Here is a 113,149-nt window from a genome sequence, read left to right on the forward strand (position 1 = left end):
GGATGATCAGGGCGGGGCCCACCATCCACACCGGTCGCCAGTCGAACTTCTTCGCCACCAGCGGAGCCGGGGACTTCTCGCTCGTCGTCATCTCGCCGCTTCCTCGCCGGGTGCGCCACACCCTGTCAGGGAGACCGCTGGGCCCCGGGATCACTCCCGGGGCCCACCGGCGTCGTTCAGAAGAGGGCTCGTCACTGAGCCTGTTCGATCGCCGCGCTCATGTCGGTGAGCGCCTGCTCGACGGTCTTCTCGTCCTTCAGGGCCGCGAAGGTGTTGTCCTGGATGGCCTTGGACAGGGCGGGGTAGAACGGCGAGACCGGACGCGGCTGGGCGTTGTCCAGCGCCGCCTTCAGCGCCTCCATGTAGGGGAACTGCTCCTGCAGTGCGGCGTCGTCGTAGATCGAGGACAGCACCGGCGGGAAGGACTCCTGGGCGAAGCCCATCTGGACGTCCTCGGAGACGAGGAACTCGAGGAACGCCTTGGCCGTGGCCTTGTTCTCGGAGTAGACGTTGATGCCGTTGTTGTAGCCGCCGAGGACCGACTTGCCCGGGCCGTCCGGCCCGAGGATCGGCGCCACGTCGAACTTGTCCACGACCTCGGAGGTCGGGTCGGTCTGGCCCGAGTCGTACATGTACGGCCAGTTGTAGGCGTACATGGTGCGGCCGCCCAGGAACGCCTGCGCGGTCTGCTCCTCCGTGAAGCTGTCGGACTTCATCGCCACGACGTCGTTCTTGTAGGCGTCGACGAGCGCGGTGAGGCCGGCGCGGGTCTCCTCGCTGTCCAGCTCGGGAGTCTGGCCGTCGTCGCCGACGATGTTGCCGCCCCAGCTGTGGATGAACTGCGTGGCCGCGACGGTCAAGCCCTCGTACTGCTTGAGCTGCAGGTTGACGCAGTCGATCGCGGCCTCGACGGCCGCGCTGCAGGACTCGACGAGCTCGCCCCAGTTGGCGGGGGCCTCCGGCTGGAGGTCCGTGCGGTAGTAGAGCAGCTGGGCGTTGGTGTTCTGCGGCACGGCGTACAGGGTGCCGTTGTAGGTCGCCGAGTCGACGGCGGCCTCGATCAGCCCGCTCGTGTCGACCTCGGTCTCACCCTCGATCGGCTGGAGCCAGCCGTTGGCCGCGAAGTACGCGGTGTCGGTGACGTCGAGCGCGAACACGTCGTACTCGCCGCTCTCCGTCTGCAGCGACTGCACGAGGGTGTCGCGCTGGCCGTCCTGCTCGGCGGGCAGCTCGTGGAGGGTGACCTCCTGGTCCGGGTTCTCCGCGTTCCACTGCTCGATGACGGGGCGCAGCTTGTCCGTGTCATTGCTGCCCATCGCGAACGTGATGGGCCCGACGCCCGAGGTACCGGCACTCGCCTGCTCGCTGTCCTCCCCGCCCCCGGAGGAACAACCCGCGGCGACCACCGCGACGATGGAGGCGGCCGCCGCCGCCTTGAGGAACCTGCCGTGAACGGCCATGCGCTCTCTCCTACTGTCGTGTCTCGACTCCCGTCGGCGCGCGCCGGCGGGCAGCTGATCGACGTCGGCTGTGACGCGGATCTCACTGAGGACCTGCTGAGCGTAACCCACGACGCGGTGGTGGCGCGGGACCACGGGCGGGATCGGCCGGGTCGTCACCACCGCCACGCGTGGTTCACGCAGGCGAGGTCACAGCGTTAACTGTAACAACAACAGATGTTGCGCGGCGTGACGGTTCAGCGCAGCCGGGCACCGCTCTCCACGTCGAAGAAGCGCACCTCGCCGTCGAGCGCCTCGAGGTACAACGTGTCCCCCTTGCCCGGGTGGTCACCCGACTCCGCGCGGTACACGACCGGGTGGCCGTCGGCCGTCGAACAGTGCAGGTAACTGTCCGCGCCGAGCTCCTCCACCAGGTCCACCGTCACCGCCAGACCGTGACCTTCCGCCGCGAGACGCAGGTGCTCGGGCCGCACCCCGACCGTCACGCGGGACCCCGACCCGGCGGGTACCGGCTCGCGGAAACCCTCCAGGTCCACCCGGCCGTCGGCGACGGGGGCCTCGAAGAGGTTCATCGACGGGGAGCCGATGAACCCGGCGACGAACGCGTTGATCGGGTTGTTGTACAGCTCGCGGGGCGTGTCGACCTGCTGCAGCACCCCGTCCTTGAGCACCGCCACGCGGTCGCCCATGGTCATGGCCTCGACCTGGTCGTGGGTCACGTAGATCATCGTGGTGTGCAGGTCGCGCTGCAGCTTGGCGATCTGCGCACGCGTGGCCACGCGCAGCTTCGCGTCGAGGTTCGACAGCGGCTCGTCCATGAGGAAGACCTGCGGGTTGCGCACGATCGCTCGTCCCATCGCCACGCGCTGCCGCTGCCCGCCCGAGAGCTCCTTGGGCTTGCGGTCCAGGTACGGCACCAGGTCGAGCATCTCCGCCGCGGTCTGCACCCGCTCGGCGATCTCCTGCTTGCTCGCCTTGGCCAGCTTGAGGGCGAAGCCCATGTTCTCCCGGACCGTGTAGTGCGGGTACAGCGCGTAGTTCTGGAACACCATCGCGATGTCCCGGTCCTTGGGCTCCGTCCCGGTGACGTCCTTGTCGCCGATGAGGATCCGGCCGGCCGCCACGTCCTCGAGACCGGCGAGCGCGCGCAGGGTGGTCGACTTGCCGCAGCCGGAGGGGCCGACCAGGACGAGGAACTCGCCGTCGGCGATCTCCAGGTCGAGGCGGTCCACGCTGCGTCGCGAGGCCCCCGGATAGATAATGGACACGTTCTCGAAGGTCACGGAGGCCATGAGCGGGTCTTTCCCTTCACCGGCAGGAACGTGCCGGACGATCCGAGATAGAGGGTGGACACGACGACTGTAGCGGCCCGCGCCGGAGTTCACCGGCGCTGTGCCCACAGTTCATCCGCGCGTTCACCGGGCGCGGCCGTCCGGTGGTTCCGCCCACCTACCGTCGCAGCGTCCGATGAGCCGTATGTCTTCAGGGAGACCCGAATGTCCGTCCGCCGTCTGCTTCCGATCGCCACCCCGGGGATCTCCAACCGCCAGCACGTGACCTGTGTGTACAAGTGTGGAGACCAGTGCGCCGCCCCGGTGCCCAACACCACCGACAACCCGTACTTCGGTGACGTCGCCACGGAGATCAGCAGACGGGGGGCGCTCAAGGCCGCGGGCGTCGTGGCGCTGGCCGTGGGCGCCACCCAGGTCCTGCCCGCGACCGCGGCCGCGCAGGGTTCCTCCGCCGCCGGTTCGCTTCCGGCCACGGGCTCGACGGGCGGCGCCACCCTCGACACCGGCTTCACCCCGGTCGCCCCCAACAGGGCCGACGCGGTCACCGTGCCCGAGGGGTACTCGAGCGACGTCGTGATCCGCTGGGGCGACCCCGTCATCCCCGGCGCGCCGGAGTTCGACTTCGAGAACCAGACCGCGCCGGCGCAGGCCATGCAGTACGGCTACAACTGCGACCTCGCCGTGATGTTCCCGATGGACGACCGCGACGGCCGCTACCTGCTCACCGTCAACCACGAGTACACGACGGAACCCACCATGTTCCGCGGCTACGACTCCGCGAACCCCACGCGCGAGCAGGTCGAGATCGCGTGGGCCGCCCACGGCCTCACCGTCGTGGAGCTGGCCAGCCGCCCGGGCGACGGCGGTCTCGACCCCGTCATGGGCTCGTACAACCGGCGCATCACCGCCACCACCCCGTTCGAGCTGCGCGGCCCGGCCGTCGGCCCCCTCACCCGGACCACCGCCGACCCCACCGGCACGCGGGTGCTGGGGACGCTGAACAACTGCGCGGGCGGGCACACCCCGTGGGGCACCGTGCTGTCCGGCGAGGAGAACTTCAACCAGTACTTCGGCACCTCCGGGACGATCACCGACGTCGACCGCCTCGAGCAGCTGCGCCGCTACGGCATCAGCGCCTCGCCGTCGGGACGCAAGTGGGAGCGGTTCGACGAGCGCTTCGACCTGGCCGCCGAGCCCAACGAGGTCAACCGCTTCGGGTACGTCGTCGAGGTCGACCCGTGGGATCCCCACTCGACCCCGGTCAAGCACTCGGCGATGGGCCGGTTCAAGCACGAGGGCGCCAGCATCCACGTCACCCCCGGCGGGACCGTGGTGGCCTACTCCGGCGACGACGAGCGCTTCGACTACCTCTACAAGTTCGTCTCCAGCCGCCGCATCGTCCCCGGCAACACGCGGTCCGCGCGGGCCCAGAACATGCGGATCCTCGACGAGGGCACCCTCTACGTCGCCACGTTCTCCGGCAACTCGCCCGCCTCGGAGATCGACGGCTCGGGCGCCCTGCCGTCCGACGGCGCGTTCGACGGCACCGGCACCTGGATCCCCCTCATGACCGTGAACGCCGACGGCAGGGCCGTCTCCCACGTCGACGGGATGACCCCCGAGCAGGTCGCCGTGCACACCCGGATGGCCGGGGACGCGGTCGGCGCCACCAAGATGGACCGGCCCGAGGACGTCGAGCCCAGCCCGACCACCGGGAAGGTCTACATGGCGCTGACCAACAACTCGCGCCGCGGCACCGCGGGCCAGCCCACCGCCGACGAGGCCAACCCGCGGCACAACAACAAGCACGGCCAGGTCGTGGAGATCACCGACGACCACGCCGGCACCACCTTCGGCTGGAACCTGCTGCTCGTCTGCGGTGATCCCGCCGAAGCCGACTCGTACTTCGGCGGCTTCGACAAGTCCAAGGTCAGCCCCATCTCCTGCCCGGACAATGTCGCGTTCGACCCGGCCGGCGGGCTGTGGGTGTCCACCGACGGCAACGCGCTCGGCTTCAACGACGGCCTGTACTCGGTGGCCACCGAGGGCCCGAACCGCGGCGAGACCAAGCTGTTCCTCACCGTGCCGATCGGGGCCGAGACCTGCGGCCCGCTGGTCTTCGCGGACCGCGCGATCGTCAACGTCCAGCACCCGGGCGAGACGGACGACGCGACGATCGAGAACCCGGCCTCCCACTGGCCCGACGGCGGCGACTCGCAGCCGCGGCCGTCGACGGTGGTGGCCTGGCGCGACGGCTTCACGGGCGGCTCCGGCTCGCTCGGCGCCGGGCCCCTCGGCTCGGGCTCGCTGCAGGCGGGCTCGCTCGGCCGCTGACCCGCGCGGCGGGTGCGGCCACCTACCGCGCGGCGGGCGCGGCCCCGGCGGCCGGGACCGCGCCCGCATACGCCAGGCCACGCTCGGCGCAGGCCGCGATCGAGGCGGCCACGCCCTCCGGGTCATCGGACATCGGCACGTGCCCGTCGGCGGTGATCTCGACCCGCGCCTGCGGGAACAGCCGGGTGGCGAGCGCGACCTGCCCGACGGGCAGGACCATGTCGAACCGGCCCCACCGGATGGTGATGGGCAGGTCCTCGTCGACGGGGGCGGAGAACAGGAAGGTGCGCCGGTCGGCCCGGTCGAGGACGGTGTTGGACACGATCGCCTCGCTGTCGATCGCGGCGGCCTCGGCGGGGTAGCGCCACGGGCGGGCGCAGAACACCGCCATCAACGCGGCGCGCGTGGCGGCCCGTTCGGTGAGCGCGGGGATGTGCCGCCCGAGCCTGCCGGCCGCCCGCCGCAGGCTGCGGAAGACCGTGATCGTGTAGCGCCACTCGGCCTGGGAGCGGAAGAACCCGGCGGGGGAGAGCGCGGTGACGCTGCTGGCCAGGCCGCGCGCCCCCAGTTCGAGGGCCAGGAAGCCGCCGAGGGAGTTGCCGGCGATGTGCGGGCGCTCGCCGGCCGGGACGACCTGCTCGATCAGGTCGACGAGTTCGCCGACGAAGTGGTCGAGGACGTCCCCGACGTCGGGTAGGTCGGCGGAGCGCCCGTGTCCGGGCAGGTCCACGACGACCAGACGGAACCGGTCGGCGAGCAGCGGGACGACGGGGTCCCAGGCGTGCGCGCGGTGACAGACGCCGTGGATGAGGATGATCGTCGGTCCGCTCCCGGTGATCTGGTGATACAAACCCATGGCGTCAGTGTCCATCACCGCGCCGCGCCCCACCAGTGCCTCCACGTGACTCCCCACGGCGGGAGAAATCGGGCTTACATTCGGGGCCGCGAGGCTCCCGGGGGGGAGCCGGTGTCGAGGGGGCTGGTGTGATGGCGACGACGACGACGAGGGAACCGGACACCGGAGCCGGGGGGCCCGCTCTGGGTCTGGCCGAACAGTTCCGGCCGATCCTCCTGCGGTTGGACCTGCTGGTCCGTCGGCAGGCCACCCAGTACGCGCTGAGCAGGGCACAGACGTCGATCCTGCACACCCTGGCCTGTCACGGGCGGTTGCGGATGACGGACCTGGCCCGCCTGGAGAACGTCCGGGTGCCCACCACCAGCAACTCGGTGAGCGTGATCGAGGCGATGGGGTACGTCGAGCGGGAGCCCGACGAGTCCGACCGGCGGGGTGTCTGTGTGCGCCTGACCGACCTGGGCCGGGCGCGCATCGAGCAGGTGCTGGCCGACCGCGACCGGGACTTCGCCCGGCACCTGGACCGGTTGAGCAGCGAGCAGCGCCACCTGCTCACGGCGGCGGTCCCCGCGTTCACCGCGCTGCTGGACTCCTTCGACACCGACCCCGAGTGACCCGCCCGCCAGGACGCCCGGGCGCGCGCGGCTAGCCTCGGCGGGCATGAGCACTGTCGTCATCACCGGCGCCTCCCGCGGGATCGGGGCGGCCACCGCCCTGACCCTCGCCCCCCGGCACGAGCTGGTCCTCGTCGGCCGCGACCCCGACGCGCTGCGGGCGGTGGCCGCCGAATGCCGTGCCGCCCGGATCGTCGAGGCCGACCTCACCACCGCCGACGGCGTCGCCCGTGTCGCCGAGGCCTCCGCTGCTGCCCACGACACCAGCCCGCTCGCGGGCCTGGTCCACTGCGCCGGGGTCGCCGATCTCGGCCGGATCGAGCACACCGACGCCGGGCAGTGGCGCCGCGCGTTCGAGGTCAACGTGCTGGCCGTGGTCGAGCTGACCCGGGCACTGCTCCCGGCGCTGCGCGCGGCCCGGGGCCACGTCGTCGTCGTCAACTCCGGCGCGGGGACCACCGCCAAACCCGGCTGGGGCTCCTACAGCGCCTCCAAGTTCGCGCTCCGCGCCGTCACCGACACGCTCCGCGGCGAGGAACCCGACCTGCGCGTCACCTCGATCCACCCCGGCCGCGTCGACACGGACATGCAGCGCGCGATCGTCGCCCACGAGGGCCACGCCTACGACCCGGACGCCTACCTCAGCCCCCACTCGGTGGCCACGGCGGTCCGTCACGCCCTCGAGTCCACCCCGGACGCCCACCCCACGGAGGTCGTCCTGCGACCCCGGCCGCGCTGACGACCGCGTCCGGCGAACCCCCTCCGACCCGGGCACGCGTGTCGTAACGTCTCCACCACCATGACCAGCCCCGATTCCCCTCTGCGGATCACCGTGATCGGCGCGGGCGTGGTCGGCTGCTATCTCGGCGGCCGGCTCGCCCGCCACGCCGACGTGACCCTCGTCGGCCGACCCCGCGTGCTCGACCCGATCCGTGACCTCGGCCTCACGGTCGAGGCGGGCGGCGACGAGGGCGGCCGGCTCCACGTGCCCGCCGACGCGCTCACGCTGGCCACCACCCCGGAGTCGGTGCGTCGCGCCGACGTCGTCCTGGTGTGCACCAAGGCCGGGCAGACCGCCGCCGCCACCGCCGAGTTCGCGCCGCTCCTGCGCCCCACGACGCTCGTGGTGGGACTGCAGAACGGGCTGCACTCCGCGGACCTCATCCGGGAGGGCGTGGACTCGGCGCCGGTGATCGCCGGCGTCGTGCCGTTCAACGTCGCCCGCACCGGGCCCGCCACCTACCGCCGCACGTCCACCGGTGAGATCCGGATCGCCGAGCACCCGATGATCGCCCCGCTGCTGCGTACCGCCGCCGAGGCCGGGCTGCCGCTGCGGCCCACGGACGACATCCAGGCCGTGCTGCACGGCAAGATCCTCATGAACCTCAACAACGCCGTCCAGGCTCTGTCCGGACTGCCGCTGCGCACCGAGCTTCTCGACCGTGACCTGCGACGGTGCCTCGCCCTGTGCCAGGCGGAGGCGAACCGGGTGTTCACCGCCGCGGGCGTGGTGCCGCGGGTGCCGCTCGCCGTCCCGGCCGGGGCCCTGCCCGTGGTCATGCGCCTGCCGACCCCGCTGTTCCGCCGGCTCGGCCGGGCCGTGATGCGGGTCGACGCCGACGGCACCTCGTCGATGAACGACGACCTGCTGCGAGGCCGGCCCACCGAGATCGACGTCCTGCAGGGCAAGGTCGTGAGGCTGGCCCGGCAACTGGGACTGAGCGCGCCGGCCTGCGAGCGGATCGTCGAGCTGGTGCGGGAGGCCGAGGCCGACGGCGAGAACCGGCGCCGCTGGACCGGGCCGGACCTGCTGGCCGAACTACAGCGCGCGCGACGCCGGGCGCGGCGGCTCGCCCGCACCGAACAGGTGAGCCGTCAGTCGTCGTGAGGCCCGCCGGCCGACCGGTCAGTCCTCGTAGCCGATGGAGAACGCGGCCTCGAGGTCGTGCTTGGACTGGGTGCGGAACGCGATGTGCGTCTCGGTGTCCAACACGCCGGGCACCTTGTTGAGCCGGTCGGAGACGATGTCGGCGATCTCCTCGTTGCGCCGCGCGCGGACCAGCACGATGAGATCGATGGTGCCCGTGACGGAGTACACCTCGGACACGCCGTCGATCTCGGCGATGGCCCCGGCGACCTCGGGGATCCGCGCCGTCTCGGCGTGGACGAAGACGATTGCGGTGATCATGCGATCCACGCTAGCGCAGGCGCGGGTAGCGTCGACGCCATGATCCACGGCGACCTCTTCCAGAACGCCCGGGAGGCGGAGACCAGCCGCCCGTTCGCGCTCCAGAACTCCAAACTGCTCAAGGTCACCCTCGCGGACCAGCCGATTCTGGCGCGGACCGGGTCGATGGTCGCCTACCAGGGGCAGATCGGGTTCGAGAACGTCGGCAGCGGCGGGCTCGGCAAGATGTTCAAGGCCGCCGCGACGGGCGAGGGCGTGCCGCTCATGCGCTGCGCCGGTCGCGGGGAGCTGTTCCTGGCCGATCAGGCGTCCGAGGTGCAGGTCCTGTACCTGGAGGACGACATGATCTCGGTGAACGGCGCGAGTGTCCTGGCGTTCTCCGAGGGCATCGCGTGGGACATCCACCGCATCGCCGCGAAGGGTGCGGTCATGACCGGTGGCCTGTTCAACGTCTCCCTGCGCGGGACGGGCTTCGTCGCGGTGACGACCAAGGGGCAGCCGGTGGCGCTCGACGTGGCGCAGGCCCCGACCTTCGCGGATCCGCAGGCCGTGGTGCTGTGGACGGCCGGCGTGTCGATGGACGTCCGCGTGGACACCGGCGGCCTTCGGTCGCTGATCCGCGGAGGGTCCGGCGAGACGTTCCAGTTGGCGTTCGGCGGGCAGGGCCTGGTGGTGGTCCAGCCGTCGGAGAACGTGCCGCAGGGCGCGGGGGGCCAGGGCGGGTCGTAGGCCCACCCCGGCCGGGCGCGGCGGCGACGCCCCGGCCGGGCGCGGCTCAGCTCATGTTCTCCGGGGTCCAGTAGGCGCGCATCGAGGCCACCTTGCCGTCGGCGTCGTGGCTCATGAGGTCCCACACGTTGATGGTGGCCTTGGTACCGCCGTCGAAGTGGGTGGTGATCTCGAAGTTGAACAGCAGGTCGTTGCCGCACACGCGCGTCTCGAGGACCTTCGCGTCGATCTCCAGCGCGGTGACGGTGGAGTAGAAGGCGCGGATGGCCTCGGCGCCCTCGTGGACGGTGCCGCCGCCGACGGGGTCCTCGACGGTGGCGTTCTCGGCGTAGAGGGCCATGACGGCCTCGAGGTCGCCGGCGACGAGGGCGTCGACGTAGGACTGCGCGGTGGCGCGGATCTGCTCGGGTGCGGTGGGTGCGGCGCTCACGGTGTGGTGGCCCTTTCGGTGACGACGACGAGGTGACCCCGAGCCTAGAACGTGTTCTCGCGCCGTGGGTGCGCACCGGGTCATTTCCGCTGGAACCGCGCGCCGGTTGCGCCCCTCCGGACTCGGCCCTACCCTCCTGTCACCACTGTCACAGGGCCGGCGGGCCCGGGAGCGGGGTCGGCGATGTCCACACAGCAGACGCCTCGGCAACCGTCCGAGGAGGAGTCCTTCCACACCGGCCGGGTGGTGATCATCTCCCTGGTCGCCGCGTTGGGCGGCTTCCTGTTCGGCTTCGACACCGCCGTCATCAACGGCGCGGTGGACGCGGTGCAGGAGACCTTCGGCATCGGCGCCGGCCTCATCGGGTTCACGGTGTCCTCGGCACTGCTCGGGTGCATCCTCGGGGCCTACCTGGCGGGGCGGCTGGCCGACCGCTGGGGCCGCACACGCGTCATGGTGCTGGCGGCGGTGTTGTTCCTCGCGAGCGCACTGGGATCGGGGCTCGCGTTCGGCCCGTGGGACCTCATCGCCTGGCGCGTCCTCGGCGGACTCGGGGTGGGCGCCGCGTCGGTCATCGCCCCGGCGTACATCGCGGAGGTGGCGCCGCCGGCCGTCCGCGGCCGCCTCGGGTCGCTGCAGCAACTGGCGATCGTGTCGGGCATCTTCGTGGCACTGCTCTCGGACGCGTGGCTGGCGGGAGTGGCCGGGGGCGCGATCGAGGAGTTGTGGTTCGGGGCGGCGGCCTGGCGGTGGATGTTCTGGGCGGAGGTCATCCCCGCGGTGGCCTACGGCGTGCTCGCGCTGATGATCCCGGAGTCGCCGCGCTACCTGGTGGGCCGGGGGATGGTCGACGAGGCCAAGCGGGTGCTGCGCTCCATCCAGGAGGGCGGCATCGATTCCCGCATCCGCGAGATCCGGGCGACGGTGCGCGAGGACCGCCGGCAGTCGTGGCGGGATCTGGTCCGGCCGGGCGGGTGGAACCTGCTGCCCATCGTGTGGATCGGCATCATCCTGTCGGTGTTCCAGCAGGCCGTGGGCATCAACGTGATCTTCTACTACTCCACCACGCTGTGGCAGTCGGTGGGTTTCGCCGAGGAGGACGCGTTCACGCAGTCGGTCATCACGTCGGTGACGAACATCGTGGTGACGATCGTGGCGATCGCGCTCATCGACAAGATCGGTCGTCGCAGGTTGCTCATGATCGGGTCCGTCGGCATGACGGTCTGCCTGGCGGTGATGGCGGCGATGTTCAGTCAGGCGACGATGGTGGCCGGCCCCGACGGCGAACTCGCCCCGCAGCTCGGCGACACCTCCGGGCTCGTCGCGCTGATCGCGGCCAACGGATTCGTGGTGTTCTTCGGCATGTCGTGGGGCCCGGCGGTGTGGGTGCTGCTGGGCGAGATGTTCAACAACCGGATCCGCTCCACCGCGCTGGGGCTGGCGGCGGCCGCGCAGTGGCTGGCGAACTTCGCCGTGTCGACCGCGTTCCCGCCGATGGCCGAGTTCAGCCTGCCGTTCACGTACGGCTTCTACGCGGTCGCGGCGCTGCTCTCCCTGCTCTTCGTGGCGCGGTTCATCCCCGAGACCACCGGCCGTTCGCTGGAGGACATGGAGTAGCCGGCGCTCCCCCGCCGCCGGCCGGCCCGGCCCGGGCGCCCTCGCCGTGGCCCGCCTCCGCCAGCCGTCGCTTCGGCCCGGCCCGGGCACCCTCACCGCGGCTCGTCTGCGCCAGCCGTCGCTTCGGCCCGCGTTCGCCCAGGACGCCTCCCGGCGGAACGTACACAAGCGACGGCTGACGCGGGAAACCCTCTCGGGAGGCGGCGGGCCCGGGTCAGGCCGCGTCGTCAGGCGTGCGCACCGCGCAGAACAGGTCGGTGCGCAGCGTGGCGGGGTCCGTGTCGGGCGAGGGTTCGGTGACGTACGCCTCCCAGAACGGCACCCCGGGGGCGCGGCCCGTCCCCGCGATGCGGCCCATGAACTCGCCCCAGGCGTGGCCGAGGTCGTCGTACGAGCCCACGTGGCTGATCACGGCGATCTCGCCGGCGGGCAGCTCGGACGCGACGATCCGCCGACCGTCGACCTCGATCGGCTCCGCCCCCACCTGCTCAACCAGCGGCGCCCGGAGCGGGAAGCCGATCTCCAGGTCCACCACGGAGTCGGGACCCTCGATCGCGGCGGTGTACAGCGCGATGGGCGGTCCCGCTGGGGCGAGGCCGGCCTCGAACCCGCGGGGCAGGACGGTCCCGAAGGCGGAGTCGAACACCTCGGCCAACTCGGACATCGGCACGCCCGTCACGCGCACCACGGCGGTGGGCACGGCCGGCACGCGCAGCAGCCGGATCCCGTCGACAGGATCCGGGCCCAGGTCGGGGTACCCGGGGGGCGGGTCGGCGGGCGCGTCGGGCGCGTCGGGCGACCGATCGGGGGACGGGGAGGATGACGACGACATGGTGTGCCCCTTCCGGCGCTGGTCCTGGTCCCAGTGTGCGCTGCGGACGGACGGAGTGGAAGACCCGCCGAGCAGCGGCGCGGCCCCCCGTGCGCGTCGGGGATGCGGGCCCCGTCCGCGTAGGCGGTTGCGGCCCCCGCTCATCTGGGATGCGGCCCGCGCCGGGCGGGGGGACACTGGGGGCATGCCCCACTACCGCCTCCACTCCCCCGACCAGACCATCGATCTCGGCGAGCACGAGACCGCCCAGCAGGCCCTCGAGGCCGCCGTGGGCGGTCAGCAGGAGACCCGGCCCACCGACGGGTCCCTCGAGGTGCAGGTGGGCGAGTCGTGGCACCCCGTCGACATCGAGGGGGACATGCCGTGAGCGCGGCGCGCGGCGCCGGGGCGGGGTCCGACCTCGGATCGAACGGGGCGGGCCCGGGTTCGGTGATCCAGTGCGCGACCTGCGGCGTCGAGCGGGCGGAGCCCCTGCCCGAGGTGTGCCCGATCTGCGCGGACGAACGCCAGTACGTGCCCGCCGGCGGCCAGCGGTGGACGAGCCCCGAGCAGTCGCGCGACTCCGGTGCGTTCCTCGAGTTCGCCGAGCGCGAGACGGACGTCATCGGCATCGATCAACGCGGCTGCCCCGGCATCGGGCAGCGGCCCTCGCTCATCCGCACCGACCACGGGAACGTGCTGGTCGAGGTCCCGAACTACATCAGTGACGAGGCGGTCGCCGCCATCCGCGGATGGGGTGGGCTCTCGGCGATCATCGCCTCGCACCCGCACATGTATGGAGTCCAGTCCCTGTGGTCGGCCGCGTTCGACGACTGCCCCGTGTACGTCTCCGCGCCCGACGAGCAGTGGCTCGGACTGCGGCCGGCCAACACCGTGGTGTGGGGCGGCGGCCACGCCGCCGACCCCGACGCGGGCGGCGATATCGAGATCCTGCCCGGCGTGCGGGCGTCCCAGCCCGGAGGGCACTTCCCGGGCAGTGTCGTGGTGCACTGGACGGCCCCCGACGGCGCGGGCGTCCTGTTCAGCGGCGACACCATCGGCACGGTCGCCGACCGGGAGTGGGTGACCTTCATGCGCTCGTTCCCCAACTGGATGCCGCTGTCCGGGGCCGTGGTGCGCCGGATCGCCGACCACGTCTCGCGGTACGAGTTCGACAGGCTCTACAGCAACTTCGGGGGGTGCGTCCCGCGCGACGCCCGGGGCGCCGTCCGGCGGTCGGCCGAACGCTACGCGGCGTGGGTCGCCGGCGAGTACGACCACCTCACCTAGGCCCCGCCCGGCTCCGCGCGCCCGCCGGGCTCGGCGCCCCCGCCGCGGTCGGCCGGCTCAGTGCGGTCGGCCGGCTCCGTGCGTTCGGCCGATTCCGCGCGGTCGGCCGCCTCGGCGCGCTCCTTGACCTGCGCGAGGCGACGGTCCCACCCCCGCGACACCGCGCCCAGCAGATCGGAGATCTCCCGGATCCGGTCCGGGCGCACGGCGTGCACCTGGCGACGCCGGTCAGCCCGGGCGGACACCAGGCCCGACTCCGTGAGCACGCGCAGGTGCTTGGCCACCGCCTGGCGGCTCACGCCGAGATCGCGGGCCACGGCGCCGGCGTCGTCGGGCCGATCGGCGAGCCGGACGAGGACCCGCCGGCGGGTCCGGTCCGCCAGGGCGGAGAACACGTCGTCGGCCTCCTCGCTGAGCAGGCCGGCCGCGGGATCGGTCGGCCTCCTCATCCGCCGCCCTCGGCGCGCACCCGTGCCAGCTCCAGCTCCGTCACCCAGCCCTCGGCGTTCTCCTCGAACCGCTGACGCCGCACGACCGCGTCCTCGTCCAGCCCCGCGAACCCGGTCTCCCGGACGGTCAGGACGACGCCGGATCCGTGGTCCTCGATCGTGAACTCCACCAGGTTGGACGGGGCCTCGTCGACCTCGCCCGCCATGCCACCGAGCCAGCGGAACACCGCGCGTCGCGGCGGGGCCAGTTCGACGGTCGCGATCGTGAACTCGCCGTGCACCGGGTCGGTCACGCGCGAGACGTCCCCGTCGGTGATGATCTCGTGCTCGGTCCACGTGCCGTCGTTGATGAACCACCCCGGCTCCGACACGATGTCCCATACCGCCTGCGGAGAGGCGTCGATGTGGATGCTGTGGACGATCTCGTCGGGCACGTCGCCGGTGGTCGCCCCCGGTCCGGGCGCGGCGGCGCCACTGACGGGCATCGGGTTCTCGCTCATGGGGTTCCCCTTCCCTCGAGGTGCGTCCCGCTCGGTGAGCTCGTGTCGCGACTGCACCTGACGCCCACGATGCCACGCCCACCACCCATGTGCAACCCCCGGGTTGCAGTCGGCGCACCAGGATCCCCGACGCCGCCGGCGGGCGCGGCAACGCCGGCGGGCGTGACCCCGTCGGCGAGGCGGGTCGGCGCCAACCGACACGCCGAGGCCCGGGGCGCGGACTACTCTCCGTGTATGAACCCCCTCACCGTTCCGCGGATGCCGCGTCTGCTCACGGCGGCAGCGGCCGCCCTCGTCGTCGTCGCCCCTCTCACCACCCCCGCCGCCGGCGCGGCGCCGGCACCCGACCCGGCCGCGGTGGCCACCCCCTACGCCGACGTCGCCGGCCCCGCTACGAACCCCGCACCCACCTGGTCCGGGCTCGACACCCGCGTCTGGGACCGGCCGATCCCCGCGCCCGGCGTCGCGGCGGCGACCGTCCCGCTCGACCCGTCGCTCACGCTCCCCCGGGCCGGACAGGCGGTACGGCAGGCCTACGGGACCATCGACCAGCACGGACGCCCCGCCATCGCGACCTCCGCCGTCTTCCTGCCGCACGGCGCGCCCCCGCCGGGCGGGTGGCCTGTGATCGCGTGGGCGCACGGCACCACCGGCCTCGGCGACGACTGCGCACCGTCCACCCACCCGCGCTCCCCGCGCGACGCCGACTACCTCGACCACTGGCTGGACCGCGGATACGCCGTCGTCTCCGCCGACTACGCGGGCCTCGGCACCCCCGGCCTGCTCAGCTACCTCAACGGGCAGGCCGCCGCGCGCGGGATCGTCGACTCGGTGACCGCCGCCCGGGGCGCAGGGCTGCCGCTCGCGGCGCGGTGGGGCATCGTCGGACAGTCCCAGGGCGCCGACGCCGCCCTCGTCGCCGCCACCCGCGCCACCGAACTCGGCGCCCCCGCGGGCCTGGACTACCGCGGCGTGGTCGCGACCGGCGCCCCCGCCAACATCGAGCACCTCTTCCAGTGGGGCGGACCCGGGTTCCCGCCCGTACAGCTGCCGACCGGGCTCAACACCTACGCGATGTACATCCTCGCCGGATTCCGGGATCAGCACCCCGAGCTCGACATCAACGGGTACCTCACGCCCGCCGGCCGCGAGATGGTCGACGCCGCCGAGACCCTCTGCTACGCCGCGATGCGGGAGAAGGTCGGCGGGTTCCAGATCTCACAGGCGCTGTCCCGCCCACTGCAGGAGATCCCCGACGTGTTCGGCCACCTGCGGCGCTACATGGGCACGCCGGCCGTCGGCTACGACCGGCCCGTCTTCCTCGGCCAGGGCCTGCTGGACGTGGACGTCCCCGCCCCCTCGGCACTGTCGCTGGCGGCCGAGATGACGCTCAACCGGCAGCCCCTCGAGCTGCGCGTCTACCCCGACCGGGACCACAGCGGCACCGTCTACGCCGCGACCCCGGACACCACCGCCTTCCTCGCCCGGGTCATGGGGTGAACCGCAACCGGACGGGCCACCGCGGGCGGCGCCGGCGCACAGTGGGGGGTGACCCCCGTCACGTCGGGTACCCCCGATCGATGCGGGCGTCCACTTGGGCGACGGCGTTTTCCCACGATAAGAGCACCGCGGCCCGGGCGGAAAGTGTGACCTGCGCAATAATCGTTACAGACTTGTCACATCGCACGCACACGGGTTAGAGTCTCGTCATCGCCGCGCGGGGATGTTTCAGGGACTCCCCGCGCGGCTGACTTAATTTCGGATGACGGCGGGATTCCTAGAACCTGTTCTAGTATCCTCAGCGGCATGAGCGCCCTCGACTTCGAGTCCACCAGCAAGACCATCACCGCCGGCCGCTTCGAGCTGCACTACCACGAGGCGGGCGAGCAGAGCGTCGCCGAGCCCGAGAGCGCGGTCCCCGTCCTGTTCCTCCACGGCTCCGGCCCGGGCGTCACCGCGTGGTCCAACTTCTCCGGCAACTTCCCCGTCTTCGCCGAGCGGTTCCACACCATCCTGCTCGACATGCCGGGCTTCGGGAAGAGCTCGGACCTGGAGTGGGAGAAGGCCTACCCCAAGATCGCCGCCGAGGCGATCGACGCGTTCTGCGAGGCCAAGGGCATCGAGAAGGTCGACATCGTCGGCAACTCCATGGGCGGCAACGTGGCCTGCGAGACCGCGCTGGCGTACCCGGACCGGGTCCGCAAGATGGCCCTCATGGGCCCCGGCGGCCTCGCGGCGCCGCTCTTCACCCCGGAGCCCAGCGAGGGCTCGCGCCGCCTGTTCGAGTTCCTCGCCGACCCGACCGACGAGAAGATGAGCGCCTGGGTCGACACGATGGTCGGCAACAAGAAGATCGTCTCCCCCGAGCTCATCCGCGCCCGCACCGAGGCCGCCACCGCGCCCGGTGCCGTGGAGCGCATGTACGCGATCTTCGGCTCCATCCTCAAGCCCGAGAACGCCTACACCCCGCTGTACGCCCGCGCGTCCCAGATCAAGCAGGAGACACTGCTCATCTGGGGCCGCGACGACCGCATGCTGCCGTACGAGCAGGCGCACTTCGCGTTCCGACAGCTGCCCCGCGCCGAGCTGCACTCGTTCTCCCGCTGCGGCCACTGGGCGATGATCGAGCAGAAGGACAAGTTCGAGCGCCTGGTGATCGACTTCTTCCTGAACTGAGGACCGTCGGGCCGGGCGGGCGTGGCGGCGACGGCGGCTCCGCGGGTTAGCCTCGGAGCATGACCGACACGCCGCAGCCCGGCCAGCCCGAGCAGCCGCAGGACCAGCCGCCCGCCGTCGACCCGCGGACCGGCGAGGACCTGTCCTGGAAGCAGACGCCGGTGGCGATCGTGCTGCTCGACCGGCCCGCCCCCGGCCACGAGGAGATCGGCGAGCTGCTCGCGGAGATCTTCGAGGGCTCCTACGAGGTCGAACGCGGCACCGAGGACGACCCCGCCTCCGCCGTGCACGTCGAGGACGCGACCGTCATCGTCTCCTCGATCGACGCCCCCGTGCCGGAGGCCGCGCAGTACACGCGCGACCTGGCCGCGTGGAACGGTGGCGAGGCCGTCGTGGAGAGCCATCTGTCCCAGGTCGTGGTGGCCGCGTTCCGGTGGGGGCCGATCGGGGACGACGGCGAGCCCACCGATCCCGAGTACATGGACCCGCGGCTCGAGACGCTGCGGTGCGAGCTGGCGGTCGCGAACGTGACGGCAGCACTGACAGCGCTACCCGGCTCGGTGGCGGTCACCGTGGGCGGCGCCGCGATGACCCTGCCGGCCGTCCCGTACCGCGATCTCGTGACGGCCAACCCGGTGCCGGCCCCCGCGCTCGTCGGGGTGCGGGCGGGGATGCAGTCGCAGACCACGTCCTGCGTGTACACCACGGGGATGGGCCGGTTCGGGCGGATGGACCTCGAGCGGCTGGACGTCGACGCCCCGCCGGCCGCCGTGTACTCCGAGATGTGCAACCTCGTGGCCTACTCGCTGGCGACCGGCACCGTCCTCCAGCCCGGTCAGACGATCGAGGTCGGCGGGCCGCAGCCCCTGCTCGCGAGCCCCGAGGTCTCCCCGTTCACCGGCCAGGAGATCCTCCGGCTGGCACCCGGCCCGCGGGCCTGACCGGCGCGCGGCCCGGCACCCGCGGGGCTGACCGGCGCGGGCCCGGCACCCGCAGGCCTGACCGGCGTGGGCCCGGCCCCCGCGGCGGCGCCCCGGGATCACGGTCGGTGGTGGTTCATCCGCTCCACCACCAGGCGCGTGGTGGCCGCCAGCTGGAACGGCCGGATGACCGGCTCGATCCGACTGGTGAGCCGCTCCTTCTTGAGTCGCGCGATGACGCTGCGCACCAGCTCCGGCAGCGGGTTGCCCAGGTGGTCGACGAGCGGATAGATCCGCACCTCCGGGGCGATGCGGGCCATCTCGACGATCGCGTCGACGTGATCGGCGAGATCCATGCGGTCGGCATAGGTGAACAGCAGGTGGGAGCACAGCACCAGGTCGGCCGAGTCGCTGGCCAGCGGCAGGGAGGGCAGCGCCCCGGCGATGTACCGCTCGGGCGAGGCCGCCAGATCGACGAGCATGCGGTCCGCGGCGGTACGGCGGATGGTCTCGTGGCCGATCACTCCCCCGCGCACGTCCCAGTCGAAGTCCACCTCGCGCGCCTTCTTCTGCTCGACCGACCTCTCGACATCGGCGAGGATGCGCGCGCGGAGGTCGTCCGCCCCGCGGGCGTACTGCGGGTCCACGGCCACCGCGTCTCCCCCGGCCGCGCAGATCTCCGCGACCGCGCTGGCGGCCCCGCCCGGGCAGTCGACGATCCGCCGCAGCAGGTCGTCCGAGTCCAGCCCGAACATGTCCGTGTACTCGCCCAGGGAGCGCGCGCTCACCAGGACATCAGTGTCCTCGAGCGCATGGAAGACGGTCTGGGGACTTGCGGTCACCTGGAACTCTCCTGAGGTCTGCCGGTCGGATCGGGTATCCGGACCGTGGGGTCACGAGGGTGGACCCGGGCTCCGTGGCGGACCGCCGCCGATGTCGACGCGACCCACCCGTCCCGGTGGGTCCGCGCATCGTCCGTACTACGCCGTGCGGGCGTGGACGACGCGGGACCACTCCGGTCCGCGTCGCCAGCACATCAGTACGTCTTTAGGCACGGCATCACCGTAACAGCGGTCTACGACAGGGGCCACCGTGAAGTTCACGGTGATCCGAATGTGTCCTGATCGTCACCCACCGACGCCGCCGGGCAGGCGCGAGACCCTCCGCGCGCCAGCGGTGGTGAGGCACGTCACCGCCTGTGAATGACAGAAGCTAGGGTTTTGTCCAGCCAAGGTCTTCTGGACGGACCACCATGACACCGGGGAGCACTCGTGAGAACACCGAACAACCGCCGCCACCGCACGCCCGGACTCACCAGGGTCGCGGGCGCCCTGGCTCTCGGGCTCGCGGCGGCGCTGGTTCCCGCCGCGTCCCCCGGCGCCCCGGTCGCCGCCGCACAGGGCTCGTCGACCATGCCGGACCGCACCGCGTTCTACACCCCGCCGGCCGAGCTCCCCGCCGAACCGGGCACCGTCATCCGCACCGAGCCGATGACCATCACCCCGAGTGTCCCCGACCTCGCCGGCGGCGGCGCCCTGCCGGCCGACGCGCAGCGCATCATGTACCGCTCCACCGGCGCGGCGGGCGGGCCGATCGCCGTGACGGGGACATACCTGCAGCCCAAGACACCGTGGGCCGGGCCCGGGCCACGCCCGCTCGCGGTGGTCACTCCGGGCACGCAGGGTCAGGGCGACCAGTGCGCGCCGTCGAAGTCCATGGAGGTCGGGCTCGGCGTCCAGACCGCACCGCCGTCGGCGGCCGCGGGGTACGCGGTGCTCGACGCCCTGACGATGGTCGGGGAGGGCTTCGCCGTGGTGGTGACCGACTACGAGGGCCTCGGCACTCCCGGCCACCACCCGTACGTCAACCGCGACTCCCAGGGCCGCGCGGCGCTGGACGCCGCCCGCGCCGCGCTGCGCCTGCCCGGCACCGACCTGGCCCCCGACTCCAAGACCGTCGTCAGCGGCTACTCCCAGGGCGGAGGCGCCGCGGCGGCCGCCGGCGAGATGCACCCGACCTACGCCCCGGACGTCAACCTCGTGGGCATCGCGGCGGGCGCGCCGCCGTCGGACATGATCGGCACGCTCGAGCGCATCGACGGCGGCCTGCTCACCGGCGCGGCCGGCTACGCGATCAACGGCATCCTGCAGGTCCACCCGGAACTGCGCGCGGCGTTCGACCGGCAGCTCAACGACGAGGGGCGCCGGATGCTCGAGGTGACCGCCGGCCAGTGCGTCGCCGAGACCGGCGTCGCCTACGGCCTGCGCCGCACCACCGAGTTCACCCGCGACGGCCGGTCCCTCGCCGACGCGGCCCGGTCCGAGCCCGAGATCATGCGCGTCATCGAGGGCTACAACCTGGGCGACGAGGCGCCGACCGTCCCGGCCCTGGTGCTGATCGGGAGGAACGACGACGTGGTGCCGCACGAGACCGCCGTGGACCTCGTCCGCAGGTGGTGCGCGCAGGGCACGACCGTCGAGCTGCGCACGGCCGAGGTCCCGGCACTGGCCCCGGGCCTGGTGATCGACCACGCGATCCCGATGCTGTCGGAGCGGCCGACCAACGCGCGCTACCTCATGGAGCGCGTCCGCGGCGTGCCGGCGCCGAACTCGTGCGGGAGCGTGTGAGCGAACCCCCCGGCGGGCGTCGGGTGAGCCGGCGCCCACCGGGAGACCCCCACCCGGAATGAGACCTGCGTTACAGTCCTCCCACCCACCGGGCCGGCGGGCGCCACCGCTCGAGCGGGCCACGGACACCACCCTGGAGGACACGTGCGCACCAGCCCCACCGGCCGCCTCGGGCGGGCCCGCCTCGTCGTCGTCGGACTCATCGCCGGCCTGGGCACCGCACTGGTCCCCGCCCTCGCACCCACCGCGCCCACCGCCGGCGCCCAGGTCGGGGGCTCGTCCAACGCCGCGGTCGGGACCGCGTTCTACACCCCGCCCGCCGAACTGCCCGCCGAGCCGGGCGCCGTGATCCGCACCGAACCCATGCCGTTCTTCCCCAGCGTCCCCGACCTGGCAGGCGGCGCGCTACCCGCCGAGGCGCAGCGCATCATGTACCGCTCCACCGGCGCCGCCGGCGGGCCGATCGCCGTGACCGGAACCTACCTGCAGCCCAAGACACCGTGGGCCGGGCCCGGCCCCCGGCCGCTGGCCGTGGTCACGCCCGGCACCCAGGGGCAGGGCGACCAGTGCGCGCCCTCCCGCTCCATGACCGTGGGCCTGGCCGCCCAGACCGACCCGCCCTCGCTGGCCGCCGGGTACTCGGTGATCGACGCCCTGCCGCTGATCAACGAGGGGTTCGCCGTGGTGGTGACCGACTACGCGGGCCTCGGCACTCCCGGCCACCACCCGTACATCAACCGCGACTCCCAGGGCCGGGCCGCCCTCGACGCGGCCCGCGCCGCCCTCCGCCTGCCCGGCACCGACCTCGCACCCGACTCCAAGACCGTCGTCACCGGCTACTCGCAGGGCGGCGGCGCCGCGGCCGCGATGGGCGAGCTCCAGCCCACCTACGCCCCCGAGATCGACCTCGTGGGCATCGCCGCGGGCGCTCCCCCCTCCGCCATGATCGACACCCTCGCCCGGGTCGACGGCGGCCTGCTCACCGGCGCCGTCGGCTACGCAATCAACGGCATCGAAGAGATCCACCCGCACACCCGGCCGGCCTTCGACCGCCTCCTCAACGACGAGGGCCGCCGCATGGTCCAGGTGACCGCGGGCCAGTGCGTCGCCGAGACCGCGCTGACCTACGGGCTGTGGCGCACCAGCGCCTTCACCCGCGACGGGCGGCCCCTGTCCGAGGCCGTCCAGTCCGAACCGGAGATCATGCGGATCCTCGACGGCTACGACCTCGGCACCGTCGCCCCGCAGGCACCCGCCATGGTGATCATCGGGCGCAACGACGACGTGGTGCCGCACCACACCGCCGTCGACCTCGCCCGGCAGTGGTGCACCCAGGGCACCCCGGTCGAGCTGCGCACCACCGAGGTCCCCGCCGTGGCGCCCGGCCTGGTGGTGGACCACGCGATCCCCATGATCACCGAGGCCCTGACCGGGGCCCGCTACCTGAAGGACCGGGTGCTCGGGCTGCCGGCGCCCAGCTCGTGCGGGACGCTCTGACCGCGGTCCCGGCCGCGCGGCTGGGTCAGGGCAGGTTGTGGTGGTACGCCTGCTCCTGCGTGAGCGACGCGATCCGCCAGCCCTCGCCGGTACGGACGAACTCCAGCACGTACCACAGTCCGTAGAAGAACACCTTCTGGTCCTTCGCCTCCACCGGCTTGAGCGCCATCGGGTTGAAGCACATGCACCGGCCCCTGGCGGTGTCCCCCGCCAGCTCCACCGCCAGGTTGCCCATGAGGTGCTGGGTCGCCGCGAAGATCGGCAGCGTCTCGGCCAGCCACGCCCGGATCGCCGGGTAGGCGTCCTCCGGCCCACCCGACGCGACGAAGCTCACCCGGGCGTCGGGCGTGAAGACCCCGTCCAGACCGTCGAAATCGCGCGCATCGATGCAGGTCGCGTACCTGGTCATGAGGTCCTGCAGATCCCAGCGGTCGGATAACTCGACCAGTGTTCGGCTCATGCTCCCTACGCTAACGTGGCCAGCATGGACCACGAGGCAGAAGTTCGCGCCCGCGAGGCGATCGAGCAGCTGAAGTACCGGTACTGGCGGGCGTGCGACGCCAAGGATCCCGAGGGCTTCCGCTCCTGCTTCGTGGCGAGCGGCGGCGTCCTGGACTTCGGCCCCCTCGGGCGGACCGACCCGGACACCATGGTCGGCATCTTCCGGCAGATCGCCCTGGCCACCGCGGCCGACGGCGGCCCCCGCATCCTCGACATGCACCACGGGTTCATGCCCTCCATCACCGTCGAACCCCCCGCCGACGGCGGCGCCCCGCGACGCGCCACCGGCACCTGGACCCTGCAGTTCCGGCAGATCGACCGCGACAAGGGCACGGAGACCGTCTCCACCGGCGAGTACTCGGACGTCTACGTACTGGAGGGCGACGGCGCGGACGAGCGCTGGGTCATGGCCGAATGCCTGTTCACGCCCGGCTGGTCCCTCACCCGCACCCTCGACGACGCCACCGTGACCTACCCCGAGGTCAGCGTCGTCCCGGGTGCCGCCACCGCGGGGGCCGACTCGTGACCGCCCGGGTCGCCCTGGTCACCGGCGGCAGCCGCGGAGTGGGCCGCGGAGTGGCCACGGCGCTCGCCGACGCCGGCTGGACCGTCTACGTCACCGGACGGTCCGCCGAGCGACTGCAGGGCACCGTCGACGCGGCCGCAGCCGCAGGCGCCCCGGGACCGATCCGCCCACTCGAGTGCGACCACTCCCGGGACGAGGAGATCGTCGCCGTCGTCGCCCGGATCGTCGCCGACACCGGGCGGCTGGACCTGCTGGTCAACAACGTGTGGACCAACCCCAAGGGCTTCATGGGGTTCAACGGCAGGTTCTGGGAGCGGCCCGCCGGCGACTGGGACGCGCTCATGGGCGTCGGCCTGCGCGCCCACTACGTCGCCTCCTGCGAGGCCGCCAAGGTGATGGTGCCGCAGGGCTCCGGGCTGATGGTCAACATCTCGTCATTCGGGTCGCGCGCGCCGTTCCACACGGTCCTCTACGGGATGAGCAAGACCGCCCTGGACAAGATGGCCTCCGACATGGCGCACGAACTCACCGGGACCGGCGTGTCGACGCTCTCACTGTGGCTCGGCCTCATCCGCACCGAGCTGCTGCTGTCGACGGGCATGGAGGACTTCAACGGCTTCCCCCTGGCCCGCGCGGAGGACCCCGCGTTCGTCGGCCGCGTCATCGCCGCGCTCGCCGACGACCCCGACCTCGCCCGCCTGAGCGGCTCGACCGTCATCACCGCCGAGTACGGTCGCGAGAAGGGGATAAGGAACGACGACGGCGAGGTGCCGCTGTCGCACCGGGGTGCCTTCGGCGGGGGTCCGCTCTTCCCGCCGGTGACGGACGAGCAGTTGGGGATCGAGACAGTGGACGAGGTGGCCGCGGCGGGCGGTCACAACGGGTTCACCGGGAGGGATGGATGACGTCCGCCGAGTTCGGGGAGATCGACGACCCGCTCGAACGCCTCGAGCGCAACGAGCGCCAGGGCAACCAGGCGTTCAGGTTCGTGCTGCTGTCGGTGCTGGCGATCGTGGCGCTGGCCGTGGCGATCGTGGTGATCCGCGGCGGCGTCGGCGACGAGTGCGCCGACGGGGTCCCACTGTGCCTGACCTCGGACCGCGTCGAGGTGGTGATCCTGCCGCTGCTGCTGTCGATCGGGTTGGCGGTGACGGCCGGCGTGAAGACGTACCGCCGGTGGCAGAACCGCATCCGGTGGCGGCCGTGGCTGTACGCCACCTACGCGATGTGGATGGTGACGACCGCGTACCTGCTGATCTCATCGTCGGCGGTGTTCGTCCAGCAGGGCTGACGCCGGCGCCCGGGGCCCCGCCGCGCGGCACGCGCCGAGCATCCCGCCCGACACCCGGCCGCCCGAGCACCCGGCCGCCCGAGCATCCCGAAATCCGCTACCCTCCGCCCGGATCCGCTACTCCCGTGGGGGTAGCGGATCCCGAGTCCGGGTAGCGGATTCCGTCCGGGTAGCGGATTCGGGCCCGGCGGGTGCGGAGGGCCCGGCGGGGGCGGAGGGCCCGGCGCGTAGCGGATTCGAGCTCCGCGGGCGTCAGGGCACGATGTTGACCATCTTGCCCGGCACCACGATCACCTTCTTGGGCGCGGCGCCGCTCAGGTTCTCCTGCACCTTGGCATCCGCCAGCGCGGCCGCCTCGACGTCGGCCGGCGAGGCGTCGGCGGGGACGGTGATGCGGGAGCGGACCTTGCCCTTGATCTGGACCGGGTACTCGACGGAGTCCTCGACCAGGTACGACTCGTCGTACTGCGGGAACGGGCCGTGGGCCAGCGACCCGGTGTGCCCGAGCCGGGCCCACAGCTCCTCGGCGAGGTGCGGTGCGACGGGCGCCGCCATGAGCACGAGCGGTTCCACGACCGAGCGGGGCGCGCCCGGCCCCTCGGTGGGATAGGCCTTGGTCAGCGTGTTGACGTACTCGATGAGCTTGGCGATCGCGGTGTTGTCGCGCAGGCCGGCGTAGTCGTCGCGGACCCCGGCGATGGTGCGGTGCAGGGCCTTGAGCACGTCCTCACCGGCCTCGGCGTCGGTGACCCGGACCTGCCCGGTGGTCTCGTCGATCACCACACGCCACAGTCGCTGCAGGAAGCGGTGCGCGCCCACCACGTCTTTGGTGGCCCACGGCCGGGAGGTGTCGAGGGGGCCCATGGACATCTCGTAGACGCGCAGGGTGTCGGCGCCGTAGGAGTCGCAGATCTCGTCCGGGGAGACGGAGTTCTTGAGCGACTTGCCCATCTTCCCGTACTCCTGGAACACCTCGATCTCGGCGGCGTCGGCGCCGGCGGAGGTGTCGGTCCAGAAGTACCTGCCCTCGCGCTCGACGACCTCCTCGGCCGGCACGTAGACGCCGCGGGAGTCGGTGTAGGCGAAGGCCTGGATGTAGCCCTGGTTGTAGAGGCGCCGGTAGGGCTCCTCGCTGGTGACGTGCCCCAGGTCGAACAGCACCTTGTGCCAGAAGCGGGAGTACAGCAGGTGCAGCACCGCGTGTTCGACGCCGCCCACGTAGAGGTCGACGCCGCCCGGGTCGTCGGGGCCGTGGATCTCGGGGCGGGGCCCGGTCCAGTAGCGCTCGTTCTCGAGCGCACACAGCTGCTCGGAGTTGGTGGGGTCGATGTAGCGCAGCTGGTACCAGCTGGACCCGGCCCAGTTGGGCATGACGTTGGCGTCGCGGGTGTAGGTCTTGAGCCCGTCGCCCAGGTCGAGCTCGACGGTCATCCAGTCGGTGGCCTTGGCCAGCGGCGGGGACGGCACGGAGTCGGCGTCGTCGGGGTCGAACGAGACGGGCTTGTAGTCCTCGACCTCGGGCAGTTCGACCGGCAGCAGCTCCTCGGGCAGCGCGTGGGGCACCCCGTCGGCGTCGTAGACGACGGGGAACGGCTCGCCCCAGTACCGCTGGCGGGCGAACAGCCAGTCGCGGAGCTTGTACTGGATGGTGCCCTCGCCGGTGCCCTCGCCCTCGAGCCAGGCGATGGTGGCGGCCTTGGCCTCGTCCACGCCGAGGCCGTCGAGCGAGAGTCCCTCGGTGTTGGTCGAGTTCACGGCGACGCCGTCGCCGGCGTAGGCCTCGGCCTGCACGTCGATCTCGCGGCCGTCGGCGGGGGCGACGACCTGCGTGATGGGCAGGCCGAACGCGGTGGCGAACTCGTGGTCGCGGGTGTCGTGGGCGGGCACGGCCATGATGGCGCCCGTGCCGTAGCCCATGAGGACGTAGTCGGCCACGAACACCGGGACCTGCTCGCCGTTGACGGGGTTGACGGCGTAGGCGCCGGTGAAGACGCCGGTCTTGTCCTTGTTCTCCTGGCGTTCGAGCTCCGACTTCATGGACGCGGCGTGCCGGTAGGCCCGGACGGCCTCGGCGGGCGAGGAGTGTCCGCCGGTCCAGCGCGGGTCGAGGCCACCGGGGGTCGCCTCGCCGGGCGCGGAGCCGGGGGCGCCGGCGGGCAGCTCGGGCCAGAACGGCCCGGCCAGCTCGTCGACCAGCGGGTGCTCGGGCGACAGGACCATGTAGGTGGCGCCGAAGAGGGTGTCGGGTCGGGTGGTGAACACCTCGATGGACTGGTCGGCCACGGCGAACCGGACGCGGGCGCCCTGCGAGCGGCCGATCCAGTTGCGCTGCATGGACTTGACCTTGTCGGTCCAGTCGAGCCGATCGAGGTCGTCGACCAGGCGGTCGGCGTAGGCGGTGATCCGCATCATCCACTGGCTGAGGTTCTTGCGGAAGACAGGGAAGTTGCCGCGCTCGGAGCGGCCCTCGGCGGTGACCTCCTCGTTGGCCAGCACGGTGCCCAGACCGGGGCACCAGTTGACGGTGGAGTCGGAGAGGTACACGAGCCGGTGCGCGTCGAGGACCTTCTCCTGCTCCGCGCGGGACAGCGCGTCCCAGGTGCGGCCGGCGTACTCGGCGGGCAGGGCGCGGGTGCCGTCGGCGAACTGGGCGCGCAGGTCGGCGATGGGCCGGGCACGTCCGGTGCGGGTGGGGTGATCGCCGCCGTCGACCGCGCGGGCGGGGGCGTCGGGGTCGTACCAGGAGCCGTGGATCTGGAGGAAGATCCACTGGGTCCAGCGGTAGAACTCGGTGTCGGTGGTGGCGAACACGCGGCGACGGTCGTGGCCCAGGCCGAGGCGGCCCAGCTGCCGCTCCATGTTGGCGATGTTGGCCTCGGTGGTCACGCGCGGGTGCTGGCCGGTCTGGACGGCGTACTGCTCGGCGGGCAGGCCGAACGCGTCGTAGCCGAGGGTGTGCAGGACGTTGGTGCCGAGCATGCGGTGGTAGCGGGCGAACACGTCGGTGGCGATGTAGCCCAGCGGGTGGCCGACGTGCAGGCCTGCGCCGGAGGGGTACGGGAACATGTCCTGGACGAAGAGCTTGTCCGCGGGCAGGTCGCCGTCGGCCGCGGCGAGGGGCCCGACGGGGTTGGGGGCCTCGAACGTTCCGCGCTCGGACCATTCACGCTGCCAGCGGGACTCGATCTCCCCGGCCAGCGCGGCTCCGTAGCGGTGGGCGGGGCCGGTCCCGGTCTGCGCGCCGGCGTCGGACTGCGCGTCCGCGTCGGTCCGTCCGCTGGTGACGGTCTGGTCGCTGCTGCTCACGTCGTCTGTTCTCCCCTGGTCTCGCCGGTGCCCACACGCAGGCCGTGTCCAGCCTAAACCCTGGGCGGGTCGGCCCCGTGACAGCGGGCGGGCGCCGGGAACGCGGAAGGGGGACGGACCCGGTCGGGTCCGTCCCCCTCGGGTGCCGCGGGGCGCGCGGGGCGGGGTCCACCGCCCGGCGCGACGGCCGCGCGGCGCGGTGCGGTCAGGCCGTGGTGGCGCGGCGCCCGGCGATCAGGGCGTCGACGCTGTAGCGGCCGGGGCCGACGAGGCCGAAGACCGCCGTGGCGAGGCCGATCACGGCGACGAGCTCCCAGCCGCCCTCGGCGGCGTAGATGCCGGCGGCCTTGTGCACGTAGAAGTAGGCACCGGCCATGACGACGACGACGAGGACCGCCACGACCTGCGTGAGCAGACCCAGGACGAGCAGGATTCCGCCGATGAGCTCGACGGCTCCGGCGAACGCGGCGGCGGCCTGCGCGGCGGGGACGCCGACCGAGTCGAAGAAGGCGCCGGTGCCGTCCACGCCGTTGACGAAGAGCTTCTGGCCGCCGTGGACGATCAGCACCGCACCCAGCAGGACGCGGGCGATGAGCAGGCCCGCGTCGCGGACGACGGCGGGGACGGGCAGGAGGGTGCTCGCGTCGGCCGCGCGGCGGATGTCGGCGGCGCGGGTGGGCTCGGTGGTGGCGGTCATGGGAACTCCTTCAGTGGATGATGTGACACATACTTCTACCGCCGCCGTCCGTGTCGTGTCAACTATCGCGCTATTATGTGGGTATGGCTGATCAGGTGAAGTGGTTGAACGACGAGGAGAGGGCCCTGTGGCGGGATTACATCGCCGTCCAGGGGCGGCTGCACCTGGAGATCCAACGTGACCTCAAGAGGTCGTCGAGCCTGACCGAGCCCGAGTTCGAGGTACTCGTCCACCTCAGCGAGGCCGACGGCCCCCTGAGGATGACCGCGCTCGCGGACGCCCTGCAGTGGGAGCGCAGCCGGCTGTCGCACCAGGTCACCCGCATGGTCAAGCGCGGCCTCGTGGAACGCACGAGCTGCCCCGACGACGGCCGCGGCGCCTTCGTCTCGCCGTCCGCCGAGGGCATGCGGGAGATCGAGAAGGCCGCCCCCCATCACGTCGCGACCGTGCGCCGCGAGTTCCTCGACCGCCTCAGCGAGGCCGACAAGCGGGACCTCGCCCGGCTCCTCGCCCAGGTCCGTGGCACGTGCGAGCGCGACGCCGCGCAGGGCGCCGATCACGTCCCCGACCAGCCCCCCGGGGGCGCTGACGACACCGGGGCGACTCGGAGATCCGTGCCCGCGGGCGTACCCTCGGGGGCGTGAACGCAGTGCTCGTGGTGGTCGTGGTGCTCCTCGTGGGGCTCGCCCTCATCATCGGCGGAACCGGGGCCGCGGCCCTGGCCGGGAAGCTCCCCGGCAACGGCGTCCTGGGGGTCCGCACCCCGGAGACCCGCCGCTCCCCCGACGCGTGGGCCCTGGCCAACCGCGCCGCCGGCCCCGCCTTCCTCGGCTCCGGCCTCGTCCTGCTGCTCGGTGCGATCGCTCTGGGACTGATCGGCGGCTGGGTCGGCGGTCTCGTCGTCGTCGTCGCCCTCCTCGCCTCCCTCGCACTGCTCAGCATGGCCGGCCTCGCCGGGGCACGCGCGGCGGCGATCTGGGCCGCCACCCAGGACGATGACCAGGGCGGATGCGGCTGCGGCCCCGACGGGTGCGGCGGCCACTCCGGCACGGCGGGCGCCACCACCGACGCCTCCACCTGCGCGCCCACCGGCGACGCGTCCTGCTCCCCCGCCGACGCGGCCGGCGCCGACGACCCCGCCGCCGACTGCGGCGTCACCGGCGGCTGCGGCTCCTGCGCGCTGCAGGGCATGTGCGAATCGGAGACCGCCACCCGCTGACGCGGACCGGTGGCCCGGCGCGGCGGCCGCCCCTACGGTGTGGGACACCCCAGTCACCACCGTGGAAGGAGACCGACATGGCCGCCACAGACACGACCCGGGACGTCACCGAGATCCTCACCGCCGATCACCGCGAGATGATCGAACTCCTCGACCAGATCGAGACCTCCACCGACCCCTCCGACCGCCGCGCCCTCGCCGACGCCGTCACCGCCGAGGTGATGCGTCACTCCGTGGCCGAGGAGATGTTCGTCTACCCCGTCATGGAGCGCGACATCCCCGGCGGCAAGGACGAGGTCGAGCACGACAAGGAGGAGCACGACGAGATCGTCGTGGTGATGAAGAAGCTCGAGAACGTCGACGCCGCGGACGCCGAGTTCATGGGCCTCGTGCGCGAGCTCAAGGAGCTGCTCGACCACCACGCCGACGACGAGGAGTCCGACCAGTTCCCCAAGCTGCGCGAACACCTCTCGAAGGACACGCTGCTCGACCTGGGCCGCAAGGTCGAGGCCGCGAAGATGGTCGCCCCCACGCGCCCGCACCCCAGCGCTCCCCACTCCGAGCTGTTCCACAAGACGGTCGGCGCCGGCGTCGGCATGGTCGACCGGCTGCGTGACGCGCTGAGCGGGCGGATGAAGAACACCTGAGGCGGGGCCGCCGACACTTCCGCGGGGCCGCCGACGGCGGCGCGGGGCAGCGCGAGGCAGCGCGATTTGGACGCATCCACGTCGGCCCGGAGGCCGTTTCACCTCCATGGTTGCTTCCATTCCCTCCATGGCTGCGTCCAGATCCGGGGAGGTCATCGCTGCGGCGCCGGCGAGGTGATCGGCGGGCGGCGCCCGGAAGGGTCACCGCAGAGACGTCACCACGATCGCGGCCAGCCCGCAGGCGGAGATCACCATCACCAGCCCCACGAGTCCCGCGTTGTAGACCGCCTGCGTCTGCTCGACCTCGCCCGCGCGGACGAACCGGCCCACCCGCTGCTCGTGCCGCCGCTGAACCCGCAGCAGCGCGAATAGCGGGACCACCACCAGCGCCGAGAACGCGGCGGCCCACGCCCACGACAGCTCCCCCACCAGCTTGGCGACGAGGATGATGTTCACCGCCACGACCGACCAGGTGCGGGCCCACGACAGGCTGGTGCGCTCGGACTGGAGCCCGGCGTCGGGCGGGACCGCCGCGGGCTCCACCCCGATCCGGCGGGCACGGGGAGCGGTCATCGGCGCCGACCCGTCACCCGAAGGTCCCGCTGAGGATCGCCACGATGAGCACCACCGCGCCCGCCGCGATCCCCAGCACCAGCAGGATGGACGCCTGCGGCATGGGCAGCGGCCGCTGGTGACGCATGGCGGCCTCGATCCGGATCCAGCGGCGGAACGCGACGATCGCCAGCAGCCCGGCCAGCACGAGCAGGATGCACGCGAGCGGGGTGCGGATCAGCTCCGGGATCTCGTCGCCCGCGAACGCCTCCAGCGCCACCGCCCCGGCGGTCAGCCCGAGGCTCGTGCGGATCCACGCCAGGAACGTGCGCTCGTTGGCCAGGGTGAACCGCGGGTCCGGCTCCTCACCGTCGCGCAGCGCCCTGGGCCGCCACCCCTGCTCCGTCATACCGTCGAGCCTATCGGTCGCCCCTCGCGGTGCGGGTGATGCAATGGACACCATGTCTCTCCTGCGCCGCCTGCGGATCGAGCCGTTCATCCTGGCGATCCTCGCCGCGGTCGTCGTGGCCGCCTTCCTGCCCGCCACCGGCGGTGCGGCCGACGCCCTCGACTGGGTGACGACCATCGGCATCGCGGTCCTGTTCTTCCTGTACGGCGCGCGACTCGAGCCGCGCGAGCTGCTGGTGGGCCTCACCCACTGGCGGCTGCACTCGGTGGTGCTCGTGGCGACCTTCGTCCTGTTCCCGCTGCTCGGGCTGCTCGGGCAGTGGATCCTCACGCCCGTGCTCGGGCCGGCACTCGCCGCGGGGTTCCTGTTCCTCACCCTGGTGCCGTCGACCGTGCAGTCGTCCATCACCTTCGTGGCGATCGCGCGGGGGCACGTCAGCGCTGCGGTGGTCTCGGCGTCGGTGTCCAACCTGCTGGGCGTGTTCGTCACCCCCCTGCTGGTGTTCGCCCTCATGACCACGGACGGCTCGGTGGTCATCACGTGGGACTCGGTGGGGTCGATCGCGCTGCAGCTGCTGCTGCCGTTCGTGGTGGGTCAGCTGCTGCGGCGGTGGGTCCTGCCCGTCCTCAAGCGGATCACGCGGATCGCCCTGTTCGACAAGACGGTGATCGTGCTGGTGGTCTACGCCGCGTTCTCCGACGGGGTGGCCGACGGGATCTGGTCGACCGTCGGTGCCGTCGAGCTCGCGTGGCTCCTGGCCGCGTGCTGCGTCCTGCTGGCGGTGGTGCTGGGGCTGACCGAGCTCGCCTCCCGCGCCCTGGGCTTCGAGGACCGCGACAAGCGTGTCGTGCAGTTCTGCGGCTCCAAGAAGTCGCTGGCCACCGGGCTGCCGATGGCGGCCGTGCTGTTCGTCGGGCAGCCGATCGGCCTCATGGTGCTGCCCCTGATGCTCTTCCACCAGATCCAGTTGATCGTGTGCGCGTGGTTGGCCGGCCGCTACGGGCGGGCCGAGGAGACGCCCGTCGCCGCCTGAACCCCGCCGCCCGGTTCGGCCGCCCCCGGCGCCGCGACCTCCACCACCTTGTCGGCGTCGCCGAGTCGCGGCCCGAGGAGGACCAGGATCGCGACGAGGACCGAGGCGGTCAGCGCGAGGCCGATCCAGACGGGGTAGAGCCGCTGGCCGGCGAGGCGGGCGGTCACCGCGCCGGCGAGGGTGCCGACGGTGTTGACCAGCAGGTCGGAGATGTCCGAGTGGCCCAGGGCGAACACGTACTGGAGGGTCTCCACCGCCGCACTGGTCAGGGAACCGACGACGACGACGAGGACGATCGCCCGCCGGCGATGCTCCAGCAGGATGTACTTAAAGGACTCCTACCGGGAGGAAGAAGGCCATCGTGCCGTTCTGGCGATCTCGCACGGACCGAAGTCTGCTGTACTTTTGTACGTGTACATTTGTACAACAACGCGAGGAGCACCTGTGACAGCGTCCGGACGCATCCGCGATCCCGAGCAGCGCATCCGCGAGATCGGCCGCGCCGCCGCCGACCTCATCGCCGAGGGCGGCGTCGAGGCGCTCACCCACCGCGCGGTGGCGGCGCGGGCCGGCGTGGCCGTGGGCACCACCACCCGCTACTTCGCGACCATCGACGACCTGCGCCGCCACGCGCTGGAGTACCTCGCCGACCGGGTCGATCGCGACCTCGCCGAGCTGGCCGAGGGGCTGGCCGCCGCCGACGATCCCATCGCCTTCCTCGCCGCCGCCGCCCACGCCGACCTCTCCGATCACCAGACGGTGCTGGCGGAGTGCTCGCTCGAGTACGCGGGCCTGTTCGAGGAGGACTTCCGGGATCTCGCCCTGCGCTGGCACACCGGCTTGACCGAGCTCCTCGCCCCCTACTTCGGGCGCGCCCGCTCGGAGATGCTGGCCATGTGCCTGGATGGGGTCTACATCACCACCGCGCTCACCGTCACCCCGCCCGACGCCGCCCGCCTCGAGGCGACGATCCGCGCACTGGCCACCATGCCCGAGAGCACCGATCTCCCCGGAGAGGTTCCCGCCCCGTGAGCGACACCGCCGCCTCGACCCGTCGCGAACTGCGGGCCGACCCCCACATCGTGGGCTCGTACGATCCGGGCCGCCGCTGGCTCGGGCTGGCCACACTGACCTTCTCCCTGCTGGCCATCACCACGGACATGACGATCCTCAACGTGGCGATCCCCCAGATGTCGGCCGACCTCCAGCCCACCGCCTCACAGCAGCTGTGGATCATCGACGCGTACTCGCTGGTCATGGCGGGTCTGCTGATCTCCATGTCGTCCATCGCGGACCGGTGGGGCCGCAAGCGCATGCTCATGACGGGTTACGTGATCATCGCTCTCGCCTCGGCGCTGGTGCTTCTCGCCGAGTCCCCCGGGTTCGTCATCGCGCTGCGGGTCCTGCTCGGCGTGGGCGCGGCCATGGTCATGCCCTCCACCCTGTCGCTGCTGCGGGTGACCTTCACCGACACCCGCGAGCGCGCCACCGCGCTGGCCGTGTGGGCGGCCGTGGCCGGGATCGGCGCGGCCGTGGGTCCGTTGCTGGGCGGCTTCCTGCTGGAGACGTTCCACTGGCAGTCGGCGTTCCTGGTCAGCGTCCCGATGATGGTGATCGCCTTCGTCAGCGCCATCGTCACGGTCCCCGAGTCCCGCGTCCCCGAGCCCGGCCCGTGGGATCCGGTCGCCGCCGCGCTCACGCTGGTGGGGATGACCACCACGATCTGGGCGGTGAAGAAGTTCAGCGAGGAGGCCTCGCTGGCCTACCCGCCCGCGTGGCTCGCCCTCGCCGTGGGCCTGGGGGCCCTGACCGTGTTCGTCCGCCGCTGCCTGCGCTCGGACTCCCCTCTGCTGGACGTGACGATGTTCCGCCACCGCATCTTCTCCGCGGGCGTCCTCGCCGCCCTGATCTCGAGTTTCTCCATGTCCGCGGGACTGTTGCTGCTGGCCCAGTGGCTGCAGCTGGTCAACGGCGCGAGCGCCTTCGAGTCCGGCCTGCAGCTCATGCCGCTGGCGCTGGCCGCCGCCGTCACCTCGCTGCTGGCCCCGGTCGCCTCGGAGCGGATCGGCATGCGCTCCACGATCTTCCTCGCCCTCTTCGTCACCGGCGCCGGCATGGTCTTCCTCGGCGTCCGCGGCGAGGACCTGGACCTGACCTCGGTGTTCATCGCCCTGGGGCTGATCGGGGCCGGGATCGGAGCGCTCGCGCTGGCCTCCTCCATGATCATGGGCGGTGTCCCGCGGTCCAAGGCCGGAAACGCCGCCGCCATGGAGGACACAGCCTACGAGTTCGGCGCCGTCCTGGGTATCGCTCTCCTGGGCTCTCTGGCCTCGTTCCTCTACCGCCGGCAGCTGGGCACACCGGCCGAGGCGCTGGTCCTGGGCCACGAGGCGACGGAGGCCGCCCGCGACTCGCTGGGCGGGGCCGTGGCCGTGGCCGAGGCCGCCCGACTACCGGACCTGGCGGCCCGCGCCGGCGAGGCCTTCACCTCCGGACTGGGCGTGACGGGACTGATCGGCGGGGCGGTCCTGCTGACGTTCGCGTTCGTGGTGTTCGCCCTGACCCCCAGGGGCACGATGCTCGCGGACTTGGAGCACTGACCGTTCAGCCGCGGTGGACGTCCAGGAACTCCACTATTCCGGCCGCCACCTCGGTCGGCCGTTCCTCGGGCGCGAAGTGCCCGCACCGCTCGATGAGTCGCAGGTCGCTGCCCGGGATCGCGGACTGCAACCGGCGCGCCCAGTCGGTGACCTGCCAGGTGTCGTCGGCGCCCCACAGCAGCTGCACTGGCACCTGTCCCAGTCGGTCGAGGCGGTCGGAGATCTCGAGCGTGTGCCGGGGGTCGTAGTGGGCGACCTGGTGCCGGAAGAAGCTCGGCTGACCGATCGGCCCGCTGATGAGGTCGAGGTAGACGTCGAGCGCGTCGGGGTCGAAGTTGGCCGGGTCGCTGTGCGTGGACAGCAGCCAGTCGCGGAAGTGCTCGCGGTGTTCGGCGTGGGGTGTGCGCTCGAGTTTCTCGAGGCCGGCGGCCATCTGCTGGCGGGTCCGCTCGGAGGGGTAGCTGTCGAAGCTGACCACGTCGATGAGGGTCAGGGACCGCAGTCGCTCGGTCGACCGCACGCCGAACCGCTGGGCGATCCCGCCGCCGATGTCGTGGGCGACCAGGTGGAACGTGTCGAGCCCCCATTCGTCCAGGAGGCCCTCCAGGACGGCGACCTGCCCGGTGATCGACGTGTCGACCTCCGGGTCCGGCGGCCGCTCGGACAGGCCGTAGCCCAGTAGGTCGAAGACGTGGGTGCGGTACCCGGCCTCGGTGAGACCGGGGACCACGCCCCGCCAGATGTACGACGACGAGGGCGTTCCGTGGATGAGGACGACGGGTTCGCCCTCGCCGTGGATGCCGAACCTGATCCGGTGGCCGTCGGTGACGGCGTCGCGGTCGACGATGTGCTGCGCCGGCACCGGCTCAGCCGAGGTCGGACACGATGCGCTTGGCCAGTTCCTCGGAGGACTGCGGGTTCTGGCCGGTGTAGACGTTGCGGTCCACCACGACGTGCGAGCCCCACGGCTCCGCGGCCTTGGAGTAGTTCGCCCCCAGCTCGACGAGCTTGTCCTCGAGCAGCCAGGGCGCGTTGGCGGCCAGGCCGACCTGCTCCTCCTCGTCGTTGGAGAACCCGGTCAGCTCGTAGCCCGCGAACGGCGAGGAGGACGGATCGTCGGACGCGGCGAGCACCGCGGCCGGCGCGTGGCACAGGAGCGCGACGTGCTTGCCCTCGCTCACCCGCTCCCGGAGGATCGCCCCGGAGGTCTGGTCCACGGCGAGGTCCTCCAGCGGGCCGTGCCCGCCCGGGTAGAACACCACGTCGAACTCGTTGTGGTCGACGCTCGCAAGGTCGGTCGGTGCCTCGAGGACCGGGGCGAGTCGCTCGAGTGCGGCCTTCACCTTCTGCAGGGTCTCGGGGTCGCCGGCGCCCTCGTCGAGGCTGGCCTGGTCGACGGTGGGGGCGCGGCCGCCCGGCGTGGCCACGGTGACGGACCAACCGGCGTCGGTGAACTCCTCGTAGGGGGCCACGAACTCCTCGGCCCAGAAGCCCGTCGGGTGCTGGGAACCGTCCTTGAGTGTCCAGTGGTCGGCTGCGGACAGGATCATCAGTACGTTCGCCATGGGCGCGACCCTACGGATCTCGGGCGACCTCGCAACTGGTCGTTCTGCGGCTCCCCGTTCGTGACCTCAACCACAAAGAAGTATATCTTCACCGTTGCTTCATGTGATGAAAGATGACATCAGCGGTGTCGCGACCAGCGCTTTTGTGCCTCATCAAATGTTGGCGACGTATCAGCAGGTCAGAATGCCCGCGGACCCTACAGGTGCTTAGGGAGCAAAACGTTGAGGGGCGGTGTGGGGAGCCTTAGCGTTCACGCCGCATGAGCTGAGCGGCTCACGCGAGTCGAGGGGTGACCCAGGCCCCTTCCTGTGTATCGAAGGAGTTCTCGTTGGCCACCCAGCCCTCCCTACTCCGTCGTACCGCTCCGCTCGCCGTCCTGACCGGACTGGCTCTCTTGGGGTTCTCGGCAGGGGCGGGAACCGCATGGATGACTGAGGCGACCGCCTCGGCATCCACGAACCACCGCGCGGACCCCTCCGTCGCGCAGGCGGGGTTGACCTCGCCGACGACGGTCAGCCCGACGTCGACTGCGGCGGCCACAGCCACCCCGGCGACATCAACGGCTCGGGTAGACGCCAAGCCTCCCGAGTCCTCGAGATCCGAGGAATCCTCGCCCAGGCCGGCGCCCACACCCGCGCCAGCCCGGCCGCCGGCGGTCCAGGCGCCAGTGGTCCCGGTACAGCCAGCAGCACCGGCTCCGTACCGGCCCGCCCCGGCGCCCGCTCACCCACCTGCACCGCCCGCACCGGCACCCGCGCCAGCAGTTCCCGAAACTCTCACCATCGACCTCGGCGGCCGCGGCGGGATTGTCCCGCAGGCCCCGATCCCACCAAAACAACTCCAAATCGGCTAGCGGCTAACCGGCTGCGAGCTGATCACTTCACAAAGTAGAGGAGAACCACCATGGACCCGATCTCGCTGCTCATCGCCACGATGATCGCCAATACCGCCATCCCCGCAGGGGCCGCGTCCGCCGCTCCCGCTCTAGCGGGCGCGGCTACTGCCGTGGCCACAGCCCCTGCGTGGGCGGTTCCTGCTGGAATCGTCGGCACCGGTGCCGCGGCCGGGGGGTCAGCCGCCCTCGGAGCAGGAGCAGGTGTCGTGGCGAACAGCCCTCACGCTGCCACCGGCATCGAGAACGCATTTCATGAAGCAATGAACAACGCCAAAGACACTGCTGCGGGGTCCATTAACAACATGAACATCCCGGGAGTCCCCTACATCACGTTCAACTGACCTGGCGTCGAGGCCTAGGCCCAGCTGCGGTCACGACCGAGACCCAGATCTGATCGCAGTGCCGCCCTCTCCCCCACACCCCACCGGGTAGAGGGCGGCACTGTTTTAATTGGCCCGTGACCAGCGTGACCTTCCTCCAGCAGACCGCCGCCGACCAGGTGCGGCCGGCCGAGCGCGCCGATCTCACGATCTCCCGCGTCTTCCCCGCCGAGCCCACCTTCAACGAGCGGATGTACCGCGAGATCGGCGGAGACTGGAGCTGGACCGACCGCCTCGAGTGGACGCCCGGGCGATGGGACTCCCATTGCTCCGACCCCTGCGTCAGCACCCTCCGGGCGAGCCTCGACGACGAGGTCCTCGGCTACGCGGAACTGCGCATGAGCCCGTGCGACGACACGGTCGCCGGGGATCCTCTGACCGACGGTCCCCCTGAGGACGGTGTCGACGTGGAGATCGTCTACTTCGGCTTGCTACCCGCCTTCGCCGGCCGCGGCCTGGGCGGCTGGTTCCTCTCCGAGGTCTGCCGCATCGCCTGGAACGTCCCCGGCTGCCGCCGCGTGTGGCTGCACACCTGCGAGGACGACTCCCCCGCCGCCATCCCCAACTACCTGGCCCGCGGGTTCGTCGAATACGCCCGGTCGGACGCCGGCTGCCCGGCCTGCTCCACCTGATCCGCTGAGCCGGATCGGCTCACTGCTCGGTCAGCCGACTCAGCGCCCGCCCGCTCATCCGGGAGACCAGCCTCTCCGAGACCGCGCCGAAGGCCTGCAGCTCGTCGTCGTCAACTCCCTCGAACAACCAGTCGGCGAGGCCGACGCGCGCCGTCACCACCTCATCCACGATCCGGCGCGACTTCTCCGTCAGGCTCACCAACCGCACCCTCCGGTCATCCGGCGGCATCGTCCGCTCCACGTGGCCACTCGCCACCAGACCGTCCACCAGCGCCGTCACCTGGCGCGGCGAACAATCGAGGTACGTCGCCAGCTCGACCTGCTTGCACTCCCCCTGCAGGCCAAGCACGAACAGCAGCTCCAGCCGCGGCACGGTCAGCCCATAATTCGCCGCCGCGTGCGCGATGTGCCCCGACATCTGCTCCGCCAACATCAGAGCGCGGTCGAGAATCTCGCTCCGGGATAGTGCCACGTGTATATAGTTACCACCATTCACGGTTTCATCCCCGCCGGGGGCCGGTGGGGACCAGTCCCAGGAGACACCATGGACGTGACCATCCCGGCAGGCTTCGACTTCACCGACCCGGACCTGTTCCAGAAACGGCTCCCGCACGACGAGTGGCGCCAGCTCAGGAAGACACAGCCCATCCACCGCGTCAACAAGCGTCCCGGCTCCGACGGGTTCGACGACGACCACTACTGGCTGGTCACCAGGCACGCCGACGTCAAGGAGATCTCCCGCCTGACCGGCGAGATCTTCTCCGCGGGGGAGAACACGATGATCCCGCGGTTCGCCGAGGGCACGCCGCGCGAGATCATCGAGGCCCAGCGCGCCATGCTCGTCAACGAGGACGGCGAGATCCACAAGAAGCACCGCCGGATCATCTCCCGCGGCTTCACGCCGCGCGGGGTCGCCGGCATGCGCGACGAGCTCGCCGACCGGGCGCGGAAGATCGTCACCGCCGCCGCTGAGGCCAACGCGGACGACTTCGTCACCGCCATCGCGTCCGAGCTGCCGCTGCAGGCGATCGCCGACCTGCTGGGCGTCCCGCAGGAGGACCGGCACAAGATCTTCGAGTGGTCCAACATCATGACCAGCTACGACGCCGGCGTCGACCCGGACGCGCCCGCCATCGCCTCCATGGAGCTCATCGGCTACGCCAACGCCATGGCCGAGGACCGGGCGGCCAACCCGCGCGACGACATCGTCACCAAACTCGTCCAGGCCGACGTCGACGGCGAACACCTCTCCGCCGACGAGTTCGGCTGGTTCGTCACCCTCCTCGCCGTCGCGGGCAACGAGACCACCCGCAACGCCACCACCCACGGCATGGTCGCGATGCTCGAACACCCCGACCAGTGGGAGCTGTTCAAGCGCGAGCGGCCCGAGACCGCCTACGACGAGATCCTGCGCTGGGCCTCGCCGATCACCCAGTTCCAGCGCACCGCCATGGAGGACACCGAGATCGGTGGGGTATCCATCGCCAAGGGCGACCGCGTGCTGATCTGCTACGGGTCGGCGAACTTCGACGAGGACGTCTTCGCGGACCCCTTCACGTTCGACATCCTGCGCGATCCCAACCCGCACGTGACGTTCGGCGGCCAGGGCCCGCACTACTGCCTCGGCGCGAACCTGGCGAAGATGCAGCTCGAGCTGATCTTCAACGCCGTCGCCGACCACCTGCCCGATCTCACCGCGCTCGGCGACCCCACGCGCCTGCGCTCCGGATGGCTCAACGGCCTGACCCAGTGGAAGGTCGACCTGGGAGTGTGCCCCGTGGCGCGCTGACCCGCCCGCGCGCTCAGCCCAGCCAGGCCTGCAGCAGCATGTACGTCGCGGTGCCCAGCACGATGCTCGCCGCCGCGCGCCGGAACGCCAGGTGCACGCCCAGGGTCAGCACGAGGGCGACCGCCGCCGGCACCCACGACCCGATCTCCGCCGTGGTGTCCCGCAGGGTGTAGACCACCAGCACCACCATGACGCCGGCGGGCATCGTCCGCCCCAGGTATCGCACGACCCCCGAGTCGCGGAGTCGGGTGAGGGCGACGAACGGGGCCGCCCGCAGCGCCACGGTCACCAGGAACATCACACCCAGACCGGCGAGCAGGTAGGCGGTCCCGGGTACGGCGGTCATGAGCCGCCCCCACCGGGCCGCGCTGCACGATCCCCGCGGCCGGTCCACGCGTAGCGCACCAACAGCGCCGCCACGAACGCGCACAGCCCCACGATGAGCATCTGGTCGGGCGCGACCACGGCCGCGACGAGACCACACAGCAGGCCGATCACCGGCGCGGGCAGGTCACCCGACGAGCGCCACGCGTCCACCGCCAACACCGCGAACAGTGCGGTCAGCGCGAACTGCAGACCGTCCAATCCCTCGGGCAGGGCGGTGCCGACGAGCGCGCCGATCACGCCCGGGACCACCCACAACGACTGACAGGTGATCGCGATGGTCAGCGTCCGCACGCCGGTCATCTCCGTGCGCCGCTTGGTGGCGGTGATCGCGTACACCTCGTCGGTGAGTGCGTACACGGCGTACAGCCGCCCGAGGCGCGAGCGGATGGCCTCGAGCGGGAAGCTCAGGCCGTAGAAGACGTGGCGGAAGTTCACCAGGAACGCCGCGGCGGCCAGCGAGTACAGCGGGGTGACGGCGGTGAGCAGGCCGATCGCCAGGAACTCCATCGAGCCGGCGTAGATCACCAGGGAGAACACGGGCGCCCACCACCAGTCGAAACCGGCCTGGGTGAGCAGCACCCCGAACGCCAGCCCCAGCGGCACCAACCCGAGTCCGACGGTCGAACAGTCGGCCAGACCCTTGCGGATCTCTGCGCTGGTGGAGGGGCTGGTCGACACGCCGGGCAGTCTAGCCAGCCACGTTTCGGTATCACCCCCGACCGAGGCCTTCCGCCGACGCACCGGCGGGCGCACACTCTCAGGGTATGAGCGCACATCAGCCCGGCTCGACCCCCGCGCCGACCGTCTGGCACTGCTTCCGGTGCGCTGACGCGCGTCGGGAGATCGACTGGCTGGTCAGCACCCTGGGGTTCGTCGAGACGGCCTGCTACTCGGAGGGCGATCTGGTGACCCACGCGGAGCTTCTGTGGCCGGAGGGCGGGGGAGTGATGCTCGGTGACGCGGGGCGGGGAGCGGACGACCCGCACGCCACGCCCACCGGGACGGGGCTCGCCTACATGGTGACCGCCGATTCCGAGGCGGTGTACCGCAGGGCGGTGGAGTCCGGGGCCGACGTGGTGCTGGAGCTGCGCGACACCGACTACGGCGACCGGACCTTCTCCGTCCGCGACCCGGAGGGCAACGTGTGGTCGGTGGGTCAGTACCGCGGCGAGCCCCTGCCCTGACCGGCGGGGCCGGGCTCCGGGCGGTCGACTGCCGCACGCGGAGGCGTCAGGCGCGGCCCTGGTCGGCGGCCGGCACGAGCGGGATCGCCAGCGCCGCGATCACTGCCGCGCCGGCGAACACCGGCCAGTAACCGACCGCGTCGATCGCGGCGGCGACCAGGGGAGTGGACGCCGAGATCGCCACGAACTGGGCGGTGTTCTGCACTCCGAGCGCGCGGCCGCTCCACCGCGGGCCGGCGTACTCGGCGACGGCGGTGAACGCCAGCCCGTTGTCGGAGACCGAGAGCACGGTGGCGACCACGCCCAGCGTGACGGCGACGGCCCCGGGTGCGCCCAGCGCCTCGGCCACAGCCAGGGCGGCCAGACCCCCGGTGACCGAGATCGCCACGCCGCGGATGGGTGTCACGCGGGATCCGACCCTGTCCGAGACCGCGCCCGCGACGATCCGCGCCACCGCGCCGAGGACCTGGCTCACCGTCACCACGACGCCCGCCGACACCGCCGACCAGCCGTGTCCCAGCACGAGCCAGGTCAGCAGGAACGCCTGCAACATCCCCTGGGGCAGGACGAGGAGCACGGACACGCCGTGGACGCGGTAGAGGTAACCGGCGTCGCGGTAGGGCGAACCGTCCGTCGCCGCGCCACCCACCGCGTCACCATCAGCGCCTGACACCGCGCCACCCACCGCCTCGCCGCCCGCGTCGCGCGTGGCCTCGGGTCGGGGCGGATCGGTGACGACGACGAGGGCCGCGACCGCCGAGACCACGGCCATCGCCAGGGGCAGCGCGAACGCCGCGCCCAGACCGTACGACTGCGCGAGCAGCGGCATGGTCATCGCGGCGACCGCGGATCCGGCCGGCTGCGACATCTGCCGGACGCCCATGGCGAGCCCGCGGCGCCCGGCCGGGAACCAGCTCACGACCAGCCTGCCGCTCGCCGAGTTCCCCGAGGCGGTGAAGGCACCGGTGACCAGCAGCAACACCGCCAACACCGCGAACGAGTCCACGAAGAGCGCCGCGGTGAGGGTGACGGCCGCACCGACCGACCCGTCGACCAGGACGAGCTTCTCCCCGGCGCGGTCGACGAGCCAGCCCCACGCGATGAGCGCCGCGGCCATGCCGACCAGTGGCATCGCGACCAGGACGCCGCCCTGCGAGAGGGACAGTCCCATGACGGTCGTGAGGTGGGGGAGCAGGAAGCCGACGCCGATCACGAACGCCGATCCGGACGCCGCGACGAACGTCGCCACGGCCAGCACCAGCCAGTGCCGGGCCGTCACCGTCATCGACTCACCGTCTACCGTCTCCACCAGCGGAAGCCTATGCCAGCGCCCAGAATACGGAAACCAAATCCCGCACTATGAGACGAACCGAGGAAGCTGTGTCAGTTGACCTCGCCGTCCTGCAGGTAGGTGGCGTACAGGGGTAGCGGCATCTCCTGGCGCCGCAGGACGGCGCCCCACACGTCGACGCGGGCGGGGGCGAGCAGGTCGCTGGGCAGGCTGGGGGCGACGTACCAGTCTCCGCGGTCGAGCTCGTCCTGCAGTTGTCCGGGCGCCCAGCCGGTGTACCCGACGAACACCCGCATGCCCTCGACGTGCTCGAGCAGGAGATCGGGGTCGCTGTCGAGGTCCACCACGTGGACGCGGCCCTCGATCTGCTGGAGCCCGCTGAACCGGTGGCCGTCGACGCCGGCGCTCAGCACGACCAGGGCGATGCCGGTGTCGGGTTTGACGGGCCCCCCGATGTGGAACACGGCCGGGGGAGCGCACAGTTCGGACCAGGCGGGCAGGATCTCCCCGACGTCGGTCTCGCTGCGCCGGGTGATCACCACGCCCAGCGACCCGGAATGGTCGTGTTCGATCATGTAGATGATCGCGCGGCGGAAGTTGGGGTCCGGCATGTCGGGCGCGGCGATGAGCAGCGAACCGGCGACGGGATCCCGCTTGTCCATGGCGTCGTAGAGTCGGTCGCCGAACAGGCCGCCGCCGCTCAGATCGTCCGGTCCCGTGTCCATGTCCCCATGATGCCCCCGTCGCCGCCGGGCCACACGCGCGTCCCCTCGATCGGGTTTCGTCGACGCGACCGGCGCACGCGGGTCGGGCGCCCGGGGCCGGCGGATACGGTGGCTCTCGTGACCTCCCCGACCGCTGACCCGGCCGCCTCCGCACGCCGTCGACTGACCGCCGCCCTCCGCGAGTCCGACGGTCTCGGCCGGTTGTCGACGGCGCGGTTGGCGGCGTTGCTCAGCGAGGGCATCCACCAGGCCGCGCTGGGTGGGATCGTGCTGTTCAGCCCCGAGTCGGGGACGACGCCCGCGGCGATCGTGGGCGGGTTCGCGGTGATGCTGCTGCCCTATTCGATCGTCGGGCCGTTCGCCGCGGCCGCGTTGGACCGGTGGGACCGCCGCGTCGTGGTGGCCGTGGCCGCGCTGGTGCGCACGCTCGCGATCGTGGCGACCATCGCGCTCATCGCGGCCGGCGCCGTCCACACTGGCCCCGGTCTGGCGGTGCTCTTCGCATTGTCGCTGGTGGCGATCGGTCTCGGTCGACTCATCAACACCGGGATGACCGCCGCGATGCCCAAGGTGGTCCCGGACCGCATCCTCGCCGCCACCAACTCGGTCCTGGTGACGGTGGGGTCGGTCATCACCGCTGTGGGTGCGGTCGCGGCGTTCGCGGTGCTCGCGGTCCTGGGCGCGGGCGACTCCGCCGTCTCGTGGACCCTGGTGCCCTCCGTCATCACCGCGTTGGTCGGGGTCTGGGCGGTGCTCGCCCTCCCGCGCCGCCACCTGGGACCCGACGACGACGAGCTCCTCTCCGGCCCTGACCGGGCGGTTGCCCGGCATGCCGTCCGGGCGTTCACCGGGGGACTGGCCGAGGGCGTCCGGGCGGCCCGGTCCTCGGCCCTGGTGTGGGTGTCGTTGACCGGCGTGACGCTCGGTCGGGCCGCGTTCGGGATCACGACGATGCTGGCGATCCTGCTGTTGCGCGACGCCGAATCCGCGGGGTCGGGGGGCCCTGTCATCGCCGGCATGGGCGGGTTCGGGCTGCTGTCGGCGGCGGTGGCCGCGGGCATGGGTCTGGCCGCGGTCGTCACCCCGTGGGCCATCGCCCGGTCCCGTCGCGTCCTCGTGGTGGCCGCCGGCGCGGCGGTGTCCGCGGTCGCGCAGTCGGCGGTGGGCCCGACCCTCGACCCGATGACGCTCGTCGTGGGCGCGGTGGCGATCGGGCTGGGCGCACAGATCGTCAAGCTGGTGGCCGACAACGCCATGCAGACCGACGTCCCCGACGCCCGCCGCGGTGGCGTGTTCGCCCTGCAGGACGCGCTGTTCAACTCGGCGTTCGTCGTGGGCATGGTCGCGGTGTGGCCGTTCGTGCCGACCGACGGCCGTTCGGTGGCGTTGATGCTGGTCCCGGCCGCGTTGTACGCCGCCGCGGCCGTGATCGCGATGGTGGTGGCCACGCGCTCAGGAGCCGAGACCGAGCGAGCCCGCCCCGATCGAGCCGCCGCCCACTGAACCACCGCCCACCGAGCCCGCGCCTAGCGACCCGGCGCCGACCGAGCCACCGCCCACCGAGCCGCCGCCGACGGAACCGGCGCCGAGGCCTCCCGCCCCGATCGACCCCGCACCCACCGACCCCGCCGCCGCCGAACCCGCGGCCGCGGAACCCGCCGCCACATCCGCCACCGATCCCGGGTCGATGTGCGGCACCTCGATCCGCGGGAGCTCGATGTGGGGCAGCGCGAAGTCCGGCAGTTCGATGCGCGGGGGCTCGAACGGCAGGGCGGCGTCGAGGCGACCGTCGCCGTTCGCGTCCGCGACCGACAGCCACCCCCCGTCGGCCTCGACGGTGATCGACCCGTCGTGCTCGACGACCGGCGGCGCCGGGTCGGGGACCGTGCCGCCCTGCACCGGCGGCTGCGGCTGCGGCTGCGAGGGATCGGGCTCGGTGACCGGGGGAGTGGACCATCGGGCGGAGTCCGTGGCCGCCGCCGACCCGTGGTGGATCGCGCCGATCGCGTCGGACAGCAGGGATCCCCAGTCCGGCAGCTCACCCAGGGACTGCGTCCCGGCGGCGATCGCATCGGATCCCGCGGCCACGGCACCGTCCAGCAGGCCGGATCCGTGCGCGCCGGCGGCGATCGAACCGGCCGCCAGCGCCCCGGCGCCGACGGAGCCGAGGCCGGCCGAACCGAGGCCACCGCCCGCGGACCCGACACCCACCGAGCCGCCCCCCACCGAGCCCGCGCCGAGCGACCCGACGCCGACGGATCCCGCGCCCACCGAGCCCGCGCCCACCGAGCCGCCGCCCACCGACCCCGCGCCGATCGCACCCGCCGCGAGCGCCCCTGCCGCGCCCGCGTGCACGTTCCACACGCCGCGGTTGCCGTCGTCGGCGTAGGCGACCTGCCCCGCCGCGCCGACGTCCGTCACCACCCGGTCCGCGGTCCCGTCGAGGTCCGAGTCCCAGAGGGCGTCATCGGCGTGCCCGTCGCCGTCGAAGTCCAACCACAGCGCGTCGGGCGCGCCGGTTCCGAGGGTGAGGTCGGGCTCGCCCTGCCACTGCGTCGGCTGACCGACGCCGTCTCCGAAGAAGTAGTCCATGCGCTGATCGTGTCCCGCAGCGGCCCGCCCGACCAGTATCGCCGACGGATCTGTGGAGAGCGCGGGGAGTTGTCCACAGGCCGCCCGCCGGGCTTGACGCCTCTCCGCTCGCCGCGCAGGCCTTGCCGCGGCGGCTCGGCGGGGTCTTGCGGCCGCGCGCTCTACCGTCGAGTGGTCACAAACGCGCACGTTTTTCCAGGTCGCCGGGGTCGAATCCGCGCGTTTGTGACCCCTCGACGAGCGAGCCCGGGCGGTCGTCCGGAAGGGAGGCGCGGGGCGGGCACGGCAGCGTCGGACCGACGGGCCCAGCAGGCCGGGCCGAGCCCAGCAGGCCGGGCCGAGCCCAGCAGGCCGGGCCGGGGCAGACCGAACCGGGCCGGGCCGAGCCCAGCAGGCCGGGCCGAGTGCGGTCAGCGGGCGATCGCGTGGTCGAGCAACGCGGGCCGCTCCGGGTCACCGCCGAGATCCGGTCGGCCGAGCCGCGCCGCCCGCAGTCCGAGCACCACCAGGAACACGAGTGCCCAGATGAGGTAGGCATTGCCGACGAGATGCTGGAGCGGACCCCAGCCCAGTTCGCGTCCGTCGCTGTTCGGCACCCACCACTGCGGCGTCCCCAGGAAGATCACCACGCCACTGCCGGCCATCCCGAGCCAGACGCGCTCGTCGTCGTCGTCCCGTCGACCCGCACGGTCCGCCCACACCAGGGTGAGCACGACCGCCGGCACCGCCCACACCCAGTGGTGACCCCACGACACGGGCGAGCAGAACAACGCGACGTGCCCCACGGCGACGGCCGCGGCGACCTCCTGGCCGGAGCGCAGGAGCCGCCACGCGACCCACGCGATCCCGAGCCCGATCGTCGCGGCCACCAGGAACCACGCGGCGGACGCCGCGGTGTCCTCGAGTCCGAACCGGTAGACCACCCCGTTGACCGACTGGTTGGACGTGAACGCCAGGCCGCCGATCCGCTCGGGGTCCCGGATGGCGAAGCTCCAGTAGCGGGCCGAGTCGTCGGGCGCGAGCAGGTGCCCGATGCCGGTGAAGGCGAGCGCCGAGACCACCGCCGTCGCCAGCCCGCGCCAGTCGCGCCGCAGGAAGAAGTACAGCAGGAACACGGCCGGCGTGAGCTTGATGGCCATGGCCAGGCCGGTGAGGATCCCGCCCCACCAGCGCCCGCGACCGCGGATCACGTCGACCAGGACGAGCGCCATGAGGAAGACGTTGACCTGGCCGAACCCGATCGTCTCGCGCACCGGGCCGAACCACAGCGCCACCGCCATGACCGCGCCGGTGAGCCACCACAGCTCGCGCGCGGGCCGCTCGCACGTCCGCGTGAGCACCAGCTGCACCACGAGCGCCAGGACCGCGATGGTCGCGAGGGTGATGAGCGCGGACGCCACCGGCAGCGGCACCAGGGTGAGCAGCGAGAAGATCTGGGCCGACAGCGGGGGATAGGTGAACGGCAGGTGGGCGCCCTCCGCGAGTTGCGGCAGCTCGCCGTACAGTTCGCCGCCGTCGCGGAACACCTGCCCGCCGACGCGGTACACATCGAGGTCGATGCGGTACGGCGGGATCTGCTGCAGGCCGGGGATCCCGACCGTGTGCACCAGCGTGCCGATCAGGGCGAGGGCGACGACGACGAGCCTGCCGACCGCCGAGGAGAGGTAGCGGTCGACCGCCCTGCCGATCACGCCGGGTCGCCCTTCTGCCGGTCGGTGTCCGGTTCCCCGGAGGGCCCGCTCCCGCCGTTCTGCTCCGCCCACCACTTCCGGAGTTCGGCCTCGGCCTCGTCCCGGTCGAGCGGGCCGCGGTCCAGGCGCAGTTCCTTGAGGAACGACCAGGCGCGTCCGACGTCGGGTCCGGGCTTGAGGTCGAGAAGTCTCATGATCTCGTTGCCGTCGAGGTCCGGGCGGACCCGGGCGAGGTCCTCCTTCTCCTCGATCTCGGCGATCCGCCTCTCCAGCGAGTCGTAGTTGGCCTGCAGCTTGGCCGCGCGGCGCTTGTTGCGGGTCGTGCAGTCGGCGCGCACCAGGCGGTGCAGGCGGGGCAGCAGGTGTCCTGCGTCGGAGACGTAGCGCCGCACGGCCGAGTCGGTCCACTGCCCCTCGCCGTACCCGTGGAACCGCAGGTGCAGGAACACGAGCCCCGAGACGTCCTCGACGACCTGCTTGGGGTACTTCAGCGCCCGCATCCGCTTGCGGACCATCTTGGCGCCGACCACCTCGTGGTGGTGGAACGTCACGCCGCCGCCGGGCTTGGCCGCCCGGGTGGCCGGCTTGCCGATGTCGTGCAGCAGCGCGGCCCAGCGCAGGACGAGGTCCGGGCCCTCGGGCTCGAGGTCGATGGCCTGCTTGAGCACGGTCAGCGAGTGCCAGTACACGTCCTTGTGCTGCATGTGCTCGTCCCGCTCGAGCTTCATGCCGGGGACCTCCGGCAGCACGTGGTCGGCCAGACCGGTCTCGCACAGCATGTTGATGCCGTCGATGGGGTACTCGCCGAGGATGGTCTTGTCGAGTTCGGTGCGGACGCGTTCGACGGTGATGCGGTCGATCTCGGCCGTCATCTCCGTCATGGCCCGGAACACGCGCGGCGCGAGGGTGAACCCGAGCTGGGAGACGAACCGGCAGGCGCGGAGCATGCGCAGCGGGTCGTCGGCGAACGACTGCTCGGGCTCGGCCGGGGTGTCGAGCACGCCGGCCAGCAGCGCGTCCATCCCGTCCAGCGGGTCGACGAACTCATGACGTCCGTCCGGGTGCAGCCGCACCGCCATGGCGTTGACGGTGAAGTCGCGCCGCACCAGGTCGCCGGAGAGGGTGTCGCCGTAGACGACCTCCGGGTTGCGGGTGACCCCGTCATAGGAGTCGGATCGGAACGTGGTGATCTCGATCTGCTGCTCGATCCCGTCCGCGTCCTTCTTCACCGCCGAGAGAGTGCCGAACTCGATCCCGGTGTCCCACACCGCGTCCGCGTAGCGGTCGAGGATCCCGCGGACGGTCTCCGGGCGGGCGTCGGTGGTGAAGTCCAGATCCGTGCCGAGACGACCGAGCACCGCGTCGCGGACGCTCCCGCCCACGAGGTAGAGCTCGTGCCCGGCCTCACCGAACGCCGAGGCCAACGGGGACAGCACGTCGGCCAGCTGGTTGAGGGTCGTCTGCGCGCCGGCCAGCAGCCGGATCCGACGGGCCTCCACCTCAGCCGGGTCGGGCCGGGCGCCCGGACCGTCCTGCAGACCCGAGAACACCGCCGCGTCATGCCGGTCGGAGGCGGCACGGGTGCCGGCGCCGCGGCTGCTCGCGGCGCTGCGGTCGGGGGTCGGTCTGCGGGCTGTCACGGCGCTGACTTTACCGACTGGGTACGACGGTCCCCGAGCCGCTCGCTCCGGCCGGCCGCGCCCGCATGCCGGCGCACACGGACCCCTGACGCCCCGGATGAGCAATCCTCCAGCACAACCACCCCCCGGGTGCGCTGCCTCGGTGACCTACGCTGCCCGGGTGCTCGACAACCCGGGGCCTGCGCTGGGGAAATGGACCACAGACGCAGCGTGAGTCGGAGAGGCAGCATGACTGAGGCCGGGTGCGCTGGCGCGATGCCCACGGCCCCGCCGCACTCAGCGCGCCGCCCGCAGCCGCCGTCCGCCGGTCTCAGTCGGCCGCGACCCCCTTGGACCACAACGGCTCGACGGCCTCGACCTCCGGCGGCCCGCTCAGCAGGTCCCCCGACTCCTCGAGATACCGCAGGTAGGCGGGGTTGCCGAGGAACTCCTGCGCGGCGGCCGCGTCCCGGTAGTGCTGGAACACGACCATGACGTCCGGGTCGACGTACGAGGCGCAGAGGACGTAGGCGCGGTGCCCGTCGTTGGCCCGGACCGCCTCGGGCATGTGCCGCCGCCACACCTCGATCAACTCGTCGCGACGTCCCGGCTTGGCCCGGTGTCGCAGGACCAGGGCGTGCGCGGGCGGGCCAGAGCTCATACAGCGGACTCTAGCCGGGCCCGGGGTGCAGGTAGCGCCGCACTCGGAACTCCTCCCGCACCCCTGTGACGTGTTACGTGAGTGGCCTAGAGTGACGGGTGTGCCTCGTCGTCGTCGTCACCCCCTGAGCGGCCACCCCCACCCGCGCCGCACCGCCGCCACCCGCGCGCCCCTCCGCGCCGCCAGTCTCGCGCCCCTCCGCGCCGCCACCCTCGCGCCCGTCCGCGCCGCCGCCGTCCGCACCACCACCCTGGCCGCGCTGATCGCCCTCACCGGCGCCCTCCTCCCGCTCACCACCCCGGCGCCCGCCGCGGCGCGGCCCACCGGCGTCGACACCTCCACCGCGCTGGGCTTCACCACCGCGCCGCGCCCCACGGCCCCGCCGCCCGCCGACACCTCGCGCCCGCAGGTCCTGCGCGTCCAGCCCGTCGCCGGCCGCAAAGTCCTCGCCGACGTGTGGTCCCCCGCCATGAACAGAGCCGTCCCCACGTTCGTGCTGCTGCCCGCGCACCCCGCGCCGGCGCCGCTGCTCCTCCTGCTCAACGGCGTCGGCGGGGGAGAGGACCACGTCGGCTGGGCCTACCACACCGACTACCAGGACTTCTTCGCCGACAAGCACGTCCTCGTCGCCAGCCCCGAGGGCGGCCGGTTCAGCCTCTACACCGACTGGCAGCACCCCGACCCCGTCCTCGGCGTCAACAGCTGGCACACCTTCCTGGACTCCGAGCTGCCCGCCGCGCTCGCCGGCGCGTGGGCGCTGAACGGCACGCGCGGAGTCATCGGCGTCTCCATGTCGGGCGGCCCCGCCCTCACCCTCGCCGCCACCGGCCGCCACCACTACGCGGCCGCCGCGTCCCTGTCCGGGTTCCCCGAGGTCTCCACACCGCTCGGCCGCGCCGTGATGACCGCGATGGTCGCCCGCGGCGGCGGCAACATCCACAACGCCTGGGGCGGGCCCGGCGACCCCGCGTGGCTGGTCAACGACCCCTCCCACGACGTCGAACGGCTTCGCGGCACCGCCCTGTACCTCGCCTCGGCGCCCGGCAACCCCGGTCCCGACGACGCCGCCGACCTCGGCTCGGCCACCTTCGCCGTGGGCGCCCCCACCGAGTTCGCCGCCGACCTGGGCACCCGCCACATGGCCGACGCCCTGCGGGCCGGCGGAGTGCCGTTCACCTACGACCGCCACACCAGCGGCGCCCACACCTTCGGCCTGTTCTCCCGCGAACTGCGCGACTCCTGGCGCGTCGTGGGACCGGCACTCGGCGCCTGACCCACGCGCGGCCCCGCGCCGGGCCGCCGTGGATTCCGGCCAACCCACCCCCGGCCGGTAGCATCGATGGGTGTCCGAAGCCGATCGTCCCGCCGAACCGCGCGCAAACGCGCCGCGGCGTCGACGTGCACGGCGACCCGCGGGGCCCGGCGCGAACGGTCGCGAATCCGCAGGTCAGCGCGCGGACCGCAGCACCGCGAAGGGCTCTGACACCCAGCGTTCCGGCCACGGGGACGGCCAGAAACCCGCCTCCCAGAAGCCCACCGGCGGCGGTCCCGCCGCGCCGAAGTCCGGCCAGGGCGGACAGTCCGCGGGCACCGGGGACGGTCAGGCGCGCCAGGGCCGGCGGCGGCGCCGGGGCGGACGCGGACGACGCGGTGGCCGCGGACAGGGCCGCGCACCCGAGGCGCAGAAGCAGCCCGGCGCCGACGCCACCCACACGGTGCGCTCCGGCGACGGCACGGCCGGCGCCACCTCGCGCCAGTCGCCGCGCCACCCCCGCACCCCCAACCGCTCCAGATCCGGGGGCGCCCAGGCGGCCTCGGCCAACACCACCCGCACGTCGGCGCCCGGCAAGGCCGCGCCCAAGTCCGGCGGGAAGAACGGCGCCAAGTCCGCCGCCAAGTCCGCGCCCAAGGCCGGCGGCGGCAAGTCCGCGTCCAAGCCCGGCTCCCAGGGCGGTAAGGCCGGCACCAGGAACGCCCGCGGCGGCCGCGGGGGCGCGCGGCATCCCCGCGGCGGTCAGCGCCTCAAGACCGTCCTGGAGACCTCGGCCGGCGGCCTCGTCGTGCGCGGCCTCGCCCACGCGGCGGGCGGCGACGAGCCCGACCTGTCCCGCCTCGAGGTGGCACTCATCGGCCGCCTCGACCGGCGCAACCGCATGCTGTGGTCGATGCCGAAGGGGCACATCGAGCCGGGGGAGACCGTCGAGGAGACCGCCCGACGCGAGGTGCTCGAGGAGACCGGTGTCGACGGCACGGTCCTCGCCCCGCTGGGCACCATCGACTACTGGTTCGTGGCCGAGGGGCGGCGCATCCACAAGACGGTGCACCACCATCTCATCCGCTACGACCACGGCGAACTGTGCGACGAGGACCCCGAGATCACCGAGGTCGCGTGGGTGCCGTTCGACGACCTGCCGCGCCGGCTGGCGTACCCGGACGAGCGTCGCCTGGTGGAGGCGGCGCGGTCGCTCCTGCCGCAGCTCGCGCGCGACGAGGTGGCCGGGGACAACCCGCCGCCCGCCGACGCGCAGGTGGTGGATCCGTCGCGCCGCGCCGACGGCCCCGAACCGGTCCGCCGCTCGGGCGCCCGCGCCGGCGGCGGGGACACCGCTCACCGCGCCGCGGGCGGCCGCGGTGTGGCAGCCGCGCCCCGCGAGGACACCGCGGAGGAGTCAGGGCCGTGACCGGGCGGCCGGTGGGGCGCGTGGTCCGGGCGGTCGTCCCCACGGCGTTGTGCGCGGCCCTGGCGGTCGGACCCGGATGGGGCGTCGGCACGGCCCACGCGATCACGCCCGCCGAGGCCGCGGCCGCCGGCTACATCCCCAACCCGGCGCCCACCCTGGCCCGGATCACCATCGACGAGATCACCCCGCGCGCCCTCGACGGCCGGGGCGATCCCGGTGGCAGCGGGGGAGGGGCCGCCGTCGGGACCGAGGCGGGCGTCCCGGTGGTCACGGTGACCGGCACCATCACCAACGTCGGTGACGTGCCGCTCGAGTCGGTCGACGTGCGCCTGCAGCGCGGCCCGCGGTCCGCCGACTCCGAGTCGGTGCGCGACCCGTTGGTGTGGTCGGAGCCGTCGTTCGCCGTGCGGGGCGAGTTCGTGCGCGTCGCGGAGGCGGTGCCGCCGGGCGCCGCCGTGCCGTACCGCGTCTCCATGCCGGCGCGCGCGGTGCCCGGCGACGCGGGCCCCGACCTCCAGCTCACCGAACCGGGTGTCTACCCGCTGCTCGTCAACGTCAACGGCACCCCGGAGGGCGGGTCCCCGGCGCGACTCGACGACGCCCGGACCCTGCTGCCGGTCCTGGAGGCGCCGCGGCCGGCGTCCCTACCGGGGGTCGACGACGACGAGGGTGTCGATGCCCCGCCGGCGGACGGGCCCGGCCCGGTGCCCGTTCCGCTGACCGTGCTGTGGCCGCTGGCCTCGGCCCCGACGCGGGTCGCGGCGGTGCCCGGTGTCGAGGGCCCCGATCCCGTGGTGATGCTGACCGACGACTCCCTCCTACGTGAGCTGGCGGAGCCCGGGCGACTCACCGGCCTGGTGCGCGCGGCGGACGAGGCGTTCGACGGACCCGGCGGGCAGGAGCTGCGGCGGTCCGTGTGTCTCGCGGTGGATCCGGCGCTGCTGGGCACGGTCTCGGAGATCGCGGAGGGGCGCACCGTGGTGATCTCCCACGACGACGGCCCCCGTGGCGACGAGACCCCCGCCCGCCGCGGGGGGTCCCGCGGTGGCCGCGACGACTCCGGTGGGGGAGACGGTGCCGGCGGGACCCGCCCGGAGGACCCCGGGGCCGTGACGGCGGACGCGGCGCGCTGGCTGGACGAGCTGCGGGCCCTGGCGGACGGCGCGTGCGTCGTGAGCCTGCCGGCCGCGCAGGCCGGTCTCGAGTCGGTGGCGGCGGTGGGGTCCACGGACCTCACCCGCGCGGCACTGGACAACGCGGGCTCCGTCGAGCGGATCCTGGGGGTGGCGCCCGTGCCGGACGTCGTGGTGCCCGCCTCGGGGACGCTGGCGCCCGGCTCCGCCGAGACCCTGGCCCCGCAGGGCGGCGGCGCGGGCACCGTGGTGGTGGCGGCACCGTCGACCCGCACCGACACCGGGATCGTCCCGCCGCCGGGCCTCGTCGGCCTGGCCGGTACCGGGCCGGGTCGCGCGCTCACCTACTCGGCGACCATCGGCGCGGCCCTGGCCGCCACGGGCGACGTCCCGGAGAACCCGAACTACTCGGATCCGAGCACCCGGTACTGGCTGACGGCCGACTCGCCGGCGGCGCGCCTGCAGGACGCCCGCGCGGCCCTGCTCGCGCCGGTGGTGGACGCGATCGACGCGGCCGGGACCGTCACCGGGGCGGCGGGCCCGCAGGGCGTCCTCGCGGTGCCGCCCCAGGTGTGGACCGTCGACGGGGACTCGGCCGGCTCCCTGCTCGAGACCCTCGGCGTGCAGCTGGCGTCCGGCCGCATGCGGGCACTGCCGCTCACCGAGCGACTCACCGGCCCGGTGACGGTCCCCGACGGGAGCCTCGCGCTCGATCCGACGGGGGCGGTCGACCCCGGCGCGGCGGATCCCGTCGACGCCGGACCGCGCATCGCCGGCGCCCTCGAGGCGGTCGGCACCCTGCGGTCCCTGGTCGACACCTCGGACCCCACCTCCGCCGGGGCCCAGGACCACCTCGACCCGATGGTCACCGACGCCCTGCGGGTGCTGTCGGAGACCGGGCGCCGGGCCGGGGGCGACGGCGTGACCCCGGAGTCGGGCACCGGTGAGGCCGCGCGGGCCCGGTCCGTCGCGCGGCTCGACCGGCTCGAGCGGACGGTGGGCGCCGCGCTCGACAGCGTCGACCTCCTGCCTCCCGGCAGCGTGTTCACCATGGCCAGCCCCAACAGTCCGCTGCTGCTCGTCACGCGCAACGCCCTGCCGTTCCCGGTCCGCGTGGGGGTGTCGGTAAGCGCTCCGGCCGACATCCGGGTGGACCCCGTGGGCGTCGTCCAGATCCCCGCGAGCGGCTCCCGCACGCTGCAGGTCCCCACCCAGTCCGACGCCGAGGGCGGCACCCGCCACTCCGTCACCTTCGTCCTGCAGGGACCCGACGGCCGGCCGCTGTCCGAGCCGGTGGAGCTGTCCGTCCAGACGGGCGGGTACCCGGTGGCGCAGGCGTTCGCGCTGGCCGCGGCGGCCCTCGCCCTCGTCCTCGGGGGTCGTCGCTACCTGCGCTACCGTCGGGGCATCCTCGACCCCGCGGACGAAGGGCACCGACCGTGAACGACGAGCAGGGGTCCCCCGGACCCGAGCTGCGCAGACCGGATCCCGGCCTCAGGGCCAGGCGGCGTGAATCGGGCAGCAGCGTGCTGCCCGGCCCGGCGTCGCCGCCGCCGGTCGCCGACTCGTTCGTCCCCGACGCCCCCCTGGGCGCGCCGGCCACCCTCGGCGCGCCGGCCACCCTGGACGTGCCCGCCACGCCGGGCGGGGCGGACGAGGCGGGCACCACGGCCGACCGCGCCAGCCGGGCCGGCGGGGGGACCGGCGGACGTGTCCGCGACTCCTCCGACGCGTCCGTGATGCGCTCGACGGGCTCGATGGCGGTGGCCAACCTCGCGAGCCGGATCACCGGCTTCGTGCGGATGATCCTCATCCTCACCGTCCTGGGCCCGGCGGTGGCGTCGGCGTTCAACACCGCCAACACGCTGCCCAACATGATCACCGAGCTCGTGCTGGGCTCGGTGCTCACCGCGATGTTCATGCCGTTGCTCGCCAAAGCCGCGCAGGAGGACCCGGACGGGGGCGTGTCGTTCATCCGGCGCCTGCTCACGGTCACCTCGGCGCTGGCGCTCGGGGCGACGGTCCTCGCGGTGGCGTGCGCGCCGCTGCTCACCGAGCTCAACCTGGGCGACGGTGAGGTCAACACCGACCTGGCGACCGCGTTCGCGTTCCTGTTGTTGCCGCAGATCTTCTTCTACGGCGTGTTCTCGGTGATGCTGGCGGTGCTCAACTACAACGGCGTGTTCCGCCCCGGCGCGTGGGCGCCGGTGTGGAACAACGTCGTCGCGATCGCCACGCTCGCCCTGTTCGCGGGAGTGGGCAGCGGCATCGACCCGGCGGCGCCGGTCAACCTTCTCAGCGGGCCGATCCTCCTGCTCGGCCTGGGTACCACGCTGGGCGTGGTCGTCCAGGCGGCCGTGCTCGTGCCCGCCCTGCGTCGCGCCGGGGTCGACCTGCGGCCGCAGTGGGGCCTGGGCCCGCGGATCAAGCAGTTCGGCGGCCACGCGCTGGCCGGCGTCACGTACGTGCTGATCTCGCAGGTCGGCCTGGTCATGACCAACCGCATCGGCGCCGCCGCCGACGAGGCCGCGATCGCGATCTACCAGACCTACTGGCTGCTGCTGCAGGTCCCGTACGGGATCATCGGCGTCACCCTGCTCACCGCGATCAACCCCCGTCTGGCGGACAACGGGATCGCCGGCCGGAACGACGCGGTGGTGCGCGACATCTCGCTGGGCACCCGCCTGTCCCTGTTCGGTCTCCTGCCGATCATCGCGTTCATGACGGCGTTCGGGCCGACCATCGCGACGGGCCTGTTCCGCTACGGGAACTTCGACGCCGACAGCGCCCGCGTGCTCGGCCTGACGGTGGCGGCCGGCGCGTTCACGCTCGTGCCGTATGCGATCGTCCTGCTGCAGCAGCGGGTCTTCTACGCCCGCGAGGACTACTGGACGCCGACCGTGATGATCCTCGCGATCACGGTCGTGCGGGTGATCCTCTCGCTCCTCGTGCCCGTGGTCGCCGACGAGCGCTCGCACGTGGTGATCGGCCTGGCCCTGGCCAATGGCATCGGCTGGGTCGTGGGCGCGGTGGCGGGGTACGTGCTGTTGCGCTCGAAGCTGGGTTCGCTGCGCGGCCGGGAGACGCTCCGCTCGGCCGCGTGGACGCTGGCCGCGTCGATCGCCGGCGCGGCGGTCGCACTCGCCGTGGACACGCTGCTGCCGATGGACGCGCTCACCGACGCCGTCGGCAGCATCGGGTACGTCGTCCGGGCCGGGGTCGCGGGGGTCCTCACCCTCGTGGTCACGGGGTTGATCCTGTCGAGATCCCGTCTGCCGGAACTCGATTCCATCACCCCTGTTCTCCGCGGCCTGGTGGGGCGTCTGAGGCGATAGTCGAGTCGCCGGGCGCGCGGTACGTACACTCGAGGGGTCACGAGCGGCCGACGGGTGGCCGGGCGCACCAGGCGAGGAGGACAGCGGGTGGGTGATCAGACCGGGACCCCCGTGGGGTCCGCCTCCCCTCCCTCACCTCCCCGCCTCACCGTCGGCGGCCTCGTCTCCGGGGGGCGGTACGAGCTCCTCGAGCCGTGCGGCGGCATGGCCGGACAGGCGTTCTGGAAGGCGCGCGACCGGCGCCTGGACCGGTTCGTCGCGCTCACCTTCGTCGATCCCCTGCCCGGCGAGCAGCCGCCCGGTTCGGCGACCGGCGTGCTCGACCGCACCGTCGCCCTGACGTCCGTCTACTCCGACGGGCTGGCGCGTGTCCTCGACGTGATCCGCGGCCGCGCGGGCGGGATCGTGGTCACCGAGTGGATCCCGGGTCGGAGCCTCGCCGCCGCGGTCGCCGAGCCGGACCCCGGTTCCGCGGTGGGTGCGGTGTGGGGACTGTCGGACGCCGCGACGCGCGCCGAGGAGGCCGGCCTCACCCTGGGGCTGGACTCGCCGGACCGGATCCGCCTCACCGAGGACGGGCGCGCGGTTCTGGCGTTCCCGGGCGTGCGCGGCGACGTGGGCGCGGGCGCCGACGTGCGCGGGCTCGGCGCGGTCCTCTACTCCCTGCTCACCGGTGCGTGGCCCCTCCCGCTGCCGGAGGGGTCCCACGAGCACGTGCCGGCCGACGGGCGACCGGTGAACGCCCCGACCGGCGACGACGACGAGGTCCTCGATCCCACCGCCGTCGGGTCCGGGGTGTCGCCGGACTCGGCCGTGCTGGCGATGCGGACCCTCGACGGGTCGGCGGTGAGCTCGGCCGCCACCGTGAGGGCGATGGTGGCCGATCGCGCCGGCGGGCCGGTCCGTCCCGCCCCGCACGCCCGTCCCGTGGGGTCGGCGGACTCGGTCGGCGCCCCGCCCCTCGCCGGTCCCGCGGCGACCGCCGCGTCGCCGTACCCCGGTCCCCACACCGATCCCCAGGCCGGGCCGTACTTCGACCGGCCCGCGGAGCCGTACGCGGAACCGGACCCGGAGACGCAGAAGCGGCGGTGGCAGATCATGGCCGGCACCTGCGCCGGCGCCGTCGTGGTGATCGCGCTGGTGTTGACGTGGATGCTCGGCGGGCTCGGCGGCACGAGCAACGACACCCCCCTGTCGCAGCAGCTCGACGCGATCGAACGCGCCGCCCAGGCCAGCCGCGCGTCCCAGACCGAGGACCCCGCGCCCGAGGACGGCCCCGACGACGCCGCGGCCGAGGAGTCCGAGCAGGACACCCCGGACACCCCGGTCGAGGTGTCGACCGTGACGACCTGGCAGCCGGCGACCTCCGCCGGCACGGCGGAGAACCCGGGCAGCGCGCCGAACGTCGCGGACGGCGACCGGTCCACGTCCTGGTCGAGTGACACGTACCGCGCGCAGATCGGTGACGGCCCGTCGGCCTACAAGCCGGGCATCGGGTTGATGTTCACCCTCGACGGCGAGCAGGAGGTCCGGCAGGTCGTCCTGCACTCGGAGGACGACGACGTCCGGTTCGAGGTCCGGTCGGCGACCTCCGCCTCCCCGACCTCCCTCGACGAGACCACCCGACTCGGCACCGGCACCGTGCGCGGCGGCTCGGCCACCGTGTCCGTCGACGAGCCCGAGGAGACGCAGTACCTCCTCGTGTGGATCACGCGGCTCGGCACGTCCGGCACCGACGCCTACGACGCGGAGATCACCGAGGTCGAGCTCACCCGCTGACCCGCCCGCCCGACGGGCGAGGTGACACCCCCACCGGCCCGGACGCCGGGTTACGGTGACGCCCGTGAACACCGGTGCCGCCGTCACCCCCGCCGAGGCGTCGACGCGTGCGCCCCTGCGGGCGGAGTCGCCGCTGACCGACGCCGAGTTGCTCGACGCCCACGTGGCGGGCGATCCGGACGCGTTCTCCGCGCTCGTCCGGCGGCACTACGACTACCTGTGGCGGCTGGCCATCCGGACGTCGTTCAACCGCGATGACGCCGCGGAGGCCCTGCAGGAGGCCCTCGTGTCGGCCTACCGCAAGGCGGACACGTTCCTGCACGCCTGCCCGGTCCAGGGCTGGTTGTACCGCATCGTCGTCAACGCGTGTCTCGACAAGATGCGGGCCCAACGCCTGCGCACCCACACGCAGCTCACCCCGGCGCTGCACGAGCAGGTCACCCTGCGCGACCACTTCCACCAGGACCCCGCCTACGCGATCATCGTCGCCGAGGCACTGGCGGAACTGCCCGTCGACCAGCGTGACGCCGTCGTCGTCGTCGACATGTTGCGGTGCACCGTCGCGGAGGCGAGCCACCTGCTCAACGTCCCCCCGGGCACCATCAAGAGCCGGTGCGCCCGCGGGCGCGCCAAACTCGCCGCCCTTCTCGAGGGGGTCACCCTCACCGCGTGAGGGGGAGACCGGGGACACTGGGGGAACAAGCCGGACCACCCGGGTGTTGTGGCCTTGTGAGACGGCCTGACACGGTGGTGCAGGTCCGACACATTCTCATCGACCGCCCACCCCGAGGAGCCCCGAGAACTCATGACCGACACCGTCCACGACGTCATCATCGTCGGATCCGGCCCGGCCGGGTACACCGCCGCCATCTACTCCGCGCGGGCCGAGCTCAAGCCGGTGGTGTTCGAGGGCTCCCAGTTCGGCGGTGCGCTCATGACCACCACCGACGTGGAGAACTTCCCCGGCTTCGCCGAGGGGATGATGGGCCCGGATCTCATGATGCAGATGCGTGAGCAGGCCGAGCGCTTCGGTGCCGACCTCCGGATGGAGGACGTGACGTCGATGGACCTGGCCGGCGACGTGAAGATCGTCCGCGTCGGCGAGGAGGAGCACCGCGCCCGCGCCGTCATCCTCGCGATGGGCGCCGCCGCCCGTTACCTCGGGGTGCCGGGGGAGCAGGAGTACCTCGGCCGCGGCGTCAGCTCGTGCGCGACGTGCGACGGCTTCTTCTTCCGCGACAAGCCGATCGTGGTGGTCGGCGGCGGCGACTCGGCCATGGAGGAGGCGACCTTCCTCACCAAGTTCGGCTCCTCGGTGACCATCGTCCACCGCCGCGAGGAGTTCCGGGCGTCGAAGATCATGCTCGAGCGGGCCCGCGAGAACGAGAAGATCTCCTTCATCCTCAACACCACCGTCGACGAGGTCGTGGCGGGGCCGACCGGTTCGGTCGAGAAGCTGTGCCTGCGCGACACGGTCACCGGCGCCACCAGCGAGATCGAGACGGCGGCCATGTTCGTCGCCATCGGTCACGACCCGCGCTCCGAGCTGGTCCGCGACCAGGTCGAGGTCGACGAGGACGGGTACGTCCTCACCGGTCAGACCACCGCCACCTCCATCCCCGGCGTCTTCGCCTGCGGCGACCTCGTCGACAAGCGTTACCGCCAGGCCATCACCGCCGCCGGTTCCGGCTGCTCCGCGTCGATCGACGCCGAGCGCTGGCTCGCCGAGCAGGCCTGACCCCAGCCACTCCCACCCCCACCGAAAGGACCGCCACCATGGCCGACACCCCCAACATCGTCGACGTCACCGAGGCAGACTTCGCCGAGGCCGTCCTCGCCGCGAGCAACGACAAGCCCGTGCTGGTGGACTTCTGGGCCACCTGGTGCCGGCCGTGCACCATGATGGCGCCGGTGCTCAACGAGCTCGCGGGTACCGAGGCCGACAAGCTCACCGTGGCCAAGGTGGACGTCGAGGCCAACCAGGAGCTCGCGGCGGAGTACCAGATCACCGCCATCCCCGCCCTGTTGCTCTTCTCCGAGGGCCAGCCCGTCAAGCGGCTCACCGGCGCCAAGTCCAAGTCCGCCCTGCGTTCGGAACTCGGCGACGTCCTGGGTGCCTGAGGGCCTGCGAGAGAGGCCCTGAGAACCCCCTGTGCCGTCCCCCGCCACCCGGCGCGGGGACGGCATCCGCGTGAGTGACGCGGTAAGTTCATGCGGGTACGTAACTCGGAGGAAGTGGAGGAGCCCCATGGCGTGGAGGCGTGGAGACCGTGGCCCCGAGGTGGCCGCGATCCGGGCCACCCTCGCGGGAATGGGTCTGTTGCACAACATCGATTCGGTCGGGGTCACCGAGCCGGAGACCGGTTCCGTCCTCGCCCGCACCGATGCGGTGTTCGACGCCGACCTGGAGACGGCCGTTCTGGCCTTCCAGCAGGCTCGTGGGCTGATCTCCGACGGGATCGTGGGTCCGGCCACCCAGGCCGCCCTCGACGACGCCAGCCACGTCCTGGGCACCCGTGACCTGAGCTACATCGTGTCCAAGCCCATGGCGGGGGACGATGTCGCCCAGCTGCAGCGCCGCCTGGGCGAGCTCGGCTTCTACGCGGGCCTGGTCGACGGGACCTTCGGCCCGCTCACCCACGCCGCTGTGACGGACTTCCAGCGGGACTGCGCGCTCACCGCGGACGGCGTCGTGGGCGCCGACACCCTCGACACCCTCAGCCGCTTCTCCACGCTCTTCAAGGGCGGCGACGTGGCCTCGCTCGTCGAGAAGGAGCGCGCCCGCACCTCCGGCCCCATGCTCGCGGGCAAGCGCATCGTGCTCGACCCCGGACCCGGCGGGTCCGAGAACCCCATCCGCATCGAGACCCCCGACGGGACCATCACCGACGCGGAACTGCTGTGGGACATCACCCGGCGACTCTCCGAGCGGATGAACCAGGCCGGCGTGGAGGTCTTCCTCTCCCGGCCCGAGGCCATGATCCCCACCGATCCCGAGCGGGCCGAGATCGCCAACGCCTTCAACGCCGATCTCGTGATCTCCCTGCGGTTGGACCGCCACCCCAACCCCGTCGGCAACGGCGTGGCGACCTTCTACTTCGGTAACTCCCTGGGCGCCGAGTCCATGCTCGGGGAGGCCCTGTCCGGCTTCATCCAGCGCGAGATCGTCAGCCGGACGGCACTGCGGGACTGCCGGACCCACGGACGCAGCTGGCCGCTGTTGCGCATGACCCGCATGCCCTCCGTGCAGATCCACCTCGGCTACGCCTACAACAAGGGTGACCTCGCGATCCTCGGGGACCGCGACGCCCAGGACACCATCATCGACTCCATCCTCGTGGGCGTGAAGCGGCTCTACCTCCTCGACGAGGACAACCACCCCACCGGGTCGATGTCCGTCGACGATCTCATCGACTACGAGCAGCGCCAGCGCAACTGAACCCGCCGCACGCACGGGACGTAGGGCGACACCTTCCGGGGGCCCCGGAACGCGTCGCAGCCGTCTACGGCCGGCCGGCCTCGGCGCTGGCCGAGGCCCCCGACAGCACACCGAGCCTGCGGGTGGCGAAACCGTGCTCCGCGAAGAGCTGATCGAGCGCACGCTCGACATCCGCCTTCCACAGGTGTTCGCTCTGGATGTCCAGCCGGAGCCTCGGGTGGGTCTCGTGCGGCGCGATGATCGTGAACCCGTGCTCCACCAGGAAGCTCGTCGCCGGCACACACGAGCCGGCCCCGCACGCGTCACGTGACGCTACTTCGCCGGTGTCTCCGGACGTCACCCCGAACGCCTCGATGGCCTTGATTCCGCGGCTGCGAAGGTCCACCACGACCGCGTCGAGCAGAGCGGTGGCCGCACCCGCGGGAGCCCCGTCCTCGAGGCTCATCCCCGCGAGAAGGATGGCATCCGCCCCGACCGGGGACGTGGGGAAGCACGACGCCCGCGGGATCATCCCCGGGGGTGCGTAGAACGCGGCGGCCGCGGGCTTGTCGGCGGCGCGGGCGATCTGCCCGCACACCCCCCACTCGAGTGAGACGTGGGAGATCCACGCCTCCTTCTCGAACTCGGGATCGCCGGGGGAGGCCCCCTCCGCGTCACCGTCCGTCTGCCAGTAGACGCAGCGTCGCGCCCGCGGTCCGAGATGGTCCACCGCGGACAGGTCCAGCGAACGGATCGAGATCATCGCGGCGTACCGGTCGACCCGCCCTCGAGTAGGGCGAGGACGCGGGCGAGGTCGTCGGCGTCCCCGACGTCGATCGTGATGCGCCCCTTTCGACGGCCCATCGTCACCGACACCGACGTCTCGAAGCGGTCGGACAGGCGGCCGGCCACCGCCTCGAGTTCCGGGTTCTTCTGGCGACCGCGGGGGGCCGGTTTCGGCTTCTCGTCCGCTCCGCCGTCCCTGTTCGCGAGGGTGACGATCTCCTCGGTCGCGCGGACCGAGAGCCCTTCGGCGACGATGCGGGCGGCGAGCTCGTCCTGGGCGGCGGCACCTGCCTCGAGCCCGAGCAGCGCTCGCGCGTGCCCCGCCGACAGGACCCCGGCGGCGACCCGGCGCTGGACGGCCGTGGGCAGCTGGAGGAGCCGGATGCTGTTGGTGATGGCCGGACGAGAACGGCCGATGCGGCTCGCCAACTCGGACTGCGTGACGTCGAACTCCTCGAGCAACTGCTGATATGCCGCCGCCTCCTCGAGCGGGTTCAGCTGCACCCGGTGGATGTTCTCGAGCAGGGCGTCGCGGAGGAGGTCCTCGTCCTCGGTCTGACGCACGATCGCGGGGATCGTCTCCAGCTCGGCCCGCTGGCTCGCACGCCAGCGACGCTCGCCCATGATGAGCTGATACCGACCGCCCGGCATCTCGCGGACGACGATGGGCTGCAGGAGGCCGAACTCCTTGACCGAGTGGGCGAGCTCCGCCAGCGCCTCCTCGTCGAAGTAGGTGCGCGGCTGCTTAGGGTTGGGGTCGATGTCACCCGGGGAGATCTCCCTGTACACCGCACCGGGGTCGACGAGCTCGGGGGTTTCACGTGAAACGTCGGCGCCCTCCGACGCTCCGCCCTGCCCATCCCGAGCCCCGCCGCGAGCGGCTGTTTCACGTGAAACAGCGCCGTCCGGGCTACCGGTCCCTGAGGTTGAACCCCGCCGCCCGGCGCCACCCCCCGCCGTCGCGGCGCCCGGCCTCGCACCGGACGGCGCCGTGGTCTCGGTCCCCGCCACGCTCGACCGACGGGGGCGAGGGGGAGTGGTGCGGGTCGCGGCACCGGAACGTGGGCCGAGGATGACGTCTGCAGCATCGCTGCCGAGCCGGGGCCCTTCGTCCGGCCCCGTGGGGATGAGGGCCGCCAGGCCCCGTCCCAGACCGCCCTTGCGCTGCTGACTCATCGACTCTCCTCCGGACGTGCATCGTCCGTGTTGGTGCCGGGGGCGGAGGTGCCCACCAACTCGTCCGCGGCGGTGACCACGCCGCGGCCGTTGATCTCGCGGGCGGCATCGAGATAGGCCAGCGCCCCTCGCGACCCCGCGTCGTACTGAAGAATGGTCATCCCGAAACCCGGGGCCTCGGAGACCTTCACGCTGCGGGGGATCACCGTCCGTAGGACTGTGTCCCCGAAGTGACTGCGTACCTCGCCCGCCACCTGTTCGGCGAGCTTCGTCCGTCCGTCGTACATCGTGAGCATTATCGTCGAGATCTCGAGCTCCGTATTGAGGTGCTGCTGTATGAGCTCGACGTTCCGGAGCAGCTGCACGACCCCCTCGAGTGCGTAGTATTCGCACTGGATCGGGATGAGCACCTCCCGTGCGGCAACCATGGCGTTGACGGTGAGCAGACCGAGGGACGGCGGGCAGTCGAGAAAGACGTAGTCGATCCCGAGCAGCTGGAGGTCCTCCGGGTGGAGTACCTCGGCCAGCCGCCGCTCACGGTGGGGTAGACCGACGAGCTCGATCTCCGAGCCCGCGAGGTCGATGGTCGCCGGGATGCAGTACAAGGTGTCGGCGTGCGGACTCTTCTGCATGAGGTCCTCGATCGACGCCTCCCACATCAGCAACTCGTAGCTGGACGGGGTGCCCTCCCGGTGCTCCACCCCCAGCGCCGTGCTGGCGTTGCCCTGGGGATCCATGTCGATGACGAGGACGCCCAGCCCTCCGAGAGCCAGAGCCGAGGCGAGGTTCACGGTGGACGTGGTCTTGCCGACGCCGCCCTTCTGGTTGGCGATCGTGATGATCCGCGGCCTCTCGGGGCGGGGGAGGGTTCGCGTGTTCCCGTGGAGCACCTCGTTCGCCTGCCTCGCGGCGGCGAAAATCGGGGTCTCGTCTTCGGACATCCGTCACCTCTCGACTGCCGTTATGGACACCGGTCGCAGCGTCCGCTGCCTGTGAACCCAGTGTTTCACGTGAAACCGACACACTCCCGGGCCACACCTCCCGACCGGTCAACGATCGCGACGTCTGCCCCCGCGAGCACGCGAGCCACGGCCTCCCATCCTAGTCGTCAGCTCGCTGATCACCAGCCTCGTCGGTTCCGCATCGGGGGCGGCGACGGTCTCGACACGCGCCTCCTTGAAGCCCAACTTCGCGAGCGCTCCGCGATCCCGTTCGACCTCCTCGGTCGCGGACTCGCCCTTGAGCGCGACCATCCGCCCCCCGGTGCGGAGCAACGGCGCGGACCACCCCGCCAGCTTGGCCAGGGGAGCCACGGCCCGCGACGTGACGACGTCCGCCTCTCCGGCGAGGGCGATGACGTTCTTCTCCTCGGCACGCCCGCGCACGACCTGCACGTCGATCCCCAACTCGCCGATGATCTCCTCGAGGAAGGTCACCCGCCGCAGCAGCGGCTCGACGAGGGTCAGACGGAGGTCCGGTCGCGCGAGGGCGAGCGGGATCCCCGGCAAGCCCGCGCCGCTGCCGATATCCACTACCGTCTCGCCGTGACCGAGTGCCGTGGCCGCGGCCGCGGAGTTGAGCACGTGGCGATCCCACAGCCGGGGGCGCTCCCGGGGTCCCATGAGCCCGCGCTCCAGCCCGGCGGTTCCGAGGAACTCGACGTACCGAACCGCCAGAGGGAGGCGGTCTCCGAACACCTCACCCGCGCCGGCCGGCGCGGCGGGAGGCGGGCCGTCCTGCGACGGGGGAGCGGTGTCGGGGCTCGCCGGACGCCCGTCCCCGCCTCCGTCACGTGTCGTTTCGTCACCGGTGTCGTCGGTCATGGTCTGTCGCTACCTCCATCGGGCGGTCGGGCCCGTTTCACGTGAAACATCGGAACTACACCGATGTCATTCTGCCCCGAACACGGCGCAGGGGTGCGAGCCGCTCGACTCGCACCCCCTGCACCGGTGTCGCCTGTTCGTCACTCCGGGAGGACGACCACCCGTCGGTTCGGCTCCACGCCGGTCGAGTCCGACGTGACACCCTCGATCTCCGCGATCGCGTCGTGGATGATCTTCCTCTCGAACGGGGTCATGGGCTCCAACTCCTCGGACTCCCCGGACTCGAGCACCCGCTGGGCGGCCACCCGGCCGGCATCGGTCAGGGCCTCCCGCTTCGCCTCCCGCCAACCGCCGATGTCCAGCATCAGCCGGCTCCGGTCCCCGAGCTCCTGCTGCACGGCCAGCCGGGTCAGCTCCTGGATCGCATCGAGCACCGCGCCGTCTGCTCCGACGAGCGTGTCGAGATCCTCACCGCCCACGATGCTCACGACCGCGCGGTCGCCCTCCACATCCAGGTCGATGTCCCCGTCGAAGTCCAGGATGTCGAGGAACTGCTCGAGATAGTCGCCGGCCACCTCGCCCTCCTCGACCAACCGCTCCTCGGACACCTCGATGCTCCTCTTGGACATGGACCTGCCTCCGTCGTGACCGCCGATCGCCGAACCCGCATGAGCCGACGAGTACCTCCCCCCAAGTATGGGACAAGGTCCCCGATGCCGGAGCATCGGGGACCTTGTCCGAGTGCGCGCCCTGCCGGGTCAGCGCTTCTTTCTCTTCTTCTTGTTCTTGGGCCGCGATCCGGAGGCCTTCTGCGCCGGTCTGCTCCGCTGGGAGCCCGGCGCCTGAGGGCGCTGCCCCGGGCGCGGTCCGGTCCCCGCAGGGGAGGCGGGAGCGGCCTTCGGCGGGGACACCTCGTCGTCGTCGCCCTTCTCTCCGCCCGCCCGCTCGGCGGGGGCGGTGGCCACGGCGGTCCCCGACGCGGCGGCCGCCCCTCCACCCCGGTTCTTCTTGGGGTTGGCCGGCTTCACACCGACGCGCGGCGCCAGCGCCTTCTGCTCCTCGCGGCGCACCAACGCGGCGGCGTCGTCCTCCTTCGCCATCTTCTCGTAGAGGAAGTACTGCTGGCCCAGGGTCCACAGGTTGTTGGTGACCATGTAGACGAGGATCGCCATCGGCCAGAACGCACCGGTCACCAGGATGCCGATGGGGAACGCCCACAGCATCAGCTGGTTCATGATCTTGGCCTGCGGGTTCGCGGCCGCCTCCGGCGACTGACGCGAGAGCGAGACGCGGGCGTTGAAGTGAGTGGTCACCGCCGAGATGATCATCAACGGGATCGCGACGAGGATGATGTTCCAGCGGGCGAAGTCCAGCTCGGCACCCGGCTCGACGAACGCCTGGAACTGCTCGACCGGCTGCGAGATGAACGACGACAGCGGGGCGCCGAACAGTCGGGCGTCGAGGAAGCTCTGGACCTCGTCGGCGTTGAACACGTAGTTGCCCGTGTTCCGCGTCTCCTCGGCCGTCATCCCGAGCGCACCGAACTGCTCGCCCATCCGGTTGAACGAGCGCAACACGTGGAACAGACCCAGGAACACCGGGATCTGGATGAGCATCGGCAGGCAGCCCAGCAGCGGGTTGAAGCCCTCCTGCTTCTGCAACTTGCGCGTCTCGACCGCGAGCTTCTCGCGGTCGTTCTTGTACCGCTTCTGCAGCTCCTTCATCCTGGGCTGCAGCTCCTGCATCTTGCGGGAGAAGCGGATCTGCTTGGCCGCCGGCCAGAACAGCAGCGCTCGCAGCGTGACGACGAGGAAGATCACCGACAGCGCCCAGATGACGCCGTTCGAGTCGGGGGCCTCCACCCAGGGGAGCAGGCCCCCGAGGAAGGCGAAGATCTTGTGCCAGAACCAGAGGATGCCCGAGATCGGGTAATAGACCAGCGGGTTGGTGATGAACGACATGGGTGTGGGTGTCCTAGCTACCTTCGTGGATTGTGGGCGTGCACGTCATGCTCATCCGGGGGGTCGGGCGCCCGGGGCTCCGGGACCGGATCCCACCCGCCCGGCGTCCACGGGCCGCACCGCAACAACCGCCACACCGAGAGCCACGTCCCGTACCACGCCCCGTGCACGCGCACGGCCTCGACCGCGTAGGCACTGCAGGTCGGTTCGAAACGGCAGCTCGGTGGCGTCAGCGGGGAGATGCCCTTCTGATAGAAGTCGAGCATCCACAACAGGACCCGGGCCACCGGCCCCGGCCCACCGCGGGTCACGATGACTCCCGTGCCCGGGCCGCAGCCGCGGCCAACCCGGTGCGCATATCGCGCACCAGATCCTCGTGAGCGGCGGTCGCCGACGCGGGATTCGCGCGCACGACCACCATCAGATCCGACTCGACATCCGCCAACAGCTCCGCCGCGATATGACGAAGCCGCCGGCTGACCCGGTGACGTGTCACCGAGTCCCCGACGGCTTTGCTCACGACGAGCCCCAGACGCGGACCGCCCACGCGGACGTCCGAAGAGTCCACGTGGGCGTGTACGACCATGGTGCGGCGACCCTTCCTGGCACCTTTCCGCACCACCGTCGCGAAATCAGCGGAACGGTGGAGCCGGTGCGCCCTGGGAAGCACCCGCCGCCCCGGCCGGAATCAGGCCGTCAGCGCAGAACGGCCCTTGCGCCGGCGGGCGGCGACGATGCCACGACCGGCGCGCGTACGCATCCGGAGACGGAAACCGTGCACCTTGGCACGACGACGGTTGTTCGGCTGGAAAGTCCGCTTGCCCTTGGCCATGGTTGGCTCCTCACGTGAAGTCGGCGCCGTGACCAGCGCGCGATCGAGTACGAGACGTCGTCGCATCACCGGGGTCGGCGGCACCACGACGCGCCGTACGCCCGCGGGCGCACGACAGACTGTTCAAGATTACGCGCACGACGCCGCTGCCGCCAAACCGTGTAATCCCATTCGTCCCATCCACACCACTTCGCAGGCCATCTCGACACGCCCACGGCCGCGACGCTTGACTTCCGGCCTCCAGTCGATCTTGAGGGTTGCCCCTGGCTGCGCCCTGTTGTTACGGTCATTCACCAACACGCCCCCCGGGGCTGCGCATAACCTCAGATCCGACCAGTACCTCCGACCCCTCTCCACCCAGGTCACCACCGTCTACCGCCCAGCGGAGAAGTCTGTCTTCTCACAGCTGTGGACAACCATGTGGATACCTCAGTGGACCTGGGTCGGAGCCTGTGGATAGAGTTGTGAGGTCCGGCCTGGCCGGCCACCCGGTCCACCGGGATCGCCCGACACGCTGACGAGAGGAGACCGCCCACCGTGTCTCCTGAGCTCGAACACGTGTGGAGTGCCGTCCTCGACAGGCTCACCGATCCCGAACTGGCCAGCGACGACAACCCGGCGTTGTCCCGTCAGCAGCAGGCCTGGCTCCGGCTGGTCCAGCCGATCGCCGTGGTCAACGGATTCGCGATGCTCGCCGCCCCGTCGGCGTTCGCGCGCGACAACATCGAATCGGTTCTCCGCGGGCCCATCACCCGCGCCCTCAGCGCACAGCTCGGCGAACCCGTCGACCTGGCGGTCAAGGTCGACACCTCGCTGGCCGGCGGGCAACCGCCCACCGACGACCAGGATGACCAGGCGATCGACGCCGACGAGATCCACCGACCGGCGGACGAGGACGATCATCCCGCGGCCACCGCGCGACCGCGGAGGATGACCGAGGAGCAGATCGCCGCCGAGCGACTCCTCCACGGCAGCGACCGCGATGAGGCGCTGTCCGCGGCGACGGCGCCCGGACTCAACGAGCGCTACACGTTCAGCGCGTTCGTCCAGGGGAACTCCAACCGGTTCGCCCGGGCCGCGGCGCTCGCCGTGGCCGAGGCACCCGCCCGCGCCTACAACCCCCTGTTCATCTGGGGTGAATCCGGGCTCGGGAAGACCCACCTCCTCCACGCGATCGGGCACTACTCGCTGCGGATGTACTCCGAGCAGAAGGTCAAGTACGTCTCGACCGAGGAGTTCACGAACGACTTCATCAACTCCGTCCGTGACGGCCGCCAGAACATGTTCAAGAAGCGGTACCGCGAGGCGGACATCCTGCTGGTGGACGACATCCAGTTCCTCATCGGCAAGGAGCAGGTGCAGGAGGAGTTCTTCCACACCTTCAACACCATCCACAACGCCCAGAAGCAGATCGTCATCTCCTCGGACCGGCCGCCCAAGCAGCTGCAGCCGCTCGAGGACCGACTGCGGACGCGGTTCGAGTGGGGCCTGATCACGGACATCCAGCCCCCGGAGCTGGAGACACGGATCGCGATCCTGGACAAGAAGGCGAAATCGGAGAAGTACGTCGTCCCCCGTGACGTCCTCGAGCTCATCGCCACGCGCGTCCAGCGGAACATCCGTGAACTCGAGGGCGCGCTCATCCGGGTGGTGGCGTTCGCCTCGCTCAACGGACACGAGATCGACGTGCCGCTCGCCGAGATCGTCCTGCGGGACGTGGTCTCCGACGACGACTCGCTCCAGATCTCGGCGGCGACCATCATGGCGGTGACGGCGGAGTTCTTCTCCACCAGCATCGACGAGCTCTGTGGCACGTCCAAGACACGCTCGCTCTCCCGTGCGCGGCAGATCGCCATGTATCTCTGCCGCGAGCTCACCGACCTCTCCCTCCCCAAGATCGGCGTCACCTTCGGCGGCAAGGACCACACCACGGTCATGTACGCCCAGCGCAAGATCCTCAAGGAGATCAAGGACGATCGGCGTACGTACGACCAGATCCAGGAGCTCACCGCCCGGATCAAGGAGCGCTCCCGCTCGCTCTGAGGGCCCCTGACGCCGTCCCCTTCCTCCCATACGGGCGGATTCGTCGATTTCGTCCCCACGGCACGCTCGCGAGGCTTCCCGACCCCGCATCCGCGCGCCCTCAGGCCCGGATATCGCGCCGGGCGAGACCGCCCTCCGGGCCGTTCCCGTCGCCATCGGGTGCGGCCCGGGTCGTCGTGACGAGCGGCCCGGGCCGTCCCCGCGCGCGAACCGTGTCGGCATCGCGCGCGAACCGTGTCGGCATCGCGCGCGAACCGTGTCGGCCTATCGAGCGGCCTCTGTCGCCCCGTCGCGACCGCATCGCGACATAACCGAGACCCCCCGAGACCCCCTTCGTCACACCTCTCACAGCTGTGGACAAACCTGTGGGATCTTGTGGACCGTCGGTGGACTAAGGGTGGACAGAAACTTGTGATTCCACCGGGGCGCTCAACCAAATCACAAGAATCGACACCCGCGTCCACATGACGAAATCGGCGAAGACCTGTGATTACAGGTCTCGGCTCACAATTTCACAGGACCTACTACTACCTCTTATCTCTCTTGAGAGATCTTGTAAGAAGTAGGGATGTGGAGCGGCGAGCCTGCTTGACCGGGTTCCAGGACTCCATGTGTTCCCCGTCGGTCCGAGCGGTTACCCTCATGGAGACGTCCCACCGCTCACCGCGGCGACGCCCAGCACGACGCCCGAACAGACCACCCGTCCAGATACCGACGCCGGTATCCGCCCTGCCTGAAAGAGGTCATCGATGGAGATCACGGATCCGACGTTCCGCGTCACCCGCGAGGACTTCGCGGATTCCGTGGCCTGGGTCGCCAGGACCCTGCCCTCGCGGCCGTCGGTCCCGATCCTCGGCGGAGTCCTGCTCGAGGCCGACTCCGGTCTGACCATCTCGGGATTCGACTACGAGACCTCCGCCCAGGTATCGGTCCCCGCCGAGGTCTCCGAGCCGGGCAGCACCCTGGTGTCGGGGCGCCTGCTGGCCGACATCGCCCGCGCGCTGCCCGACCGCCCGGTCGAGGTCGTGGTCACCGCGCAGAAGATGTACATCACCTGCGGTTCGGCGAAGTTCACCCTCCCGACCATGCCGGTCGAGGACTACCCGCAGCTCCCGGCCATGCCGGAGGTCACCGGATCGGCCGAGGTCGACGCGTTCTCCCAGGCTGTGGGCCAGGTCGTCGTGGCGGCCGGCAAGGACGACACCCTGCCGATGCTCACCGGTATCCGCATGGAGATCGAGGGCACGCGCGTCACGCTCATCGCCACCGACCGGTTCCGGTTGGCGATCCGCGAGTTCGAGTGGGAGCCCGCCCGCGAGGACGTGGCCGTCGAGGTGCTCATCCCGGCCAAGGCGCTGTCGGAGGTCACCCGCTCGGCCGGTCACGGTGGTCGCGTCGACCTCAGCCTCGGTGCGGGATCCGCCGTCGGCGCCGAGGGCATCCTCGGCGTCCTGGTCTCCGGGCAGCGCACCACCACCCGCCTGCTCGACGCGGAGTTCCCCAAGGTCCGGCAGCTGCTGCCGCCCCAGCACACGTCCGTCGCGGTCGTCGAGGTCGACGCCCTCATCCAGGCGATCAAGCGCGTCGCGCTGGTGGCCGACCGCGGCGTCCAGGTGCGGATGGCGTTCACCGACGGCGAGCTGGCGCTCTCGGCCGGCGGCGATGACGCGGCGCAGGCCAACGAGACTCTCCCGGTGGATTTCGTCGGCGAGCCGCTGACCATCGCCTTCAACCCCGGCTACCTGCTCGACGGGCTCGGCAGCATCCACTCGGCGCGGGTGGCCTTCGGGTTCACGCAGCCCAGCCGGCCCGCGGTCCTGCGCCCGGCCCCCGAGACCCTCCCCGAGCCGGGCGCCGACGGCGCCATCGCCCCGGTCGAGTCGGACCACACCTACCTCCTCATGCCCGTGCGCCTGCCGGGCTGAGCCCGCCCCCCGGGACCGATCCGGTATGCACCTGCGTCACCTCAGGCTCCTGGACTTCCGCTCCTGGCCGCTGCTCGAACTCGATCTCGAGCCGGGGGTCACGACCTTCGTCGGCCGCAACGGCCACGGCAAGACCAACGTGCTCGAGGCGATCGGCGTGCTGGCCAGCCTCCGGTCCCACCGCGTGGCGACCGACGCGCCGATGATCAGGACAGGGGCGGCCACCGCCCTCGTCGGAGCGCTGGCCCACAACGCCGGCCGGGAACTCACTGTCGAACTCGCGCTCAACTCGGGCAAGGCCAATCGCGCCAGGCTCAACACCTCGCCGTGCCGCCGCCTGTCCGACATCCTCGGGGTGGTCCAGTCCGTGCTCTTCGCCCCCGAGGACCTCGCCCTCGTGCGTGGCGAACCGGCCGAGCGCCGTCGGCTGCTCGACGAGCTCATGGCCCAGCGTCGGCCCGCCCTCGGCGGCGACCTCGCCGAGTACTCCTCCGTGCTGCGCCAGCGCACCGCGTTGTTGAAGTCCGCCTCCGGCGCGCTGCGACGCGGCCGGCAGGAGGAATCGGCCGCGATCCTGGACACCCTCGACGTGTGGGACGGTCGGCTGGCGGAGATCGGAGCCCGGTTGGTGGTCGGGCGGATCGACCTCCTCCGGCAGTTGCGGCCGCTCGTCGTCGACGCCTATCGCGGGCTGGCACCGGAGTCGCGGCCCGCGGATCTCACCTACCGGTTCCGTGTCGCCGACACCCCCGACGAATCCGAGCTGACCGACCCCGGGCTCGTGGAGGCGGTCCTCCTGTCGGAGCTCGGTCGCCGGCGGCGCGACGAGATCGACCGCGGCATGTCCCTCGTCGGACCGCACCGGGACGATCTCGTCCTGACCCTCGGCGACGAGCCCGCGAAGGGCTTCGCCAGCCACGGCGAGACATGGTCGTTCGCGCTCGCGTTGCGGCTCGGATCCCTCGAGTTGTTCCGCGCCGACGGGGCCGAACCGGTCCTGCTCCTGGACGACGTCTTCGCCGAACTCGACCGCCACCGTCGTGCCGCGCTCGCCGACGTGGCGGCCGGGGTGGAGCAGGTCTTCATCACCGCGGCGGTCGGGGAGGACGTCCCGCCGGGCCTGCGGGGCGTGCGTCATGACGTCGTGATGGCCGGCGAGGGCCGGGATCGTCACTCCGGTATGACACTGTCACGACCGGGGGATGACGGGGTCGACGACGACGAGAACACCGATACGGAAGGTGGGGGCCGGGCATGACGGGCGGAACCGGCGGGGACGGCATAACACCGTCCGACCAGCCACAACGTGGTTATGACATCGCCAAGAAGGCGCTCGAAGAGGCCAGGGCGAAGGCGCGTGCGGAAGGCAAACAGGTCGGCCGCGGGCGGACGGGCCCGGTCGGGGCGGGGCGCCGCCTGCGCAAGCGCGGGTGGACCGGGTCCGGGGCGGACCCGTGGGATCCGCAGCCGCTCGGGCGGCTCGTCGGCCAGGTCGCCAAGAAGCGGGGCTGGGAGGACAAGGTCACCACCGGCCGGCTCTTCGCGGAGTGGGACCGGATCGTCGGCGAGGACGTCTCGGCGCACGCGACACCGGAACGCCTGGAGGAGCAGATCCTCCACGTGCGGGCGTCGAGCACCGCGTGGGCCACGCAGCTGCGGCTCATGTCCGCGGACATCCTGCGCAAGATCGCCGCGGCCATGGGGCCGGGCCACGTCCGTCGTCTCAAGATCGAGGGGCCGGAGAAGCCGAGCTGGCGTAAGGGTCCGTTGCACGTGTCGGGGCGTGGCCCCCGGGACACCTACGGGTGAGGGTCGGGCGTGCCCCCGGCCCGTCCGCGGGTTACCGCAGGTAGACTGGGCCGGTCCCAGACCCCCGAGACGCGAGGAGATCGCACGTGGCGGACGCCAGGAGCACGGCCGACAACGGCGGAGCCAAGGAATACGGCGCTTCATCGATCACCGTCCTCGAGGGGCTCGAGGCCGTCCGGATGCGGCCGGGTATGTACATCGGCTCCACCGGCCCGCGGGGTCTGCACCACCTGATCTGGGAGGTCGTCGACAACTCGGTCGACGAGGCCATGGCGGGCCACGCGACCGGCGTCAAGGTCACCCTGCTGGAGGACGGCGGCGTCGAGGTCATCGACGACGGCCGTGGCATCCCGGTGGAGATGCACGAGTCCGGCATGCCCACCGTCCAGGTGGTCATGACGCAGCTGCACGCCGGCGGCAAGTTCGACTCCGACTCGTACGCGGTCTCCGGTGGTCTGCACGGCGTCGGCATCTCGGTGGTCAACGCGCTGTCGACCCGCGTCGAGGTGCAGATCAAGCGCGACGGTCGCCTGTGGAAGCAGGACTTCGACATGGCCGAGCCGGCCGAGCTGGTCGACGCGGGGCCCGCCGAGGGGACCGGGACCAAGGTCCGCTTCTGGGCGGACCCGTCGATCTTCGAGACCACCGAGTACGACTTCGACATCGTGGCCCGTCGCCTGCAGGAGATGGCGTTCCTCAACAAGGGACTGACCATCACGCTGACCGACCGCCGGCCGCGCGCCGAGAAGGCGGCGGAGCTCGACGCGATCGCGGACAGCGAGGGCGTCGGCCCGGACTCCGCGCCGGGTTCGGACGAGGGCTCGGACCTGGCCAGCGCCGTGGACGCCGAGCAGGTGTTCGTGGAGGGCGCCGGCGAGGGCGACGAGGCGGCGGCCGAGCCGGCCAAGGTCCGCGAGCGCAAGCGCACCTTCCACTACCCGGACGGGCTCAAGGACTACGTCAAGGCGATCAACAAGTCCAAGACCGCGATCCACCCGACGATCCTGTACTTCGAGGGCAAGGGCACCGGCCACGAGGTCGAGGTCGCCATGCAGTGGAACTCCGGGTACTCGGAGTCCGTCCACACCTTCGCCAACACGATCAACACCCACGAGGGCGGCACCCACGAGGAGGGCTTCCGCGCGGCGTTGACCTCCCTCGTCAACAAGTACGCGCGCGACAAGAAGCTCATCAAGGAGAAGGACCCCAACCTCACGGGTGACGACATCCGCGAGGGCCTGGCGGCCGTCATCTCCGCCAAGATCGCGGATCCCCAGTTCGAGGGGCAGACCAAGACCAAGCTCGGCAACACCGAGGTCAAGGGCTTCGTCCAGCGCCAGGTGTCCGAGCACGTCGGTCACTGGTTCGAGGCCAACCCGGCCGAGGCCAAGGTGATCGTCAACAAGGCGATCGCCTCCAGCCAGGCGCGCGTCGCCGCCCGCAAGGCCCGCGAGATGGTCCGCCGGAAGTCGGCGACCGACATCGGCGGCCTGCCCGGCAAGCTCGCCGACTGCCGGTCCAAGGACCCGGCCAAGTCCGAGCTCTACATCGTGGAGGGCGACTCCGCCGGCGGCTCGGCCAAGTCCGGCCGCGACTCGATGTTCCAGGCGATCCTGCCGCTGCGCGGGAAGATCATCAACGTCGAGAAGTCCCGTATCGACAAGGTCCTCAAGAACGCCGAGGTCCAGGCCATCATCACGGCGCTGGGTACCGGCATCCACGAGGAATTCGACATCGACAAGCTGCGGTACCACAAGATCGTGCTCATGGCCGACGCCGACGTCGACGGTCAGCACATCTCGACCCTGCTGCTCACGCTCATCTTCCGGTTCATGAAGCCGCTGGTGGAGAACGGCTACGTGTACCTCGCGCAGCCGCCGCTGTACAAGCTCAAGTGGGGCAAGGGCGAGCCGGACTTCGCCTACTCGGACCGCGAGCGCGACGAACTGCTCAAGATCGGGCTGGAGAACAAGCGCAAGATCAACGTCGACGACGGCATCCAGCGCTACAAGGGTCTGGGCGAGATGAACCCCAAGGAGCTGTGGGAGACCACCATGGACCCGACGGTCCGGACGCTCCGGCAGGTCACCCTCGACGACGCCGCGGCGGCCGACGAACTGTTCTCGATCCTCATGGGCGAGGACGTCGACGCGCGCCGGAACTTCATCACCCGGAACGCCCGCGACGTCAGGTTCCTCGACGTCTAGATCCGGCCTCGCCGGAAACCCGCGCGAGACGCGGTGACGGTGTCATGATTGCCGGGTGAGACAGACCGCGGTCACCGCGATCGGCCGGGTGGCCGTGGCGTCGGCGTGCGCCGCGGCCCTGGTGGCGTCCGGGTGTGGCAGCGAGGTCTCGGGTCAGGGCTCCGTCGACGCCGGGCCGGCGCTCGTCATGCCCGGGTCCCCGCCCTCCCCTCCGGGTGCGGTGGAGCCGCCACCGGCGAACGCGGTGGTCGACTACCAGATCGGCGGGGCGTACCCGCCGGCCGCGGAGGTCGGGATCGTCATCCGCGACCGGTCGCAGCCGCCGGTCGACGGTGTCTACTCGATCTGTTACCTCAACGCCTTCCAGGCACAACCGGACGAGGCCGGGGACTGGGCCGTCAGCGCGCCCGATCTGGTGCTGCGCGGCGCGGGCGGGGTCGCGGTCGAGGACGTCGAGTGGGACGAGCCGCTGCTGGACATCTCGTCGGAGGGCAACCGGTCCCGCCTGGTCGAGATCGTGGACGGCTGGATGGCGGACTGTTCCGATCGCGGGTTCCGGGCGGTCGAGCCGGACAACCTGGATTCGTGGACGCGCTCTCGCGGGCTGCTGACCAGGGCCGACGCGGTCGCGTACGCGACGCTACTCGTCGAGCGGGCGCACGCGCGTGGTCTCGCCGTCGCGCAGAAGAACGCCGCGGACCTGTCCGACGAGGAGCTCCGTCGCATCGGCTTCGATTTCGCGGTCGCCGAGGACTGCCAGCGGTACTCGTGGGGGCGGGGTTCGGAATGTGACCGCTACATGTCGGTGTACGGCGACCGGGTGATCGAGATCGAGTACAGCGACGGCGGGGTCCGTGTCTTCGAGACGGCGTGCCGGGTGCGCGGGGATCGTCTCTCGATCCTCCTGCGGGACCGCGACGTGGTGCCGCGGGGGGAGCCCGGTCACGTCAACCGGACCTGCTGACCGGCGCGACGTCGGGGTTGAGGTATCCGACGGATCCCCACGGGTGGGGCAGGCCGTCGGCGGCGAGGCCCACGTAGCCGGCCCCGAGTTCGACCGATCTGTCGAGCGCCTCGCGGGCCCGGTCGGGCGGGCAGTCGTAGACGAGGTGCCACAACCGCGTCGGGTCGACGCCGTCGGGCGCCGCTCCGGGGGCGGTGAGGTGGGTGTCGAGATCGGTCTCGCGGATGCAGGTGAGGTCCAGCTGTCGGATCACCCGGGGGTGCGGAACGGTTCCGGGGTTGCCGGCGAGGTACGGCGCCCCGTCGCGGCGGAGGGTGTCGGTGAGCCCGGTGAGGGCGGCGAGGGCGCCGGGATCGGGCCGTCCGTCAGGGTTGGTGCCGGAGATGACCTGGTCGAGGAACAGTGAGGTCACGCCGTAGTCGTCGCGCCAGCGCCGGGCGTCGGTGCGGATGTCGCGGACGCTCCGCCGTCCGTAGTCGGTGTCGACGTACCCCAGGATGGTGGGGCCGTTGCGGGTGTCGGTGGCGCGGAGGGCGTCGACGAACACCGGGTCCGTGGTCCGTCCGGGTCCGGAGTCGACGTTGACGACGACGAGGTCGGCGGCTCCGGGACGCAGCACCTGCTCCCACAGCGCGCGGTCGTAGACGGGGTGGAGGTACAGCGGCACGGCGGCGCGTGGCGTGGTCACCAGCTGTGGGGGTGGAGCGCCGCGGTGACGGCGTGATACACGGCGAGGAGGCAGGCTCCGCAGAGCATGGCGATGCCGACGGGTACCGGTAGCCCGAACCGGAGGGCGCCGAAGCCGAGGCAGGCGAGCGCCGAGATCCAGACGGCCTCGGCCACGCGTCCGGCGCGGAGGACGATCGCGGATCCGAACGCGAACACGGCGAACTCGGGTGCGACCACCCAGAGGACGACGATGTCGGGGACGAGTCCGGACGCGGGGTCCTCGGCGATGCCGAGGATCCTGTCGACGACCCATGTGGCGGACATGGTCGCGAAGGCGATCACTCCCAGGTAGATGAGGGTCCGGACGAGGACCCCGCGCAGGACGAACCGCCAGCGGCCGGATCGGTAGGACAGGGACTTGAGTCGTATCCCCAGGTCCTCGATGGCCGGGTCGCAGAGCGCGGCGGCGAGGATGACCGCGATCGACAGGGGGATCCTGTCGTCGGAGTCGGCGAGGTTGAGCGCGAGGAGCAGCGCGGTCGACATGAGTGCCGCCTGGCAGGTGCCGTCGAACGCGGCCCGCAGGTCGTCCCGGGAGGGTGTCGTGGGCGGGAGGGCGGTGGTCATCCGGTACGTGCGAGCGGCGAGCAGGGCGCCGCCCAGGGAGAGGACCCCGAGCGCGAGGATCGGGATGAGCGTCGCCCCGAGGACGGTGGCACCGATGGCGACCGCGGCGCACCCGATGGCGAGAACGGTGAGCAACCGGAGGCCGCCCAGGACCGAGATCAGTGTCAGGGAGGCCGCGTACAGGGTCCATGCGCCGCAGAGTGCGGCGGTGGGCAGTGCGGGTGCGTTGCCGAAGTACCAGGTGGCCGCGGTCACCCCGCCGATGAGTGGGATCGCGACGAGTGACGCGAGCCCGACCGAGACCCGGGCGGCACCGGTGAGGTCACCCAGGCCGGCTCTGCGCCACGTGACGAATCCGAGGAGCTGTCCGAGGATCCACCCGGAGAGTCCGGTGGCGACGATGGCGATCGACAGATCGGTCCCCACGCCGACGGTCGCGGGAGCACAGAGCGCCATCACCACCGCCCCGGCCAGGAGCAGGAGCGCGCGGACCCATCCCTGTCGGTGTGCGCGGGGGCGGACGCTGACGGTCTCGCCTGATCCGGGCGCGAGGGCCGGGAGCGTGCGGGCGTACTCGTAGACGTCCCGGGCACCGTGTCGCCGGGCCAGTGCGTCGCCGAAGCCGGAGGCCTCGAGGTGGGCGGCCACGTCGAACCGGTCGACCGCTGTCCCGACGAGGCTCTGGTGGGCTTCGTCGGGCACGGCGGCCACGACGAGCGGCCGCGCGGGCAGGGGTGACCGCCTGAGCGGGTCCGGGACGGTGAAGGACTCGCTCATGACGCCACACCCGCGAGGTAGGGCAGTGCGCCGCCGGTGACGTGGTGGGCGTGCGGGCCGACGGCGATCTCGTACCAGCCCCGGAAGGCGCTGATGCAGTCGTCCAGCGCGAACGACCCGATGGCGTGCTCGCGGGCGCGCCGCCCGGTCTGCTCGCGGAGCTCGTCGTCGAGGAGGTATCGCAGGCACTCGTCCGCGAAGGCCGCGGGGTCCTTCGGCGGCACGAGCCCGCCGAGACGTCCGTCGTGACCGACGGCCTCGGAGACCCCGCCGACGTCGGTGTTGACGGTGACGCGGCCGCACATCATCGCCTCGATGGTGGTGAAGGGCAGGCCCTCGGAGATCGAGGACAGGGCGATGACGGATCCGGCCTCGACCGCGGGGCGGGGCCCGGCGGTGGGGCCCTCCCAGGTGACGCCGTCGGCGACGCCCAGATGGTCGATGGTCTGCTCGATCGAGCGCTTGTACGCGGCGTTCCCCGGCGGGCACGGTCCGAAGATCCGCAGCCGGGTGGTCGGCAGGTGTTGGCGGACCAGGGCGTACGCGCGGACGAGGGTGTCCAGGTCCTTCAGTGGGTCGATGCGGCCCACGAAGCTGATCGTGGGCACGGCCGGTTCGGCACCGACCGGGGGCATCGTCGACACGTCGACCCCGTTGCGGACGGTGTGGATCCGGGACGCGTCCGCTCCGAGGCGGACGGCCCAGCGGGCGTTGAAGTCGCTGACGGGGAGCAGGAGATCCGCTTCGGCGTAGACCAGCACGCAGAGTGCGCGCAGGGCGGTGCACACGGCGTAGCGAGCGGACCAGCTCAGCTGGGTCCCGGCCAGTGCGAGGTAGCGTTCCCGCAGGTAGACGCCGTGTTCGGTGAGGATGAACGGGACCCCGTCGCGCCATTTTCGGGCGAGTCCGACCAGCGAGGAGCTGCCGTTGGACGAGGCGTGGACCAGGTCGACGTCACCGAACCGGACGTCGGTGGCGCAGAGGGTGCGGTCGACGAGGGTGGCGGCTTCGACCGCGTCCCCCACGCTGAGCCGGGCGGACCGGTCCAGCGCGGGGGAGTGGCCCCACCACGCGTCGAGCAGGGCCTCGGCGGAACTCTCCGACCCGAGGAGTCGGAAGAGGTCGCCGCCGCCGGCCGCGAGTACCTCGCGGAGCGCCGCGCCCAGGAGGGCAGGGTCGTGGCGCACAGTGCCGTCGGCGACCGTGATGGTCTCGGCGGGCGGCAGTATCGCCGCCCAGAGGGCGCGGAGCGCGGCCCGTAGTCGGGCCCGCCTCCGCCGGGTGAGGAGCTGGCTCTCGGGGAGGCCGGCCCGGACGGGTGCCCACACCGGGTAGAGGGTGGTGGCCCGCACCTGACGCGGGACGGCCCAGGTGATCGGTGTACGGCTACCACCCGTGAGGGTGACGACCTCCCATGTGTGGTCCGGCATCCCGCTCACCAGCTGGTCGCACCAGGTGCTGACGCCGCCGGTGTTGACGGGGTAGGTTCCTTCGTTGATCAGGGCGATGCGCATGACGTCAGCGCCCCGCCGGTTGGCCCTCGCCCACGGCCCCGACGCGCGTGGCGTCGTTGATCGGCGGTACGACCACCGAGTTCTGACCGGGCGAGGGGGCTGAGGCCGCCCCGGCGGCGCGCGGGACGGCGCGGGCGGCGACGGCCGGCTCCTCCGCCTCGTCGGCGGGCGTGAGGAACCCGGCTTCCTCCCCGAGTTCGATGGTGACCTCGCCCCCGGCGGGGACCGACACCCATCCCGACTTGGAACCGGCGTAGGGATCACCTTCGAACGCCGAGTCCCCGCGGGTCGTGATCGGCACCTCCACGGCCGTGGCGCCGTTGTTCGCGACCACTAGGGTCGAGCCGGTCACGGTGGCCGTGACGGCGTCGGCCGCGGCCGCCCACGCCGCCCGCCGCTGCATCTCCAGACCCAGGTCGGAGTGCGAGGGGTTGTGCAGCGGCGCCGACACGTCGTCGAAGAGCCCGCGGTAGTCGCGGAGCATCTTGTCCAGCACCGGGTAGAGGATCCGGTCGCCGGTGAGGTTGGACTGGTGCACGTAGTGCGGGCGCGGGTCCATGCTCAGTGCGTGACTGAGTGCATGGCGCGCCTCCTGCGGCACGATGTAGTCGGCGAACCCGGTGCCCAGCGGCAACGGCGCGTCGAGGCAGGTCGAGGCGGCGTTGGTCTCGCAGATCCCGGATCCGCCGGCGGCGCGGGACGTGTAGATCCAGTTGTACTCGTCGACCGCGTTCGCCACGGTCGAGGTGTTGTAGTAGATGTTCATCGGGTGCCGGGGCACGGTGAGCGCGTCGCCCAGCTGCCGCTGGTCCCGCTCGATGGAGGCGTCGTCGGCGATCCAGGTGACGCCCGTGGCGGCCAGGGCTGGCGCGAGGGCGGGGTTGTCCGTCCGGGCGGGGCCCGACGCCGTGCCCGAGTGCTGACCGGTGACGAGTTCGGTGGGATCGAGCGGGACACCGTTGGCCTGCGCCCAGTCGATGTTGCGCTGGATCTGCTCGGTGATCGCCGCCGTGTCCAGATTGTCGAGATTGGCGTGGTCCCACGTGTGGTTGATCCAGCGCAGCTGGTCCTTGGCGGCGAGCAGGGCTTCGGTGAGGCCGTCGCGGTCCGTGGCGCCGGAGGCGTTGAAGGTCATGTCCAGGGCGATGCCGCTGGAGTTCTCCCAGTCCGTGGCGGTGGCGACATCCGCGGCGGTCATGCGTGACTCGGTGAGGGTGCCCGGAGCGGGTGTGCCCTGGCAGTCCACCCCGAAGGTGCAGTTGTCCGCGGCGTTCCACTCGTCGTCGGCGAGGAAGACGTCGTCCACCTGGACGTTGAAGGCGTTGCGGTAGAGCGACGTCGACACCCCGCGGGTCAGCCACGTGATGATCCCGTGGGACAGAGCCTTGAAATGCTGCTGGTACTGGTTCATCGCCACGGTCATCACCAGACGCTCGCGGGTGCCCTCGGTGTGGACACCCATCACCACGCCCCCGCCGGCGGCCGGGGCTGTGAGCAGCGGGCGGAAGGTCCCACCGGGGACCGGGGTGGCCGCGTATCCCCAGGATTCGTCAATGGTCGGGCTGAGATCCTCGAAGGGGACGGGCCCGTCGAGGTAGGTCCACTCCCCGGCCAGCGCGTCCGGGGTCAGGGTGGCGGTGGTGCCGTCGAAGGTCGTGCCGTTCGGAGTGCTGACGAGACCGACGCTCTCCTCCGGAGTGACGTTCGCGGTGACCTCGCGGATGCCGTAGTCGGCGGTGAACCGGTCGATCGCCGCGTTCTCCTCCGGGCGCAGGCCGGTGCGCTGGGCGGTCACCGAGACGATGCCGGCGTAGCGGGCGGTCGTGGTGGCGTCGTCGGCCAGCAGTTCGCGGGTGATGGACCGGCGGTTCGGGTCCTTGAGGTTGATCCGGTCGACCTCCACGCCCTCGGCGGCAAGACGGGTGGTGAACGCCTCCCCGCTGAAGTCACCGTCGTCGATCACCAGTACGCGCAGCTCGACCGTCGCCCGGACCTCGGCGGGAGGGGGCGTGGTGGTCGGGATGGTGCTGGAGGTCGGCGTCGTGCTCGCCGGCGGCGGGGTCGATCCCCCCGAACCGGATGACCCGAGGGACCCGGTCTGAGCGGTCGCGAGACCGACCAGCGGAACGGTGATGGCGCCGGTGACGGCGAGAGCGGTGGCGGCGCGGAACCCGGTGCGCTGCAGAGGCGAGAACCCCGAGCCCGAGCGTCCACGCGCGGCGGCGTTGAACATGAATATCCCTGTTGTAAGTGCCGCCACTCCCGATCCCCCTCGGGAGTGGCGGCGTCCCCCCGGGGACCCGGACCGAGGCCCGGATCCCCTCGCACGGTGCTCCGTGCGACAGATGAAAGTGTGCGCCGGGCGACGGTGCTGCACAACAGTTCTGACCGGATCTCTTCGTAAGAAAATCTCTTCACTATAAGACAGCCTTTACTTAAACATTCAATTACACGGCGAGGTGAGGGCGCGGGGATAGCAGACGCGTCACCGAACAGGAAATGTGTCCAACTAGGCGTGATCACGGTGTACACACTGACAAACTGGCCGATAAGCCCTCGCTGGGAGCGATCGGAGAACTGAGAACAGGTCGGCGGATCTGAGAACTGGACGGTCGGCCTACTATGTCGTGTGTTCGTGGCCCCGGAGGCCGTGTCGCTGCGTCGGAGGCCGACCGGCGTCGTCGGATCGGCTCGCGGGGCCCCCGGAACAGCCCCCCGAGGGACCCGCGACGAGGTGCCGGCGGGCTCGACGCGCGGCCCCGGGGGGCGCGGCTCGGGGTGCGTGGCTCGGGGCGCGGCCCGGGGTCGGCTCGGGGTGCGCGGCCTGGGGCGGCCCGGGAGGGTGCGGTCAGGGAGGCGCGTTGGGGGTCGTTCCCGCTCCACCCTGGCGGGTCGTGCAGAGGCGTGGCGCGGGCGGAGGGACCGGACGTCCCGGCTCCCGCGCGCGCCGACCCTGCGTTTCCGCTGGTCCTATAGACTGGTCCGGTCGAAGCGTGCCCAGTGGCGCTGTTTCGAGCGCGAGACGAAGAGGAGCCCATGACGGACACGACGTTGCCGCCCGAGGCCGGGGGTCACGACCGGATCGAGCCGGTCGACATCCAGGCCGAGATGCAGAGAAGCTACATCGACTACTCGATGAGCGTCATCGTCGGCCGCGCACTCCCGGATGTGAGGGACGGGCTCAAGCCCGTGCACCGCCGCATCCTCTACGCGATGTGGGACAACGGCTACCGTCCCGAGCGCAGCTACGTGAAGTCGGCCAAGCCCGTCGCCGACACGATGGGCAACTACCACCCGCACGGTGACTCGGCGATCTACGACACGCTCGTCCGTCTGGCGCAGCCGTGGGCCATGCGCTACCCGATGGTCGACGGTCAGGGGAACTTCGGCTCCCGCGGCAACGACGGCGCCGCGGCCATGCGCTACACCGAGTGCAAGATGACCCCGCTGGCCATGGAGATGGTCCGGGACATCGACAAGAACACGGTCGATTTCCAGCCGAACTACGACGGTAAGACGTCTGAGCCGGTCGTGCTGCCCTCGCGCATCCCGAACCTGCTGGTCAACGGCTCGAGCGGTATCGCGGTCGGCATGGCCACCAAGATGCCGCCCCACAACCTGCGCGAGGTCGCCGAGGCGATCTACTGGTGCCTGGACAATCCGGACGCCGACGAGGAGGAGACCCTCGCGGCGTGCATGGAACGGATCAAGGGTCCGGACTTCCCGACGCACGGTTACATCGTCGGCGAGCAGGGGATCAACGACTACCAGTCCACCGGGCGCGGCTCGATCCGGATGCGGGGCAAGACCTCGATCGAGGAGGAGGGCAACCGGACGGTCATTGTCATCACGGAGCTGCCCTACGAGGTCAACCCGGACAACATGATCCTCTCGATCGCCGAGCAGCTGCGCGACGGCAAGATCGCCGGGATCTCCAAGATCGACGACGAGTCCTCGGACCGTGTCGGCCTGCGCATCGTCGTCACTCTCAAGCGTGACGCGGTGGCCAAGGTCGTGCTCAACAACCTCTACAAGCACTCGCAGCTGCAGACGTCGTTCGGTGCGAACATGCTGTCCATCGTCGACGGCGTCCCCCGGACCCTGGCGCTGCACCACCTCGTACGCCTGTACGTCACGCACCAGGTCGAGGTCATCGTCCGGCGGACCCAGTACCTGCTCGACGAGGCCGAGAAGCGGGCCCACATCCTGCGCGGCCTGGTCAAGGCGCTCGACGCGCTGGACGAGGTCATCGCACTCATCCGGCGGTCCGAGACGGTCGAGGTCGCGCGGGAGGGCCTCAAGGACCTCCTCGAGATCGACGACGACCAGGCCCAGGCCATCCTCGACATGCAGCTGCGGCGCCTGGCGGCCCTGGAGCGGCAGAAGATCGTCGACCAGCTCGCCGCCATCGAGCTCGAGATCGCCGACTACAAGGACATCCTGGCCAGGCCCGAGCGTCAGCGCGCGATCGTCGGCGACGAGCTGCGCGAGATCGTCGAGAAGTACGGCGACGACCGTCGGACCCGGATCATCCCCGCGGATGGTGACGTCACCGACGAGGACCTCATCGCCCGTGAGGACGTCGTCGTCACCATCACCGAGACCGGGTACGCCAAGCGCACCCGCACGGATCTCTACCGGGCCCAGAAGCGCGGCGGCAAGGGCGTGCGCGGGGCGGAGCTCAAGCAGGACGACATCGTCCGGCACTTCTTCGTCTCCTCCACGCACGACTGGCTGCTGTTCTTCACCACCAAGGGCCGGGTCTACCGGATCAAGGCCTACGAGCTGCCCGAGGCCAACCGGACCGCGCGCGGCCAGCACGTGGCCAATCTGCTGGCCTTCCAGCCGGAGGAGCGGATCGCCGGGGTCATCCGGATCAAGGGCTACCAGGACGCCCCGTACCTCGTCCTGGCCACCAAGAACGGCCTGGTCAAGAAGTCCCGGCTCGAGGACTACGACTCCCCGCGCTCGGGCGGCCTCATCGCCGTGAACCTCCGCGACGGCGACGAGCTCGTCGGTGCGGCGCTCGCCGGCCCGGAGGACGACCTGCTGCTGGTGTCGGAGAAGGGTCAGTCGATCCGATTCCACGCCAACGACGACACGCTGCGCCCGATGGGTCGCGCGACGTCGGGTGTCATGGGCATGCGGTTCAACGACGGCGACGCGCTGCTGAGCATGTCGGTGGTCCGGTCCGACTCGGACGAGGGCAAGTACTTCCTGCTGGTCGCCACCGAACGCGGCTACTCCAAGCGCACCGCGCTGAGCGAGTACACCGCCCAGGGACGCGGCGGCAAGGGCGTGCTCACGCTCATGTTCGACCCCAAGCGCGGCAAGCTCGTCGGCGCGACGATCGTGGAGCTGCAGGACGAGCTCTACGCGATCACCTCCAGCGGCGGCGTGATCCGCACGTTCGCCAAGCAGGTCCGCAAGGCCGGCCGGCAGACCAAGGGCGTGCGTCTGATGAACCTCGCCGAGGGCGACTCGCTGCTGGCCATCGCGCGCAATGCGGACGAGCCCGACGACGAGGACAAGGCCGAGGCCGAGTCCATCACGGAGGAGTAGGCGATGACCGACCCGACCGAACCGGCCGCCGAGGGTCCCGAGACCGGGGGGTCCACCCCGGCGCCCGGGTACGGCGGGTCGGAGACCGGAGCGAGCGCCGCGGCGACCACCGCGTTCCCGGCGGCGCCGCAGCACCGGGCCGAGGGCGTCAGCGGCGGCGTGTCCAGGGCCCACTCGGGCGGGGCGGCCGGACGCGCCGCCCCGGTGGTGCCACCGACCGAGCGTCGTGGGCCGCTCGAGTCCGTGCTGGTGCTCAAGCGGATCGACCCGTGGTCGGCGTTCACCACCGTCCTGGGGCTCATGTTCGCGCTCTACCTGGTGTGGATGGTCGCCATCGGGGTGACCTACCTGCTGCTGTCCGGCATGGGTGTGTGGGACCGGCTCGGCGGGCTGCTGTCCGGTGTCGCCGGCGACGAGTCCGCCTCCGTGATCGGGCCGTCGACGATCTTCCTCTACAGCGGTGGCGTCGGACTGCTCAACGTCCTGCTGCTGTCGATCCTCGCCACGCTCGCGGTGTTCATCTACAACCTCGCGGCCGGCCTCACCGGCGGGGGAGTGCAGGTCACGCTCAGTGACCGGCGCGTGTGACACGGCGACGTGAGGGTGCCGGGGACCGCGTCCGAGATGCCGATTTGGGCCGGAGCGGGGACGTCGGGTAGATTCACTCCTCGGTACGAGGGCCTATAGCTCAGGTGGTTAGAGCGCCAAACTGATAATTTGGAGGTCGGAGGTTCAAGTCCTCCTAGGCCCACTCCGCCAGGCAGACGCCGGATCCGCTCGACGCGGTCCGGCGTTTATGCTTGGCGGTGACGGGGCCTTAGCTCAGTTGGTAGAGCGCTGCCTTTGCAAGGCAGATGTCAGGGGTTCGAATCCCCTAGGCTCCACTCCCATCGGCCCCGGCCGCGCCCCGGCCGCGCACCCACCCGTCCCCGCCGGGCGGAGACCGTCCCGGTCGGAGAGGGGCACCGTGCAGACCACCACCCGCTCGTCATGGGTGCCGTTCGTCCTCATGGCCCTGGTGGTCACCGTGGCCCTGGCGTCCAGCGCCACCCCCTCGCCCCTGTACGTCGACTACCAGCAGTCGTGGGGCGTCGGCGGCACCACGATCACGGTGGTCTACGCCGTATACGCGCTCGCGGTCCTCGTGCCCCTGTTGTTCCTCGGGAGGCTCTCCGACGCGATCGGCCGCCGCCCCGTGGTCCTCGCCGGGCTGACACTGCTGGCGGTCAGCATGGGCATGCTCGCCGCCGCCCCGTCCGTCGCCTGGCTCGTCGTCGCCCGGATCATCCAGGGACTGGCCGTGGGCCTCGTCACCGGCTCGGCCCCGGCCGCGCTCATCGAGCTGCACCCGACCCGGGATTCACGGGTCGGCGCCCTCACCAGCAGCTCCACCACCAACTTCGGCATCGCCGGCGGAGTGCTCCTCGCGGGCGCCGTGGCCACCTCGTCGTCGTCCCCCCTCGTCCATCCCTACCTCGTCATCGCCGGCGCCACCCTCGCCCTCCTGGTGGCGGTGGCCACCCTCGTGCCGGAGACGGCGGGCGGCTCCTCCACCGCACGCGAGGCGCTGCGCCTGCGTCCCCCCACGGTCCCGGCCGAGATCCGGACGACGTTCGCCCTGGCCGCCGTGTGCGTGACCGTCTCGTGGTCCGTCGGCGGCGTCGTCCTGGGCCTCGGCGGGGCCATCGCGCGCGACCTGCTGGGCCGGTCCGACTACCTGGTCACCGGACTCGTCGTGGCCAGCCTGCAGGCGTCGGCGGGGGCCGCCCAGCTCGTGTGGAACCTGCGGTCCGGGCCGGAGCGGTGGCGGCTCGGTGTGACCGTCGGGGTGGGCGCGCTCGTCGCGGGGCTGCTCGTGGCGTCGGCGTCGCTGGAGGCCGGCACGGTGGCTGGCTTCGTCGCCGCGGCCGCACTCACCGGCCTGGGGATGGGCCTGCTGTTCCTCATGGGCAACACGCTCGTGGCGCAGAGCGCGCCCCCGGCCGTGCGCGGGCAGGTCTACTCCGCGCTGTTCGTCGTGGCCTACATCTCGCTCGGGGTGCCGGCAGTGGTCGCGGCCGTCATCGCCGAGGGCATCGGGCTCATCCCCGCCTACCACGTGCTCGCGCTGGTCATGGGACTGGTCGCGATGGGGGCCCTGGTCCCCGTCTCACGCTCCCGCCGGGCCTGACGACCTCACCGGCCGGTGCTCCGCGCGGGCCCGCCCGCGCCGGAGATCAGGCGCCGAGCGCCGGCGCCCGCGCGGGGGGTCAGGCGCTCAGCGCCTGCGCGGCGGCCACGACGCCCAGCGCGGCGAGACCGGTACGGAGGCGGTCCGAGGCCAGCAGGGCCGCGATCCGGGGCCGCGTGACCTGTTCCCGGGCGATCCCCGAGTGCAGCGGCACGACGCCGGCCGTGACCGCGGGCGCGGCGAGGGTCGCCGCGCAGGCCACGACCGTCGCGGCCAGCCCCGCACGTTCGCGCGAGCGGATCGACCCGTAGGCCGACCACGCCACCGCCCCGAGGCCCGACGCGTACAGCGTCAGGGCCACCGGGGCGATCCGGCGGGCGTGATCGGCCTGCCGCTCGGCGATCCCGTGCGTCGGGCCGTCGAACAGCTGCGGGTAGACCACCGAGGTGACCATGGACTGGAAACCCAGGTGGGCCGCCGACGTCGTGAGCAGCGCGAGCCGACCGGCCCGCAGCGTCGGATCGGCGGACGCGCGACGTCGGCGGCGGTTCATACGCGCCACGCTACCTCTCGCGGGACCGTCCCAGCAGGGCCCGACCCTCGCCGTCGTCGGTCATCGCGCGCGCGGTGCGCAGCACCACCCGCCACCCGCGGTCGGGCGCCTCCACCGACCCGCGTCGCTCGAGTTCCCACCGGCTGGCCGTCACGCGCACCACGGTGTACCGCCCGGGCTTGGAGGAACGCACCACGAGCTGGGTGTAGCCGGTGGCGACGGCGCGGTCGCCGTCGAGCAGGACGACCGGAAGGCTCGGGACGTGCCCGCAGCCGTGCGCGATGAGCCCCTGGTGCGCGTCACCGGTCACCATCTCCACCAGGCCGTCGTGGCCCTCCAGGCGGCCGGTGTCCACGTCGTAGACGCCGTCCGAGGTCCACAGCTCGGCCACGCCCTCGGCGTCGCCGGAGTCCACGCGCGGGGAGTAGGCGGCGAGGATGCGCAGGATCGCCAGTTCGTCCTCGGCGGCGGCGAGGCGGTCGTGGGTGGTGGTGAGGCGCGCCTCGAGTGAGGCGAGGCGGGCGTCGAGGGAGTCGAGGCTCAGGGCCTCGGAGGAGGAAGTCATGGCCTCCACATTAATGCGCCGACTCAGAGGGTGAACACGTTATAGTTCCGGGTATGGCGGACACTACATCGGACACCGGTCCATCGGTCTTCACGGCGGACGTCGTGGTCGTGGGAATGGGCATCGCCGGGGCGTGCGCGGCCATCGAGGCCGCCGAGGCCGGGGCCACGGTCATCGCCCTCGAGGGCGCGTCCGGGCCCGGCGGGTCCTCCGCGCAGTCGGGCGGCGAGGTCTACCTGGGCGGCGGCACCGCCACCCAGGCCGCGCTCGGCATCACCGACACGGTCGAGGACATGCGCGCGTTCCTCACCGCCGCACTCGGACCGAACGCCGACCAGGCCAAGATCGACGCCTACTGCGCCGGTGCGGTCGAACACCACGACTGGCTGGTCGACCACGGCGCGGTGTTCAACCACAAGCTGTGGGACACACCCACCTGGATGCCGGGCGACGACTCGGGCCTCATGTGGATGGGGGAGCGGGCCGAGCCGTACGCGTCGCTGGCCAGGCCGGCCGCGCGCGGACACCGCCCGCCCGCCCCGAACTTCGCCGGCAACGTCCTCATGGACGCGCTCGTCGCCACCGCCGAGAAGGCGGGCGTCGACCTGCACTGTGACGTCAAGGCGCGTTCGCTGATCGTCGAGGACGGCCGCGTGGTGGGCGTGCGCGCCACGCAGTTCGGCGCCGAGCGCGAGTACCGCGCCACCGGCGGCGTCGTGCTCGCCACGGGCGGGTTCGTGGACAACGACCGCATGCTCGAGCAGTGGGCCCCCCAGCAGCTGGGCAAGGACAAGGTCTCCGACGGCCGCGACGACGGCTCGGGTATCGAGATGGGCATGGAGGTCGGCGCCGCCGTGCGCCGCATGCACCAGACCGAGACCGCGATGCTCATCATCCCGCGCCTGGTCGTGGGTTCGATGCTCGTCGACGGCGACGGCCAGCGCTTCATCAACGAGGAGGTCTACCCGGGCCTGTACTGCCACGCCGCCGTGCACCACCGCCGCCCGCCGGTGTGGGTGATCGTCGACGAGAAGGGCATCGAGGACGTCCCGGAGTCCGAGCTGTGGGGCATGCAGCCCATGCACGCGGCCGAGACCATCGAGGAGCTGGCTGCCGACTGCGGGCTGCCCGCCGACGCGCTGGCCGACCAGCTGCGCCGCTACAACGAGGGCGCCGCCCGCGGCGAGGACCCGCAGTTCGGCAAGAGCGCGCAGTGGGTGCGCCCGCTCGAGCCGCCGTTCGGCGCGTATCCCACGGGGGCCGGCGGCCCGGACACCTTCAACGGCCTGCCCCTCAAGGCCCAGGGTTTCACGCTGGGCGGCCTGCACACCGACCTCGACTCCCGGGTGCTCAGCCGCTCTGGCGAGCCCGTTCCCGGCCTGTTCGCCGCGGGCCGCTGCACGCACGGTCTCCACGGTGACGGCTACATCTCCGGCACCTCCCTGGGCGACGGGTCGTTCTTCGGCCGTCGCGCGGGCCGGGGCGCGGCGGCGGCGCCCGGTACGGCCGGGGCGTCGGTCGGCGCGGACGCCGTCGATCCGGTGCAGGCGTGAGCGGGCAGGTCGCCGTCGTGCGGCGGGAGCGACCGGACATCGACCTGGGTCCGTTGGACCCCGCGCGTGACGGTGGCCGCCCGGTCGACCGGATGGACGACGACGACGACGAGGGCCTCTACGCCCTGGTCGAGCAGGTGCGCCGGATCCGCGCACTGACCACCGGCGGGATCTTCGACACCGACCTGGGCCCGCTCACCGCCCGGCTCCGCGAGGTGGCCGACGAGCTCGAGGCCGCGTCGGCGAGCCCCCAGCACCGGCAGGAGGTCAGCTGGAGGGCGCGCCGCTACGTCCCCAACTGCCCGATCATCGGCCGGTCCAACGTGCTCGCGCCGCCGGCGGAGTTCGAGCTGCTCGAGGACGGCACCGTCCGGTCCGAGATCACCTTCGGGCTCGAGTACCAGGGCCCTCCGGGCTGCGTGCACGGCGGGATCGTGGCCCTGCTGTTCGACGCGGTGCTGGGCCGGGCCAATCACCACGCCGGGACCACGGGGATGACGCTGTACCTCGACCTGGACTACCGGAGCCCCACGCCGATCCTCGAGCCGATCGTGGTCACCGGCCGCCAGGTCCGCGTCGATGGCCGCAAGGTGTGGGCCCAGGGCGCCATCCACCACGGCGAGCGCCTGTGCGCCACCGCGGAGGGCCTGTTCGTCATGCCCGATCAGTGGGTGGCCGAGTACCAGCAGCACCGGGACGAGGACGGGACGTAGCCCGCCGGGCCGGGCCGCGGGGGGTGGTGCCCGACCGCGGGGTAACGTCACACGACGTGACCGAACAGCCAGATTCCGGGGCCCCCGCCTCGGCCAGGACCTTCCTCGATCAGCCCGATCACGCCTCCGGTGCCACCGAGCTCGCCCGGCAGCTGAGGCGTATCCGCGGCCTCGTCTCCGGCGCGGGTTTCGAGGACCTGTCCGCGGAGATCGAGCTGGCCCGCGAGCTGGCCGACCGCATCGAGGCCGCCGCGACCCCGCAGCCGCCGGCCGAGTACGAGTCGTGGGGCGTGCCCGAGCACATCGCCGCCAACCCCGTCATCGGCTCGCGTAACCCGGCGTCGCCGCCCCTCGAGGCCGTCGTCCTCCCCGACGGCACCGTGCGCGCCGACCTCACGCTGGGTGTGGAGTTCCAGGGCCCGCCCGGATGCGTGCACGGGGGCGTGGTGGCGATGCTGTTCGACGAGATGCTCGGCCTGGCCAACGCCGCGGCGGAGCACATCGGTATGACCGTGGACCTGCGGGTCACCTACTCCGCCCCCACGCCGCTGGACACGCCGCTGCGGTTCGAGGCGCGCCAGGTCCGGGTGGACGGGCGCAAGCTCTGGTGTACGGGGACGCTGCACGCCGGCGACACGCTGTGCGCGTCGGTGGAGGGCATGTTCGTCACCCCGCGGTGGATGCTCGAGGGGGACCAGAGCAAGCCGATCGAGGGCTGAGGCCCTCCGGGTCGGCCCTCCGGATCTTTCCTCCGGATCCGCGCACCCCGGGGCGGCCGGTGCGGATGTGGCCCGCACGGCCGGCCCCGGGGCGGACGTGTCAGTTCCCGCGCAGCGCCTTCATGCGCTTGTGCGAGCCGGCGACGATCCGGCCGCGGTTGGTGCCGGAGGAGAACTCGACACCCTTGACGTTGTTCTCGCCGCCGCAGACGTGGATGGGGCCGTTGCCGATGGACGCGAGGACCTCCTCGGCGACCTCCTCGGGCTCGCTGACGGTGAAGCCGGGCAGATCCATGTCCAGGCCCGCGCGGACCATGGCCGGGGTGCGGACCACGCCGAGGATGACCTCGACGACGTCCACGCCGTGCTCGCGCATCTCGAGCCACAGTCCCTCGACGAACACGCGGCTGAACGCCTTGGCGGCCGAGTAGACGCTCATGTCGGCGTGGCCGAGGTAGCCGGCCATCGAGCCCATGACGACGATCCCGCCGCGACCGCGGGCCTTGAGGCCCGGGCCGAACTGCCGGATGATCTGCATCGGCGAGGTGATGTTGAGGTCGATGACCTTCTGGACCTTGTCCATGTCCGACTCGACGAACTCGGCGCCGTAGGTGTTGGCGCCGGCGTTGAGCACGATCAGGCCGAGGTCGAGGCCCTCGCAGGCCGCGGCGATCCCCTCGGTGGCGCCGGGCTCGGTGAGGTCGACCGAGACGGTCTTGCACTCGACGCCCTTGGCGCGGACGGCCTCGGCGGTCTCCTCCAGGGGGCCGGGCTTGCGCGCGACGAGGACGGTGGACACCCCCTGGTCGGCGAGGCGGAAGGCGATCTCGGCGCCCACGCCCTCGCTTCCGCCCACGACGAGCGCCCAGGGGCCATAGGTTGCGGGATCGAACGGCTTCGGATTGACAGGTGTCGACATACCCTAAGAGTATGACTAAACAGAGCAATAGTCCCGGATTCGGCGGCGTGCCCCTGCCGAAGATGGGTCCGAATGAGGATTTCTCCCTCGAGGCGGCGCGGAAGCGGCTGGGGGAGACCTTCGAACCGGTCCCCACCCCGGAGTTGGCCCCGGCGGATCCCGACCTCGATCGAGCGGTGGCCGAGCTGCGGCGGCTGCGCGAGGCCACGGCGGCGTTGGCGCACTCGGATGTCGAGCTGGGGGACATCGCGGACCGCCTGGCCGAGGTCGCCGACCTGCTCGAGCCGCGTGTCCCGTCGCCGTCCGTGCGGCTGGAGAACATGTGGACGGGCGCCGGTACCCGCCGGTCGAACCCGGTCGCCGGGCCGGAGAACCCGCTCGCCCCGCCGGTGCAGTTCTACGGCTGCGACGACGGCTCGGTGCGCGCGGAGGTCACGCTGGGGCCGGTCTATCAGGGCCCTCCCGGGTGTGTCCACGGGGGGATCAGCGCCCTGATCATCGACCACATGATGGGTTTCGCCAACCACTGGGGCGGTCGCTTCGGGATGACCGCGCACTACGAGATCGACTACCGGTCACCCACCCCGCTGCTCCAGCCGCTGACGTTCCGCGCCTGGGTCCAGGAGAGCGAGGGCCGCAAGACGTGGACCCACGCGACCATTCACGCCGGGGACCGCCTGTGCGTCGAGGCGCGGGGACTGTTCCTCGAGGCGAGCGTCCCGGTGCCCGGTCAGCCGGGGACGGAGTCGATGCTCGGCGACGGCGGATAGGTCTGTGCACGGCCCGGGCCGTCCGCACGAGCCCGGGCCTCCGCACGAGCCCGGCCCGGCCGCACGGCCCGGCCCGGCCGCACGGCCCGGCCGGACCCGGGTGGTGCCTGCGCGGCACCGCCCGGGCCGGGGGCTCAGCCGGGTAGGTCGACCTGGACGACCTTCTGCAGGTAGGGGGCGATCACCTCGGTGAGCCCGGAGGCCAGCTCGTCCGGGTCCTCGGGCGGCAGCGAGATGAAGCTGATGCCGATGCGGGCGATGATCGAGGCGGCGAGCCGTGCCTGGGCCTCGTCGATGTGCATCCAGCTCTCGGACAGCGCCGGGGTGAGCACCTCGGTGGCGCGTTCGATGAGCGGCCCGGCCTCCGTGGTGATGAGCCGGAGCAGTTCGGGCTTGATGTCGCCGGTGAGCAGGGCCCGGATGAGAGGGTCGCGCTGGCTCGAGAGCAGGAAGCCGTTGATGCCCTCGCGCAGGGCGGTCTCGATCTCGCCGGGGTAGCGGATGATCGAGTCGCGGATCTCGCCGGCGAACGTCTCGGACAGCTGCAACGCGTACGCCTGTGCCAGGCCCTGGCGGTTGCCGAATGTGCTGTAGAGCGTCTGGCGGCTGAGGCCGGCGGCCTTGGCGACGTCGGACATGGTGACCGCGGACCAGTCGCGCGAGCCGAGGAGCTCGTGCATGGCCTCGAACACGGTGGCGCGGAGCGGTCGGCGCTCCCCGCGGGTGTCCGCGGGGGAGCGCCGGTCACTGGTCTGGCGGTGACGGGGCATGGTGTCCATTGTGTCTGATCCCCCTCGCCGGGTGGGCGAGGGGCGGGTGGGCCGCCCCGCACCCGGGGTCACTTCACGGGCAGGAAGTCCACCTTGTCACGCACGCCGCAGTCGGAGCACTGCCAGGTGGCGGGGATGGCCGACCACGGGGTGCCGGGCGGGAACCCCTCCCGGGGCAGGCCCGCGGCCTCGGAGTAGTGATTGCCGCAGTTGGGGCACACGTACTCACCGGTGGGCGAGGTCTGGTCGGTGGCGATGTCGGTGTCCGCGACGACCTCCTCGACCACCGCGGTCGTGCCGGCCCCGTACCGGGCGAGGATCTTCTCCCGCTTGGACGGCTGGATGTTGGCGCGGGTGATGTCCCCGTCGTAGTGGGCCAGGACGCGCTTGTCCATGACCCTGCGCCACAGCGGCGGGACGTAGGCGATGACCATCATCGTGGCGTACCCGGACGGCAGCTGCGGGGCCTGCTCGAAGCTGCGGAGCATCTGGTAGCGGCGCATCGGGTTGGCGTGGTGGTCCGAGTGGCGCTGCAGGTGGTACAGGAAGATGTTGGTCACCAGGTGGTCCGAGTTCCACGAGTGCTCGGGGCGGCACCGCTGGTACCGGCCGGCGGAGGTCTTCTGGCGCAGCAGGCCGTAGTGCTCGAGGTAGTTGACCACCTCGAGCAGGGAGAACCCGAAGATCGCCTGGACTATGAGCCAGGGGGCGACCTCCCAGCCGAACACCGCGATGAGCGCGCCGAACAGCACGACGGTCATGAGCCAGGCGTTCAGGTTGTCGTTGCGCAGAGTCCAGGGGCTCTTGCCCAGCCGGGCGAGGCGCTCGGACTCCAGCGACCACGCCGAGCGGAGCGAGCCCACCACACTGCGGGGCAGGAACGCCCAGAACGACTCGCCGAAGCGCGAGCTGGCGGGGTCCTCCGGGGTGGCGACCCGCGCGTGGTGCCCGCGGTTGTGCTCGATGAAGAAGTGCCCGTAGCCGGTGGTGGCCAGCGCCACCTTGGACAGCCACTTCTCGCTGCCGGCGATCTTGTGTCCCAGCTCGTGGGCGGTGTTGATGCCGATGCCGCCGGTGATCGCGACGGTCCAGGCGACGCCGACGGAGGCGGCGATACCCAGCCCGCCGTCGTACCCGAGCCAGGACAGGTCGTCGGCGGTCCACAGGTAGCAGGCCGCGACGAGGGAGCCGTACTGCAGCGGGATGTACAGGTAGGTGCACCAGCGGTAGAAGGGGTCCGCCTCGAGCTTGTCCATGACCTCGTCGGGCGGGTTCTCCCCGTCCTCGCCGATCGCGAGGTCGCCGAGCGGGATGGCGACGTAGACGAGGAGCGGCAGGAGGTACCACGCGACGGTGGCGGGGATCTCCCAGCCGAGGGCGTTGAAGCCGGCGACGAACGGCATGGACAGGAACAGGCCCATCGCGGGGATGACGCCGAGGAGCCAGAGGTAACGCTTGGCGTCGGTCCACGCGTAGGGCTCGACGTCGGCGTGCGCGTGGGTGTGAGGGTCATGGTGCGCGTGAGGCGCCTCGTGCTCACCGGCCCCGTCGGCGGGGCGGATGTACTCGGTGCTGGACATCGCTGACGACCTCCGAATCAAGAGGATGTGGCATACGCCACTCTGCTGACTCTGACATTAGACAAAATCCCGGCCTGTGTCTAGACATACGGCGGGAGTTTGTCCAGAGATCGAGGGGGAGGTGGTGGGGAGGGCCCCGAGGGGACGACGACGAGGACCCGCGTCCGCCGATGCGGGCCGGAATAGGCGGGGCGGCGCCCGGGTTGTACGGAACGTCGCCGGTACGCCCCTCCACCGGCGCGAGAGGAGTGGCCCGGTTGTCCATGCACATGGCCGCCATGCGGACGCTGTACCGGGCCGAGAACAGCAACATCTCGCTGGACCGGAGTGTCTTCACCCGCGAGAACTTCCGCCGGATCGGGCAGTTCGCGCGCCCGCACTCACGGCGGATCGTCATCTTCCTGATCCTCTCGGTGTTCGGGGCGTCCCTCGCGGTCCTCACGCCCGTGCTCGCCGGGCGGGTCGTCACCGCGATCGTCGAGGCATCGCCGGTACAGGTGGTGCTCGGGCTCGCGGGCCTCATCGCCGCGATCGGCGTGGTCGAGGCCGTCGCCGCGGTGTTCACCCGCCTGTGGTCGGCACGGATCGGCGAGGGGCTGATCCTCGACCTGCGCCGGGCGGTGTTCGATCACGTCCAGACCATGCCCGTCGCGTTCTTCATGCGGACGCGCACCGGGGCCCTGGTCAGTCGGCTCAACAACGACGTCATGGGCGCCCAGCGCGCGTTCTCCGACACCCTGTCCGGGGTCGTGTCGAACCTGGTCCAGCTGGTGCTCACGCTCGCCGTGATGGCCGGTATCAACTGGCAGCTCACGGTCCTGTCGGTGCTGCTGCTGCCGATCTTCCTGTTCCCCGCCCGGTACGTGGGCAAGCGGCTGGCGCGGCTGCGGCGCGAGGCCTCGGACCTCAACGCGTCGATGAACGACCAGATGACCGAGCGGTTCAACGCCGGCGGCGCGACGCTGGTCAAGCTGTTCGGCCGCCCCGCGACGGAGTCGGCGGAGTTCGCCGCCCGCGCCGGCCGCGTCCGCACCATCGGGGTGCGTACCGCGCTCCTGATGAGCGTGTTCATGAACTCGCTGACGCTCGTGTCCACCCTGGCGCTGGCGTTGGTCTACGGACTGGGCGGCTACTTCGCGCTGCGGGGCGGCCTGGACGCCGGGTCGGTCGTGGCGCTCGCGCTGCTGCTCACGCGCCTGTACGGTCCGCTGACCGCGCTGGCCAACGCGCCGATGGACATCGTCACGGCCATCGTCAGCTTCGAGCGCGTCTTCGAGGTCCTCGACCTCGAACCGCTCATCGCGGACGCCCCCGACGCCGTCGACATCCCCGAGGGCCCGGCGACCATCGAGTTCGACGACGTCTACTTCTCGTACCCGTCGGCGGACAAGATCTCGCTGGCCTCACTGGAGGAGGTCGCCGTCCTCGACACCCGCGGCGGTCAGGAGGTGCTGCACGGCATCTCGTTCCGAGCCGCGCCGGGGGAGATGATCGCGCTCGTCGGGTCGTCGGGTGCCGGCAAGTCGACCATCGCCTCGCTTCTGCCCCGCCTCTACGACGTCGATTCGGGTGCGGTGCGGGTCGCGGGACTGGACGTGCGTGAGGTCACGTCGTCGTCGCTCCGTCGGACGGTCGGCATGGTCACCCAGGACGGTCACCTCTTCCACGACTCGATCCGCGCGAACCTCACCTTCGCGCGCCCCGAGGTCACCGACGACCTGGTGTGGGACGCCTTGCGCCGCGCCCGGCTCGACGGCCTGGTGGCGTCGCTGCCCGACGGGCTCGACACGGTCATCGGCGACCGCGGCTACCGGCTCTCCGGCGGGGAGCGCCAGCGTCTGACCATCGCGCGGCTGCTCATCGCCGAGCCGTCGGTGGTGGTCCTGGACGAGGCGACGAGCGCGCTGGACTCGACCAACGAGTCCGCCGTGCAGGAGGCGCTGGGCGAGGCGATGGCGGACCGGACGTCGCTGGTGATCGCGCACCGCCTGTCGACGGTCCGGGCCGCGGACCGGATCCTCGTGCTCGAGGCGGGGCGCGTCGTGGAGTCGGGCACCCACGCCGAACTGCTCGCCTCCGGCGGGCGGTACGCGGAGCTGTACGAGACCCAGTTCGCGGACCAGGAGTAGCGCCCGCGCCGACGGGTGACCCCACCCCGCGTCGGCAGCGACGAGAAGACCGTTCCGCTCACGCCGCCCTCGGGCGATGCGGGCGGAACGGTCTTCTCCACGCGGTGTCCCGGCGGGTCAGCTCTCCAGGTGCAGGCCGAGCTCACGGGCCGCGAGCGCGGCGTACTTCGAGGTCTGCTCGAAGGCGCCCTCGAGGGGGTTGGCGTCGGTGACGTCGGCGATCTCGGCCCAGCGCTCGGCCACGACCTCGGGGGTCCGCGCACCCTCGGGCAGGTAGACGCCGCGGCTCTCGACCATCTGCGACACCGCGAACACGCCGGCGCCGGCACCGAGGATCGTCTTGGTGGGCGCGTCCTCGCTGACCATGAACAGCGCGCCCGGCGCGATGGTCTCGGGGCCCATGATGTCCAGCACGCGCTGCGGCAGCAGGTCCTCGGTCATGCGGGTGGCCGCGGTGGGCGCGATGGAGTTGACCTTGATGTTCTTCTTGGCGCCCTCGGCGGCGAGCACGTTCATCAGGCCGACCAGGCCGGACTTGGCCGCACCGTAGTTGGCCTGCCCGAAGTTGCCGTAGATGCCGGAGGTGGAGGTGGTCATGAGGATGCGGCCGTAGCCGGCCTCGGCCATGTGCGGCCACACGGCCTTGGTGCAGTTGACCGACCCCATGAGGTGGACCTCGACGACCTTGCGGAAGTCCGCCAGCTCCATCTTGGCGAACGACTTGTCGCGCAGGATGCCGGCGTTGTTGATGAGGATGTCGATGCGGCCCCACTTCTCCATGACCGTGGACACCATGGCCTCGACGGCGGCCTCGTCGGTGATGTCGCTGCCGTCGACGATCGCCTCGCCGCCGGCCGCGGTGATCTCCTCGACGACCTGCTGTGCCAGCGACGGCGACCCGCCCTCGCCACGGACGTCGCCGCCCAGGTCGTTGACGACGACCTTGGCACCGCGCTCGGCCAGTGCGAGGGCGTAGGCGCGGCCCAGGCCGCCGGCAGCACCGGTGACGATCGCGACGCGGTCGGTGAACTCGATGGTCTTGGTCATAAGGGGCTCCTGTTGTCGAGGGTTGGGGAGTGTGTCGTGTGGTCGTGTGGGGGGGTCGACCCGGGCCGGTGCCCCCGTTGCGAGGTCGCCGACCCGTGGGCGGGTCAGCCCAGCTCGCCGCGCACGAAGGACTCGTACGCGGGCAGGTCGAGGAATCCGTGGCCGGACAGGCCGATCACGATCGACGGCCCGGTGCCGGCCTCGCCCGCGTGCTCGCGGGCCTTCGCGATCGCGCCGGCGAGCGCGTGGGTCGACTCGGGCGCGGGGACGATGCCCTCCGCCTTGGCGAACTCGACGCCCGCCGCGAACGCGACGTTCTGTTCCACTGCCACGGAGTCGAGCAGACCGAGGTGCTTGACGTGGCTGACCAGCGGCGCCATGCCGTGGTAGCGCAGGCCACCGGAGTGGATGGGGTCCGGGACGAAGTCCTGACCCAGGGTGTACATCTTCATCAGCGGGGTCAGGCCGGCGACGTCGCCGTGGTCGTAGCGGAACTCGCCCTCGGTCAGCGACGGGCAGGCCGTGGGCTCGACCGCGACGATTCGCGTCCCGGCGCCCCCGAGGTTCTCGCGGATGAACGGGAACGCCAGGCCCGCCAGGTTGGAGCCGCCGCCCGCGCAGCCGTAGACGTAGTCGGGGGCGCCCTCGCCGAACATCGCGAGCTGCTTGAGGGCCTCCTCGCCGATGACCGTCTGGTGCAGGCAGACGTGGTTGAGCACCGAGCCCAGCGAGTAGCGGGCCTCGGGGTCTGCCGCGGCCACCTCGACGGCCTCGGAGACGGCCATGCCGAGCGAGCCGGGGGTCCCGGGGTCCTTGGCGAGGAACGACCGGCCGGCCTCGGTGAGGTCCGACGGGCTCGGGTGCACGGACGCCCCGAAGGTCTCCATGAGCATCCGGCGGTACGGCTTGGACTCGAACGAGGCCTTGACCTGCCACACCTCGACCTCGATGCCGAAGGCCTGTCCGGCGAACGCGAGCGACGCACCCCACTGGCCGGCACCGGTCTCGGTGGTGAGCTTGGTGATGCCCTCGGCGGCGTTGTAGTACGCCTGCGCGACCGCGGTGTTGGGCTTGTGCGATCCGACGGGGCTGGTGCCCTCGTACTTGTAGTAGATCCGGGCCGAGGTGCCGAGCGCCTTCTCGAGCCGGAGGGCGCGGATCAGCGGGGACGGACGCCAGAGCCGGTAGATCTCCTGCACGGCCTCCGGGATCTCGACGTAGCGCTCACCGGTGACCTCCTGCTCGATGAGGGCCATGGGGAACAGCGGCGCCAGGTCCTCGGGTCCGAGCGGCTCCTTGGTGCCGGGGTGCAGGTGAGGCGCCATCGGCTCGGGGAGATCGGCCTGGATGTTGTACCAGTGCGTCGGCATCTCGCTCTCGGGGAGGAGAGCCTTGACCAGGGAGCCGGAGGGGGCGTCAGACGTCATGTGTGTCCTCGGGAAGGATGGATAGGGGTGAGCCTGGTCTCATCCTAGGAGGTCGCGTCGCATCGGCAGATGGGGGATCCGGCCGTCGAGGTAGTCCGGCCCCGAGCGGACGAATCCGAACTGCTCGTACCACTTCTCGAGGTATGCCTGGGCACCGATCTCCACCGGTCGTGTGCCGCACGACTCCAGCGCCCGGCGGATCAGCTCCGCGGCCACACCCCTGCCGCGCCACCGGGGCGCGGTGCACACCCGCCCGATGTGCATGACGCCGCCAGGGGCGCGGTCGCCGAAAATCCGCAGGGTCGCGACGAGGTCGCCGTCCGCCGTCCGGGCGAGCAGGTGCGTGGTGCCGGGGTCGGCGTCGACGTCGTCGATCTCGGCGTACGGGCAGTCCTGCTCGGCGACGAAGACGTCCACGCGCAGGCGATACAGCGCGTGGACGTCCAGCGGTCCCAGGTCCGCCAGGGCGGACGCGGTGATCTCGAGCGACGGACCGAGGGCCCGCGCGTCGGGGTGGCTCACGAGTCGGCGGAGCTCCCGCCCGTGGTGGGCCCGGTCGTGTCGGAGCCGTCTGCCGCCGTGTCAGTCGCCGCCGCGCCGTCCGTCGCCGCGTCATCGGAGGGCTGCGGCGCGGAACCGGCGGCGGGGCCGGGCGCGGCGCTGCCCGCGGCCGGGGAGGACTCGGCGGCCTGGTCTGCGGGGCCCTCGGGATCGGGGGACTCGATCGTCAGGTCCTCCCCGGTCTCCGCGCCCTCCGAACCGTTCGACCCCTCCGAGGTCCCTGAGCTCCCCGAGCCCTTCGAGCTCTCCGCGCCCGCTGACGCGGCGGCCTGCGGGGCCGATGACCCCGTGGCGGGATCCGGCGCACCGGTGGCGGCCTCGGCCGGGGTCGGCGTACGCGGCGGCGCCGGGGTGGGCTTGGGCGCCGGCGGGGACGAGGCGGCGGGCGATCCCGAGTCGCGCAGGAAGTACGCGGTGGCCCCCACGACGGCGGCGCCGCCGACGAGGCCGACGATCCACAGCGGTGCGAACCGACGCACCGGGCTGCGCTTCTCCTGCGGCGCGGCGAGGGCGGAGGTCTTCTCCCGCAGCGAGTCGGCGTGCTGGCGCGCGTCCGCGGCGAGCTCACCGAGGATCTCGGCCTGTTCGGCGCGGCGTTCCCGCAGCACCTGGAGCCCCCTGCTGGCACCGAACAGGGCGAGCCCGACCGGGCCGCGGGTCGCGGCGACGGCGGCCTCGCCGAGGAACCGCGGATCCTTCAGGTCGAATGCCTTGCGCGCGGCGGAGCCGGCCTTCTTCAGGTCCTTCTCGGCCTGTGAGACGGCCTTACGTTCGGCGGCGCGATCGCTTCGTGTGCTCATGTGACGATGGTGGCACAGCGCTCGGACACCGACCACCACCTCGCCGACATCGGTGCGGGCACCGTGGCAGGATGGAACCCGTGAGCATCGCAACGCAGAAGGCAACCATCCACACCAACCGGGGCGACATCGTCGTGGAGCTCTACGGCAACCACGCCCCGGAGACCGTGCAGAACTTCGTCGGTCTGGCCGACGGGTCCAAGGAGTACTCCCAGGCCAACGCCAAGGGCGAGAAGAGCGGCCCGTTCTACGACGGCTCCATCTTCCACCGCGTCATCGCCGGCTTCATGATCCAGGGCGGCGACCCCACGGGCACCGGCCGCGGCGGCCCGGGCTACCAGTTCAAGGACGAGTTCCACCCGGAGCTGCAGTTCTCCGAGCCCTACCTGCTCGCCATGGCCAACGCGGGACCGGGCACCAACGGGTCGCAGTTCTTCATCACGGTCGGCCCGACGCCGCACCTGAACAACCGCCACACCATCTTCGGCAAGGTCGCCGACGAGGACTCGCGCAAGGTCGTCGACGCGATCGCCACCACCCGTACCGGTGCGATGGACCGCCCGACCGACGACGTCGTCATCGAGTCGATCGAGATCTCCTGACCGACCTCCCCGGCCGGTCGGCGGCGCGGGTCCCGGAACTCCCGGGCCCGCGCCGCACGTCTATCCCCAGCTCGACGAACCGGGAGCCATGAGCATCCAGACCCACCGCGGCGGCGCGATCTCGCGCTTCTTCCGCCTCCAGCCGGTCACGGCGTGGCTCATCACCGCGAACCTGGCGGTCTACGTCGCCACCGCTGCGCAGGCGCGCAGCCTCATGGCGAACAGCGCGTCGGCCCTGTTCGAGACCACGGCGCTGTTCCCACCCGTGGTGGCGGTCCGCGACGAGTGGTGGCGGCTGCTCACCTCGGCATTCCAGCACTTCGGGCCGGTGCACCTGCTGCTCAACATGTACATGCTGTGGATCCTCGGCCTGGGGATCGAGCGCAGCATCGGTCACGCCCGCTACCTGGGGCTCTATGTCCTCTCCGCGCTCGGCGGGTCGGTCACGGTGATGTACACCGGGCAGACCGCGCTCACCGCCGGCGCCTCGGGGGCGATCTTCGGGCTCATGGGGGCGTACGCGATCGTCGCGATGTCCCTGCGTCTGGACGTCAAGGGCATCGGTCTGCTGTTGATCCTCAACGTCGGTGTGAGCTTCCTCGTCCCCGGCGTCTCGTTGGGCGCGCATCTCGGTGGTCTCGCGGTGGGAGCCGTCGCGGCCGTCGCCCTGGTGGTGCTGCCCCGGCGCCTGCCCGCCCGCGTGGGCCGAGCCGGGCGCGAGATCGTGTCGTGGACGGCGTACCTCGTCGTCGTCGTCCTCGTCGGTCTCGCGGCCTGGTACGCGGCGCAGGCCATGACCGTGGGGTTCGCCCTCTTCCGCTGAGCCTCGCCGCGCCCACGCACCTCCGTGCCGCCCCCCGGCACCTCCGTGCCGCGCTCACGGCACTGCCCGCCGAGCCGCGCGCCCGACCCCGGGCCGACGGCTACCCCTCGCGCCGCGCCCACGGCGCCGCCCGCCCCGCCGCGCCCGGACCCGCGGTCTACCCCTCGCCCCGCGCGTGCCCGAAGCCCAGCCGCGTCAGCGTCTCCACGACATCGCGGGGATCGGCGCCCAGGTCGAGCCGCGTGAACACGTCCAGCTGCTCGCGGCCGCGGTCGTCGAGGTACTCGATCCGCATCATGTGCTGCCGCATTCCCCACCGCGCCGAGCCCAGTGCCCGCACCTCCACCACGTCCGACCGGGGGACGAACCGGGCACCACCGATCCGGGCGATCGCCAGCTGACCGTCGACCACCTCGATCCGCGGACGCCGCAGCAGCTGCGAGACCCCCGAGGCGACGAGCATCAGCGCCGCCAGCCCCGTGAGCAGCAGCGCGAGCGGATCCTGCCGCTGCAGACCGAGTAGCACCAGCAGGACACCGCCGGCGATCTGCAGGCCCGGCCACACCACGCCCGGCGACCACGACACCGCCCTGTGCCCGGCCGCCGGGACCGCCTCACCATTCACACGACCATCCTCCCTTATCCACAGGCGTTATCCACACTGTGGAGGAATAACACGCGTGGAGTTCGATTGTCGTTCGAGTGACGGCGGGCCCGACCTGCGGTGTCGGGTTCGCTGATGCCTCACAGGGTTTATCCCCAGTGTGGATGGAGTTGTCCACAGCGTGTGGGCGGTGTGGATGAACGCGAGGACCGTGGGTAGCGCGCTTGCGATCCACCCGTTGACCTGCACAAATGAGAGATTCTCAGAGAAAATGCAGGTCACCCCCCGCGTCGTGCGGGGGGTGACCTGTGGATAACGCTGTGGATGGAGTGTGGACCGCTCCCGGTGGGGGCCTGTGGAGAACCGTCAGCGCCAGTTCATCGTCATGAGCAGACCGACCACGGCCACACCGAAGCCGATCGCGAAGTTCTGCCACGTCTCCAGATCACGCATGAACGGGATCTGCTCGCCAGCGATGTAATACGTGACCAGCCACAGCAGGCCGATGATCATCAGACCCAGCATGACGACGAGATACCAGCGCGCCGTCGGGGTGCCCTTGACCTTGACGGGGGTACGGCTGACGGCCGCATCGGTGTACTCGGTCTTGGACCGGACCTTTGACTTGGGCATTTCAGTCCTCGAGCTGGTGGGGGATGTCGCGCGTCAGTCTACCAAGCCCGCCGCGGACGTCGGCCCGGCCGAGGGCAGTACCCTGCGTGTATGCGCATCCTCGTCGTCGACAACTACGACAGCTTCGTCTACAACCTGGTCCAGTACCTGGGTCAGTTGGGCGCGACGTGCGACGTGTGGAGGAACGACGACGACAGGCTCGCCGGCCCCGACGGCCGCTACGACCCGGCCGGTCTGGAGCGCGTCGTCGGCGGGTACGACGGCGTCCTGCTGAGCCCGGGACCCGGAACGCCCGACCGGGCGGGCGCCACGATCCCGCTCATCGGGGTCTGTGGACGCGCGGGCGTGCCCGTACTGGGCGTGTGCCTCGGCCACCAGGCGATAGGTGAGGCGTTCGGCGCGACCGTCGACCGCGCGGCCGAGCTCATGCACGGCAAGACGAGCCTGGTCACGCACGACGACTCGGGGGTTCTCGCCGGGATCCCCAGCCCGTTCACGGCCACCCGTTACCATTCCCTCACGGTCCTGCCCGAGACGATCCCCGACGAGCTGGTGCCCACCGCGTGGACCGAGTCGGGGCTGATCATGGCGATGCGGCACCGCGACATGCCCGTCCACGGCGTGCAGTTCCACCCCGAGTCGGTGATGAGCGACGGCGGCCACCGCATGCTCGCGAACTGGCTGGGGATGTGCGGGGAGCGCCCGTCCGAGGCGCTGGTGACGCGACTCGAGTCGGAGCTCGACCGGACCCGCGGCGCCGCCCTCGCCTGACCCCGCCCGGATCGCGCCCTGACCCCGCCCGGATCGCGCCCGGATCGCGCCCGGATCGCGCCCGGAGCGCGCGAGCCGTCCCGACGGTCAGCGTTTCCGCGGGCCGCGGTGCGGCGAACCGTGCACCAGCGACGGCTGACCGGGGGAGCGGCCTGCCGGGGCGGGGCGTCCGACCGAGGCGCCGGTGACGCGACTCGAGCCCGAGCTCGACCGGACCCGCGGCGCCGCCCTCGCCGGACCCCGCCCGGATCGCGCCCGGAGCGCGCCCGGATCGCGCCCGGAGCGCGCCCGGATCGCGCCCGGAGCGCGCCCGGATCGCGCCCGGATCGCGCCCGGATCGCGCCCGGATCGCGCGAGCCGTCACTACGGTCAGCGTTTCCGCAGGACGCGGTTCGGCGAACCGTGCACCCGCGACGGCTGACCGGGGGAGCGGCCAGCCGGGGCGGGGCGTCCGTCCGAGGCGCCGGTGACGCGACTCGAGTCCGAGCTCGACCGGACCCGCGGCGCGGCCCTCGCGCGACCGCGCCCTAACCCCGCCCGAACCGCGCCCGGATCGCGCCCGGACCGCGCGAGCCGTCACTACGGTCAGCGTTTCCGCAGGACGCGGTTCGGCGAACCGTGCACCAGCGACGGCTGACCGGGGGAGCGGCCAGCCGGGGCGGGGCGTCCGTCCGAGGCGCCGGTGACGCGACTCGAGTCCGAGCTCGACCGGACCCGCGGCGCGGCCCGCGCGCGACCGCGCCCTAACCCCGCCCGTACCGCGCCCGGATCGCGCCCGGAGCGCGCGAGCCGTCACTACGGTCAGCGATTCCGCAGGACGCGGTACGGCGAACCGTGCACCAGCGACGGCGGACCGGGGGAGCGGCCAGCCGGGGCGGGGCGTCCGTCCGAGGCGCGGGTGACGCGACTCGAGTCCGAGCTCGACCGGACCCGCGGCGCGGCCCTCGCGCGACCGCGCCCTAACCCCGCCCGAACCGCGCCCGGATCGCGCCCGGACCGCGCGAGCCGTCACTTCGGTCAGCATTTCCCCAGGACGCGGTTCGGCGAACCGTGCACAAGCGACGGCTGAGCGGGGGAGTGCTCGGCCGAGGGCGGAGGGAGTGCTCGGCCGGGGCCGGGGCCGGGGCGGGGGTGGGTGCGCTCGGCCGGGGGCGGGAGCGGGGGCGCTCAGCCGGGACCGGGCACCAGGCCGAAGCGGATGACCCGCACCACGACCTGGTCGTTGACGCCCGCCTCACCGACCGGCGGCTGCTGCGAGTAGATCCTGCCGACCCGCGACAGGTCCGGGTCGTTCTGCGGCAGCTCCACCAACTGCCCGCGGTCGCCGCGCCACCCCGCCTGCTCGAGCTTGGCCAGCGCCTGCTCGACCGTGTCGCCCACGATGTTGGGCATCTCGAACCGGTTGCCGGCCGAGACCTGCAGGGTGATGGTGGCGCCCTTGAGCTGGGTCTGCCCGGCGGGCGTCGACTGGTTCACCACCTGGCCCTCGGGTGCGGTGCCGTCGACGCGCAGCGTGTCCACCCGGAACCCCGCCGCCTCGAGCGTCGCGCGGGCCGGATCCGCCGCCATGCCGACCACCCCGGGCACCGCGACCTGCTCGGGCCCGGAGCCCACCGTGAGGCGGACCGGCCGGTCGGAGGGCACCTGCGCACCGGGCGCGGGGTCGGTGTCGACGACCTTGTCCAGGTCCTCGGGGGTCGACGGACGCGCCTCGTTCTCCGGCACCACCTGGAACCCCGCCTCCTCCAGCGCGATCCGGGCGTCGGCGGGGGACATCCCCATGACGTTGGGCACCGACAGGATCGGCTTGCCCGTCGACACCACGAGGCTGATCTCCGACCCCACCGCGAGGCGCTTGCCGGCGATCGGGTCCGAGGAGACGACATGCCCGGCGGGGATCTCCGGATGCGGTGCGGGGGACTGCACCGGCTCCAGGCCGAGCGCGGTGAGCTCCTCGACGACCTCGGCCACCGGGCGCTGCGCGACCTCCGGGATCGTCACCTCCTGCATCCGCGAGAACCCGCCACCCCCGTCGCCGGAGGTGGCCCACAGGGACACGGCCGTGACGCCGCCCAGCACGAGCAGGACCGCCACCGCGATCGCCACCCCGCGCGGCCGACGCCGCTCGCCACCCGGGCCGCGGCCGGCCGCCGCGTGCGAGGCGGGACGCGACCCCGCGGCCGCACCCGCCACCCCGCCGGCCGCGCCGCCGGTCACCGCCGCCGGGTCGTGGACCTCGGTGAGTGCATCCGACGGCGGACGGTGGGCGCGGCCGGTTCCGAACCCCGCGCCGGTGAACCCGTGCGGCGCGTCGGGCCTCACGTCGTCGTCGAGCTCGTCGTCGGACAGCACCAACGGCGCCGCCGGACGGCCACCGGTGAGCACCGTGATGAGATCCGTGCGCATCTCTCCGGCGGAGGTGTAGCGGTTCTCCGGGTTCTTGGCCATGGCCTGCATGACCACGGCGTCGACGTACCGGCTCACCTCGGGGTTCACCGCCGACGGCGGGCGCGGCGTCTCGCGGACGTGCTGGTACGCCACCGCCACCGGCGACTCGCCCGTGAACGGCGGGACGCCCGCGACCATCTCGTACAGCACGCAGCCCGCGGAGTACAGGTCGGACCGCGCGTCGACGGTCTCGCCGCGCGCCTGCTCCGGGCTGAGGTACTGCGCGGTACCGAGGACCGACGACGTCGTGGTGAGCGTGGACGAGGAGTCGCTCACCGCCCGGGCGATGCCGAAGTCCATGACCTTCACCGCGCCGTCGCGGGAGATCATGACGTTCGCCGGCTTCACGTCGCGGTGGATGATGCCCTTCTTGTGCGAGAAGTCCAGCGCCCCGCACACGTCGGCCATCACGCCGAGCGCCCGTTCGAGGGTCATCGGCCCGTCCATCTTGACGATGTCTCGCAGCGTGTCGCCCTCGACGAGCTCCATGACGATGTACGGCAACGCGCCGTCGGCCGTGTGCTCCTCGCCCTGGTCGTAGATCGCGACGATCGACGGGTGGTTGAGCGAGGCGGAGTTCTGCGCCTCGCGGCGGAAGCGCTGGTAGAAGGTCTCGTCGCGGGCCAGCTCCGGGCGCATGATCTTCACGGCGACGTCACGGCCGAGGACCGTGTCGCGGCCCCGGTGCACCTCGGACATGCCGCCGAAGCCCAGGGTCTCGCCGATCTCGTACCGGCCGGCGAGGACGGACGGGGTGGTCATGCGCCCTCACCCCCGCCGCGGGAGGGCACGGGCACCGAGTCGCCGTCACCCTGGCCGCGGGCCTGCGGGCCCTCGCCGCGGCCCTGGGCGCCCTCGCCCTGCTGGCCCCGGCCGGGCGGGCCGTCGCCGCCGTCCTGCGGCGGCAGGAACGAGCTGAACTCCGAGGTGATCGAGTCGAGCATGTCCTGCAGGTCCGTGGTCTCCGGCGCCTCGGTCGGTGACGGCTCGGGCTGCGGCGTCGGCGTGGGCGTGGGGCTCGGCCTCGGGGTCGGCGACGGCGCCGGGGCCTGGGTGGTGACGGTGGTGACCGGCGTGGTGGTGGGCGTACGCGGGGCGGGGTCGCCGCCGAACAGGCCGCCGGGGCCGAAGACGCCCAGGTTGGACAGGGCGATCGCCGCGGCCACGGCGAGCCCGGCGATCAGCACCACCGCGAGGAGGAACCAGGCCCCGCACCCGCCGCCCCGGCGGCGGGTGGGTGGCCGCGACGTGACCGGCGGGGCGGGCTGACGGCGCGTGGCGGTGGCCGGCCGGGTGCGGCCCGTGGCGGCGGCCGGCATCGACCGCTGCGGGGTGCGGGGGCCCGCCTGCGGACGCGTCCGGGTACCCGTGCCCGGGTGCACGCTCGTGTAGGCGCGGGTGGGGTCCGGCTGGCCGGCCGGGCCGCGATAGGCCTCGGTGGCGTCGCCGTCGGGCAGCACGGTCGTCGCCGCGGTGGCGGCGGCCGCGCCCGCGGCGGCTCCGGCGACGGCTCCGCCCGCCGCGGCGAGGAACGCGCCCGGCGGACGCGGGTCCCGCCCGGCCCGCAGGTCGGCCACGGCCTCGGCGAAGGCCTCGCCGTCGGGGTAGCGGCGCGCGGGGTCCTTGGCCATCGCCTCGGCGATCACCCGCCGCACCGGTCCCGGCACGGAGTCGGGCAGGGGCGCCGGGGTGTCGCGCACGTGCATCATGGCCACGCTCACGGGGGAGTCGGCGACGAACGGGCGCCGCCCGGACAGGCACTCGTACCCCACCACGGCGAGGGAGTAGACGTCGCCGGCCGGGGTGGTGTCGTGGCCCATCGCCTGCTCGGGGGCGATGTACTGCGCGGTGCCCACGACCATCCCCGTCTGGGTGACCGCGGAGGCGCCCATGGACTTGGCGATCCCGAAGTCGGTGAGCTTGACCTGCCCGGTGGGCGTGATGAGGATGTTGCCCGGCTTGACGTCCCGGTGCACCAGGCCGATGGCGTGGGCGGCGTTGAGGGCGCGGCCGGTCTGTTCGAGCATGTCCAGCGTGTGGCGCAGCGGCAACGTGCCCTCGCGCGCGAGGACGTCCGACAGCGGCTCGCCCACCACGAGTTCCATGACGAGGTAGGACAGGGGGCTGCCCGAGGCGGGGTCGGAGATCTGGCCGTAGTCGTAGACGGTGGCGATGCCCGGGTGGGAGATCCGGGCGGTGACCTTGGCCTCGGACCGGAAGCGCTCGACGAACTCGGGGTCGGAGGAGTACTCGGCCTTGAGGACCTTGACCGCGACCCGCCGGTCGAGGACGGAGTCGGCGGCCTCCCACACCTGGCCCATCCCGCCCGTGGCGATGAGCCGGAGCAGTCGGTAGCGCTGGGACAGCAGTGCCCCGGAGTTCAGGCTCACGGTGCGCCCCCGAGGAGGGCACCGAGGACCTCGCGGCCGATGGGGGCGGCGTAGGTGGCGCCGACGGTGTCGCGCGTGACGCCCGGCCCGGATTCGATCGCCACGGCGACCGCCACGTCCCGCCCGGGGACGAAGGCGATGTACCAGGTGTAGGGGATGGACTCGGAGGCGTCGACGCCATGCTCGGCGGTGCCGGTCTTGGAGGCGATGGTCACGCCGGGCAGGCCCCCGCCGGCGCCCCGCTCGGCGCCGATCATCATCTCGGTGAGGGTGGCGGCCTGGTCGTCTGTGAGGGCGCGCGCCGCCTCGCGGGGGGTGAAGCCCTCGACCGTGGAGAGGTCGGGCGCGGTCAGCGTCTTGATGAGCTGAGGCTCCATGCGGACGCCGCCGTTGGACACGGTCGCGGCCACCATGGCGCTCTGCAGGGTGGTCATGCGGACGTCGCTCTGCCCGATCGAGCTCATGGCGAGCTGGGCGGCGTCCTCCATCTCGCCGAGCCCCGACGGCGCGACGGGGATGCCGAAGTCCTCCGGGGCGGTGCCGTCCACGCCGAACTTCTCGGCCATCTCGGTGAACGCCTCGGGGCCGATCTGCTGGCTCAGTTCGACGAACGGCACGTTGCAGGACAGCTCGAGCGCGACGCGGAGGGTGACCGTGCCCCCGCCGCAGGTCTGGCCGGCGTAGTTCTGCAGGTAGGTGGAGGTGCCGGGCAGCAGGGTGCGGTCGGCGCCGGAGACCGGGGTCTCCGGCCCCAGGCCCTGCTCGAGGGCCGCCGCGGTGGTGATGACCTTCATGGTGGACCCGGGCGGCAGGGCCTGTTGGGTGGCGTGGTTGAGCAGGGGCCGGTCGGGGCTCTGCTCGATGCGGGTCATCTCGGCCTCGCGGACGTCCGGGTCGGTGCTGGACAGCGCGCCCGAGTCGAACGACGGGCTGGAGGCCAGCGCCAGGACCTCGCCGGTCGAGGGCCGCACGGCGGCGACGGAGCCGACGAACGGGCCCTGTCCGGCGCCGCGGCGGAGCGCCTCGAAGGCGACGCGTTGGCCCACCGGGTCGAGGGTGAGCTCGACGGAGCCGCCCTGCGGGGTGCGGCCGGAGATCAGC

Annotated in this window: 107 protein-coding genes and 2 tRNA genes (2 of these 109 only partly in view); 55 read left to right on the forward strand and 54 right to left on the reverse strand. The window is 72.0% G+C overall.

Annotation, left to right across the window (positions count from 1 at the left end; translation table 11 throughout):
• The 3 genes from RWK90_RS08230 to RWK90_RS08240 form a co-directional block, all read right to left on the reverse strand.
• Positions 1–91, reverse strand: partial view of a sugar ABC transporter permease gene (locus tag RWK90_RS08230; RefSeq protein ID WP_314036642.1) — the start only. 896 nt of this gene lie to the left of the window's left edge; 91 of the gene's 987 nt are visible here — the first part of the coding sequence; it begins with the start codon at positions 89–91; the stop codon falls past the left edge of the window.
• 100 nt (positions 92–191) lie between these two features.
• A complete protein-coding gene (locus RWK90_RS08235) occupies positions 192–1,460 on the reverse strand; it encodes an ABC transporter substrate-binding protein (RefSeq protein ID WP_314036644.1) in 1,269 nt (422 codons plus the stop codon).
• Between the two features lie 236 nt (positions 1,461–1,696).
• Positions 1,697–2,752 carry a sn-glycerol-3-phosphate ABC transporter ATP-binding protein UgpC gene (locus RWK90_RS08240; protein WP_314036646.1) on the reverse strand — a complete coding sequence of 352 codons (1,056 nt, stop codon included), beginning with the start codon at positions 2,750–2,752 and terminating at the stop codon, positions 1,697–1,699.
• 204 nt (positions 2,753–2,956) lie between these two features.
• On the opposite strand from RWK90_RS08240, the gene RWK90_RS08245 reads away from it, so the two are divergent.
• Positions 2,957–5,086: a PhoX family phosphatase gene (locus RWK90_RS08245; protein ID WP_314036648.1), complete on the forward strand. Its 2,130-nt coding sequence runs from the start codon at positions 2,957–2,959 to the stop codon at positions 5,084–5,086.
• 22 nt (positions 5,087–5,108) lie between these two features.
• Here RWK90_RS08245 and RWK90_RS08250 read toward each other — a convergent pair whose 3' ends face one another.
• The gene (locus RWK90_RS08250; protein ID WP_314036650.1) at positions 5,109–5,942 is read right to left on the reverse strand and encodes an alpha/beta fold hydrolase; all 834 of its coding nucleotides are present in this window, start codon (positions 5,940–5,942) and stop codon (positions 5,109–5,111) included.
• A 131-nt stretch (positions 5,943–6,073) separates the two neighbouring features.
• Here RWK90_RS08250 and RWK90_RS08255 point away from each other — a divergent pair, with 131 nt between their 5' ends.
• Genes RWK90_RS08255 through RWK90_RS08265 form a run of 3 tightly spaced genes read left to right on the forward strand, consistent with a single transcriptional unit; the run spans position 6,074 to position 8,441 of the window.
• Positions 6,074–6,553, forward strand: a complete 480-nt coding sequence (locus RWK90_RS08255) for a MarR family transcriptional regulator (RefSeq protein WP_314036652.1) — start codon at positions 6,074–6,076, stop codon at positions 6,551–6,553.
• Positions 6,554–6,599: 46 nt separating this feature from the next.
• Entirely contained in the window at positions 6,600–7,292 is a 693-nt protein-coding gene (locus RWK90_RS08260) for an SDR family oxidoreductase (RefSeq protein ID WP_314036653.1), read from the forward strand.
• A 60-nt stretch (positions 7,293–7,352) separates the two neighbouring features.
• A complete protein-coding gene (locus RWK90_RS08265) occupies positions 7,353–8,441 on the forward strand; it encodes a 2-dehydropantoate 2-reductase (RefSeq protein WP_314036655.1) in 1,089 nt (362 codons plus the stop codon).
• Between the two features lie 18 nt (positions 8,442–8,459).
• Here the strand turns inward: RWK90_RS08265 and RWK90_RS08270 are convergent, their stop codons facing one another.
• Positions 8,460–8,741, reverse strand: coding sequence for an Lrp/AsnC family transcriptional regulator (locus tag RWK90_RS08270; RefSeq protein ID WP_149291081.1), 282 nt, complete (start codon positions 8,739–8,741; stop codon positions 8,460–8,462).
• Positions 8,742–8,780: 39 nt separating this feature from the next.
• On the opposite strand from RWK90_RS08270, the gene RWK90_RS08275 reads away from it, so the two are divergent.
• Entirely contained in the window at positions 8,781–9,470 is a 690-nt protein-coding gene (locus RWK90_RS08275; protein WP_314036659.1) for an AIM24 family protein, read from the forward strand.
• A gap of 46 nt (positions 9,471–9,516) precedes the next feature.
• On the opposite strand, the gene RWK90_RS08280 is transcribed toward RWK90_RS08275, so the two are convergent.
• Positions 9,517–9,900, reverse strand: coding sequence for a nuclear transport factor 2 family protein (locus tag RWK90_RS08280; protein ID WP_314036661.1), 384 nt, complete (start codon positions 9,898–9,900; stop codon positions 9,517–9,519).
• A gap of 183 nt (positions 9,901–10,083) precedes the next feature.
• Between RWK90_RS08280 and RWK90_RS08285 the strand changes: the two genes are divergently transcribed.
• Positions 10,084–11,517 carry a sugar porter family MFS transporter gene (locus tag RWK90_RS08285; RefSeq protein ID WP_314036663.1) on the forward strand — a complete coding sequence of 478 codons (1,434 nt, stop codon included), beginning with the start codon at positions 10,084–10,086 and terminating at the stop codon, positions 11,515–11,517.
• A gap of 214 nt (positions 11,518–11,731) precedes the next feature.
• Here the strand turns inward: RWK90_RS08285 and RWK90_RS08290 are convergent, their stop codons facing one another.
• Positions 11,732–12,349 carry a GyrI-like domain-containing protein gene (locus RWK90_RS08290; RefSeq protein WP_314036665.1) on the reverse strand — a complete coding sequence of 206 codons (618 nt, stop codon included), beginning with the start codon at positions 12,347–12,349 and terminating at the stop codon, positions 11,732–11,734.
• A gap of 184 nt (positions 12,350–12,533) precedes the next feature.
• Here RWK90_RS08290 and RWK90_RS08295 point away from each other — a divergent pair, with 184 nt between their 5' ends.
• Together RWK90_RS08295 and RWK90_RS08300 are read left to right on the forward strand one after the other, a co-directional pair.
• Positions 12,534–12,716 (forward strand): hypothetical protein, encoded by a 183-nt coding sequence (locus RWK90_RS08295; protein WP_314036667.1) that lies wholly within the window; start codon positions 12,534–12,536, stop codon positions 12,714–12,716.
• Complete coding sequence (locus RWK90_RS08300) at positions 12,713–13,618, forward strand: hydrolase (RefSeq protein ID WP_314036669.1); 906 nt, start codon at positions 12,713–12,715, stop codon at positions 13,616–13,618. The genes RWK90_RS08295 and RWK90_RS08300 overlap by 4 nt, the downstream gene beginning before the upstream one ends.
• On the opposite strand, the gene RWK90_RS08305 is transcribed toward RWK90_RS08300, so the two are convergent.
• Both RWK90_RS08305 and RWK90_RS08310 read right to left on the reverse strand, forming a co-directional pair.
• Positions 13,615–14,067, reverse strand: coding sequence for a helix-turn-helix domain-containing protein (locus RWK90_RS08305; protein ID WP_314036671.1), 453 nt, complete (start codon positions 14,065–14,067; stop codon positions 13,615–13,617). The two genes, RWK90_RS08300 and RWK90_RS08305, sit on opposite strands and share 4 nt — an antisense overlap.
• Complete coding sequence (locus RWK90_RS08310) at positions 14,064–14,567, reverse strand: SRPBCC domain-containing protein (protein ID WP_314036673.1); 504 nt, start codon at positions 14,565–14,567, stop codon at positions 14,064–14,066. The genes RWK90_RS08305 and RWK90_RS08310 overlap by 4 nt, the downstream gene beginning before the upstream one ends.
• A 234-nt stretch (positions 14,568–14,801) precedes the next feature.
• Between RWK90_RS08310 and RWK90_RS08315 the strand changes: the two genes are divergently transcribed.
• The 3 genes from RWK90_RS08315 to RWK90_RS08325 all read left to right on the forward strand — a co-directional run bounded on the left by RWK90_RS08315 (position 14,802) and on the right by RWK90_RS08325 (position 18,184).
• Positions 14,802–16,067: a lipase family protein gene (locus RWK90_RS08315; RefSeq protein WP_314036675.1), complete on the forward strand. Its 1,266-nt coding sequence runs from the start codon at positions 14,802–14,804 to the stop codon at positions 16,065–16,067.
• A gap of 306 nt (positions 16,068–16,373) precedes the next feature.
• Entirely contained in the window at positions 16,374–17,243 is an 870-nt protein-coding gene (locus tag RWK90_RS08320) for an alpha/beta fold hydrolase (RefSeq protein WP_314036677.1), read from the forward strand.
• 59 nt (positions 17,244–17,302) lie between these two features.
• Positions 17,303–18,184 carry a DUF4261 domain-containing protein gene (locus RWK90_RS08325; RefSeq protein WP_314036679.1) on the forward strand — a complete coding sequence of 294 codons (882 nt, stop codon included), beginning with the start codon at positions 17,303–17,305 and terminating at the stop codon, positions 18,182–18,184.
• A 98-nt stretch (positions 18,185–18,282) separates the two neighbouring features.
• Here the strand turns inward: RWK90_RS08325 and RWK90_RS08330 are convergent, their stop codons facing one another.
• Positions 18,283–19,005 carry a hypothetical protein gene (locus RWK90_RS08330; protein WP_314036681.1) on the reverse strand — a complete coding sequence of 241 codons (723 nt, stop codon included), beginning with the start codon at positions 19,003–19,005 and terminating at the stop codon, positions 18,283–18,285.
• Between the two features lie 429 nt (positions 19,006–19,434).
• Between RWK90_RS08330 and RWK90_RS08335 the strand changes: the two genes are divergently transcribed.
• Both RWK90_RS08335 and RWK90_RS08340 read left to right on the forward strand, forming a co-directional pair.
• The gene (locus RWK90_RS08335) at positions 19,435–20,790 is read left to right on the forward strand and encodes a lipase family protein (protein WP_314036683.1); all 1,356 of its coding nucleotides are present in this window, start codon (positions 19,435–19,437) and stop codon (positions 20,788–20,790) included.
• A gap of 144 nt (positions 20,791–20,934) precedes the next feature.
• A complete protein-coding gene (locus RWK90_RS08340; protein ID WP_314036685.1) occupies positions 20,935–22,287 on the forward strand; it encodes a lipase family protein in 1,353 nt (450 codons plus the stop codon).
• Between the two features lie 25 nt (positions 22,288–22,312).
• Here RWK90_RS08340 and RWK90_RS08345 read toward each other — a convergent pair whose 3' ends face one another.
• Positions 22,313–22,747: a nuclear transport factor 2 family protein gene (locus RWK90_RS08345; protein ID WP_314036687.1), complete on the reverse strand. Its 435-nt coding sequence runs from the start codon at positions 22,745–22,747 to the stop codon at positions 22,313–22,315.
• A 24-nt stretch (positions 22,748–22,771) separates the two neighbouring features.
• On the opposite strand from RWK90_RS08345, the gene RWK90_RS08350 reads away from it, so the two are divergent.
• Genes RWK90_RS08350 through RWK90_RS08360 form a run of 3 tightly spaced genes read left to right on the forward strand, consistent with a single transcriptional unit; the run spans position 22,772 to position 24,605 of the window.
• Positions 22,772–23,314: a nuclear transport factor 2 family protein gene (locus tag RWK90_RS08350; protein WP_314036689.1), complete on the forward strand. Its 543-nt coding sequence runs from the start codon at positions 22,772–22,774 to the stop codon at positions 23,312–23,314.
• Positions 23,311–24,219: an SDR family NAD(P)-dependent oxidoreductase gene (locus RWK90_RS08355; protein WP_314036691.1), complete on the forward strand. Its 909-nt coding sequence runs from the start codon at positions 23,311–23,313 to the stop codon at positions 24,217–24,219. Before RWK90_RS08350 ends, RWK90_RS08355 begins: the two co-directional genes overlap by 4 nt.
• Positions 24,216–24,605 (forward strand): hypothetical protein, encoded by a 390-nt coding sequence (locus RWK90_RS08360; protein ID WP_314036693.1) that lies wholly within the window; start codon positions 24,216–24,218, stop codon positions 24,603–24,605. The genes RWK90_RS08355 and RWK90_RS08360 overlap by 4 nt, the downstream gene beginning before the upstream one ends.
• Before the next feature lie 252 nt (positions 24,606–24,857).
• On the opposite strand, the gene RWK90_RS08365 is transcribed toward RWK90_RS08360, so the two are convergent.
• Both RWK90_RS08365 and RWK90_RS08370 read right to left on the reverse strand, forming a co-directional pair.
• A complete protein-coding gene (locus tag RWK90_RS08365) occupies positions 24,858–27,911 on the reverse strand; it encodes a leucine--tRNA ligase (RefSeq protein ID WP_396230287.1) in 3,054 nt (1,017 codons plus the stop codon).
• Between the two features lie 205 nt (positions 27,912–28,116).
• The gene (locus RWK90_RS08370) at positions 28,117–28,608 is read right to left on the reverse strand and encodes a DoxX family protein (protein WP_314036695.1); all 492 of its coding nucleotides are present in this window, start codon (positions 28,606–28,608) and stop codon (positions 28,117–28,119) included.
• Positions 28,609–28,691: 83 nt separating this feature from the next.
• On the opposite strand from RWK90_RS08370, the gene RWK90_RS08375 reads away from it, so the two are divergent.
• The 3 genes from RWK90_RS08375 to RWK90_RS08385 all read left to right on the forward strand — a co-directional run bounded on the left by RWK90_RS08375 (position 28,692) and on the right by RWK90_RS08385 (position 30,474).
• On the forward strand, positions 28,692–29,252 hold the full coding sequence (locus RWK90_RS08375; protein ID WP_314036697.1) for a MarR family transcriptional regulator: 561 nt from the start codon (positions 28,692–28,694) through the stop codon (positions 29,250–29,252).
• Positions 29,249–29,827 (forward strand): SdpI family protein, encoded by a 579-nt coding sequence (locus RWK90_RS08380; RefSeq protein WP_314036699.1) that lies wholly within the window; start codon positions 29,249–29,251, stop codon positions 29,825–29,827. The genes RWK90_RS08375 and RWK90_RS08380 overlap by 4 nt, the downstream gene beginning before the upstream one ends.
• A gap of 77 nt (positions 29,828–29,904) precedes the next feature.
• Positions 29,905–30,474 (forward strand): hemerythrin domain-containing protein, encoded by a 570-nt coding sequence (locus tag RWK90_RS08385; RefSeq protein ID WP_314036701.1) that lies wholly within the window; start codon positions 29,905–29,907, stop codon positions 30,472–30,474.
• A 201-nt stretch (positions 30,475–30,675) separates the two neighbouring features.
• On the opposite strand, the gene RWK90_RS08390 is transcribed toward RWK90_RS08385, so the two are convergent.
• Together RWK90_RS08390 and RWK90_RS08395 are read right to left on the reverse strand one after the other, a co-directional pair.
• Complete coding sequence (locus tag RWK90_RS08390; RefSeq protein WP_314036703.1) at positions 30,676–31,047, reverse strand: DUF202 domain-containing protein; 372 nt, start codon at positions 31,045–31,047, stop codon at positions 30,676–30,678.
• Positions 31,048–31,060: 13 nt separating this feature from the next.
• On the reverse strand, positions 31,061–31,435 hold the full coding sequence (locus tag RWK90_RS08395; RefSeq protein ID WP_314036704.1) for a DUF202 domain-containing protein: 375 nt from the start codon (positions 31,433–31,435) through the stop codon (positions 31,061–31,063).
• A 52-nt stretch (positions 31,436–31,487) separates the two neighbouring features.
• Between RWK90_RS08395 and RWK90_RS08400 the strand changes: the two genes are divergently transcribed.
• Complete coding sequence (locus tag RWK90_RS08400; RefSeq protein WP_314037112.1) at positions 31,488–32,468, forward strand: bile acid:sodium symporter family protein; 981 nt, start codon at positions 31,488–31,490, stop codon at positions 32,466–32,468.
• Here RWK90_RS08400 and RWK90_RS08405 read toward each other — a convergent pair.
• Complete coding sequence (locus RWK90_RS08405) at positions 32,432–32,791, reverse strand: VanZ family protein (protein ID WP_396230301.1); 360 nt, start codon at positions 32,789–32,791, stop codon at positions 32,432–32,434. The genes RWK90_RS08400 and RWK90_RS08405 overlap by 37 nt on opposite strands.
• Positions 32,792–32,912: 121 nt before the next feature.
• Between RWK90_RS08405 and RWK90_RS08410 the strand changes: the two genes are divergently transcribed.
• Positions 32,913–33,500: a TetR family transcriptional regulator gene (locus RWK90_RS08410; protein WP_314036708.1), complete on the forward strand. Its 588-nt coding sequence runs from the start codon at positions 32,913–32,915 to the stop codon at positions 33,498–33,500.
• Positions 33,497–35,068 carry an MFS transporter gene (locus tag RWK90_RS08415; RefSeq protein ID WP_314036710.1) on the forward strand — a complete coding sequence of 524 codons (1,572 nt, stop codon included), beginning with the start codon at positions 33,497–33,499 and terminating at the stop codon, positions 35,066–35,068. The genes RWK90_RS08410 and RWK90_RS08415 overlap by 4 nt, the downstream gene beginning before the upstream one ends.
• 4 nt (positions 35,069–35,072) lie before the next feature.
• On the opposite strand, the gene RWK90_RS08420 is transcribed toward RWK90_RS08415, so the two are convergent.
• A complete protein-coding gene (locus RWK90_RS08420) occupies positions 35,073–35,930 on the reverse strand; it encodes an alpha/beta hydrolase (RefSeq protein WP_314036712.1) in 858 nt (285 codons plus the stop codon).
• Positions 35,931–35,934: 4 nt separating this feature from the next.
• Entirely contained in the window at positions 35,935–36,633 is a 699-nt protein-coding gene (locus RWK90_RS08425; protein ID WP_314036714.1) for a type 1 glutamine amidotransferase domain-containing protein, read from the reverse strand.
• A 904-nt stretch (positions 36,634–37,537) separates the two neighbouring features.
• On the opposite strand from RWK90_RS08425, the gene RWK90_RS08430 reads away from it, so the two are divergent.
• Positions 37,538–37,870 carry a hypothetical protein gene (locus tag RWK90_RS08430; protein ID WP_314036716.1) on the forward strand — a complete coding sequence of 111 codons (333 nt, stop codon included), beginning with the start codon at positions 37,538–37,540 and terminating at the stop codon, positions 37,868–37,870.
• Positions 37,871–37,986: 116 nt separating this feature from the next.
• Positions 37,987–38,541, forward strand: coding sequence for a GNAT family N-acetyltransferase (locus tag RWK90_RS08435; RefSeq protein WP_314036718.1), 555 nt, complete (start codon positions 37,987–37,989; stop codon positions 38,539–38,541).
• A 19-nt stretch (positions 38,542–38,560) separates the two neighbouring features.
• On the opposite strand, the gene RWK90_RS08440 is transcribed toward RWK90_RS08435, so the two are convergent.
• Positions 38,561–39,013: a MarR family transcriptional regulator gene (locus RWK90_RS08440; protein ID WP_314036720.1), complete on the reverse strand. Its 453-nt coding sequence runs from the start codon at positions 39,011–39,013 to the stop codon at positions 38,561–38,563.
• Between the two features lie 72 nt (positions 39,014–39,085).
• Here RWK90_RS08440 and RWK90_RS08445 point away from each other — a divergent pair, with 72 nt between their 5' ends.
• Entirely contained in the window at positions 39,086–40,330 is a 1,245-nt protein-coding gene (locus tag RWK90_RS08445) for a cytochrome P450 (RefSeq protein ID WP_314036722.1), read from the forward strand.
• 13 nt (positions 40,331–40,343) lie between these two features.
• Here RWK90_RS08445 and RWK90_RS08450 read toward each other — a convergent pair whose 3' ends face one another.
• Together RWK90_RS08450 and RWK90_RS08455 are read right to left on the reverse strand one after the other, a co-directional pair.
• Complete coding sequence (locus RWK90_RS08450; RefSeq protein WP_314036724.1) at positions 40,344–40,676, reverse strand: AzlD domain-containing protein; 333 nt, start codon at positions 40,674–40,676, stop codon at positions 40,344–40,346.
• Positions 40,673–41,395 carry an AzlC family ABC transporter permease gene (locus RWK90_RS08455; RefSeq protein ID WP_314036727.1) on the reverse strand — a complete coding sequence of 241 codons (723 nt, stop codon included), beginning with the start codon at positions 41,393–41,395 and terminating at the stop codon, positions 40,673–40,675. The genes RWK90_RS08450 and RWK90_RS08455 overlap by 4 nt, the downstream gene beginning before the upstream one ends.
• 86 nt (positions 41,396–41,481) lie before the next feature.
• Here RWK90_RS08455 and RWK90_RS08460 point away from each other — a divergent pair, with 86 nt between their 5' ends.
• Positions 41,482–41,901: a VOC family protein gene (locus tag RWK90_RS08460; protein ID WP_314036729.1), complete on the forward strand. Its 420-nt coding sequence runs from the start codon at positions 41,482–41,484 to the stop codon at positions 41,899–41,901.
• A 46-nt stretch (positions 41,902–41,947) separates the two neighbouring features.
• On the opposite strand, the gene RWK90_RS08465 is transcribed toward RWK90_RS08460, so the two are convergent.
• Both RWK90_RS08465 and RWK90_RS08470 read right to left on the reverse strand, forming a co-directional pair.
• Positions 41,948–43,180 carry an MFS transporter gene (locus RWK90_RS08465; protein ID WP_396230302.1) on the reverse strand — a complete coding sequence of 411 codons (1,233 nt, stop codon included), beginning with the start codon at positions 43,178–43,180 and terminating at the stop codon, positions 41,948–41,950.
• 104 nt (positions 43,181–43,284) lie between these two features.
• The gene (locus RWK90_RS08470; RefSeq protein ID WP_314036733.1) at positions 43,285–43,917 is read right to left on the reverse strand and encodes a YqgE/AlgH family protein; all 633 of its coding nucleotides are present in this window, start codon (positions 43,915–43,917) and stop codon (positions 43,285–43,287) included.
• Positions 43,918–44,034: 117 nt separating this feature from the next.
• Between RWK90_RS08470 and RWK90_RS08475 the strand changes: the two genes are divergently transcribed.
• Positions 44,035–45,420, forward strand: a complete 1,386-nt coding sequence (locus RWK90_RS08475; RefSeq protein ID WP_314036735.1) for a hypothetical protein — start codon at positions 44,035–44,037, stop codon at positions 45,418–45,420.
• Here RWK90_RS08475 and RWK90_RS08480 read toward each other — a convergent pair.
• From RWK90_RS08480 to RWK90_RS08495, 4 genes are all read right to left on the reverse strand, one after another.
• Positions 45,370–46,509, reverse strand: coding sequence for a hypothetical protein (locus RWK90_RS08480; RefSeq protein WP_314036737.1), 1,140 nt, complete (start codon positions 46,507–46,509; stop codon positions 45,370–45,372). The two genes, RWK90_RS08475 and RWK90_RS08480, sit on opposite strands and share 51 nt — an antisense overlap.
• A 410-nt stretch (positions 46,510–46,919) precedes the next feature.
• A complete protein-coding gene (locus RWK90_RS08485; RefSeq protein ID WP_314036739.1) occupies positions 46,920–48,200 on the reverse strand; it encodes a glycosyltransferase 87 family protein in 1,281 nt (426 codons plus the stop codon).
• Entirely contained in the window at positions 48,197–49,750 is a 1,554-nt protein-coding gene (locus RWK90_RS08490; protein WP_314037114.1) for a CCA tRNA nucleotidyltransferase, read from the reverse strand. The genes RWK90_RS08485 and RWK90_RS08490 overlap by 4 nt, the downstream gene beginning before the upstream one ends.
• Before the next feature lie 400 nt (positions 49,751–50,150).
• Positions 50,151–50,480: an antibiotic biosynthesis monooxygenase gene (locus RWK90_RS08495; protein WP_314036741.1), complete on the reverse strand. Its 330-nt coding sequence runs from the start codon at positions 50,478–50,480 to the stop codon at positions 50,151–50,153.
• A gap of 100 nt (positions 50,481–50,580) precedes the next feature.
• Here RWK90_RS08495 and RWK90_RS08500 point away from each other — a divergent pair, with 100 nt between their 5' ends.
• The 9 genes from RWK90_RS08500 to RWK90_RS08540 all read left to right on the forward strand — a co-directional run bounded on the left by RWK90_RS08500 (position 50,581) and on the right by RWK90_RS08540 (position 62,847).
• On the forward strand, positions 50,581–51,753 hold the full coding sequence (locus RWK90_RS08500; RefSeq protein WP_314036743.1) for an alpha/beta hydrolase family protein: 1,173 nt from the start codon (positions 50,581–50,583) through the stop codon (positions 51,751–51,753).
• A gap of 70 nt (positions 51,754–51,823) precedes the next feature.
• Positions 51,824–53,161: an NUDIX hydrolase gene (locus tag RWK90_RS08505; protein WP_314036745.1), complete on the forward strand. Its 1,338-nt coding sequence runs from the start codon at positions 51,824–51,826 to the stop codon at positions 53,159–53,161.
• Positions 53,158–55,737 (forward strand): hypothetical protein, encoded by a 2,580-nt coding sequence (locus tag RWK90_RS08510; RefSeq protein ID WP_314036747.1) that lies wholly within the window; start codon positions 53,158–53,160, stop codon positions 55,735–55,737. Before RWK90_RS08505 ends, RWK90_RS08510 begins: the two co-directional genes overlap by 4 nt.
• Positions 55,734–57,629 (forward strand): lipid II flippase MurJ, encoded by a 1,896-nt coding sequence (locus tag RWK90_RS08515; RefSeq protein WP_314036749.1) that lies wholly within the window; start codon positions 55,734–55,736, stop codon positions 57,627–57,629. Before RWK90_RS08510 ends, RWK90_RS08515 begins: the two co-directional genes overlap by 4 nt.
• A gap of 87 nt (positions 57,630–57,716) precedes the next feature.
• Positions 57,717–59,408: a hypothetical protein gene (locus tag RWK90_RS08520; protein ID WP_314036751.1), complete on the forward strand. Its 1,692-nt coding sequence runs from the start codon at positions 57,717–57,719 to the stop codon at positions 59,406–59,408.
• 55 nt (positions 59,409–59,463) lie between these two features.
• On the forward strand, positions 59,464–60,081 hold the full coding sequence (gene sigM, locus RWK90_RS08525) for an RNA polymerase sigma factor SigM (RefSeq protein WP_314036753.1): 618 nt from the start codon (positions 59,464–59,466) through the stop codon (positions 60,079–60,081).
• Positions 60,082–60,213: 132 nt separating this feature from the next.
• Positions 60,214–61,146, forward strand: coding sequence for a thioredoxin-disulfide reductase (trxB, locus tag RWK90_RS08530; protein ID WP_314036755.1), 933 nt, complete (start codon positions 60,214–60,216; stop codon positions 61,144–61,146).
• Between the two features lie 38 nt (positions 61,147–61,184).
• Positions 61,185–61,529 (forward strand): thioredoxin, encoded by a 345-nt coding sequence (trxA, locus tag RWK90_RS08535; protein ID WP_314036757.1) that lies wholly within the window; start codon positions 61,185–61,187, stop codon positions 61,527–61,529.
• Positions 61,530–61,656: 127 nt separating this feature from the next.
• On the forward strand, positions 61,657–62,847 hold the full coding sequence (locus RWK90_RS08540) for an N-acetylmuramoyl-L-alanine amidase (protein ID WP_314036759.1): 1,191 nt from the start codon (positions 61,657–61,659) through the stop codon (positions 62,845–62,847).
• Between the two features lie 64 nt (positions 62,848–62,911).
• Here RWK90_RS08540 and RWK90_RS08545 read toward each other — a convergent pair whose 3' ends face one another.
• The 9 genes from RWK90_RS08545 to rpmH form a co-directional block, all read right to left on the reverse strand.
• Positions 62,912–63,589 carry a hypothetical protein gene (locus RWK90_RS08545; RefSeq protein ID WP_314036761.1) on the reverse strand — a complete coding sequence of 226 codons (678 nt, stop codon included), beginning with the start codon at positions 63,587–63,589 and terminating at the stop codon, positions 62,912–62,914.
• Entirely contained in the window at positions 63,586–64,788 is a 1,203-nt protein-coding gene (locus RWK90_RS08550; RefSeq protein WP_314036763.1) for a ParB/RepB/Spo0J family partition protein, read from the reverse strand. Before RWK90_RS08550 ends, RWK90_RS08545 begins: the two co-directional genes overlap by 4 nt.
• Positions 64,785–65,729, reverse strand: coding sequence for a ParA family protein (locus RWK90_RS08555; protein WP_314036765.1), 945 nt, complete (start codon positions 65,727–65,729; stop codon positions 64,785–64,787). Before RWK90_RS08555 ends, RWK90_RS08550 begins: the two co-directional genes overlap by 4 nt.
• Positions 65,730–65,837: 108 nt before the next feature.
• Positions 65,838–66,611, reverse strand: coding sequence for a 16S rRNA (guanine(527)-N(7))-methyltransferase RsmG (gene rsmG / locus RWK90_RS08560; RefSeq protein ID WP_314036767.1), 774 nt, complete (start codon positions 66,609–66,611; stop codon positions 65,838–65,840).
• A gap of 140 nt (positions 66,612–66,751) precedes the next feature.
• Positions 66,752–67,240, reverse strand: coding sequence for a R3H domain-containing nucleic acid-binding protein (locus tag RWK90_RS08565; protein ID WP_314036769.1), 489 nt, complete (start codon positions 67,238–67,240; stop codon positions 66,752–66,754).
• A 129-nt stretch (positions 67,241–67,369) separates the two neighbouring features.
• Complete coding sequence (gene yidC, locus RWK90_RS08570; protein ID WP_314036771.1) at positions 67,370–68,572, reverse strand: membrane protein insertase YidC; 1,203 nt, start codon at positions 68,570–68,572, stop codon at positions 67,370–67,372.
• Between the two features lie 17 nt (positions 68,573–68,589).
• Positions 68,590–68,883, reverse strand: coding sequence for a membrane protein insertion efficiency factor YidD (yidD, locus tag RWK90_RS08575; protein WP_314036773.1), 294 nt, complete (start codon positions 68,881–68,883; stop codon positions 68,590–68,592).
• Positions 68,880–69,242: a ribonuclease P protein component gene (gene rnpA / locus RWK90_RS08580; RefSeq protein WP_314036775.1), complete on the reverse strand. Its 363-nt coding sequence runs from the start codon at positions 69,240–69,242 to the stop codon at positions 68,880–68,882. Before rnpA ends, yidD begins: the two co-directional genes overlap by 4 nt.
• An 18-nt stretch (positions 69,243–69,260) precedes the next feature.
• On the reverse strand, positions 69,261–69,404 hold the full coding sequence (rpmH, locus tag RWK90_RS08585) for a 50S ribosomal protein L34 (RefSeq protein WP_230929658.1): 144 nt from the start codon (positions 69,402–69,404) through the stop codon (positions 69,261–69,263).
• A 537-nt stretch (positions 69,405–69,941) separates the two neighbouring features.
• Between rpmH and dnaA the strand changes: the two genes are divergently transcribed.
• The 6 genes from dnaA to RWK90_RS08615 all read left to right on the forward strand — a co-directional run bounded on the left by dnaA (position 69,942) and on the right by RWK90_RS08615 (position 78,352).
• On the forward strand, positions 69,942–71,447 hold the full coding sequence (gene dnaA, locus RWK90_RS08590) for a chromosomal replication initiator protein DnaA (protein ID WP_314036779.1): 1,506 nt from the start codon (positions 69,942–69,944) through the stop codon (positions 71,445–71,447).
• A 749-nt stretch (positions 71,448–72,196) separates the two neighbouring features.
• Entirely contained in the window at positions 72,197–73,372 is a 1,176-nt protein-coding gene (gene dnaN / locus RWK90_RS08595) for a DNA polymerase III subunit beta (protein WP_314036781.1), read from the forward strand.
• A 25-nt stretch (positions 73,373–73,397) separates the two neighbouring features.
• Positions 73,398–74,630: a DNA replication/repair protein RecF gene (gene recF / locus RWK90_RS08600; protein WP_314036783.1), complete on the forward strand. Its 1,233-nt coding sequence runs from the start codon at positions 73,398–73,400 to the stop codon at positions 74,628–74,630.
• Positions 74,627–75,181 (forward strand): DciA family protein, encoded by a 555-nt coding sequence (locus RWK90_RS08605; protein WP_314036785.1) that lies wholly within the window; start codon positions 74,627–74,629, stop codon positions 75,179–75,181. The genes recF and RWK90_RS08605 overlap by 4 nt, the downstream gene beginning before the upstream one ends.
• Before the next feature lie 86 nt (positions 75,182–75,267).
• The gene (gyrB, locus tag RWK90_RS08610; RefSeq protein ID WP_314036787.1) at positions 75,268–77,388 is read left to right on the forward strand and encodes a DNA topoisomerase (ATP-hydrolyzing) subunit B; all 2,121 of its coding nucleotides are present in this window, start codon (positions 75,268–75,270) and stop codon (positions 77,386–77,388) included.
• Between the two features lie 55 nt (positions 77,389–77,443).
• Positions 77,444–78,352: an endo alpha-1,4 polygalactosaminidase gene (locus RWK90_RS08615; protein WP_314036789.1), complete on the forward strand. Its 909-nt coding sequence runs from the start codon at positions 77,444–77,446 to the stop codon at positions 78,350–78,352.
• On the opposite strand, the gene RWK90_RS08620 is transcribed toward RWK90_RS08615, so the two are convergent.
• Genes RWK90_RS08620 through RWK90_RS08635 form a run of 4 tightly spaced genes read right to left on the reverse strand, consistent with a single transcriptional unit; the run spans position 78,336 to position 84,172 of the window.
• Positions 78,336–79,040 carry a spherulation-specific family 4 protein gene (locus RWK90_RS08620; RefSeq protein ID WP_314036791.1) on the reverse strand — a complete coding sequence of 235 codons (705 nt, stop codon included), beginning with the start codon at positions 79,038–79,040 and terminating at the stop codon, positions 78,336–78,338. The two genes, RWK90_RS08615 and RWK90_RS08620, sit on opposite strands and share 17 nt — an antisense overlap.
• Positions 79,037–80,425, reverse strand: a complete 1,389-nt coding sequence (locus tag RWK90_RS08625) for a hypothetical protein (RefSeq protein WP_314036793.1) — start codon at positions 80,423–80,425, stop codon at positions 79,037–79,039. The genes RWK90_RS08620 and RWK90_RS08625 overlap by 4 nt, the downstream gene beginning before the upstream one ends.
• Positions 80,422–81,939 (reverse strand): DUF3492 domain-containing protein, encoded by a 1,518-nt coding sequence (locus RWK90_RS08630; protein ID WP_314036795.1) that lies wholly within the window; start codon positions 81,937–81,939, stop codon positions 80,422–80,424. The genes RWK90_RS08625 and RWK90_RS08630 overlap by 4 nt, the downstream gene beginning before the upstream one ends.
• A 4-nt stretch (positions 81,940–81,943) precedes the next feature.
• Positions 81,944–84,172, reverse strand: a complete 2,229-nt coding sequence (locus RWK90_RS08635) for a hypothetical protein (protein WP_314036797.1) — start codon at positions 84,170–84,172, stop codon at positions 81,944–81,946.
• Positions 84,173–84,975: 803 nt separating this feature from the next.
• Here RWK90_RS08635 and gyrA point away from each other — a divergent pair.
• The 5 genes from gyrA (at position 84,976) to RWK90_RS08660 (ending at position 89,671) form a co-directional block, all read left to right on the forward strand.
• Positions 84,976–87,501, forward strand: a complete 2,526-nt coding sequence (gene gyrA, locus RWK90_RS08640) for a DNA gyrase subunit A (protein ID WP_314036798.1) — start codon at positions 84,976–84,978, stop codon at positions 87,499–87,501.
• Positions 87,502–87,504: 3 nt separating this feature from the next.
• The gene (locus tag RWK90_RS08645; RefSeq protein ID WP_314036800.1) at positions 87,505–88,089 is read left to right on the forward strand and encodes a DUF3566 domain-containing protein; all 585 of its coding nucleotides are present in this window, start codon (positions 87,505–87,507) and stop codon (positions 88,087–88,089) included.
• Positions 88,090–88,178: 89 nt separating this feature from the next.
• Positions 88,179–88,252 (forward strand) — tRNA-Ile (locus tag RWK90_RS08650).
• A 60-nt stretch (positions 88,253–88,312) separates the two neighbouring features.
• Positions 88,313–88,385, forward strand: a tRNA-Ala gene (locus RWK90_RS08655).
• A gap of 5 nt (positions 88,386–88,390) precedes the next feature.
• Positions 88,391–89,671 carry an MFS transporter gene (locus tag RWK90_RS08660; RefSeq protein ID WP_396230303.1) on the forward strand — a complete coding sequence of 427 codons (1,281 nt, stop codon included), beginning with the start codon at positions 88,391–88,393 and terminating at the stop codon, positions 89,669–89,671.
• 79 nt (positions 89,672–89,750) lie between these two features.
• On the opposite strand, the gene RWK90_RS08665 is transcribed toward RWK90_RS08660, so the two are convergent.
• Both RWK90_RS08665 and RWK90_RS08670 read right to left on the reverse strand, forming a co-directional pair.
• Positions 89,751–90,224 carry a hypothetical protein gene (locus tag RWK90_RS08665; protein ID WP_314036804.1) on the reverse strand — a complete coding sequence of 158 codons (474 nt, stop codon included), beginning with the start codon at positions 90,222–90,224 and terminating at the stop codon, positions 89,751–89,753.
• 10 nt (positions 90,225–90,234) lie between these two features.
• On the reverse strand, positions 90,235–90,789 hold the full coding sequence (locus tag RWK90_RS08670; RefSeq protein WP_314036806.1) for a nuclear transport factor 2 family protein: 555 nt from the start codon (positions 90,787–90,789) through the stop codon (positions 90,235–90,237).
• A 53-nt stretch (positions 90,790–90,842) separates the two neighbouring features.
• Here RWK90_RS08670 and RWK90_RS08675 point away from each other — a divergent pair, with 53 nt between their 5' ends.
• From RWK90_RS08675 to RWK90_RS08685, 3 genes are read left to right on the forward strand one after another with little or no spacing between them, the layout of a single operon-like run.
• A complete protein-coding gene (locus tag RWK90_RS08675; RefSeq protein ID WP_314036808.1) occupies positions 90,843–92,342 on the forward strand; it encodes an FAD-dependent oxidoreductase in 1,500 nt (499 codons plus the stop codon).
• A complete protein-coding gene (locus RWK90_RS08680; RefSeq protein WP_314036810.1) occupies positions 92,339–93,055 on the forward strand; it encodes a PaaI family thioesterase in 717 nt (238 codons plus the stop codon). The genes RWK90_RS08675 and RWK90_RS08680 overlap by 4 nt, the downstream gene beginning before the upstream one ends.
• A 56-nt stretch (positions 93,056–93,111) precedes the next feature.
• On the forward strand, positions 93,112–93,774 hold the full coding sequence (locus RWK90_RS08685; protein WP_314036812.1) for a PaaI family thioesterase: 663 nt from the start codon (positions 93,112–93,114) through the stop codon (positions 93,772–93,774).
• A 100-nt stretch (positions 93,775–93,874) separates the two neighbouring features.
• On the opposite strand, the gene RWK90_RS08690 is transcribed toward RWK90_RS08685, so the two are convergent.
• Positions 93,875–94,693, reverse strand: a complete 819-nt coding sequence (locus tag RWK90_RS08690) for an SDR family NAD(P)-dependent oxidoreductase (protein WP_314036814.1) — start codon at positions 94,691–94,693, stop codon at positions 93,875–93,877.
• A gap of 11 nt (positions 94,694–94,704) precedes the next feature.
• Between RWK90_RS08690 and RWK90_RS08695 the strand changes: the two genes are divergently transcribed.
• Positions 94,705–95,463 (forward strand): PaaI family thioesterase, encoded by a 759-nt coding sequence (locus RWK90_RS08695; protein WP_314036816.1) that lies wholly within the window; start codon positions 94,705–94,707, stop codon positions 95,461–95,463.
• Positions 95,464–95,597: 134 nt separating this feature from the next.
• Here RWK90_RS08695 and RWK90_RS08700 read toward each other — a convergent pair whose 3' ends face one another.
• Both RWK90_RS08700 and RWK90_RS08705 read right to left on the reverse strand, forming a co-directional pair.
• A complete protein-coding gene (locus RWK90_RS08700; RefSeq protein ID WP_314036818.1) occupies positions 95,598–96,233 on the reverse strand; it encodes a TetR family transcriptional regulator in 636 nt (211 codons plus the stop codon).
• A 68-nt stretch (positions 96,234–96,301) separates the two neighbouring features.
• The gene (locus tag RWK90_RS08705) at positions 96,302–97,813 is read right to left on the reverse strand and encodes a fatty acid desaturase (RefSeq protein ID WP_314036820.1); all 1,512 of its coding nucleotides are present in this window, start codon (positions 97,811–97,813) and stop codon (positions 96,302–96,304) included.
• Positions 97,814–98,070: 257 nt separating this feature from the next.
• Between RWK90_RS08705 and RWK90_RS08710 the strand changes: the two genes are divergently transcribed.
• Positions 98,071–99,942, forward strand: coding sequence for an ABC transporter ATP-binding protein (locus tag RWK90_RS08710; protein WP_396230288.1), 1,872 nt, complete (start codon positions 98,071–98,073; stop codon positions 99,940–99,942).
• A gap of 117 nt (positions 99,943–100,059) precedes the next feature.
• Here RWK90_RS08710 and RWK90_RS08715 read toward each other — a convergent pair whose 3' ends face one another.
• The 4 genes from RWK90_RS08715 to RWK90_RS08730 all read right to left on the reverse strand — a co-directional run bounded on the left by RWK90_RS08715 (position 100,060) and on the right by RWK90_RS08730 (position 103,777).
• The gene (locus tag RWK90_RS08715) at positions 100,060–100,989 is read right to left on the reverse strand and encodes an SDR family NAD(P)-dependent oxidoreductase (RefSeq protein ID WP_314036821.1); all 930 of its coding nucleotides are present in this window, start codon (positions 100,987–100,989) and stop codon (positions 100,060–100,062) included.
• Positions 100,990–101,093: 104 nt separating this feature from the next.
• On the reverse strand, positions 101,094–102,416 hold the full coding sequence (locus tag RWK90_RS08720; protein WP_314036823.1) for a TrpB-like pyridoxal phosphate-dependent enzyme: 1,323 nt from the start codon (positions 102,414–102,416) through the stop codon (positions 101,094–101,096).
• Positions 102,417–102,455: 39 nt separating this feature from the next.
• Complete coding sequence (locus RWK90_RS08725; RefSeq protein WP_314036825.1) at positions 102,456–102,938, reverse strand: GNAT family N-acetyltransferase; 483 nt, start codon at positions 102,936–102,938, stop codon at positions 102,456–102,458.
• Positions 102,935–103,777, reverse strand: coding sequence for a hypothetical protein (locus RWK90_RS08730; RefSeq protein WP_314036827.1), 843 nt, complete (start codon positions 103,775–103,777; stop codon positions 102,935–102,937). The genes RWK90_RS08725 and RWK90_RS08730 overlap by 4 nt, the downstream gene beginning before the upstream one ends.
• Before the next feature lie 71 nt (positions 103,778–103,848).
• On the opposite strand from RWK90_RS08730, the gene RWK90_RS08735 reads away from it, so the two are divergent.
• Together RWK90_RS08735 and RWK90_RS08740 are read left to right on the forward strand one after the other, a co-directional pair.
• Entirely contained in the window at positions 103,849–104,379 is a 531-nt protein-coding gene (locus RWK90_RS08735) for a peptidylprolyl isomerase (RefSeq protein ID WP_314036829.1), read from the forward strand.
• Positions 104,380–104,467: 88 nt separating this feature from the next.
• Positions 104,468–105,202 (forward strand): rhomboid family intramembrane serine protease, encoded by a 735-nt coding sequence (locus RWK90_RS08740; RefSeq protein WP_314036831.1) that lies wholly within the window; start codon positions 104,468–104,470, stop codon positions 105,200–105,202.
• Positions 105,203–105,359: 157 nt separating this feature from the next.
• On the opposite strand, the gene RWK90_RS08745 is transcribed toward RWK90_RS08740, so the two are convergent.
• Together RWK90_RS08745 and crgA are read right to left on the reverse strand one after the other, a co-directional pair.
• On the reverse strand, positions 105,360–105,827 hold the full coding sequence (locus RWK90_RS08745) for a PH domain-containing protein (protein WP_314036833.1): 468 nt from the start codon (positions 105,825–105,827) through the stop codon (positions 105,360–105,362).
• 345 nt (positions 105,828–106,172) lie between these two features.
• Positions 106,173–106,439 (reverse strand): cell division protein CrgA, encoded by a 267-nt coding sequence (crgA, locus tag RWK90_RS08750; RefSeq protein WP_314036835.1) that lies wholly within the window; start codon positions 106,437–106,439, stop codon positions 106,173–106,175.
• Positions 106,440–106,529: 90 nt separating this feature from the next.
• Between crgA and RWK90_RS08755 the strand changes: the two genes are divergently transcribed.
• On the forward strand, positions 106,530–107,210 hold the full coding sequence (locus tag RWK90_RS08755) for an aminodeoxychorismate/anthranilate synthase component II (RefSeq protein WP_314036837.1): 681 nt from the start codon (positions 106,530–106,532) through the stop codon (positions 107,208–107,210).
• A 1,167-nt stretch (positions 107,211–108,377) separates the two neighbouring features.
• On the opposite strand, the gene pknB is transcribed toward RWK90_RS08755, so the two are convergent.
• The 3 genes in view from pknB to RWK90_RS08770 are tightly spaced (each overlapping or abutting the next) and all read right to left on the reverse strand, a layout consistent with a single transcriptional unit that may run on beyond the window.
• On the reverse strand, positions 108,378–110,420 hold the full coding sequence (gene pknB / locus RWK90_RS08760; protein ID WP_314036839.1) for a Stk1 family PASTA domain-containing Ser/Thr kinase: 2,043 nt from the start codon (positions 110,418–110,420) through the stop codon (positions 108,378–108,380).
• A complete protein-coding gene (locus tag RWK90_RS08765) occupies positions 110,417–112,048 on the reverse strand; it encodes a serine/threonine-protein kinase (protein ID WP_314036841.1) in 1,632 nt (543 codons plus the stop codon). The genes pknB and RWK90_RS08765 overlap by 4 nt, the downstream gene beginning before the upstream one ends.
• Positions 112,045–113,149: the 3' portion of a penicillin-binding transpeptidase domain-containing protein gene (locus tag RWK90_RS08770; RefSeq protein ID WP_314036843.1), read on the reverse strand. 368 nt of this gene lie beyond the right edge of the window; 1,105 of the gene's 1,473 nt are visible here — the last part of the coding sequence; its start codon lies off the right edge, out of view; the stop codon is at positions 112,045–112,047. Before RWK90_RS08770 ends, RWK90_RS08765 begins: the two co-directional genes overlap by 4 nt.

Source organism: Dietzia sp. CH92 (assembly GCF_032248695.1).
GTDB lineage: Bacteria > Actinomycetota > Actinomycetes > Mycobacteriales > Mycobacteriaceae > Dietzia.

Coding starts and splice junctions, on each gene's coding strand:
- RWK90_RS08235 (WP_314036644.1), bottom strand. CDS start 1,460: ATGGCCGTTCACGGCAGGTTCCTCAAGGCGGCGGCGGCCGCCTCCATC.
- RWK90_RS08240 (WP_314036646.1), bottom strand. CDS start 2,752: ATGGCCTCCGTGACCTTCGAGAACGTGTCCATTATCTATCCGGGGGCC.
- RWK90_RS08245 (WP_314036648.1), top strand. CDS start 2,957: ATGTCCGTCCGCCGTCTGCTTCCGATCGCCACCCCGGGGATCTCCAAC.
- RWK90_RS08250 (WP_314036650.1), bottom strand. CDS start 5,942: ATGGGTTTGTATCACCAGATCACCGGGAGCGGACCGACGATCATCCTC.
- RWK90_RS08255 (WP_314036652.1), top strand. CDS start 6,074: ATGGCGACGACGACGACGAGGGAACCGGACACCGGAGCCGGGGGGCCC.
- RWK90_RS08260 (WP_314036653.1), top strand. CDS start 6,600: ATGAGCACTGTCGTCATCACCGGCGCCTCCCGCGGGATCGGGGCGGCC.
- RWK90_RS08265 (WP_314036655.1), top strand. CDS start 7,353: ATGACCAGCCCCGATTCCCCTCTGCGGATCACCGTGATCGGCGCGGGC.
- RWK90_RS08270 (WP_149291081.1), bottom strand. CDS start 8,741: ATGATCACCGCAATCGTCTTCGTCCACGCCGAGACGGCGCGGATCCCC.
- RWK90_RS08275 (WP_314036659.1), top strand. CDS start 8,781: ATGATCCACGGCGACCTCTTCCAGAACGCCCGGGAGGCGGAGACCAGC.
- RWK90_RS08285 (WP_314036663.1), top strand. CDS start 10,084: ATGTCCACACAGCAGACGCCTCGGCAACCGTCCGAGGAGGAGTCCTTC.
- RWK90_RS08290 (WP_314036665.1), bottom strand. CDS start 12,349: ATGTCGTCGTCATCCTCCCCGTCCCCCGATCGGTCGCCCGACGCGCCC.
- RWK90_RS08295 (WP_314036667.1), top strand. CDS start 12,534: ATGCCCCACTACCGCCTCCACTCCCCCGACCAGACCATCGATCTCGGC.
- RWK90_RS08305 (WP_314036671.1), bottom strand. CDS start 14,067: ATGAGGAGGCCGACCGATCCCGCGGCCGGCCTGCTCAGCGAGGAGGCC.
- RWK90_RS08310 (WP_314036673.1), bottom strand. CDS start 14,567: ATGAGCGAGAACCCGATGCCCGTCAGTGGCGCCGCCGCGCCCGGACCG.
- RWK90_RS08315 (WP_314036675.1), top strand. CDS start 14,802: ATGAACCCCCTCACCGTTCCGCGGATGCCGCGTCTGCTCACGGCGGCA.
- RWK90_RS08320 (WP_314036677.1), top strand. CDS start 16,374: ATGAGCGCCCTCGACTTCGAGTCCACCAGCAAGACCATCACCGCCGGC.
- RWK90_RS08325 (WP_314036679.1), top strand. CDS start 17,303: ATGACCGACACGCCGCAGCCCGGCCAGCCCGAGCAGCCGCAGGACCAG.
- RWK90_RS08345 (WP_314036687.1), bottom strand. CDS start 22,747: ATGAGCCGAACACTGGTCGAGTTATCCGACCGCTGGGATCTGCAGGAC.
- RWK90_RS08350 (WP_314036689.1), top strand. CDS start 22,772: ATGGACCACGAGGCAGAAGTTCGCGCCCGCGAGGCGATCGAGCAGCTG.
- RWK90_RS08360 (WP_314036693.1), top strand. CDS start 24,216: ATGACGTCCGCCGAGTTCGGGGAGATCGACGACCCGCTCGAACGCCTC.
- RWK90_RS08370 (WP_314036695.1), bottom strand. CDS start 28,608: ATGACCGCCACCACCGAGCCCACCCGCGCCGCCGACATCCGCCGCGCG.
- RWK90_RS08375 (WP_314036697.1), top strand. CDS start 28,692: ATGGCTGATCAGGTGAAGTGGTTGAACGACGAGGAGAGGGCCCTGTGG.
- RWK90_RS08385 (WP_314036701.1), top strand. CDS start 29,905: ATGGCCGCCACAGACACGACCCGGGACGTCACCGAGATCCTCACCGCC.
- RWK90_RS08390 (WP_314036703.1), bottom strand. CDS start 31,047: ATGACCGCTCCCCGTGCCCGCCGGATCGGGGTGGAGCCCGCGGCGGTC.
- RWK90_RS08395 (WP_314036704.1), bottom strand. CDS start 31,435: ATGACGGAGCAGGGGTGGCGGCCCAGGGCGCTGCGCGACGGTGAGGAG.
- RWK90_RS08400 (WP_314037112.1), top strand. CDS start 31,488: ATGTCTCTCCTGCGCCGCCTGCGGATCGAGCCGTTCATCCTGGCGATC.
- RWK90_RS08425 (WP_314036714.1), bottom strand. CDS start 36,633: ATGGCGAACGTACTGATGATCCTGTCCGCAGCCGACCACTGGACACTC.
- RWK90_RS08430 (WP_314036716.1), top strand. CDS start 37,538: ATGGACCCGATCTCGCTGCTCATCGCCACGATGATCGCCAATACCGCC.
- RWK90_RS08445 (WP_314036722.1), top strand. CDS start 39,086: ATGGACGTGACCATCCCGGCAGGCTTCGACTTCACCGACCCGGACCTG.
- RWK90_RS08450 (WP_314036724.1), bottom strand. CDS start 40,676: ATGACCGCCGTACCCGGGACCGCCTACCTGCTCGCCGGTCTGGGTGTG.
- RWK90_RS08460 (WP_314036729.1), top strand. CDS start 41,482: ATGAGCGCACATCAGCCCGGCTCGACCCCCGCGCCGACCGTCTGGCAC.
- RWK90_RS08470 (WP_314036733.1), bottom strand. CDS start 43,917: ATGGACACGGGACCGGACGATCTGAGCGGCGGCGGCCTGTTCGGCGAC.
- RWK90_RS08480 (WP_314036737.1), bottom strand. CDS start 46,509: ATGGACTACTTCTTCGGAGACGGCGTCGGTCAGCCGACGCAGTGGCAG.
- RWK90_RS08495 (WP_314036741.1), bottom strand. CDS start 50,480: ATGAGCTCTGGCCCGCCCGCGCACGCCCTGGTCCTGCGACACCGGGCC.
- trxB (WP_314036755.1), top strand. CDS start 60,214: ATGACCGACACCGTCCACGACGTCATCATCGTCGGATCCGGCCCGGCC.
- trxA (WP_314036757.1), top strand. CDS start 61,185: ATGGCCGACACCCCCAACATCGTCGACGTCACCGAGGCAGACTTCGCC.
- RWK90_RS08540 (WP_314036759.1), top strand. CDS start 61,657: ATGGCGTGGAGGCGTGGAGACCGTGGCCCCGAGGTGGCCGCGATCCGG.
- RWK90_RS08545 (WP_314036761.1), bottom strand. CDS start 63,589: ATGATCTCGATCCGTTCGCTGGACCTGTCCGCGGTGGACCATCTCGGA.
- RWK90_RS08550 (WP_314036763.1), bottom strand. CDS start 64,788: ATGAGTCAGCAGCGCAAGGGCGGTCTGGGACGGGGCCTGGCGGCCCTC.
- RWK90_RS08555 (WP_314036765.1), bottom strand. CDS start 65,729: ATGTCCGAAGACGAGACCCCGATTTTCGCCGCCGCGAGGCAGGCGAAC.
- rsmG (WP_314036767.1), bottom strand. CDS start 66,611: ATGACCGACGACACCGGTGACGAAACGACACGTGACGGAGGCGGGGAC.
- RWK90_RS08565 (WP_314036769.1), bottom strand. CDS start 67,240: ATGTCCAAGAGGAGCATCGAGGTGTCCGAGGAGCGGTTGGTCGAGGAG.
- yidC (WP_314036771.1), bottom strand. CDS start 68,572: ATGTCGTTCATCACCAACCCGCTGGTCTATTACCCGATCTCGGGCATC.
- rpmH (WP_230929658.1), bottom strand. CDS start 69,404: ATGGCCAAGGGCAAGCGGACTTTCCAGCCGAACAACCGTCGTCGTGCC.
- dnaN (WP_314036781.1), top strand. CDS start 72,197: ATGGAGATCACGGATCCGACGTTCCGCGTCACCCGCGAGGACTTCGCG.
- recF (WP_314036783.1), top strand. CDS start 73,398: ATGCACCTGCGTCACCTCAGGCTCCTGGACTTCCGCTCCTGGCCGCTG.
- RWK90_RS08605 (WP_314036785.1), top strand. CDS start 74,627: ATGACGGGCGGAACCGGCGGGGACGGCATAACACCGTCCGACCAGCCA.
- RWK90_RS08625 (WP_314036793.1), bottom strand. CDS start 80,425: ATGAGCGAGTCCTTCACCGTCCCGGACCCGCTCAGGCGGTCACCCCTG.
- RWK90_RS08630 (WP_314036795.1), bottom strand. CDS start 81,939: ATGCGCATCGCCCTGATCAACGAAGGAACCTACCCCGTCAACACCGGC.
- RWK90_RS08635 (WP_314036797.1), bottom strand. CDS start 84,172: ATGTTCAACGCCGCCGCGCGTGGACGCTCGGGCTCGGGGTTCTCGCCT.
- gyrA (WP_314036798.1), top strand. CDS start 84,976: ATGACGGACACGACGTTGCCGCCCGAGGCCGGGGGTCACGACCGGATC.
- RWK90_RS08645 (WP_314036800.1), top strand. CDS start 87,505: ATGACCGACCCGACCGAACCGGCCGCCGAGGGTCCCGAGACCGGGGGG.
- RWK90_RS08665 (WP_314036804.1), bottom strand. CDS start 90,224: ATGAACCGCCGCCGACGTCGCGCGTCCGCCGATCCGACGCTGCGGGCC.
- RWK90_RS08670 (WP_314036806.1), bottom strand. CDS start 90,789: ATGACTTCCTCCTCCGAGGCCCTGAGCCTCGACTCCCTCGACGCCCGC.
- RWK90_RS08675 (WP_314036808.1), top strand. CDS start 90,843: ATGGCGGACACTACATCGGACACCGGTCCATCGGTCTTCACGGCGGAC.
- RWK90_RS08690 (WP_314036814.1), bottom strand. CDS start 94,693: ATGTCGACACCTGTCAATCCGAAGCCGTTCGATCCCGCAACCTATGGC.
- RWK90_RS08695 (WP_314036816.1), top strand. CDS start 94,705: ATGACTAAACAGAGCAATAGTCCCGGATTCGGCGGCGTGCCCCTGCCG.
- RWK90_RS08700 (WP_314036818.1), bottom strand. CDS start 96,233: ATGCCCCGTCACCGCCAGACCAGTGACCGGCGCTCCCCCGCGGACACC.
- RWK90_RS08705 (WP_314036820.1), bottom strand. CDS start 97,813: ATGTCCAGCACCGAGTACATCCGCCCCGCCGACGGGGCCGGTGAGCAC.
- RWK90_RS08715 (WP_314036821.1), bottom strand. CDS start 100,989: ATGACCAAGACCATCGAGTTCACCGACCGCGTCGCGATCGTCACCGGT.
- RWK90_RS08720 (WP_314036823.1), bottom strand. CDS start 102,416: ATGACGTCTGACGCCCCCTCCGGCTCCCTGGTCAAGGCTCTCCTCCCC.
- RWK90_RS08730 (WP_314036827.1), bottom strand. CDS start 103,777: ATGAGCACACGAAGCGATCGCGCCGCCGAACGTAAGGCCGTCTCACAG.
- RWK90_RS08735 (WP_314036829.1), top strand. CDS start 103,849: ATGGAACCCGTGAGCATCGCAACGCAGAAGGCAACCATCCACACCAAC.
- RWK90_RS08740 (WP_314036831.1), top strand. CDS start 104,468: ATGAGCATCCAGACCCACCGCGGCGGCGCGATCTCGCGCTTCTTCCGC.
- crgA (WP_314036835.1), bottom strand. CDS start 106,439: ATGCCCAAGTCAAAGGTCCGGTCCAAGACCGAGTACACCGATGCGGCC.
- RWK90_RS08755 (WP_314036837.1), top strand. CDS start 106,530: ATGCGCATCCTCGTCGTCGACAACTACGACAGCTTCGTCTACAACCTG.
- pknB (WP_314036839.1), bottom strand. CDS start 110,420: ATGACCACCCCGTCCGTCCTCGCCGGCCGGTACGAGATCGGCGAGACC.